The organism is Actinoplanes sp. NPDC049668, assembly GCF_044465445.1.
GTDB lineage: Bacteria > Actinomycetota > Actinomycetes > Mycobacteriales > Micromonosporaceae > Actinoplanes.
Genome location: NZ_JBITLR010000002.1, coordinates 361,148 through 474,921, shown reverse-complemented (window position 1 = coordinate 474,921; position 113,774 = coordinate 361,148). Strand labels below are relative to the sequence as shown.

Below are 113,774 nucleotides of genomic sequence, written 5' to 3'. Positions count from 1 at the left end.
TTCCCGGGCGAGCCGATCGCGCTGGCCGTGCTGCCCGACAAGCGGGTGTTGCACACCGCGCGCAAGGGCGAGGTACGCATCAACGACCCGAGGAGCGGCCGCAACATCCTCGCCGCCACGATCCCGGTGTACCAGCACGACGAGGAGGGCGTGCAGGGCGTCGCGATCGACCCGGACTTCGCGCGCAACAAGTGGGTCTACATCTACTACTCGCCGCCGCTGAACACCCCGGCGGACGACCCGGCGACGCCGTCGGTCAACGAGGGCAACGCGCCCGAGCAGGGCACCGCGGCGGACTTCGCGCCGTTCAAAGGCGTGATGCGGCTGTCCCGCTTCAAGCTCAACGGCAACACGCTGTCGCTCGGCAGCGAACAGAAGATCATCGAGGTCGGCACCGACCGGGGCATCTGCTGCCACGTCGGCGGCAAGATCGACTTCGACGCCAAGGGCAACCTGTACCTGTCGACGGGCGACGACACCAACCCGTTCGCCTCCAACGGCTACGTGCCGATCGACGAGCGGGCGAACCGCAACCCCGCCTTCGACGCGCAGCGCACCGCCGCCAACACCAACGACCTGCGCGGCAAGCTGCTGCGGATCAAGGTGAGGGGCAACGGCAGCTACACCATCCCGAAGGGCAACCTGTTCAAGCCGGGCACCGCGTACACCCGCCCGGAGATCTACGCGATGGGCCTGCGCAACCCGTTCCGCTTCGCGGTCGACGACAACACCGGCGTGGTCTACGTCGGCGACTACTCGCCGGACGCGAACGCGCCGAACCCGGCCCGCGGTCCGGCCGGGCAGGGCCGCTGGATGGCCGTCGACAAGCCCGCCAACTACGGCTGGCCCTACTGCGTCTCGCCCGACCTGCCGTACATCGACTACGACTTCGCCACCGGGGTCTCGGGCGCGCCGTTCAACTGCGCGGCGCCGGTCAACGAGTCGCCGAACAACACCGGCAAGCGCAGGCTCCCGCCGGTCGAGAAGGCCGAGGTCATCTACTCGTACGGCCTGACGCCCGCGTTCCCCGAGCTCGGCACCGGCGGCATCGGCCCGATGGGCGGTCCGGCGTACGACTTCGACGCGCGCAACTCCTCGGCCACGAAGTGGCCGCGGTACTACGACGGCAAGCCGCTGTTCTACGAGTGGACCCGCGACTACGTCAAGGGCTTCACCCTCGGCCCGGCCAACCAGGTCACCTCGATCGAGTCCGTGCTGCCCTCGGTGGTCTTCGACAACCCGATGGACCTCGAGTTCGGCCCGGACGGCTCGCTCTACGTGCTCGAGTACGGCGACGGCTTCTTCTCCGAGAACCCGGACGCCCAGCTGGCCCGCATCGACTACGTGCGCGGCAACCGGACGCCGATCCCGCGCGTCTCGGCGACGCCGACCAGTGGCGCGGCACCGCTGACCGTCACCTTCTCCAGCGCCGGCACGACCGACCCGGACGGTGACAGCCTGCGGTACGCGTGGGACTTCAACGGCGACGGCGTGGTCGACTCCCGAGCGCCGAACGCGGTGTACACGTTCACCCAGAACGGCAACTACCGCCCGACGCTGAAGGTCACGGATCCGACGGGTCGCTGGGCCTCGGCCGAGGTCATCCTTCCGGTCGGCACCCTGGCGCCGGTCGTCACCCTGGTGTCACCGAGCGAGGGTCAGCCGTTCGAGTTCGGTGACACGGTGAACTTCGAGGTCAGCGTCGTCGACGACCAGCCGGTCGACTGCTCGAGGGTCACGGTCACCTACATCCTGGGCCACGCGCAGCACGGCCACCCGCTGCAGACGGCGGCCGGCTGCACCGGCTCGATCACCACGTTCGTCGACGGCGGCCACGCCGGCGCCGACGACCTGACCGCGGTGTTCGTCGCGGAGTACACCGACTCCGGCACCCCGCCGCAGAGCGGCTCGGACCAGGTCGTCCTGACCCCGACCGCGGGCTGATCCATCCGGACGGCCGAGGTCACCACCGGTAACCCACGGCGGTGACCTCGGCCGTTTGGTGCCCGCCCGGCCGTGGATTGCGCCACGCTGGTGGTCGTGGGGAGGCACCAGGAGCAGTGGTGGGCGCAGTTCCTCGAGGCGTCGGACCACTTCGACGCCGCGTACCTGGTCGAGGGCATCGGCGACCTGCTCACCCCGCACATCGGGTACCCGCTGCTGCGCCGCGAGGTGGAGCTCGCCGTGGCCAGCGTGGTACGCCACCTGGAGCGCCCCGGCATCACCGAGCGGGCCGAGCTGGCCGAGAAGGCCACCGAGCGCCTGGCCCGGACCCTGGAGCGGATGAACGACAGCGCGACGGGCGCGGAGATCTCCACGGCCGAGGCGGCCACCGTCGCCCTGGCCCTGCGCGGCGAGTACGCCGCGGCGGCCGCGGGGGCCGAGCCGGTGGTCGGCACCGCGAAGCTGCAGAAGCTGTTCGTGACGGCGCTGCGCCTGGAGCGCTTCGACGTCCCGATGGCCCTGCGGCTGCTGGAGGGCGGCCAGCAGCCGGCGGAAGCGGTGCGCTCGGGGCACCTGCTCGGCAAGTACGGGTGGTGGCCCTCCTGGCTGCTGCGCGTCGTCACCGAGCGGGCCCTGGCGGGACACCTGGACCAGGAGACCGTCGTCGCGCTGGACCGCTGCGCCTACGCGGAGCTCACCCCGCTGCAGGCGAACCTGGCCCGCAAGCTGCTCAGCGGCAACCAGGACATCATCGACACGGCGGCGCAGCGAATGGTCAGCCTGGGCGAGGCGGACGCGGCGGCCGCACTCCGCGAGGGCGACATCAATGCCGTCGCCCTTACCGCGCGCCTCATTTCCAGCTGACGTACGTACGTAGGATGCATATCGGCCGAATGGCTTACCGCAGCGGTGGCGTGCGTGTTTTGTGACTCACAGTATTGCCGTTGTTACAGTGTCGGACATGCCGAGATGGATGGACAATCCCGCTGGGCGGCTGGGTGCATTCCTTGAGACATTGCACAGTCGAAATGGCGACAAGACAATCGGTGAAGTGCTGGGTCTGGCGGAGGATGCCGACGAGCCGTTCGCGGTGGCGCTGAGAATTCTGGAGATCGGGCGGCTGGCGCGGGCGACCCGGTCGGCGGTGCAGGCCCTGCCCGACGCGGAGGATCCGGCCTTCCTCCTGCAGCACTTCCACCAGGTGGAGACGCTCGTCAAGCGGTTGACCGACGACGTGGTGATGGGCGCGGCCGGCTATGCGCCGACGGACCTGTTCGCCGCCAAGTTCCTCGTTCCGGTGCCGCTGGACGGCGCGGCGCTGTTCGGGCTGGAGGCGGCGTCCAGGGCGCTGCACCGGTGCTGCCCCGAACCGGCGATCGGGCTCGAGCACCTTGACTCATTGATACATGACGTCCGGGAATTGATTGATTCGGTGACCGGCAGCCCGACGCTGTCGGCGGAGGCAAAGACATTTCTGGTCCGCCGTCTGCGCGACATTGAAACCGCGCTGCTCGGTTCGCGGATCACCGGAACAGTCGATCTTGAAGACGCGTTGGATTGCCTTACCGGCGCATTCGTGAGGCGCGAGGATATTAGGGATCCCGGCCTGCTGGGAAAGATCAATAACTTTTTCCAGCGGCTGGTGCTCGCGGCGCAGGGCGCGGAGAGCATCGCCGGCGCGACGTCCTCGACCGTCGGCGCGATCGAGGCCATCGCCCGGTTCCAGAGCGGCGGGTAAGGGACGGGCCCGGCCGACGGGGGGCGGCCGGGCCCGTCGTTCGGGGGCGGGTGGCTAGGCGCCGCCCGCGTTCAGGGTCACGGTCTGTGGCTGGAACCCCGCGCCGGTCACGTCGACGCCCGCCGCCTTCGCCTGCTCCAGCGCCTGCTGGATGTAGTCGTTGGTGTAGGCGAGACCCTCCGGCTGCTTGGTCAGCACCGTGTCGCCGGTCTGGTTCTTGGTGTTCATCGACAGGTCGACCGTCTGCTTCCAGTCCGCCTCGCTGACCAGGCCGACGCCGGCCGCCGACGGCCAGATCAGCTTGTTGACCTCGTTCATCTGCCAGAGCTGGTGGCTCTTGCCGAGCTTCGAGCCTTTCTTGACCACCAGGTCGCGGCACTCCTCCGCGTTGTCGCGGCAGTACGCCCAGCCCTTGACCGTGCCGAGCAGGAACTTCACGGTCTGCTGCTGGTACGCCGGGTCGTTGAGCTTGCCGGTGTTGGCCCACACCGCGTCCTGCAGCATGGACGTGCCGACCGTCTTCCAGTCGATGACCGTGAAGTCCTCCGGCGTGTACAGCTTGCCCGTCGCCGGGTTCTTGGCCTCCAGCAGCTGCGCGTACTCGTTGTAGCTCATCGCCTGCGCGAGGTCGATCTCCTTCTTGAGCAGCGCCTGCATGTCGAACTGCTGCTGCACCAGCGTGACGTCCTTGCCGGGGTTGAGCCCGGCGCCGGTCATGCCCGCGAAGAGCTCGAACTCGTTGCCGAAGCCCCAGTTGCCGACCTTGCGGCCCTTGAAGTCCGCCGGGCCGGTGATCCCGCTCTCCTTGAAGGCCACCTGGTACGTGCCGGAGCGGGCGAAGATCTGGCCGACGTCGGTGATCGCCGCGCCCTGCTCCCGCGAGGCGAGCGCCTTGGGCACCCAGGCGATCGCGTAGTCGGCCTTGCCCTGGGCCAGCACGGTCTGCGGCACGATGTCCACGCCGCCCTCGAGCAGTTGCACGTCCAGGCCCTGCTCGGTGTAGAAGCCCTTGTCCACGGCGGCGATGTAGCCGGCGAACTGGGCCTGGAAGAACCACTGCAGCTGCAGCTTGATCGGGGTCCGGGCGCCGCTCGCGCCGGGCGCCGGTGTCGACGGGGTGTCGGCGGTGCCGCACCCCGTCACGGCCAGCACCGCGGCGAGCGCGGCGGCGGACAGAAGGCGGAATCTTCTCACTGGGGATCCTCCAAGGAATTGGCGGAACAGGGTGAGGACGAAGGGGAGCGTCAGGAGATGAGCCTGGTTTTCCAGGGCATGGCGAGGCGCTCCAGCAGGAGCGTCGATAGGTAGAAGACGAGTCCGAGCAGGCAGGCGCCGACCACGAAGGCCCAGGCACGGGAGTACGCGGTGAACGCGGCGGCGGAGGTGATCCGCGAGCCGAGCCCGTTCTGCAGGCCGCCGAAGTACTCGGCGACGACCGCGGCGATGACGGCCAGCGACGACGCCTGTCGCAGGCCGGTGAAGACGAAGGGCAGCGCGCCGGGCAGCCGGACCAGCCGGGTGAACGTCCAGCCGCCCGCGGCGTAGCTGGCCATCAGCTCCCGGTGGGTCGGGTCGACCTCGCGCAGCCCGCGCAGCGTGTTGATGAAGACCGGGAAGAACGCGATGATCCCGGCGACCAGGCGGCGCGGGACGCTCGAGGTCGACTCGAACATGTTGTTGAGGATCGGGGCGAGCGCGATGATCGGCAGCGCGTTGAGCACCGCCGCGAGCGGGATGGACACCTCGGACAGCGGCCGGAAGCGGCTCGCGGCCATCGCCGCGAGGACCCCGGCGATCGTGCCCCAGGCCAGGCCGACGAGCGCGTTGAGGCCGCTGGCCAGCGCGGCGTCCCAGACGTTGCCGCGCTGGGCGACCAGCTCGTGCCAGATCGCGGACGGCGCCGGCAGGATGAACGGCGCGATCCGGCCGAGCGAGACCACCAGCTCCCAGGCGACCAGGGCGACGACGCCCACCACGATCGGCGGGGCGATCCGCAGCAGGTGCCTCACGGCGTCGCCGCCGGGATCTCACCGGGTTCGCGCAGCGCGCGGCGGACCGCGGTGATCGCCTCGAAGAAGGCCGGCGACTGCCGGGCCGCGTCGTCGCGCACGGGCAGGTCGATGGGCACGGTGGCGGCGATCCGGCCCGGCCGCGGCGACATCACCACGACCCGGCCGGACAGGAAGACCGCCTCCGGGATGGAGTGCGTGACGAAGACCGTGCTGGTGCCCGTCTTCGTGCAGATCGCCAGCAGCTCCGCCTGCAGCCGCTCGCGGGTCATCTCGTCCAGCGCGCCGAACGGCTCGTCCATCAGCAGCAGCGGCGGGTGCACGGCCAGGGCCCGGGCGATGGCGACCCGCTGCTGCATGCCGCCGGAGAGCTGCGCCGGGTAGTGCCGGGCGAAGTCGGCGAGCCCGACCAGCGCCAGCATCTCGGCGGCGCGGGCGCGGCGTTCGGCCCGGGAGGCGCCGCGCAGCTCCAGCGGTAGCTCGACGTTGCGCTGCACGGTCCGCCACTCGAAGAGCCCGGCCTGCTGGAACGCGATGCCGTACTCCTGGTCGAGGCGGGCCTTCGCGGCCGGCTTGCCGGCGACCTCGACCGTGCCGCGGGTGGCCGGGATCAGGTCGGCGATCAGCCGCAGCAGCGTGCTCTTCCCGCAGCCGGACGGGCCGATCAGCGAGACGAACTCGCCCCGCGCGATGGTCAGGTCGATGTCGGACAGGGCGGTGACCTCGTCCGGCCGGCCGGCGTTGAAGACCTTGGTCACTCCGGCCAGGGACACGGCGCTCACATCGTCACCACCGAGACGCGGTCGCGGTGCCGCATCAGCGGCAGCTCCAGGAGCGCGACCAGGCCCGCGACGACGAGGCCGAGCAGGGCCGCGCCGAACATGGCGGTGTACACCTTCGCCGGATCCGAGGTGGCCTCCCGGGAGTACTCGATGATGAGCCGGCCGATGCCGCCGCGCGTACCGGTGGAGATCTCGCCGACCACCGCGCCGACGACGGCGGCCGCGCCGGCCAGCCGCAGCGCGGGGAAGAGGTAGGGCAGCGACGCCGGCAGGCGGAGCTTGACCAGGGTCCGCCACCAGCCGGCGGCGTAGCTGCGCATCAGCTCGACCCCGGCCGCCGGCGGCGACTGCAGGCCGCGCAGCATGCCGACCGCGACGGGGAAGAACGCGAGGTACGCGGCGATGACCGCGACCGTCATCCAGTCCTGCCACGGATAGGGCCCGAACGACAGGTTCCCGCTCCAGCCGGCGATCAGCGGCGCGAGGGCGACCAGCGGCACCGTCTGCGACAGGATCACGTAGGGGAGCAGGCCACGCTCCACGATCCGGAACCGCTGCATGGCGATCGCCAGCAGCAGGCCGATCGCGGCGCCGGCGACGAAGCCGACGGCGGTGACGCCGAGCGTGAACAGGCTGCCGCTCAGCACCACCTGCCAGACCGGCCGGCCGCCCGCGAGCTCCGGGCGGCCGAGCCGGCTCAGCATGTCCCACACGTGCGGCATCGACAGGTCGTCGGCCCGGGGCAGGATCCGCACCCCGAACAGCACGGTCCCGTCCGGGTTGCCGACCGCCTTGTAGCCCTCCCAGAGGGCGGCCAGCACGACCAGACCGACCAGGGCGCTCAGCGGGCGTCTCACGACATGACCGGAATGATCTTTTCCCCGTACGCCCGCAGCGTCGCCTCCTTGTCGTCGTGCTGCAGGTACACCGCGAACTGGTCGACGCCGAGCGCCCGCAGCTCCTCGAGCCGCTTCAGGTGGTTCTCGACCGGGCCGAGGATGCAGAACCGGTCGACCACCTCGTCGGGCACGAACGTGGTGTGCGAGTTGCCGGCCCGGCCGTGCTCGGCGTAGTCGTAGCCGTCCCGGCCCTTGATGTAGTCGGTCAGCACCTGCGGCACGGCGCCGGTCGCGCCGTAGCGCGCGACGATGTCGGCGACGTGGTTGCCGACCATGCCGCCGAACCACCGGGTCTGCTCGCGCTGGTGCGCGAGGTCGTCGCCGACGTAGGCCGGCGCCGCGACGCAGAACTTGACCGCGGCCGGGTCGCGGCCCGCCCGCTCGGCGGCGTCCCGGACCGTCTTGATCATCCAGGCGGCGATGTCCGGGTCGGCCAGCTGCAGGATGTAACCGTCGCCGACCTCGCCGGCCACCGCGAGGGCCTTCGGGCCGTACGCCGCGACCCACACGTCCAGCCGGCTCTCCGGCGCCCAGGCGAACTGCAGCTCCTGGCCGCGCAGCGACACCGTCTCGCCGCTGGCCAGGCGCTTGATGACGCCGATGCTCTCGCGCATCTGAGCGAGCGTGTTCGGCTGCAGGCCGAGCACCCGCAGCGCCGAGTCACCGCGGCCGATGCCGCAGATCGTGCGGTTGCCGTACATCTCGTTGAGGGTGGCGAACTGCGACGCGATGACCGTCCAGTCCCGGGTGCCGGGGTTGGTGACCATCGGGCCGACGATCACCCGCCGGGTGTCGGCGAGGATCTTGCTGTAGATGACGAACGGCTCCTGCCACAGCACGTGCGAGTCGAACGTCCACACGTGGCTGTAGCCCAGGTCCTCGGCCTTCTTCGCCCACTCGACCACGTCCATGGCGGGCGGGTCGCACTGCAGGACCACTCCGATGTCCATTGCCTCACCGCACCTTCGGGAAGCCGAGGTCGACCTCCGAGGTGGCCGGGTCCGGCCAGCGGGAGGTGACGACCTTGCTCCGGGTGTAGAACTGGATGCCCTCCGGGCCGTACATGTGCAGGTCGCCGAAGAGCGAGGACTTCCAGCCGCCGAAGCTGTAGTACGCGACCGGCACCGGCACCGGCACGTTGACGCCGACCATGCCGCAGTTGACGTCGTACTGGAACCGCCGGGCGGCGCCGCCGTCGCGGGTGAAGATCGCCGTCCCGTTGCCGAACTCGTTGTCGTTGACCAGCTCCAGCGCCTCCTCGTAGCTGTCGGTGCGCACCACCGACAGCACCGGCCCGAAGATCTCGTCGGTGTACAGCGGCGAGTCCGTCGGCACCTTGTCGACCAGCGACGCGCCGAGGAAGAAGCCCGGCCCGTCGCTGATCGGTGCGTCCCGGCCGTCGACGACGACGTCGGCGGCGCCGGGTGCGGCCAGGTAGCCCGCCACCTTGTCGCGGTGCTCGCGGCTGATCAGCGGGCCCATCTCGGCGGACGGGTCGCTGGCCGGGCCGACCGCGATCCGGCCGATCCGGTCCCGGATCGCGGCGACGAGCGGATCGCCGACCGCGCCGACGGCCACCACGACCGAGACCGCCATGCAGCGCTCGCCGGCCGAGCCGTAGCCGGCGCTGACCGCGGCGTCCGCGGCCGAGTCGACGTCGGCGTCCGGGAGCACCACCATGTGGTTCTTCGCGCCGCCGAGCGCCTGCACCCGCTTGCCGGCCCGGGTGCCCTGCTCGTAGATGCTCTTGGCGACCGGCGTCGAGCCGACGAAGCTCAGCGCCTGCACGTCCGGGTGGGCGATCAGCGTCTCGACGGCCTCCCGGTCGCCCTGCACGACGTTGAACGCGCCGTCCGGCAGCCCGGCCTGGCGCAGCAGGTCGGCCAGCATCAGCGAGACGGACGGGTCCTTCTCGCTCGGCTTGAGCACGAACGTGTTGCCGCAGACCAGGGCGTTGCAGAACATCCACATCGGCACCATGGCCGGGAAGTTGAACGGCGTGATGCCGGCGACCACCCCGAGCGGCTGGCGGATCGAGTAGACGTCGACGCCGGACGAGGCCTGCTCGCTGTAGCCGCCCTTGAGCAGGTGCGGCGCGCCCGCGGCGAACTCGATGTTCTCCAGCCCGCGGGCCAGCTCGCCGCCCGCGTCCGCGACGGTCTTGCCGTGTTCCTGGCTGACCAGCGACGCGATCTCCTTGCGGTTCGCGTCGACCAGTTCCCGGAACCGGAACATGACCTCCGAGCGGCGGGACAGCGACGCCGCCCGCCAGGCGGGGAAGGCCTTCGCGGCCGACGCGACGGCCCGCGCGGTCTCGTCCGCGGTCGCCGCGACGACGTATGCCTGCTGCTCGCCGGTCGCCGGGTCCCACACCGGCAGCCGCCGCGTGCCGCCGCCGGGGACGGCGCCGCCGTCGAGCCAATGTCTGATCTCACGCATGTGGCCCCCTAGACCAGGTAGTCCGAAAGCCCGCGGCGCACGTACCGGCCGTGACCCTTTCGTCCCTTGTACTCGTTGCCCTGCACGACGACGGCACCCCGCGAGATGACCGTGTCGACCTTGCCGGAGATCTCCCAGCCCTCCCAGGCCGAGTAGTCCATGTTCATGTGGTGGGTGGACGCGCTGATCCGGGTCCGGCCCTTCGGGTCGTAGAGCACGATGTCGGCGTCGGAGCCGGGCGCGATGATGCCCTTCCTCGGGTACATGCCGAACATCCGCGCCGGCGTCGTCGCGATCGTCTCGACCCAGCGGGCCAGCGACAGCTTCCCGTCGACCACGCCCTGGTACAGCAGGTCGACGCGGTGCTCGACGCCGCCGATGCCGTTCGGGATCTTGGAGAAGTCGCCGAGCCCGAGCTCCTTCTGGTCCTTCATGCAGAACGGGCAGTGGTCGGTGGAGACCACGGCGAGGTCGTTGGTGCGCAGGCCCCGCCACAGGTCGGCGCGGTGGCTCTCGTGCTTGCTGCGCAGCGGCGTCGAGCAGACCCACTTGGCGCCCTCGAAGCCGGGCGCGCCGAGCTGGTCCTCCAGCGTCAGGTAGAGGTACTGCGGGCAGGTCTCGGCGAAGACGTTGCGGCCGGTGTCCCGGGCCGCCGCGACCTGTTCGAGCGCCTTGCTCGCGGACAGGTGCACGATGTACAGCGGGCAGTCGGCGGCCACGCTGGCCAGCCAGATCGCCCGGCTGGTCGCCTCGGCCTCGAGCTCCTGCGGCCGGGTCACGCCGTGGTAGTACGGGTCGGTCTCGCCGCGCTCGAGGGCCTGCTTGACCAGGACGTCGATCGCGGGACCGTTCTCCGCGTGCATCATGATCATGGCGCCGTTGTCGCGCGCCTTCTGCATCGCCCGCAGGATCTGCCCGTCGTCGCTGAGGAACACGCCCGGGTACGCCATGAACAGCTTGAAGCTGGCGATGCCCTCGTCGTTGACCAGCTGATCCATGGCCTTGAGCGACTCGTCGGTCACGCCGCCCAGGATCATGTGGAAGCCGTAGTCGATGTGGCAGTTGCCCTCGGCCTTGGCGTGCCACGCGGCCAGGCCGTCCTGCACCACCTCGCCGTAGCGCTGCACGGCGAAGTCGATGATCGTGGTGACCCCGCCGAAGGCCGCCGCCCGGGTGCCGGTGTCGAACGTGTCGCTCGCGGCCGTGCCGCCGAACGGCAGCTCCATGTGGGTGTGCGCGTCGATCGCGCCGGGGATCACGTACCGGCCGGTCGCGTCGATGGTCTCGACGCCCTCCGGCCCGCGGCCCGGTGCGAAGACCGCCGCGATGGTCTCGCCGTCGACCAGCACGTCCGCCGGGGCGGCGCCGGTCGGGCCGACGACCGTCCCTCCCTTGATCAGGTAGCTCGTCATCACGGCGCCACCAGACCGTCGTAGCTGTCGGGGCGGCGGTCGCGGTAGAACGCCCACCGGTCGCGGACCGTGGCCAGCAGGTCCAGGTCCAGGTCGCGGACGACCAGCTCCGGGTTGTGCGTGTCGGCGACCTCGCCGACGAACTTGCCCTCCGGGTCGACGAAGTACGACTGCCCGTAGAAGTCGTTGTCGCCGAGCTCCTCGATGCCGGTCCGGTTGATCGCGCCGATGAAGTACTCGTTCGCCACCGCGCTGGCCGGCTGCTCCAGCTGCCACAGGTACGACGACAGGCCGCGGCTGGTCGCCGACGGGTTGAAGACGATCTGCGCGCCGTTCAGGCCGAGCGCGCGCCAGCCCTCGGGGAAGTGCCGGTCGTAGCAGATGTAGACGCCGACCTTGCCGACCGCGGTGTCGAACACCGGGTAGCCCAGGTTGCCGGGGCGGAAGTAGAACTTCTCCCAGAAGCCCTTGACCTGGGGGATGTGGTTCTTGCGGTACTTGCCGAGGTAGCTGCCGTCCGCGTCGAGCACCGCGGCGGTGTTGTAGAGGACGCCGGGCTGCTCCTGCTCGTACATCGGCAGGACCATCACCATGCCGAGCTCGGCCGCGAGCGCCTGGAAGCGCTCGGTGGTCGGGCCGGGGATCGCCTCGGCGTACTCGTAGTAGGCCGGGTCCTGCACCTGGCAGAAGTAGGGGCCGTAGAACAGCTCCTGGAAGCAGATCACCTTCGCACCCTGGGCCGCGGCTTCCCGGGCGTACGCCTCGTGCGCCTTGATCATCGATTCCTTGTCGCCCGTCCAGTTGGTCTGGACGAGGGCGGCCCGGATGACATTGCTCATGGATATGCCTCCTCTGTTCCGGTGGCGTGGGTCACCCCACGATTGTGATCGTCCGTCCACCGTCTGTCATCGTCACCAGCTCATCGCTTGACATCATGGGTCGATGAGGTAGGACACTAATGACACAACTTCAGGCGGACAATCACTCGCCTGTTATCAAATGTTTCGGAGACGTAATTTGCTGCTTGGGCTTATCGCGGGGGCGGTCGACGACCGCAGTGCCCGGGGGATCGCCGCGGCCGTCGGGCGCCTCGTCACCGCGGGTGATCTGCCCGTCGGGGCGCGGCTGCCCACGGTGCGCGACGTCGCCCGGGAGCTCGGGGTCAGCCCGACCACCGTGAGCGAGGCCTGGCGCGGCCTGGCCCGGGCCGGGGCGATCCAGACCCGCGGCCGGTCCGGCTCCTTCGTCAGCGTCCCGGTCCTGGCCCGCCAGCGCCTCCGGTACGCGCAGCTGGGCAGCCTGCTGCCCGGGGTCGTGCGCGATCTCTCCACCGGCGTACCCGACTACGACCTGCTGCCGAGCCTCGCCGAGTCGCTGAAGCGCGTCGGCGACGCCCGGCTCACCACGAGTTACCTCGAGGGGCCGGTGTTGCCGGGGTTGGAGACGGTGCTGCGGCAGCGCTGGCCGTACCCGGTGGAGCGGTTGACCGTGGTCGACGGCGCGCTCGACGCGCTCGACCGGGTGACCGCCGCCCTGGTCCGCTTCGGCGACCACGTCCTGGTCGAGAGCCCGGCCTTCCCGCCGGTGCTCGACCTGCTCGAGGCCGTCGGCGCGACGGTGGTCGGCGTGCCGGTCGACGACCAGGGGATGTGCCCGGAGGCGCTGGGCGCGGCGCTGCGCGAGTACGACCCGGTCGCGGTCTACCTGCAGCCGCGGGCGCACAACCCGACCGGCGTCAGCCTCACCGCGCGGCGGGTCGCCGAGCTGGCGGACGCGCTCGCCGCGTACCCGCAGGTCACGATCGTCGAGGACGACCACGCCGGCGACATCGCGACCGCGCCGCCGGTCAGCCTCGGCACCCGGCTGCCGGATCGGACCGCGCACGTGGCCGGCTTCTCCAAGAGCCACGGCCCCGACCTGCGGCTGGCCGCCCTCGGCGGACCGGCCGCGCTGATCGCCGCGGTGGCCGACCGCCGCCTGCTCGGGCCGGGCTGGTCCAGCCGGCTGCTGCAGGCCGTCCTGCTCGACCTGCTCACGTCCGAGCCCGCGATCGCGCAGGTCGCCGCGGCCCGCGACGCGTACGCCCGGCGCCGCGCCACGATGCTGTCCGCGCTCGCCGCCCGTGGCGCGAAGGCCGTCGCCGCGGACGGCATCAACCTCTGGCTGACCGTCGAGGATCAGCAGATGGCGATGCTCGCGCTCGCCGCGCACGGCATCGCCGTCGCGCCCGGCGCGCCCTTCGAGGTCACCCCGCTCGGCGCCGAGCACGTCCGGGTGACCGTCGGCCTGATCCGCGACGACTTCGACTCCCTGGCCGAGATTCTCGCCTCCGCCGCCGGCGCGTCCTCGCGCGGCAGCGGCCACCGTTCCCGCCCGCACCCGCCGGGCTGGCGCTAGCTCACTTGGAGGACTCCGTGACCGATGACCTGCTCGCCCGGCACCAGGCCGTGCTGCCGTCCTGGGTGACGACCTACTACGGCGACGACGCGATCGAGCTCGTGAGCGGCTCCGGCCGGCGCGTGACCGACGCGAACGGGCGCTCCTACCTGGACTTCTTCGGCGGCGTGCTGACCAACATGCTCGGCTACGACGTCGCCGAGGTGCGCGAGGCGGTCGAGCGGCAGATCGCCACCGGCATCGTGCACAGCTCGACGCTCTACCTGATCCGCAAGCAGGTCGAGCTCGCCGAGAAGATCGCCCGGGTCTCCGGGATCGCCGACCCGCGGGTCTTCTTCACCAACTCGGGCACCGAGGCGAACGAGGCGGCGCTGCTGTTCACCACCAACCATCGCCGCTCCAACCAGATCCTGGCGATCCGCAACAGCTACCACGGCCGGTCGTTCGCGGCGATGGCGATCACCGGGCACCGCAGCTGGTCGGCGAGCGCGCTGAGCCCGGTGACCGTGTCCTGGCTCAGCTCGGGCGACCGGCTCCGCGGCCGGATGAAGGGACTGTCCGATGCCGATCACATCGAGGCGGCCGTCGAGGACCTGCGCGAGGTGCTGGCGACCACCACCTCGGGCGACGTGGCCGCGCTGATCGCCGAGCCGATCCAGGGCGTCGGTGGCTTTGTGCACGCGCCCGACGGGCTGCTCGGCGCGCTGAAGAAGGAGCTCGACAACCACGGCATCCTGCTCATCGCCGACGAGGTGCAGACCGGCTGGGGCCGCACCGGCGACCACTTCTGGGGCTACCAGGCGCACGACGTGCAGCCGGATCTGATCACCTTCGCCAAGGGCATCGGCAACGGCTTCGCCCTGGCCGGCGTGGTCGGGCGCGCGGAGCTGGTGAACGCGGTGCCGGCGACGAGTTTCTCCACCTTCGGCGGCAACCCGGTCTCGACGGCGGCGGGCATCGCGGTCCTCGACTACGTCCTGGACCACGACCTGCAGGCGAACGCCAAGCGCACGGGCCGGATCCTGCTCGACGGCCTGCGCGAGGCGGTGGCCGACACCAGGATCGTCGCGGAGGTACGCGGCCGCGGCCTGATGATCGGCGTCGAGTTCGTCCGCCCCGGCACGACAGATCCGGACCCGGCCTCGACGATGCGCGTCTTCGACGGCTGCCGCCGCGGCGGCCTGCTGGTCGGCAAGGGCGGCCTGTACGGCAACGTCCTGCGCATGGGCCCGCCGCTGACGCTGACCGACGACGAGGCCCGCGAGGGCCTGGCGATCCTCGTGGACGCGATCCGCGCGGCGGACGCCGAGGCGTTCTGAGTGGCCCCGGGGGCCGGCGCGTGCCGGCCCCGAGGCGCGCCGGTGGGTGATCTTGCAGTGACCCCGGGGAAGGTTCGGGTGTGATGTCGTCGCAGATTCCGATGTGTTACCCGTTAGCCTCTTTTCCTTCTTGATCTGGACAGCCACTATCTGCGTGTGACAGACACATCCGTGATATTGGCCCTCGTGGTCGTCACCGCGCTCGGGTTCGACTTCACGAACGGATTCCACGACACCGCCAACGCGATGGCCACCTCCATCGCCACCGGCGCGCTCAGGCCGAAGGCCGCCGTCGCCCTCTCCGGCGTCCTCAATCTCATCGGGGCGTTCCTGTCCGTCGAGGTCGCGCTGACCGTGACGAACGCCGTCGTGAAGATCCAGAGCTCGAGCGGGGCGCCCCGGCCCGAGCTGCTCGCCGACGGCGGGTCCGCGCTGCTGCTGATCGTGCTCGCCGGCCTGGTCGGCGGCATCGTCTGGAACCTGCTGACCTGGCTGCTCGGGCTGCCGTCCAGCTCCTCGCACGCCCTGTTCGGCGGCCTGGTCGGCGCCACCGTCGCCGGCCTCGGCTGGGCCGGGGTCAACTGGAACGGCGACGGCAGCAAGCTCGACGGCGTGGTCGGCAAGGTGATCCTGCCCGCCTTCATGTCGCCGGTCATCGCCGGCGTGGTCGCCGCGACCGGCACCTGGCTCATCTACCGGGTCACCGCCGGGATGGCGGAGCGGTTCACCCGGAACGGCTTCCGCTGGGGCCAGATCGGCGGCGCCTCCCTGATCTCGCTCGCGCACGGCACCAACGACGCGCAGAAGACGATGGGCGTCATCACGCTCGCGCTGATCGCGGCGGGCGACTGGACCGACACCGAGAACATCCCGTTCTGGGTGAAGGCCGCCTGCGCCGTGGCGATCGCGCTCGGCACCTATCTCGGCGGCTGGCGGATCATCCGCTCGCTCGGCAAGGGCCTGGTCGAGATCGCGCCGCGGCAGGGCCTCGCCGCCGACTCCACCTCGGCGACGGTGATCCTCGCCTCGAGCCACCTCGGCTTCGCGCTCTCCACCACGCACGTCGCGACCGGCTCGATCCTGGGCTCCGGCGTCGGGCGCCCCGGCGCGCAGGTGCGCTGGCGGGTGGCCGGCCGGATGTTCGCGGCGTGGCTGATCACGCTGCCCGCGGCCGCGGTCGTCGGCGCCCTGATGTGGTGGATCGGCAGCCTGCTCGGCGGCGGGCTGGCCGGCGCGACGGTCGTCTTCGTGATCCTGCTGGTCCTGGCGGCGGCCATGTACCTGCGGTCGCGCCGGATCCGGGTGGACCACACCAACGTCAACGACGACTGGGAGGGCGCGCCGGCCGAGCAGGCCGTGCCCGCCGCCGAGTCCGTGACCGTCCGCGCGGCGAGCTGAGAGGAGCCGGCATGCACAACCTGGGATTCGCCCTCGAGGGCGCCGGAAAGGTCCTCCTCGCGAGCGTCCTGCTCGGCGCGGGCCTGCCGCTGCTGTTCGCGCTGGGCGTCCGGGCCCTGTCCTACGGCGCGGGCGACGACGCCGAGCCGGGCCCGCGGGCCCGCCCGATCGGCACGGTGACCGGCTATCTTCTGTTCGCGATCGTGTTGCTCGGCGTCGCGCTGGGTATCGCCTACATCGTCGCCGGCGGCTTCGGCAAGACGCTGAGCTTCCAGCACTTCTACCCGGCGATCGTGGACAAGTAAGCGGCAGACCATGACCGATCTACGCGCGAATTTCATGACCCGTGCCGTCGAGTGGCTACGGGCCGGCTATCCGGCGGGCATCCCACGCGGGGACTACGTCGCGCTGCTCGGCGTGCTGCGCCGCCGGATGACCGAGGACGAGGTCCGCCGGATCGCGGTGGACCTCGCGGACCAGTCGGTGCTGGCCGGCGACGACCCGATCAGCACCGAGGACATCGAGCAGATGATCAGCACGGCGCTGCTGCAGGTGGCCACCCCGGAGGACGTGGTCCGGGTCTCGGCCCGGCTCGCCGCCGGCGGCTGGCCGCTGGTGGACCCGCCCACCGCCGAGTGATCCGCGGCCCGGGGTGTGGCGGCGGTCACATTCGGCGGGTTAGGCTCGCCGGGTGTCACCGTGGGAGATGGTGAGCTGATCATGTCCGCCCCCAAGACGGTACGGACCGGCGCCAGCGTCGGCGACTTCCTGGCCGCCGTGCCGGACCCGAAGCGCCGCGCCGACGCCCAGGCCGTCTGCGCGCTCATGGCGCAGGCCACCGGGGTGGCGCCGGAGATGTGGGGCCCGGCCATCGTCGGCTTCGGCACCTACCACTACCGGTACGCCTCCGGGCAGGAGGGCGACTGGCCGCCGGTGGGGCTCTCGCCGCGCAAGAGCGCCATGACGATCTACATCTCGGCGGGCTTCGAGCAGGAGATGCTCGACCGCCTCGGCCCGCATCGTCTCGGCAGGTCGTGCCTGTACCTCCGCCGGCTCGCGGACGTCGACTCCGACGTGCTCCGTGAGCTGGTCGCGGACGGTTTCCGCAAGCTGGACGGCAAGACCCTGGCGCCCTGAGCGCCGAAATCTCCCGGAGATTCGCCTGACCTTGATCCGTTGTGGGAGCGCTTCCGTACTAGGGGGCGAGGTCCTACGACAGGAAGGCTCAGGCGAAGAATGATTTCCTCCCGTACCACCGCCCGCCGCTGGCAGATCGCCGGCGTCGGCGCGGTCGCCGTGGCACTCGTCGGCGTCGGCCTGGGTGTCGCGTCCGCCGCCGAGTCCAGCGCCCCCACGGTGAACTGCCCCGCCGTCGCGGGTTCGCTCGGTGCCGTGCCGGCCCGCGCGACCGCGGAGATCGAGCGCAACCTGGCACTGCTCAACACCCAGATCGCCGAGGCCAACAAGCGCCTCGTCACCAGCGCGGGTGAGGGCGGCGCCAACTTCATCCAGAACGCCATTCTCGGACCTCTGAAGGACAAGCGGGTCGCCACCATCAACCGGATGGCCACCGCGATCGGGCGCAGCGCCCCGAAGCCGAACCTCGACGTCAACGGCCTGGCGACGTGCTCGCTGAACCAGAACGGCGGCGGCGTCGCCGCTCCCGAGCCGGCGAACGTGCCGGCCGCGGACCCCGCCGAGGAGGGTGCGGCGGGTGCCGCCCCGACGGTGAGCTGCCCGGCCGTCGCGGGTTCGCTCGGCGCCGTCCCGGCGCAGGCCACCGCCGAGATCGAGCGCAACCTGGCGCTGCTCAACACGCAGATCGCCGAGGCGAACAAGCGGCTGGCCTCCAGCATCGGCGAGGGCGGCGCGAACTTCATCCAGAACGCGATCCTCGGGCCGCTGAAGGACAAGCGGGTCGCGACCATCAACCGGATGGCCACGGCGATCGGGCGCAACGCGGCGAAGCCGGTGCTCGACGTCAACGGCCTGGCGACCTGCTCGCTGAACCAGAACGGCGGCGGCGTCGCCGCTCCCGAGCCGACCGCGGTACCGGCCGCCGGCAACGCCGGCAATGCGGGCGACGCCGGCAACGCGGGCGCGGCACCCACCGTGAACTGCCCCGCCGTGACCGGCCTTCCGGCCATCCCGGCGCAGGCGGCGGCCGAGGTCACCCGCAACCTGGAGCTGCTCGACACGCAGATCGCCGAGGCGAACAGGCGGCTGGTGACCAGCGCGGGCGACGGCGGCCCGAACTTCATCCAGAACGCGATCCTCGGGCCGCTGGAGGACAAGCGGTTCGCGGTGCTGAACCGCATCGAGACCGCGATCGGCCGGGCCGCGGCCAAGCCGGAGGGTTTGGAGCGGTTCGCGCCCTGCTCGCTCAACCAGTAGCAGGACCTTGAACGGCGGGGCCACCACCACGGTGGCCCCGCCGTTCTACATTGGGCGCCGATGACGATCATGCGGTGGTGTCTCGCGGCGGCCGCGCTGGTCCCGCTCGCGGTCGTCGGCGCGGAGACCTCCGCGGTCCGGCCACCCGCCACCTCGTCGGCGCCCGCGCCCGTCGGCGCCTTCCCGCCGTGCGTGGCGGCGGCCGTCGTGGCGCTGTCGCTCGAGGAGCGCGTCGGTCAGCTGCTCATGGTGGGCGTCCCGGCGAACGCGCCGCGCGGGCTGGGCGGCCTGGTGGCCCGCTACCACCTCGGCGGCGCCTTCCTGTCCGGGCGCAGCGTGCGCCCGGCCGCCGACCTTCGCGGCGACATCGCGGCGCTGCAACGCGACGCCGAACTTCCCCTGCTCGTCGCCGTCGACCAGGAGGGCGGCAGCGTGCAGGCCCTCAAGGGCCCCGACTTCCCGGTGATCCCGGCCGCGCGGCGCCTCGGCGCCGGGCCGCCGGCGGTGCTGCGCGACACCGTCCGCGACGGCGCCGGGCGGCTCGCGCGGATCGGCGTGACGGTCAACCTCGCGCCGGTCGCGGACACGGTGCCGGCCGGCCTGGGGGAGGCCAACCCGCCGATCGGGGCGTTCGGCCGGGAGTACGGCTCCGATCCGGTACGGGTCGCCGAGGACATCCGTACGGTGGTGCCGGCCTCGCAGGGCACGGGCGTGCTGACGATCCTCAAACACTTCCCCGGGCTGGGCCGGGTGCGCGCCAACACCGACACGTCCACCCGGGCGGTCGATCACACCGCGACCGCCGAGGACGAGTACCTCGAGCCGTTCGCGGCCGGGATCGACGCCGGCTCGGCCGGGGTGATGGTCTCGCTGGCGTCATACCCGCGGCTGGACCCCACCTCCATCGCGGTGTTCTCGCGGCCGATCGTCACGGGCCTGCTGCGCGGGCGCCTCGGCTACACCGGCCTGATCATGTCCGACGATCTGGGCGCGGCGGACGCCGTCGAATCGGTGCCGGAAGGCGACCGGGCCGTGCGCTTCGTGGACGCGGGCGGCGACCTGGTGCTGACGATCCGGCCGCAGAACGTCGGCGTGATGACCGCGGCCCTGCTCGCCGCCGCGCGCCGGTCCCCGGTCTTCGCCGCCCGGGTGACCGACGCGGCGGGCCACGTCCTGCACGCCAAGTACCGCGCCGGCCTGCTCAGCTGCCCGGCGCCGTCGGTGTCGGAGTCGGCGCCGGCCCGTACGGAACCATCGCGCCATAACTCGCGTTCCACGCCGCGTCGTACGCGATGACCCGGACCATCGGGCCGCCGCCGCTGTTCACCGAGACCGTCGCGGTCGGCTCGGCGACCTTGGCGAGCACCCGGACCTCGTCGATGTTGACGGTCAGCAGCACGTGGTACTCGACCACGCCGACGTTGTCGGTCGCGGGCGTCCAGCTCAGGATCCCGCGGCCGTCGGCGGTCTGCCCGGTCAGCACCGGGCTGCCCGGCCTGGTGGGCGCCACCGTGTCGTCGCCGGAGCGGGGGAAGCTCGGCGGCTGCGGGATGCTGGTCCGCCCCGAGATCGGTGAGGTGTTGCCCGCGGCGTCGCGCGCCGCGAGTGCGTAGTGGATGGACGCCGCCGTCGGGCTGATCGACAGGGTGACCGGACCGGTGCCGGTGACCGTGCGGACCGGGTACTGCTGGTAGAACTGTTCGCCCTGGTAGAGGACGTAGTCGACCACGCCGACGTTGTCGATCGTCGGCAGCCAGGAGAGCGTCACCGTGGTCGGCGTGACGTCGACGACGCGAGGCCGCCCCGGGGTGAGCGGCGCCTGGGTGTCCGGTGTGGTGGCGGCGTACGACCCGACCGAGACGTCGTCGAACGTGGCGTCGGTGTAGGTCGTGGCGAGCCCGGCCCGGCCGCGGGCGAGCCGGGTGTCGGTGGCGCGCAGCAGCGGCTCGCCGTTGACCACGCCGAGCACGGTCGTGCCCTTGACGACCAGGGTCAGGTACCGCCAGATCTGCGTGGCGGCCGGATAGGCCGCGGTGGCCAGCGTCGTCGACCGGCCGCCGAGCACCCGGCCGAGCTCGACGGTGTCGTCGGCGCGGGTCGCCAGGTAGTAGTGGCTGCCGTCGCCCTGCACCCGGGCCTGCACGCCGGCCGAGGAGCCCGCGTCGCGGTAGGCGGCGGGCCGGACCCGGACGGAGACCGCGTAGTCGGTCCAGGACGCCTCACCGGCCCGGGCGACCGCCCGGGCGCCGGTCGCCTCCTGGCGCAGGCTCTGCTCGGCGACCGACCAGCTGCCGCCGGACGTGCGCCAGCCGGCGGCGTCGCCGTCGGAGAAGTCGTCGCTGAACAGCACCGGCGCCGCCGCCGAGGCCGCGGTGGCCGGCCCGGTCAGGATCATCGCGGCCGCCAGGCCCGCGCCGGCGATCCGGCGCATCCAGGTGTGCAAGGTTGCCCCCATTCCCGGGAGCCTACGGAGACATATTTGTAGCAGTCAATGTTTCGAAGTCGTTTCGGTGAACGGTGGCAGGTAGCGGGACGCCCGGTGGGTGTGCGGGTCGAACATGTTCCGCTCCTGCGTGACGATGTCCGTGCCGTACACGTGGATCGAGATCGCGTCGGTGTCGTCCAGGGCCCGTACGGTGTGGATCACGCCGTCCGGGATCACGCTCACCGCGCCGGTGCCGTTGACGAAGCTGCGCACCCGCTCCAGGCGCTCCTCGGCGTTCATGCGGTACCAGGTCTCGCGCTCCCGGCCCCGGTAGATGCCGATCGCCGCCCAGGATCCGTGGTCGTGGATCGGGGCCTCGGCGCCCGGGCGGAAGACCGCGATGACCAGCGAGCGGCGGCCGTCCGCGGCCCGGTACAGCGGATACAGCATCCAGTCGCGGTCGGCCGGGCGCCGCAGGTACTGCTCGTCGAGCCAGTCGCCCGGCCCGGCCAGCGCCGCCGCCAGCACCTCGGGGACCTCGTCCGGGTCCGCCGTCGCGATCGTGCGTACCAGTGTCGTGGTGTCCATGCCGTGACGGTAGGAGCGGCCGGCGGCCGGCGCCTCCGTACCGGTACCGAAGTTCGCGGGTCAGAGTCCCCACTCGGCGGCCCGCCGGACCAGCTCCACCCGGGAACCGACGCCGAGCTTGCGGTAGGCGCCGGCGATGTGCGACTCGGCCGTGCGTTCGCTGATGTGCAGGCGGGCGCCGATCCGCGCCGCGCTCAGCCCCTGCACCGCGAGGGCGGCGACCTCCCGCTCCCGGCGGGTCAGCGCCTCCGGTCCCCACGCCGGCCGGTCGCGGCGGCCGTGCCGCACCCCGGTGAGGAACGCCTCGATCTCGATCAGCGCCGCGTCCGCGTCGCCGATCCACGGCCAGTGGTCGACGCCGGGCAGCACCACCAGCTCGGCCTCCGGGATGTGCGCGGCCACGTAGCGGGAGTGCTCGGCCGACAGCCACGGGTCGTCGGCGTGCTGCACCGCCAGGGTCGGCACCGAGATGCCGGCCAGGTCGCCGCGGAAGTCCGTCGCCGCGCACAGCCCGAACAGCTCCCGCGCCTGCGCCGGGCTCGCGGCCGCCCGGGCGTTGCGGACGAACCAGGCCCGGTACCGCTCGTCGCCGGCCAGGGTCGGGTTCATCGCGGCGACGCCCGCGCCCTGCGCCCAGTCGGCGTCGATGCCCGCGAGCACGTCGGCCAGGAACTCCTCGGTCCAGCCCGCCGGGTATCCGGGCGCGCGCAGCAGCCGGGCGTGCCCGGCCCAGAGCACCAGCGAGCGGACGTCCGCCGGGTGGCGCAGCGCGTACGCGGTGCAGATGGCGGCGCCGACCGCCACGCCGAACAGCACCGCCGGGCCGGAGCCGGCGGCCCGCAGCACGACCCGGACGTCCTCGACCGCGTCGTCGAGCGTCAGGCCGGCCGGCGTGGGATCCGAGAGGCCGGTGCCGCGCCGGTCGAACCAGATCAGCCGGCTGAAGCCGGCCAGGCCGCGCAGGAACCGGGCGAGGAACGGCTCGTCCCACGCCAGGTCCAGGTGCGTGACGAAGCCCGGGACGAAGAGCAGGTCCGGACCGGGACCCTCCAGCACCTGGTACGCGATGCTGAGCCCGTCGTTGCGGGCGTACCGCACCGGCGGGCGCCCGTCAGGGCGTGCGCAGGGGTACGACATCCGGGGCGCCGAGGCGCGCGGCGTCGGCCGTCTCGTCGTCCGGCTGCTCCTGCGACGCGCGTTCCGCCTCCACCCGCAGCCGGTAGTGCCGCACCTCCCGTTCCGTCTGCTCGGCGGTCCAGCCCAGCACCGGGCCCATCAGCTGCGCCGCGACCGGCGCGGCGGCGATGCCGCGGTCGAACGTCCCGATCGAGATCCGGGTGCGCCGGGTGAGCGCGTCCTCCAGGTGCCGGGCGCCCTCGTGGCTGGCCGCGTAGACCAGCTCGGCGCGCAGGTGGTCCTCCGCGCCCTCGATCGGCCGGCCGAGGCCCGGGTCGGCCCGGATCAGCTCGAGCAGCTCGTCGATCAGGGAGCCGTACCGGCCGAGCAGGTGCTCCACCCGGGCGACGTGCAGGCCGGAGGAGTCCGCCAGCAGCCGGCGGCGGTTCCACAGCGCGGTGTAACCCTCGGCGCCCAGCAGCGGCACCCGTTCCGTGCACGAGCGGGGCACCGAGCGGCCGAGGCCGTGCACCGCGGCGTCCACCGCGTCGCGGGCCATCACCCGGTACGTCGTGTACTTGCCGCCCGCCACCACGACCACCCCCGGCGTCGGGCTGGCGACGGTGTGCTCGCGGGACAGCTTCGACGTGGACTCCGACTCGCCGGAGAGCAGCGGGCGCAGCCCGGCGTAGACGCCCTGCACGTCGGTCCGGCTCAGCGGCGTCGCCAGCACCCGGTTGACCTGGTCGAGCAGGTAGTCGATGTCGGTGCTGGACGCGGCCGGGTGCGCCTTGTCCAGGGTCCAGTCGGTGTCGGTGGTGCCGATGATCCAGTGCCGGCCCCACGGGATGATGAACAGCACGCTGCTCGGGGTGCGGCTGATCAGGCCCGTCGAGGACTGGATGCGGTCCCGGGGCACGATCAGGTGGATGCCCTTCGACGCCCGCACGTGGAACTGGCCGCGCTCGCCGACCAGCGCCTGGGTGTCGTCGGTCCACACGCCCGTCGCGTTGATGATCTGCTGGGCCCGCACCTCGAACACGTGGTCGTGCTCCAGGTCGTGCACCCGTACGCCGGTGACCCGCTCGCCCTCGCGCAGGAAGCCGACCACCTCGGCGCGGGACGCGACGTGCGCGCCGTACGCGGCGGCCGTGCGGGCCAGGAACATGGTGTGCCGGGCGTCGTCGAGCTGGGCGTCGTAGTACTGCAGCGCGCCGACCAGGGCGTCGCGCCGCAGCGCCGGGCAGACCCGCAGGGCGCCGCGCCGCGACAGGTGCCGGTGCCGCGGCAGGCCGGGCGCGGCCGTGGCCATCGCGTCGTAGAGCAGTACCCCGGCTCCCGCGTAGAGCCGCTCCCAGCCGCGGTGCTGCAGGGGGTAGAGGAACGGGACGGGCCGGGCCAGGTGCGGCGCGAGCCGGGTGAGGATCAGGCCGCGTTCCCGCAGCGCCTCGCGGACCAGGGCGAAGTCCAGCATCTCCAGGTAGCGCAGGCCGCCGTGGATGAGCTTGCTGGACCGGCTGGACGTGCCCGAGGCGAAGTCGCGCGCCTCGAGCAGGCCGACGGAGAGGCCGCGGGTGGCGGCGTCGAGGGCGCAGCCCGCGCCCACCACGCCGCCACCTACGACGAGCACGTCGACCTCGCTGTCGGCCAGCGCGGAGAGTGCGGCTCCCCGGCCGGCCGGAGAGAGAGTGGTGTCAGTCAACGTCGACCCAATCGAGAGTTCGCTGCACGGCCTTCTTCCACCGGCCGTATCCCTGTTCCCGCTGCTCCGCCGTCCACGCGGGCTGCCAGCGCCGCGACTCGTTCCAGTTCTCCCGCAGCTCGTCGGTCGACTTCCAGAAGCCGACCGCCAGCCCGGCCGCGTAGGCGGCGCCGAGCGCGGTGGTCTCGGCCACGACCGGCCGGCTCACCGCGACGCCGAGCACGTCCGCCTGGATCTGCATGCACAGCTCGTTGGCGGTGATGCCGCCGTCCACCTTGAGCACGTCCAGGTTGACGCCGGAGTCCTGCGCCATCGCCTCGACGACGTCGCGGCTCTGGTAGCAGATCGACTCCAGGGCGGCCCGGGCCAGGTGTGCGCCGGTGTTGAAGCGCGACAGCCCGACGATCGCGCCGCGGGCGTCCGAGCGCCAGTACGGCGCGAACAGCCCGGAGAACGCCGGCACGAAGTAGACGCCGCCGGTGTCCGGCACCGTCGCGGCCAGGGTCTCGCTCTCCGACGCCTCGTTGATGATGTGCAGCTGGTCGCGCAGCCACTGCACCGCAGAGCCGGTGACCGCGATCGAGCCCTCGAGGGCGTAGACCGCCGGTGCGTCGCCGAACTTGTAGCAGACCGTGGTGAGCAGGCCGTTGTTCGAGCGCACCAGCTCGGTGCCGGTGTTGAGCAGCATGAAGTTGCCCGTACCGTAGGTGTTCTTGGCCTCGCCCGGCGCGAAGCACACCTGGCCGACCGTCGCCGCCTGCTGGTCGCCGAGGTCGCCGGTGAGCGGGACGTCGCCGCCGAGCGGGCCGGGCGCGTGCGCCATGCCGTAGGTGTTCGGGTCCGACGACGGCCGGATCTCCGGCAGCATCTGCCGCGGGATGCCGAAGAACGAGAGCAGCTCGTCGTCCCAGTCGAGGGTCTCCAGGTTCATCAGCATCGTGCGGCTGGCGTTGGTCACGTCGGTGATGTGGTTGCCGCCCTCGACGCCGCCGGTGAGGTGCCAGAGCAGCCAGCTGTCGGTGTTGCCGAAGATCGCGTCGCCGCGCTCGGCCGCCGCGCGGACCCCGTCGACGTTCTCCAGGATCCACTGGATCTTGCCGCCGGAGAAGTAGGTGGCCGGCGGCAGCCCGGCCTTGCGCCGGATGACGTCGCCGCGGCCGTCGCGGTCCAGCGCCGAGGCGATCCGGTCGGTGCGGGTGTCCTGCCAGACGATCGCGTTGTAGTACGGGCGCCCGGTGCGCCGGTCCCACACCACCGTGGTCTCGCGCTGGTTGGTGACGCCCAGCGCGGCCAGGTCGCTCGCCTGCAGGTTGGCCTGCTGCATCGCGGTCCGGATGACCGAGACGGTCCGTTCCCAGATCTCGATCGGGTTGTGCTCGACCCAGCCGGCCTGCGGCAGGATCTGCTGGTGCTCGAGCTGGTGGCGGCCGACCTCGTTCCCGCCGTGGTCGAAGATCATGAAGCGGGTGCTGGTCGTGCCCTGGTCTACGGCGGCGACGAAGTCAGCCACGGTTTGCCTCCACGTGCTCGTTCGGCGGGGTCGGAAGTCTGCCCGGTTCCTGCGGGCCGGCCGTCGGAAGGAACCGTCCTACCAGTACCTGGTAGAGACCGGCGCCCAGAATGCCGCCGACGATCGGGCCGATGATCGGGACCCAGAAGTACAGATAACCCGTCTGGTCCCGGAATGCGCCACCGTATCCGGTCAGGAAACTGGCGAGTCGCGGCCCGAAGTCACGCGCCGGGTTGATCGCGTAGCCGGCGTTGGTGCCCCACGCCATGCCGATCGCCACGACGATCAGGCCGATGATGAACGGCGCCAGGTTGGCGCCCGGCGGAGTCGCCGCGGCCTCGGTGACCGCGAGGATGAGGAACAGCAGGATGGCGGTGCCGATGACCTGGTCGCGCAGCGCGCCCCACTCGTTGACCGGCAGCGCGCCGTTGCCCGGCAGGGTGGAGAAGACCCCCTGGGTCTTGATGGTGAGGCCGGGGTCCGCCGCGTGCAGCGCCTCGGTGTAGTTCCAGCGCACCAGCAGCGCGGCGACGAACGCGCCGAGGAACTGGGCGCCGCAGTAGGGCGCCACCTTGCGCCACTCGAAGCCCTTGAAGACCGCGAGCGCGACGGTGACCGCGGGGTTGAGGTGCGCGCCGCTGATCCGGCCCGCGACGTAGACGCCGAACGTGACGCCCAGGCCCCAGGCCCAGGCGATGCTGTCGTGGTCGCCGAAGCCGCCGGCCACGACCTGCGCGACGACGCCGACGCCGAAGAGGATGAGGATCAGAGTCCCGGCGAACTCGGCCGCGAGCTCGCCGAGCATTCCCGGGATCTTGAGTCGTGCTGCCATGTGCCCTCCAGGGTCCGATGTGACCCGACGCTATGGACGCTGGTGGGCACCGGCAATGAACGCCGTTCGGCATTGTCGAACGCTCAGCGTGCGCACTCGGTAACTGATTGGCATAGAGTCCGAAACGTGCCCGGCACGGTGCAGTCGATCGAGCGTGCGGCCGCGATCCTGCGGATGCTCGCCGGTGGCACCGGCCGTCTCGGCCTCGGCGAGATCGCGAAATCCCTCGATCTCGCCAAGGGGACGACGCACGGCATTCTGCGCACGCTGCAGGGCGTCGGCTTCGTCGAGCAGGACCGGGTGTCCGGCCGTTATCAGCTCGGCGCGGCCCTGCTGCACCTCGGCACCAGCTATCTCGACATCAACGAACTGCGCTCCCGATCGATCAACTGGGCGGACCCGCTCGCCGCGCGCAGCGGCGAGGCCGTCCGGATCGGCACCGTCCTAGAGGGCCGGGTGCTGGTCGTGCACCACGTGTTCCGTCCCGACGACACGTTCCAGACCCTGGAGGTCGGCTCGCTCCTGCCGCTGCACGCCACCGCGCTGGGCAAGGTGCTGCTCGCGTACCGCTCCGCTTTGCCGCCCGCGGAGCTCGAACGGTTCACCCGGCGCACCGTCGTGTCGCCCCGCGAGCTCGCCGCGGCCCTCGAGCAGGTGCGGCTGGCCGGCTGGGGCGCGGAGATCGAGGAGCTGACCCTCGGCGAGGCGGCGATCGCCGCGCCGATCCGGGGGTACGGCGGCCTGGTCGTCGGCGCGATCGGCGTCTCCGGGCTCGTCGAGCGCATGTGCGACACCAGGTACCGGCCGCACCCGCGACTGGTCGGCTACGTCCGGGACGCCGCCCGCGCGGTCTCCCGGGATCTCGGGGCCGCCCGGCACTGAGAACTCAGGGAGGCATCATGACCGAGCGCTACGTGGTCGCCATCGACCAGGGCACCACCTCGACGCGGTGCATCGTGTTCGATCGCCACGGCCAGCTCGTCTCCCTGGCTCAGCAGGAGCACAAGCAGTACTTCCCCCGGCCCGGCTGGGTCGAGCACGACGCGGCGGAGATCTGGCGCAACGTCGAGCGGCTGGGGCCGTTGGCCCTGCAGCGGGCCGGTATCACCACCGAGCAGGTCGCCGCCGTCGGCATCGCCAACCAGCGGGAGACCACCGTGCTCTGGGACCGGCGCACCGGCGTGCCGGTCGGGCGGGCCATCGTCTGGCAGGACACCCGCACCGACGGCCTGGTCAACGCGCTGCTGGCCGCGCCCGGCGCCGACGAGGTGCAGGAGTGCTGCGGGCTGCCGCTGGCCACGTACTTCTCCGGCCCGCGGATGAGCTGGATGCTCGATCACACGCCCGGGCTGCGGGAGCGCGCCGAGCGCGGCGAGGTGCTCTTCGGCACGATGGAGACCTGGCTGATCTGGAACCTCACCGGCGGACTGCACGTCACCGACGTGACCAACGCCAGCCGCACCATGCTGCTGGACGTGCGCAGCCTGCGCTGGTCGGCGCGGGCCTGCGAGTTCTTCGGCATACCCCGCGCCATGCTGCCGGAGGTGCGCGCGTCGGTCGCGGTCTTCGGGACGGCGGCGGCCGCGTTCCCGGGCGTACGGATCGGCGCGGCGCTCGGCGACCAGCAGGCCGCGCTGTTCGGCCAGACCTGCTTCACGCCCGGCGAGGCCAAATGCACCTACGGCACCGGCAGCTTCCTGCTGCTCAACACCGGTACGGAGCTGGTCCGCTCGACGCACGGGCTGCTCAGCACCGTCGCGTACCAGCTCGCCGGCGAGCCCGCGCAGTACGCCCTGGAGGGCTCGATCGCGATCACCGGCTCGCTGGTCCAGTGGTTCCGCGACCAGCTCGAACTGATCGCGAGCGCGCCGGAGATCGAGACCCTGGCGCGCACGGTCGGCGACAACGGCGGCTGCTACATCGTCCCGGCCTTCTCCGGCCTGTACGCACCGTACTGGCGCAGCGAGGCCCGCGGCGTCATCGTCGGCCTGACCTCGTACATCACCAAGGGCCACCTGGCCCGGGCCGTGCTGGAGGCGACCGGCTGGCAGACCCGCGAGGTCGTCGACGCGATGAACGCCGACTCCGGGCTGACCCTCAAGACGCTCAAGGTCGACGGCGGGATGACCGCGGACAACCTGCTGATGCAGTTCATCGCCGACGTGCTGGACGTGCCGGTGGTCCGCCCGCTGGCCAGCGAGACGGTGTCGCTGGGCGCCGCGTACGCCGCAGGCCTCGCGGTCGGCTACTGGCCGGACCTGGAGGACCTGCGGCGCAACTGGCACCGGGCGGCACAGTGGATGCCGGCGATGGACCCGGCGCTGCGCGACCGCGAGTACGACAACTGGCGCCGCGCGGTCGAGCGCACCTTCGACTGGATCAAACCCGGCTGACCTCGGTCAGGTGCCCAGGAAGCCGCGGACCTGGGACAGCACCGAGGTGTCGGTGAGGTAGCCGAGGTGGGTCTCGCAGAGCACCGCGTTGTTGGTCGCTCCGCTCAGGACCGTACTGGTGTACGGGATGATGATGCCGTCGCACGCGGAGTACCAGGTGGCGTAGCGCGTCGCGCCGGGGGTCTCGTCGCCGGCGCTGAGCGTGTTGATGAACGACGAGCCGGGGTACATCTGCTGGCAGGTGATGTAGATCAGGCAGGCGCCCGCGTACGTGGTGCCGTGGTTGGCGCCGGCCAGCGACGCCAGGTGGTTGACGTACTGCGCGCCGCCGAGCTGCTTGAGGTACCAGAGGCTGACCAGGCCGCCCATCGAGTGGTTCACGATGTCGACCTTGGCGGCGCCGGTGCGGCTGCGCACCTGGCTGACGAAGGTGGCCAGCCCGCGGGCGTTGGTCACGTTGTCGCCGTACGAGTTGTACTCGTAGGCGTACAGCTCGCTGCTGCTGTAGCCGGCGGCCCGGAACACGCTCTGTGCGGTGGCCCAGTTCGAGGCGCTGCCGGTGTAGCCGTGCACGAAGACGACCGGGGTGCGGGCGGCCGCGGCCGCGGGGGCGGCGGGCGCGACCGCGAGCGCGGCCACGGCGGCGAGCAGGATTGCGAACATCCGGCGCAAGGTGGACCTCCAAGACGGGGGCATCGATGGTCTTCGCAGCCTGCGTCGGCAACAGTTTTGACACATCGGTGAAATCACCGGCCTTGCGCTGCCGGGTGATCGAGCCGGAAACTTGGCCGCATGGTAATTGCACCATTAGTGCAAGAAGCCCTCGATGAGGGTGCCTGCCGGGAGCTGCTGGCCGAGCGCCTGCCCGGCCTGCCCGAGGAGCTGGTCACCGCGCTGATCCGGCTCGCGGGCGGCGACCCCGACGTCCTCACCGAGCTCGCCGGGATGCTCACGCCCGGGCAGATCCGCGGCAGCGTGCCGCCGCCGTGCACCCTGCCGCTGACCAGCCGGCTGGGGCGCGCCTGCCGGGCCGCCGTCGCCGGGCTGCCCGGCCCGGCCCGCCACGCCCTGCTGCTGGCCGCGGCGGACCCGGACCTGACCGCCGGCGAGCTGCTGGCCGCGACCGGCGAGCAGGACCTCGTCGCCGCCGAGCAGGCCTGCCTGGTCACGGTCACCCCGACCGGGGTGCAGTTCCTGCCGGCCGTGCTGCGCGCGGTCGTGTATTACGACGCGCCGCACGCGCGGCGCCGGGCCGCGCACCTGGACCTCGCCGAGCTGCTCGGCCGGCGCGGCGAGCGGCTGCGCGCCCTGGTGCACCGCGCCGCCGCGGCGGCCGGCAGCGACGAGCGCCTGGCCCGCGAGCTGTTCGCGGCGGCCGCCGACGGGCCCGCCCGCACGGCGTCGGCCGCATACCGGTACGCCGCGGAGCTGACCACCGCCGCCGACTTCGCCGTCGAGGCCCTCGCAGCCGCCGCCCGGCAGGCCTGGCTCGCGGGGGAGCGGCAGCAGGCCCGGCTGCTGCTGCGCCGCGCCGGGCGCAGCCCGCAGGCGCCGGCGCACGCGCACGCCCGCAGCCTCGCCGGCGAGATGGACCTGCGCCAGGGCGACGCCGCCACCGCCCGGGACACCCTGCTGAGCGCGGCGGCGGAGCTGTCCTCGCGGGACCTCCCCGCCGCGCTGGAGGCCCTGCTACTGGCCGGCGAGGCGGTGCACCTGGCCGGCGGGCAGGGCGGCTACTGCGGGCTGGCCCGGCGGATCCTCGCGCGGCGCACGCCCGACGCGCCGGATCCGGTGGCGCAGGCCTGTCACCAGGTCGCCGGCCTCGCCGCCATGTACGAGGGCGACCACGACGCCGCCTTCGCGCACCTGCGCGACGTGCTGCGCACGGCGCCGGCGGTCGCGGACCCCGTCGCGCTGATCCGGGCCGCCAACGCCGCGGTGCTGCTCGGCGACGGGCCCGCCGCCCGGGTGCTGGCCGGCCGGGCGGTCGAGCTGGCCGGGGACCGCGGCGCGGTGACGCTGGTGCCGCAGGGGCTGGAGGTGGCGGCCTTCGCCGGGCTGGCGGCCGGGCACCACGACGTCGCGCTGGCCGCCGCGACCGAGGGCGCGGCGCTGGCCCGGGCCACCGGGCAGCCCGCCCTGGCGCAGAGCCACCTCGGCATCCTCGCCGTGCTGGCGGCGCTGGTCGGCGACCGGGACACCTGCGTGCTGCGGATCCGCGCCGCCGGGGTGTACGACAGCGCCAAGGGTCCCGGCCAGGCCCGCGCCTTCTGCGAGTGGGCCCTCGCGCTGCTGGACTTGGTCGAGGGGCGGCCGCGCGCCGCGCTGCACCGGCTGGACTCGATCTTCGTCGGGCCCGCCGGCCGCGGCAGCCTGGTGGTGCAGGTGGCGGCCGCCCCGCACCTGATCGAGGCGTACTGGCGCTGCGACCCGCCGCCGCACACGCCGCCGGCGGCGCGGACCGCGGTGCTCGACGGGGTCTTCGAGCCGTTCGACCGCTGGGCGGCCGGCACCGGGCAGCCCTACTGGCTGGCGCTGCGCGCCCGCTGCCGGGCCCTGCGCGCGACGGATCCGCGCGCCGCGGAGGAGTACTTCCAGGAGGCGCTGCGCGAGCACCGGCGCGGCGACGCCGACTTCGCCCGCGCGCACACCGAGCTGCTCTACGGCCGCGACCTGCGGCGCCGGCGCCGGCCGGGCGCCGCCCGCGAACACCTGCGCCGGGCCGAGGAGACGTTCCGGCTGCTGGACGCGGCGCCGTGGGCGGCGCAGGCCGACGTCGAGCTGCGCGCCGCCGGCGCGGCCGTGCCGCCCCGGCCGGTCGCCGCGGCCCGCGGACTGACCGCGCAGCAGGAGCGGATCGCCCGGCTGGTGGCCGACGGCGCCACCAACCGGGAGGTGGCCGAGCAGCTCTTCCTCAGCCCGCGCACGATCGACCACCACCTGCGCAACGTCTTCGCCCGGCTCGGCGTGCGCTCGCGCACCGAGTTGGCCCGCCTCATGGGCTGAGGCCCTACGCGTGCGCGAAGGCCGTGCCGCGGGCGAGCGCGCCGATGTCGGCCTGGTCGGTGAAGAGCCCGTCCACCCCGGCCCGCAGGAACACGACCTGCTCGTCGATGGCCCGGCCGTACGCGTTCGGGTCGGTGCCGACGCGGTAGTCGGCCGGCAGGAACTGGTTCTCCGCCCGGAACGTGTACGGCATGACCTTGAGCCCGGCCGCGTGCGCGTCGGCGACCAGCGTGCTCGGCGTGCCCAGGGTTCCGTCCGCCCGGCGGGGGATGACCAGGCCCTTCTCCGGGCCGATGCCGTCGGCGAAGCCGGACAGCCGCCGCAGCCCGGCCGGCGTCAGGTACTCGGCGTAGCTCGTCGGGTCCTCGAAGGGCCCGCCCGCCGCGCCGGCCAGGAACACCAGCGGCGCGCGCAGCCGGTGCTCCTCGCGCAGGCTCTTCAGGTTGCCCGCCTCGAAGGACTGCACGAACACCGGCGCGCTGGACCGGTCCAGGCCGGCGCCGCGCAGGGCCCGCACCAGCGGCGTCTCCAGGTCCAGGCCGAGGCGGCGGAAGTAGGTCGGGTGCTTGGTCTCCGGGTAGACGCCGATCTCCCGGTCCAGCTCCCTCGACAGCCGCTTGCGCAGGTCGAGGACCTCCCGCAGGGTCGGCACCCGGAACAGCCCGTTGTAGAGGGTGTTGCGCTGGCGCACCAGCGGGATGCGCTCGACCGCCCGCAGCGTCCTCAGCTCGGCCAGGGTGAAGTCGTGGGTGAACCAGCCGGTCACCGGCGTGCCGTCGAGCACGACGGTGCGCCGGCGCGACGCGAACTCGGGTCGCGACGCGACGTCGGTGGTGCCGCCGATCTCCGGCTCGTGCCGGGCGACCAGGACGTGGTCCTTCGTGGCGACCAGGTCGGGCTCGATGAAGTCGGCGCCGAGCCGGGCGGCCAGCTCGTACGAGGCGAGGGTGTGCTCGGGCCGGTAGCCGGAGGCGCCCCGGTGGCCCAGGACCAGCGGATGCCGCCGGCGCGTGGCGTGCGCGGGCGTGGCGCCCGCGAGCACGGCCGGTACGCCGGCGGCCAGCGCGCCGAAGCGCAGCACCTCTCGGCGGTCTGCCACGGTTCCTCCACGGGATCCGCCGGCGACCGTCGCCGGAACTCCCGCGGCCGAGTTCAGGTGATCTCTTCGACGCGGAGGCGAAGTCGCCATGGCGGCCAGGCGAACGCCGCTGATCGAATTCGAAGGCGCGTGTAGGGGGACGGCCGCCGGGGAAGGGTTGAGATAGACCGGGACCATTCATCCCTTGAGGTCGATCGAGGGTGGGCTTAGGGTGGTGGTCCGAACGCTCACCGTGAAAGGCCTTTGTGGAGTCATCATGGGATTTCTCGAGCGTCGCACCGAGCAAACGCCCCGCCCCGACGACCGTTACGCGCCCAAGCCCGGACCGTACGGCGGCTCCAACGATCCGCTCTACGACGCGATGCCGGCCCGCCGCGCACCGGCCAGACCGGACCAGAGCGGCCCGGTCCGGCGCACCGACCTGACGGTGCTGCTCGGCCGGACCGTGCTCGAGGCGCGGGTGCAGCAGGTCTGCCGGGAGTACGGCCTCATCCCGCGCTCCGGCCCCGACACCGGCTCGGGGCTGTCCCGCTCCTACCTGGCCCGCGCCGCCGGCGTCGAGCTCGCCGCCGATACCCACGGCGTGGTCACCACGGTCTTCCTGCACTTCCACGGCGACGACGGCTTCACGTCGTACTCCGGTGAGATACCCGGCGGCGCCGGCAGCGTGCCCCGCCGGGCGCACCTGTGGGCGATGCTGGGCCGCCCCGACGAGCAGGGCGAGCCCTACCGCGACCGCTTCCTGGGCGACTACGGCCCGTGGGACCGGTGGGTGCTGGCCGGCTTCGTGCTGCACGCCCAGTTCGCCGTCGACGCCGAGAACCTCGACCGGGTCACCCTGACCCTCCCCGAACGCCTGCCGCGCGCCGCGTAGCGGGTCAGAGCCGCAACCGCGGCCAGTCGAGCAGGTCCGCGCCCAGGTCGCGCACGCACGCCAGCAGGCCGAGCCGGGCGGCGCGCACCGCCGGGTCGTCCGCCATCACGAACACGTCGTCGAAGAAGGCGCGCACCGGCCCGGTGATGCGGCCCGCGACCGCCGTGAAGCCGCTCAGGTCGGCCGGGGCCGGCTGGGCGCGCACGGCCCGCACGGCCTCGTGCAGGGTGACCTCGGCCGGCTCCTTGAGCAGCGCCGGGTCGTAGGCCGCCGCCGTGCCGTCCGGGACGATGCGGCGGGCGCGCTGGATCGCCTCGGCCAGCGCCAGGAACTCACGCTCCGCGACGAGCCGGCCGAGCTGGGCCAGGAGCAGGTCCGCGAACGCCGGGCGGCCGGCGTGCGGCAGCACCGCGCGGACCCGGTCGACCGGGTGCCCCTCCTCGACCAGCACCTGCTCGAGGCGCCGGGCCAGGAAGTCGCCCGCGTCGGCCAGCACCCGTTCCGGCACGTCGACCGGCTGCGCCGCGGCCGCGGTCGCCAGCGCGGCGGTGAGGCTGATGCCGGACAGCGCCGGGTGCGCCCGGTGCACGGCGATCAGGCCGAGCACGGCCCGGCGTACGGCGAAGGGGTCGCTGCTGCCGGTCGGCAGGCCGACCGTCGCGGCCAGGCCGGCCACCAGGTCGAGCCGGTCGGCGAGCGACAGCAGCGCGCCCGGCTCGCCCGCCGGCAGCTCGTCGCCGGCGTGGCGGGGCAGTTCGGCCTCGTAGACGGCCTGCGCCACGGCCCGGCTCTCGCCGGCGTGGAGCGCGTAGTCGCGGGCCATCACCCCGGCCAGGCCGGTCATCTCGGTGACCAGCTGGGCGCCGAGGTCGAACTTGACCAGCTCGGCGGCCCGCAGCAGGGTCGGCGACGGGTCGGACACCAGGCTCGTGGCGAGCGCGGCGATCCGGTCCGCGCGGTCGGCCATCGAGCCGAGCTTGTCGGTGAAGGTGAGCCGCCGCAGCCGCTCGCGCATCGCCGCCGGCGGGGTCTGCCGGTCCGCGCGGTAGAAGAACGCCGCGTCCTCGTACCGGGCCCGCAGCACCGCCTCGTTGCCCGCCCGGACCAGCTCGACGTCGACCTGGCCGTTCGCGACCGTGACGAACAGCGGCAGCAGGGCGCCGTCCGCGTCGCGGACCGCCAGGTAGCGCTGGTGCTTGCGCATCACCGTGGTGAGCACGGCCGCCGGCAGTTCCAGGTAGCGCTCGTCGAACGTGCCGAGCAGCGGCGTCGGCTGCTCCACCAGGTAGGTGATCGTCTCGATCAGCGCGCTCTCGCCCGCGATGTCGATCCGGCCGGTGTCCCAGACCAGGTCCTGCGCGCCGGTCACGATCAGCTCGCGGCGGTCCTCGGCGTCGGCGACGACGCCGTTGATCGCCAGCGTCTCCATGAAGGTCTCCGCGGACGCCACGCTGATCCGCGGCCGGGCGGCCGTGCGCAGCACCCGGGTGTCCCGGCCGGCGCGCAGCGCCGACACGGTGAACGGCACGGTCCAGTCGCCCCAAAGTGCTACCAGCCAGCGGATCGGCCGGGTGAAGGACAGGTTCGGGTCGCTCCAGCGCATGTTCTTCGCCGAGCGCAGGCCGCCGGCGACCTTCGCGAGCACCTCGCCGAGCACGGCGGGTGCCGCGCGTCCCGCCTCGTGCCGTTCCACGACCAGATGCGGTACGCCGCCGAAGTCGGCCGTCCGCAGCGAGTCGACGGCGACGCCCTGCGAGCGCGCGAAGCCCGCGACCGCCTGCTGCGGCGCCGCGGCCTTCGGGCCCTTCACCGTACGGACATGGTCGTCCTCGCGCGCGGCGACCTCGGCGACGACGGCGATCAGGCGTCGCGGGGTGGCGTGCACGCGGATGTCGCCGTGCGCGAGCCGGGTGCCGGCGAGCCGCTCGGTCAGCTCGCGCAGCACCTGCGCGCGGGCGGCGCGGGCCTCGGCGGGCGGCATCTCCTCGGTGCCGATCTCGAACACCAGCGTCCGCGGCTCGTCGCCCAGCGGCGCCTCCTGCTCGGCGGCGGCCGGCGGGAGCGGGGTGACCACGCCGAGCGGGTGGCCGAGTTCCTCGCGGCGGGTCTGCCAGAGCCTGGCCACGTCGCCGGCGAGGCGGCGCATGCGGGCGAACTCGGCGGCGCGGTCGGCGGTGGAGACGGCGCCGCGGGAGTCGAGGACGTTGAAGGCTTGTGAGCATTTGAGGACGTAGGTGTGTGCGGGTACGGGCAGGCCGGCGTCGATGAGTCGTTGTGCCTCTGCGGCGTAGATCTCCAGCAGCCGCCGATTGGCGGGAACGTCGGCGTCGTCGAGGTAGTACCGCGACATCTCGTACTCGGACTGGCCGAAGACCTCGCCGTAGCTGACGCCCTCGGCGTACTCGATCTCCTTGAAGTGGGTGACGCCCTGCAGCGCCATGACGATGCGCTCGATGCCGTAGGTGATCTCGACCGAGGGTGGGTCGAGGTTGAGGCCGCCGGCCTGCTGGAAGTAGGTGAACTGGGTGATCTCGAGGCCGTCGAGCCAGACTTCCCAGCCCAGGCCCCAGGCGCCGAGGGCGGGGGAGGCCCAGTTGTCCTCGACGAAGCGGACGTCGTGGGCGGTGACGTCGATGCCGAGGGCGGTGAGGCTGCCGAGGTAGAGCTCTTGGGGGTTGCCGGGGTCGGGTTTGAGGATGACCTGGAGCTGGGTGTGTGTCTGCAGGCGGTTGGGGTTCTCGCCGTAGCGGGAGTCGTCCGGCCGCACCGACGGTTCGACGTAGACGACCCGCCACGGCTCCGGCCCGAGCACGCGCAGGAACGTGGCCGGGTTCAGGGTCCCGGCGCCGACCTCGGTGTTCATCGGCTGGACGACCAGGCAGCCCTGATCGGTCCAGTACGCGGTGAGCCGGCCGATCGCGTCCTGCATGGTGAGCATGGAGCCCAAGTCTAGTGAGGCAGGCCCTCGCCCGACTCCGGCGACGCGGAGGCGGTACGCACCCCGCCGCCCTGGCGCTTCGCCAGGTACATGGCCGCGTCCGCGCCCCGCATCAGGGCCGGCATGTTGTTCGCGTCCGGCGGCAGCATCGCGACGCCGATGCTCGCGCCCACCCGGATCACGCCGCCGTCGATGTCGTACGGCTCGGACAGGCGCGCGTGGATCCGCGCGGCGATCGCGGTCGCGGCGCGCCGGTCGGGGTTGCCGGCCAGCAGGACCGCGAACTCGTCGCCGCCGAGGCGGGCCACGATGTCGTGCTCGCGCACCTCGGCCTGCAGCCGGCGGCCGACCTCGTGCAGCAGGGCGTCGCCGGCGTGGTGCCCGACGGTGTCGTTGACCCGCTTGAAGCCGTCCAGGTCGAGCAGGAGCAGCCCGAGGGTGCCGGAGTTCTTGAGGGCGGTATCGACCTCCCGCTCCGCGCGCTCCAGCAGGTGCGAGCGGTTGGGCAGCCCGGTCAGCCCGTCGTGGTACGCCTGCCGGGTCAGCTCCGAGACGTGCTGCCGCTCGGACTGGCGCAGCCGGGCGCTGTCGACGATCAGGGTGCCCTCCATCGCCACCTGCTGCGCCAGGCTGCGGTCGCGGCCGGTCCAGTGCCGGGTGGTGCCGGAGTCGCCGCACATGACCACGCCGACCGGGCCGGAGGCGGACATCAGCGGAATCGCGATGAACGAGCTCAGCTGCAGCGTCTCGGCGAATCCGCCCGGCCGGACCTCGGCGCGGGTGACGTCGCCGACCAGCAGCGGGCCGTTGAGCAGCTGCATCGCCTGCCAGGCCGGCGAGTCCGCGGCGAGCTTGCCGACCAGGCTGCCGGCGATCTCGGCGGTCATCTGCTCGGTCAGGCCGACGCCGGCGGCGTAGCGGATCCGGCCGTCGGGCCCGATCAGGTGCAGGGCGGCCCGCTCGGTCCGGAACGCCTCGCCGGTGGCCTTGGCCAGCAGCCGGCCGGCGTCCTCGACGCTGGTCGCGGACGTGCCCTCCTCGAAGAGCCGGCGGATCGTGCTGTTGGCGTGCGTCACGTACTGGTGGTGCCGCTCGGCGGCGAGAACCTGCAGGGTGGAGGCGAGCTGCAGGGCGATCATGCTGGTCACGTTCGGCCGCAGCTCGGACATGGCGGTGCCGGTGAGCACGAGCACGCCCAGCGTCTGTCCGCCGATCCGCAACCGGATGGCCATCCGGTCGCCGTGCTGCACCGGCGGCGCGGCCGCCGAGACCCGGAACACGCGACCCGCGACGGTGACGTCGTCGGACGCTGCGTCGGCGTACTTGGCCTCCAGCAGCAGCCGGCCGTCGTCGGGCTCGAGGACGAAAACGGACGCGGAGCGCATACCGCAGGAACCGGAGAGCCGGCTGGCCACGATCGAGAGCATGTGTGCGACCGAGGGGATGTCCCTGGTCATCGCCTCGCAGAGGTCATGGTGCAGCCGGGCCTGGTCGTCCAGAACGATCGTTGCCAGCTCGGTCGCCGTCGCACTCATGGTCAGCACCTCATTGCCCGGAGGAGTCACGCCAGGGTGATCGGCAGCGGCACGACGCGCCTGAGGAAGTTGGTGGTGCGGGACACGGGACTCGACGGATTACCGTGCAGCATTCGGGGGCGTCCGCCCGGCGGAACGAAGGGAACGTGGCATGAGGGTGTGTGTGGTCGGAACTGGTTACGTGGGTCTCACCACCGGTGTCAGCCTGGCCTTTCTCGGCCACGACGTCACCTGTGTCGACCTGGACCAGGCGAAGGTCGACCTGCTCACGGGCGGCCGGACGCCGATTTACGAGCCGCACATGGAGGCGCTGCTGGTCGACGCGGCCGAGCGGCTGACCTTCACCACCGACTACGGCGCGGCCGTGCCCGGCGCGGACGTCGTCTTCATCGCCGTCCAGACCCCGTCGCTGCCCGACGGCAACCCGGACCTGACGTACCTGCGCTCGGCCGCGGAGAGTGTCGGACGTCACATCGACGGCGAGTTCACCGTGGTGGTCAACAAGTCGACGGTGCCGATCGGCAGCAGCAACTGGGTCGACTCGATCCTGCGCGAGTCGTTCGAGCGCACCCACGAGCGGCGCAGCGACGGCGAGTTCTCGGTCGCCTCGAACCCGGAGTTCCTGCGCCAGGGCGCGGCGATCCAGGACACCCTCTACCCGGACCGGATCGTCGTCGGCTCGGACAGCCCGCGCAGCCTCGACGTGCTCAACCGCCTCTACCGCACCATCCTCAACCAGACGTTCACGCCGCCCAGCTACCTGCCGCGGCCGGCCGGGCTCGGCGCCGTGCCGATGGTCTCCACCGACCTCGCCTCGGCCGAGCTGATCAAGTACGCCGCGAACGCGTTCCTGGCCCTGAAGATCAGCTTCGCGAACGAGATCGGCCAGCTGGCCGGCCGGGTCGGCGCCGACATCTCCCAGGTCACCCGCGGCATCGGCCTGGACACCCGGATCGGGCCGCGCTTCCTGCAGCCCGGCATCGGCTGGGGCGGCTCCTGCTTCGGCAAGGACACCGCGGCCCTGATCGCCACCAGCGCCGAGTACCACCACGACATGCCCATCGTCTCCGCCGCCCGCGAGGTCAACCGGCTGCAGCGCCGGCTGGTGGTCGACCGGCTGCTGGGGGAGCTGCGCATCCTCAAGGGGCGCCGGATCGGCCTGCTCGGGCTCGCGTTCAAGCCGGAGACCGACGACATGCGCGACGCGCCGGCGCTGGACATCGCCCGCATGCTGATCGGCCGCGGCGCCCGGGTGCGCCTGCACGACCCGGTCGCCGCCGAGCGCCTGCGGCGCGAGCAGCCGGACCTGGCGGAACACCTGGCCGACGACGTCGAGGACGTCTTCGACGACAGCGACGCGGTGGTGCTGGTCACCGAGTGGGCCCAGTACCTGGACCTGGACTGGGCGAAGCTGGCCCCGCTGATGCGCACGCCGGTGATCCTGGACGGCCGGCACTGCCTCGACCCCGCGCGCCTCGCCAAGCTCGGCTACCGCTACCTGTCGCTCACCGGCCGCTGATCCGCCCGGCCGGCCCGGCCGTCAGGGCGGCGCGCCACGCGCGGACCAGCTCCGCGTCCACCGGTGCGTCCCAGTCGCCCTGCGGGCGCACCGCGCTGCCCGTGTGGAACGCGTCGACCCCGGCGGCCAGCAGCGGGCCGAGGTGGTGGTGGCGCAGCCCGCCGCCGGCCAGGACCCGCGGCCGGGAGCCCGCCTCCGCGCCCAGCACGGGCAGCCCCTCCGCGACGCTCGCCGGGCCGCCCGCGGTGAGCACGAAGTCCAGGCCGGGCAGAGGTTCGAGGGCCCGCCGGGCGGCCGGGCGGTCCGCGGCGTGGTCCAGGGCCCGGTGGAAGGTCCACCGGCAGCCCTCGATCGCGGCCAGCACGGCCTTGACCGCCACCAGGTCGACGGCGGCCCGCGCGTCGAGGAAGCCCAGGACGAACTCGTCGGCCCCGGCGGCGCGCAGCTCGGCCGCGGCGTCGACCAGGGCGTCCGGGTCGCTCAGCCCGTACCCGTCCTCGGCGCGCAGCATGACGCGGACGCCGATGCCGACCGCCGCCCGGACCGACGCGAAGGTCGCGAGGCTCGGGGTCAGGCCCTGCCGGCCCATGTCGGCGACCAGCTCGACCCGGTCGGCGCCGCCGTCCTGCGCGGCGCGGGCATCGACGGCGTTCAGCGCGATGACTTCCAAGATCGATTCTGGCACCGCCGCATCGTCGCACACCCCGCTGGGCGCGCTGCCCGAACGCATGCGCGTCCATGGTGGAAAGTGTCGGACCATCGAGGTTCTTCGCTCGAAACCTTGACGTGATCTGAGCAGTCTTGTTGGACTGTGTTCGCTCCCGGGTGGTCTCCCGCAGGCGCTCCAGGCGATTCTCGTCCAAGCTGGAGCGCCGGTCGATGCTGCCCGCGTTCTTTCCCACCGAGAGGACTTTCGCGCATGACCGCACCTTGGATGTTCCGGCGGCGGGCCGTCGCGGTGGCCGCCGTCACGGCTCTCACCGTCGGCACGGCGGGCGCCGCCGGTGCCGCGCCGTCACCCGCACCGACCCCCGCCGCCGCGCCGGCGCTGGTCTCCGCGGCGGCGCCGGCCGCCGCGCCGGCCTGGCGCAAGGGCATCGCGCCCGTCGCGACGCCCTGGACCGACCGGGTCGGCCCCGGCAACGCGCTGCCCGAGTATCCCCGGCCCCAACTGGTCCGCGGCCGCTGGCAGAACCTCAACGGGGTGTGGGAGTTCGCCAGGGCCGCCGTCGGCGAGGCGCCGCCGGTCGGCCGGGAGCTCGGCGAGCGGGTGCTGGTGCCGTACCCGATCGAGTCCGCGCTCTCCGGCATCCAGCGCCGCGAGGACCGGATGTTCTACCGCCGCGCCTTCACCGTGCCGGCCGGCTGGCAGGTCGGCCGGGGCCAGCGGCTGCTGCTGCACTTCGGCGCGGTCGACTACGACGCGAAGGTGTGGGTCAACGGCACCCAGGTCGCCACCCACCGGGGCGGCTACGACGGCTTCGACATCGATGTCACGGACGCGCTGACCCCCGCGGGCCCGCAGGAGCTGATCGTCTGGGCCGAGGACCTCACCGACGCCACCGGCCAGCCCATCGGCAAGCAGCGCCGGACCTCCGACCGCGGCATCTTCTACCAGGGCAGCTCCGGCATCTGGCGCACGGTCTGGATGGAGCCGGTCGCGGAGTCCAGCGTCTCGTCGCTGGTGACCACCCCGGACCTGGCGGCCGCCGCCCTCAGACTCAAGGTGAACGCGGCGGGCGGCGACGGCCTCACGGTCAGCGCCGTCGCGCGCGCGAACGGCCGGGTGGCCGGCCGGGTCACCGGCGCCGCGAACGCGGACCTGCGGCTGCCGGTGCCGAACGCGAAGCTCTGGTCGCCGGACTCGCCGTTCCTGTACGACCTCGAGGTCACGCTGCTGCGCGCCGGCAAGGCCGTCGACACCGTGCGGTCGTACTTCGGCATGCGGGAGATCGGCACGAAGAAGGGCGCCGACGGCAAGCTGCGCATCGCGCTCAACGGCAAGATCCTGTTCAACATGGCCACCCTGGACCAGGGCTTCTGGCCCGACGGCCTGAACACCGCGCCGACCGACGCGGCGCTGAAGTTCGACCTGCGCCAGCACAAGGAGATGGGCTTCAACGCGGTCCGCAAGCACATCAAGGTCGAGCCCGACCGCTGGTACTACTGGGCCGACCGGCTTGGCCTGCTGGTCTGGCAGGACATGCCGGCCGCCAACACCGGGCCGATCCCCGAGCCGTGGCGCGGCCAGTTCGAGGCGGAGCTGCACGAGATGGTCCGCGAGCACCAGAGCTGGACCTCGATCGTGGCCTGGGTGCCCTTCAACGAGGGCTGGGGCGAGTGGGACCGCGCCGCGACCGGCCGCATCGCCGACGCGGTGAAGGCGCAGGACCCGACCCGGCTGGTCAACGCGCACAGCGGGGTGAACTGCTGCAACTCCCACGGCGACTCCGGCCGGGGCGATGTGATCGACTTCCACCAGTACCTCGGCCCGGCCTCGCCGGCGCCGGAGGAGAACCGGGTGTCGATCGACGGCGAGCACGGCGGCTTCGGCCTGAAGACGTCCAACCACATGTGGTTCGGCGACGGCCAGGCGTACGAGATGGAGCCGGACTCGGCGACCCTGACCCGCAAGTACGTGGAGAACCAGAAGGCCGTCATCACCTCGGCCCGCTCGTGCGGCATCAGCGCGGCCATCTACACCCAGATCACCGACGTCGAGGGCGAGCTCAACGGCTTCTGGACCTACGACCGGCAGGTGGCCAAGATGGACCTCGATCAGGTCCGCGCGGTCAACCGGGAGATCATCGCGAAGGCCGACGGCACCGCGGACAACCTGCCGCAGCCGCCGCCGGGCACGCCGGGGCTCGCCGGCGTCGCGTTCTACCCGCTGGACGGCACGGCCGAGGACGCCGCGGGCGACCACGACGCCATCGCGGTCGGCGGCCCGGCGTACGTGGCCGGCAAGTCGGGCCAGGGCCTCGACCTCAACGGCTCGACCCAGTTCCTCGACGCCGGCGCGCCGGTGCTGGACACGGCCTCGGACTACACCGCCTCCGCCTGGGTGAAGCTGGACAAGGTCGACGGCGCGTTCCAGACGGCGGTGAGTCAGGACGGCCCGTCCAACAGCGACTTCTTCCTCCAGTACTCCGGCGCCGACCAGCGCTTCGCGATGAGCTTCGCCGGCGTGCGGGCGCTGGGCCCGGCGCGGCCGGAGGTCGGCCGCTGGTACCACCTGACCGGGGTGCGCGACAGTGTGCGGGGCGAGCTGCGGCTCTACGTCGACGGCGAGCCCGCCGGCCGGGCCGGCGCCTGCATGCCGCAGGCGGCGGCGACCGGCAACACGGTGATCGGCCGCGGCCGGTACGGCGGCAACCCGGTCGACTACCTCGACGGCACGATCGACCAGGTGCACCTCTACGACCGGGCGCTGTCCGCCACCGAGATCAAGGAGCTCTACGAGTCGGGCCGGTAGCGGTCGAGGCGGGTCCCGTGCGAACGGGGCCCGCCGCGCCCTGTGTTGCGGCGGCCATCAGGCGGGTTGACGATGATGAACGTCGATCAATTCGCCGAGGTCCGGGAGGCGCCGCAATGCTGTCCGCACTCGACCGCGAGCACTCCGTCGCCCCGCCCGGCTTCAGCCGCTGGCTGATCCCCCCGGCCGCGCTCTCCGTTCACCTCTGCATCGGCCAGGTGTACGCGACCAGCGTCTACAAGAACTCGCTGATCGCGCACTTCGACGTCGGCCAGACCGCCATCGGCGTCATCTTCAGCATCGCGATCGTCATGCTCGGCCTGTCGGCGGCGCTCGGCGGCACCTGGGTCGAGGCGAACGGGCCGCGCAAGGCCATGTTCGTCTCGGCGTGCTTCTGGGCCTCGGGCTTCGTGGTCAGCGCCCTGGGCATCGCCACCGGGCAGCTGTGGCTGGTCTATCTCGGCTACGGCGTCCTCGGCGGCATCGGCCTCGGCATCGGCTACATCTCGCCGGTCTCCACGCTGATCAAATGGTTCCCGGACCGGCCCGGCCTCGCCACCGGCCTGGCCATCATGGGCTTCGGCGGCGGCGCGCTGATCGCCAGCCCGCTGTCGCGGCAACTGCTGTCCTACTACGACCCGGGCTACGACCCGAGCGTCGCCACCTCGGTGGCCTCCGGCGGCGCGCTCGTCGCGCTGTTCCTGACCCTGGGCGCCGGCTACTTCGTGATCATGATGTTCGGCGTGTTCACCGTGCGCGTGCCACCCGAGGGCTGGGCGCCCGAGGGCTTCGACCCGGCGTCGGTCGAGGCCCGGCCGCTGGTCACCACGGCGAGCGTCTCGGCGGGCGGCGCGATCCGGACCAGGTCGTTCTGGCTGCTCTGGATCGTGCTCTTCTGCAACGTGACCGCGGGCATCGGGATCCTGGAACAGGCCAGCCCGATGATCCAGGACTTCTTCCGGGACGACGCCGGGGTGTCCACGGTCGCGGTCTCCGCCGCGGCCGGCTTCGTCGGGGTGCTGTCGCTGTTCAACATGGCCGGCCGGTTCGCCTGGTCGTCCACGTCCGACGTGATCGGGCGCAAGCCCATGTACGTGATCTATCTCGGCGGCGGCATGATCCTGTACGCCCTGCTCGCGTCGGTCGGTCACTCCGCAGTCTGGCTGTTCGTCCTGCTCGCCGGCCTGATCCTGTCGTTCTACGGCGGCGGCTTCGCGACCGTGCCGGCCTATCTGCGTGACCTGTTCGGCACGTTCCAGGTCGGCGCGATACACGGCCGGCTGCTGACCGCCTGGTCGGCCGCGGGCGTGGCCGGCCCGCTGATCATCAACGGCTTCCTGGACGCGCAGGGCAAGCCGGGCACGCTGACCGCGTCCGCGTACCGGCCGGCGCTGTTCACCATGGTCGGCCTGCTCGCGGTCGGCCTGGTCGCCAACCTGCTCGTGCGCCCGGTGCCGGAGAGCTTCCACGAGACGCCCGCCGAGGAGAAGGAGACCGTGGCATGAGGACCTCGACGGTGCGGCTGGTGCTGTCCTGGGCGCTGGTCGCCGTGCTGCTCGGCTACGGCGTGATCCAGACGGTGATCACCGCGGCGAAACTCTTCCAATAGGGAGCGTGCCAGAAGTGCGGTGCGAAAAGTTTCGATGGAGTTACGTATTGATGTCATGGGAGCGCTCCCATAGGCTGACCTGACGCGGGAGGTCAGCGACACCGATCGATCCCCCCGCGCGGAAGTTCGTTCCCCTCGGTCGCGCCTTCCCCGGGTGCTGCCATGTCTTCCAGGAGCGCTTGCGCATGAGTCCACGTCCCCACACCGTGACGCGCGGCCTGACGGCCGCCGCCGCGATCACCCTCCTCACCGGCGCCGGCATCGCCGTCGCGGCGCAACAGGCCAGTGCCGCCGCGGGTTGTCGCGTCACATACTCGGTCAACCAGTGGAGCACCGGGTTCACCGGCAACGTCTCCGTGACCAACCTCGGTGACCCGATCACCAACGGTTGGCGACTGACCTGGAGCTTCGCCGGCAACCAGCGGGTCACCCAGGGCTGGAGCGCCACCATCACCCAGTCCGGCCAGGTGGTGACCGCGGTCAACCCGTCCTGGGCGGCCAGCCTGGCCACCAACGCCACGGCGAACTTCGGCTTCAACGCCGACTACTCCGGCACGAACGCGGCGCCGGCGTCGTTCTCGCTCAACGGCACGGTCTGCACCGGCACCGCGCCGACGACCCCGCCCACCACGCCGCCGACGACCCCGCCGACCACGCCGCCGACGACCCCGCCGACGACGCCGCCCACCACGCCGCCGACCTCGCAGCCGCCCGGCAACAAGGCCGACAACCCGTACGCGGGTGCCCGGGGTTATGTGAACCCGGAGTGGAAGGCCAAGGCCGACGCGGAGCCCGGCGGTAGCCGGGTATCGAGCAACCCGACCGCCGTCTGGCTGGACCGGATCGCCGCCATCGAGGGCACGACGGGCAGCAGCTCCAACGGCTCGATGGGCGTGGAGGACCACCTGGACGCCGCGCTCGCGCAGGGCGCCGGCTACATCCAGTTCGTCATCTACAACCTGCCCGGCCGCGACTGCTCGGCGCTGGCCTCCAACGGCGAGCTGGGCGTGAACGACCTGCCCCGCTACAAGGCCGAGTACATCGACCCGATCGCCGCGATCCAGAGCCGCGCGAAGTACGCCGGCCTGCGGATCATCAACATCATCGAGATCGACTCGCTGCCGAACCTGATCACCAACACCAACGTCGCGACCTGCGCCACGATGAAGTCGAACGGCGGCTACGTGCAGGGCGTCGGCTACGCGCTGAACAAGCTCGGCGCGATCGGCAACGTCTACAACTACATCGACGCCGCGCACCACGGCTGGATCGGCTGGGACACCAACTTCGGCCCGACCGCCGACATCATGCTGCAGGCCGCCCAGGCGTCCGGCAGCGTGCGCAACGTGCACGGCTTCATCACCAACACGGCGAACTACTCGGCGCTGACCGAGCCGTACTTCACCATCAACACCTCGGTGAACGGCACCTCGGTGCGACAGTCCAAGTGGGTCGACTGGAACCAGTACGTCGACGAGCTGTCGTTCGCGCAGGGGTTCCGGACCAAGCTGGTCTCGGTCGGCTTCGACTCCGGCATCGGCATGCTGATCGACACCTCGCGCAACGGCTGGGGCGGCGCCAACCGGCCCACCGCGGCCAGCACCTCCACGGCTGTCGACACCTTCGTCAACCAGTCGCGCATCGACCGGCGGATCCACGCCGGCAACTGGTGCAACCAGGACGGCGCCGGCCTCGGCGAGCGTCCCCGGTCCGCACCGGCCTCGGGCATCGACGCCTACGTCTGGGTCAAGCCCCCGGGCGAGTCGGACGGCTCCAGCACCCTCATCCCGAACAACGAGGGCAAGGGCTTCGACCGGATGTGTGACCCGACCTACACCGGCAACGAGCGCAACGGCAACAGCCCGACCGGCTCGCTGTCCGGCGCCCCGATCTCGGGAGCCTGGTTCTCGGCGCAGTTCCGCCAGCTGATGGCGAACGCGTACCCGCCCCTTTCCTGATCCACTCCCGACGCGGGCGGCCCGGTTCTCCCACGACCGGGCCGCCCGCCCTTTTCTGACTAAAGTCTGCCGATGACGACAGACAGATGGGCGAGCTGGCTGCTCGGCCGCCGGGACGGCGGCTCGGCGGACCTGGGCGAGCGGTTCGCCGCCGAGCTGACCGCGTTCCGGGACGGCGTGCTGCGCCGCGCCGCGATCGCCGAGGGCGACGTGGTCCTCGACGTCGGCACGGGCACCGGCCTGATCGGCCTCGGCGCCCTCGACCTGGTCGGCCCGTCCGGGCGGGTGGTGTTCAGCGACGTCTCGGCCGCGCTGCTCGACGAGTGCCGCCGGCTCGCCGACCCGGACCGCAGCAGCTTCGTCGAGGCGGCGGCGGACGACCTGGCCCCGATCGCTGACGCGTCGGTCGACGTCGTGACGACCCGGTCGGTGCTGATCTACGTGGCCCGCAAGCGCGAGGCCTTCGCCGAGCTGTTCCGGGTGCTCCGCCCCGGCGGCCGGTTGTCCATCTTCGAGCCGATCAACAGCTTTCCCGTACGGGTGGGAGCCGACGGACTCTTCGGCCTGGACCTGACCCCCGTGGCCGACCTCGTCGCCCGGGTGCGTGCGCAGTTCACCACGGGTGTGCCGGACGGCCGCCCGATGACCGACTTCGACGAGCGCGACCTGCTCCGCTGGGCCGGGGAGGCGGGCTTCACCGGGGTGTCGCTCGACTACCGGGCGGAGGTCGGCGTGCCGGGGCCGCCCGTCACGGACTGGGCGGCGCTCCAGCGCACGGCACCGAACCCGCTGGCGCCGACGTACGGCGAGGCGATCTCGGCGGCGCTGACCCCCGCCGAGCGCGCGCGGCTGGACGCACACGTGGAGCGGCTGGTCGGCACGCCGACCCGGCACACGATGGCGACGGCTTACCTCAGCGCGACCCGCATCTGAACCACATCCGTCCCGCAACCGCCCGCACCCCGGTCGGGCATGATCACCTGGTCATGATGGTGGTGCCCGCCCACGATGAAGGAGCCTCATGACGGTCCGGCAGGGTCTGGCCTTCGCCGGGCGATACGAGGCGGCGCTCTGGATCGCCCGCCGGCCGTACCCGGTCGAGCCCGGCACCGCCGCCTTCGGCGTCGGCAGCCAGACCAGCATCGACGTCGTGCTGAGCCGGCCGCTGACCGTCGCGCACAAGAAGACCGGCGGTCGGCCGGTGACGCAGATCCGGTTCCACGCCGACGACCCCGAGGCCCTCGTCGCCGCGGCCCAGCAGCGCCTCACACCCTCCCTGGCCTAGCGCCACCGATCACCGCCACGTTCGGTAGGCTGCCGCCACACTGAGCAATCGGGGGTGGGTCATCGAGCAGGTCGAGGTCCGGCGTGCCGAGCCGTCCGCGGCCGGCAGGCGGCTCACCGTCGCCGCGGGCAGCGTGGTCGGCAACCGCTATCCGGCCAACTTCGACGTGCTGCACATCGATCCGGTCTGGCCCCTGGTGGTCGTGGCGGACGGGATGGGCGACGGTCCCGGCAGCGCGATCGCCGGGCGTACGGCGGTCGACGTCTTCGCGGCCGCGGCGACGGCCGCGCCGACGCCCCGGGCCCTGCGGGCCGCCGTCGCCGAGGTGCAGCTCCGGGTCCGGGCGGCCGGCGCCGCGCTGGGTGAGCTCACCGGCTGCACGCTGACCGCGTTCGTCGGCGCCGTCGACGATCCGGACGCCTGGATCGTGCAGCTCGGCGACTCGCGCGCCTACCGCCTGCGCGACGGCCTGCTCGAACTGCTCACCACCGACCACACGGTCGCCTGGCTCGGCGCCGTGTACGGCTGGTGGCCGGCCGACTCGCCCGAGGCGCACGCGGCGCGCTACCGGCTGACCCGCTACGCCGGGCATCCGGACTCGCCCGAGCCGGACGTGCTCAGCGTGGCGCTGCGCACCGGCGACGTGTTCCTGCTCTGCACCGACGGCCTCGCGGAGCAGGTCGGCTACGAACGGCTCACCGAGGTGCTGCAGGGCACCCCCGACCCGGGCGCGGCGGCGACGACGCTGCTCGAGGACTCCCTGCGGGCCGGCGGCGACGACAATGCGACGGCCGCGGTTATCCGGGTCGGACGGGAGTGATCGATGGGTGAGATCCGCCTGCGGCCGGTGCGCGACGACGATCTCGACGCGCTCTACGACCAGATGCGCGATCCCGAGGCCGTCATGATGGCCGCCTTCACCGCCGAGGATCCCGACGACCGGGCGGCGTTCGACGCGCACTTCGTGCGGCTGCGCACCGCGCCGGACATCCTGCTGCGGGCGATCACGGTCGACGGCGAGCTCGCCGGGACGGTCGCGAGCTTCGTCGTCGGCGGCGACACCGAGATCACGTACTGGCTGGACCGGGCCTGGTGGGGCCGCGGCGTCGCCACCCGCGCCGTCGAGCTGCTGCTCGACCTCGTGCCGGTGCGGCCGATCATCGCGCGCGCGGCGAGCGACAACGCCGGTTCCCTCGCCGTGCTCCGCAAGACCGGTTTCCGGCCGGAGGGCATCGAGGTCGCCTACTCGACGGCCCGCGGCAAGGAGATCGAGGAGACGGTGCTGCGCCTCGACGGGCCGTGAGCTCGCCCGGGTGACCGGGAGATGCCGGTGACCCACCGAATCGGCGGGTCACCGGCATCCGGCCCCTCGGGAAAGTCAGCCCTTCTTGAAGAAGCGGTACACGGCCCGGTACGGCACCGACGTGGTCGCGCCCGCGGCGCACGCGGTCGCCGGGGCGACACCGCCGACCGTCGACAGCCGCTGGATGTAGGTGACGTCGCCGAAGACGCCGGGTCCCCGGGTCCGGGCGCCCGTGACCAGCAGCTGCGGGATGCTGTTGGGGGTGTCCGACGGCGCCGCCTTCGGCGCGGTGCCCTCGATCAGCGAGCCGTCCTCGTCGGACTCCCAGCTCGGGCCGCGGAAGTGAAGCGCCGAGACCGGCCGCACCGGGCTCAGCGTGATGCCGGTCAGCGTGGCGGCGGGTTCGATCAGGGTCCACTTGGCGTCGGTGCAGCCGTAGACCTGGACGCCCTTGGCCCGGAAGACGGAGGTCAAGGTGTTGCCGGCGGGCGGGACGAGCTCGGGCGGGACGCTGCTCGGGCCGCCGAGGAAGCGGTCGGCGGTGACGGGTGCGGGCAGGTCATCGGCGAACGAGACGCCGGAGGAGGTGCCGACGAGCGCCAGTACGGCCACGCCGACGCCGGCCGAGATACGGACAGATCTGATCACCAGAGATCCTTCGCGGTAGGGCTGGCGTTACGCCCGACCAACCCTAGGGCTACTGTCCGCGACGGAGTCTTAACTGCGTCCTAAGTCTTCCACAGGTTTTTGTGGAGGAAGATCGATAGCGGTCGACGGGCCGCCCCGCGCGACGGGGCGGCCCACCGGTCAGCCGGCCGGGTAGAAGCCGGTCGGCGCCGGGCCCGGCTTCTGGTCGCGGCCGCGCATCCGCAGGCGCAGCAGCAGGCCGACGCCGACGAAGACCAGGACGCCGCCGACGATCAGGCCCGGGCCGAGCAGGCTCGGCGTGGCGGCGTTGCCGGCCGTCGGCACGGACGCCAGGTCGTCGTCGGACTCGGCCGGCCGCGGCGCCGGCTCGTCGCCGGCCGGCTCCTCGGCCTCCTCGGTCTCGCTCGGCGACGGCTCCGGCGACGCCGTCGGCTCCGCCTCGCCCTGCTCGCCCTCGATCCGGCTCCGGGCCGTCGTCTCCTGCAGCAGCGTCTGCCGGGCGTTGAAGGCCTGTGCCTGGAAGATGACCTCGCCGGCGTCGGCGTCGTCGTCGAACGCGATCTCGTACCGCGCCGTCACCGTGCGGCCGCGGCAGAGCTGGCCCGGATCGAGCCGCACGTCGGTGATCCGGGTGCTGTCGGCGCCGCCGTTCTGCACCTGCACCGGGAAGTCGCGGCCGTCCTCGACCCGGGCGACCCGGATCTCGTCCAGCTCCGGGCCGTCGACCTGCAGGATCAGCGACCAGCGGACCTTCTGGCAGCGGCGCACCTCGGACGAGGCGACCACGGTGACCGTACGTGCCTGTTTCCCGGCGGTGAAGGTGGCGGGCACCTCGGTGATGGCCACCGCGAAGCCGGGCTCGACCGCGACGGCGCGGCCCGGTAGGGCCGGGGTCGCGACGACCACGGCCAGAACGGCGGACAGCAGAGCAGTGCGATGCCGCACAGCAATCATCTCCTTACGCAGAGGCGTCAAAAACGCACGCACGTAAGGTAGTTCGGCGCCGCCGCCCGAAAGGTTCACCCGGGCCCGGGGGATCACCCGGGATAACACTTATTTTTGTCTTAGCAGCTGGTTACCGACAGGTATCTTCCCTGGCCAGTGCCTTTATCATCGGTTGCGGCCGCGCGCCGCTCCAAGATTCGCCGGAAAGTTCTTCCGGATTGTTCATCCGAACCCGGGCCGCGCACGTAGATGGGGGAGGGCAGGAGACCGGCGACAACGCACCGTAAGGAAAGGTAGATGGCCGGTAGATCAGCCCGACAGTAACGAGCGCGGGGCATCCCCCACGGATGCCGGCGTCCCGACCGCCCAGGACGGACGCCACACCGCTGCGGAGAACGAGGAGTTATGGCCCGGACGAAGACGAACCAGCGTGTGGATGTCCCCATCGATGCCACCGGCGGCCGGACACCGCCATCGAAGATCGCCTACGCGGTGCTCGGCGTCTCCATCATCGCGGCAATCTGGGCCGCTGCGATGCTGACGTCCGCGGGCAAGACGGGCTACGTCTACTTCTTCTCGTACTGCCTGTACTACATGGGCGTGGTCTGCCTCGTGTCGCTCTCGATCACGATCATGCTGGGACTGGTCGCCACCGACCGGCTGGTCCTCTCGATCCGGCAGCGGGTGCTGCTGCAGTCCGCGCACCGCACCACCGGCATCATCGCGGTCAGCGCCCTCTTCGTGCACGTCTGGACGAAGGTCGCCATGAACCTCGTCGGCGTGGTGGACGTGTTCATCCCGTTCCTGCTGCCGTACAACGGGTTCTTCATCGGTCTGGGCAGCGTCTCCGCGTACGTGATGGTGCTGGTCATGTGGACCGGTCTGGCCCGGGCGCGGTTCATCGGCAAGGGCAAGCCGTGGATGTGGCGCGGCATCCACGCCATCTCGTACCTGATGTGGCCGCTCGCCCTCCTGCACGGCCTCAACGCCGGCCGCCCGGCCGCCACCTGGGTCATCGTCAGCTACGTCGTCTGCGTGCTGGGCGTGCTCGTCGGCCTCGCCGTGCGGCTCTCGGTCAGCCTCAACCGGCGCAAGGACTTCGCGTCGCAGGCCGGCACCGGCGCCGGCAAGATCCAGCCGGTCGGCAAGCTCGTGCCGACCACCGCCCCGAGCAAGGGCCGGGGCAAGAGCCGCCGCGACGACGCGGTCGCCCCCGCGGCGGTCGAGCCCTGGACGCCGGCCGCCCCGGTGCCCAGCGAGCCGGTCGCGGCTCCGGCCGGCCCCCCGCCGCAGTCCGAGCGCCGTCCGCGCCGCGGCGTCGACGACGACGAGCGGGCCCGGCGCCGCCGCGACTACGTCGACGCGCCGACCCAGCGGTGGGAGTTCGAGGAGGACGACATGCCGGCGCAGCGCTCGCGCCGCTACGCCGAGGACGAGGCGCCGGCGCCCCGCCAGCGGCGGGCGCCCGAGCCCGAGCGCTTCGACGAGCCCACCCGGGCGATCTCGCGGCGCGCCGCCGGGGACGTCCCGCGCGCGTACGCCGAGGACGACGACGTGCCCGCGCCGCGCGGACGCCGCCGGGCCGAGGACGACTACGCCGAGGAGCGTCCGCCGGCCCGGTCCCGGCGCTACGCCGGCACCGAGTTCGAGCAGGAGCCGGCGCCGGAGCCGCGCGGCCGGCGCTACGCCGACGAGGACGAGGTGCCCGCGCCGCGCGGCCGCCGTTTCGCCGACGCCGAGGACGCCCCGGCCCCGCGGCAGCGCCGCTACCCGGACGACGAGCGGTACGAGGAGGCGCCGCGGCGCCGCTCGGATCGCTACGTGGACGACGAGCCGCCGAGGCCGTCCCGCGCGTCGCGTTACGCCGACGATGCGGAGACTGCGCCCCGGGCCCGGCGCGACCGGGGCGCTCAAATCGACAGCGCCGACCCGGAGTACGACGAGGCGCCGGCCCTGGTAGACATGGCGTCCCGGCGGGCACGCAGGGCGACACAGCAGGAACCCGCCCGTACGGCGAGCCGGGGGGCTCGCCGAGGCGGCAAGGGCGGGGACGAATCGGCTGACGATCAATACTTCCGTCAGCTGCGAGGGGAAGCACAGTGAGTGAGCGCAGCAGGGCACCGCACGGCACCGGCGGGGCGTCGTCGTGAGTGAGGGCAGGGTTCCGCCCGTCACGAGCGTGGGCACGCCACGGATCACCGCCGGGTTCGACGAGTACGGCCGGCTCGACCTGGTCGCGCACCAGGAGGTGCACGGCGGCTTCGCGGCGCTCTCCAGCGGTGAGCTGATCGGCCTCGCCGACCGCATCGAGCTGCGCGGGCGCGGCGGCGCCGGCTTCCCGTTCGCCCGCAAGGTCCGCGCCGTGCTCGACTCCTGCCAGCGCCAGGACCTGCCGCCGGTGATCGTGGTCAACGCCACCGAGGGCGAGCCGCCGTCCTGGAAGGACAAGGCGGTCCTGACCCGCGGCCCGCACCTGATCCTCGACGGCGCGGCCCTCGCGGCCGCCGCGCTCGACGCCGAGGAGATCGTGATCGGCGTCGCCGACGACGGCATCGGCCAGGAGTCCCTCGCCGCGGCGCTGGCCGAGCGGCGGATGCCGGTGCCGACCCGGATCGTCACCGTCCCGCACCGGTTCATCTCCGGCGAGGGCGGCGCGCTGGTCCGCGGCATCAACGGCGAGGCGCACATCCCGCCCGGCCGCAAGGTCCGCTCCAGCGACAACGGGGTCGGCGGGCTGCCGACCCTGCTCTCCAACGCCGAGACCTACTCGCAGCTGGCGATCGCGGCCCGGCTCGGCCCGTGGGAGTACAACGCGGTCGGCATCCCCGAGGAGCCCGGCACGGTCATGCTGACCGTCGGCGGCTCGTCCACCGCGCCCGCCGTCGTCGAGGCGCCGACCGGCACCCCGCTGATGGACGTGCTCACCATGTGCGGCGCCGACATCGGGCCCGGCCTGCTGGTCGGCGGCTACCACGGCAAGTGGATCACCGCCGAGGCGGCCAAGACGGTGACCATCTCGCGCAAGGGCTTCGCCAAGGTCGGCGGCACGCTCGGCGCCGGGATGCTCATCCCGATCGGCTCGGCGACCTGCCCGCTCGGCGAGGTCGCCCAGGTCGTGCAGTACCTGGCCGGCGAGTCGGCGGGCCAGTGCGGCCCGTGCCGCCTCGGCCTGCCCGACCTGGCCCGCGCGGTCACCCTGGTCGCGCTCGGCGGCAGCGCGCTGGAGAACGTGCGCCAGGCCGCCGGCGTGGTCAAGGGCCGCGGCGCCTGCAGCCACCCGGACGGCACCGCGCGGTTCGCCCTCTCCGCGCTCGAGGTCTTCGCCCGCGACGTGGAGCTGCACGCCAACGGCGAGGGGTGCGGCAAGCAGGTGCGCGGCATCCTTCCGCTGCCGTACCACACCGATCAGGGCGCGCGGAAGCTCGCGGTCGACTGGTCGCGCTGCGACGGACACGGCCTCTGCTCGGCGGTCGCCCCGGAGATCATCCGGCTCGACGCGAACGGCTTCCCGGCGTTCCCGCAGACGCCGCTGCCGCCGTGGCTCGAGAACGGCGCCCGCAAGGCGGTCAACGTGTGCCCGGCACTGGCCCTGCGGCTGACGGAGGCGGTAAAGAAGTGACCGTACCCAGGATCAGGTCCCTGATCGCGGCGGCGCTGGCCGCCGGCGCGCTCGCGGGGTGCGGCTCGGCCGCTGCCCCGCCGGCCGAGCCGGCGCTGCCGGCCGCCGCGGAGGCAGCGGAGCCGCCGGCGGCCGACGCCGGTGCCACCGAGCCGCCGGAGGCGCCGGCCGTGGTGCCCGCGTCGCTGAAGTTCAAGGGCAAGACCCTGGACGGCAAGAGCTTCGACGCCGCGACGATGGCCGGCAAGCCGACCATCCTGTGGTTCTGGGCGCCGTGGTGCGCGACCTGCGCGAGCGAGGCCCAGTCGATCGCCGACCTGCAGGACGAGTACGCCGGGCGGCTCAACATCCTGGGCATCGCCGGCATGGGCGGCAACAAGGACATGCACGAGTTCGTCTCCGACCTCGAGGTCGGCGAGGTGCCGCACCTCGACGACGGGCCGGGCAAGCTCTGGAAGAAGTTCGGCATCACCGAGCAGAGCACCTACGTGATCCTGGACCGGGCCGGCAAGGTCGTGGTCCGCAGCTACCTCGACGACCTGCAGCTCACCACCAAGGTCAAGTCGCTGGTGGCGTGAGCGGTGCGGGCCACGCTGCTGCTCGCGCTGACCGCGGGGATGCTCGGCGCCGTCAACCCGTGCGGGTTCGCGCTGCTGCCCGCGTACCTGTCGGTGCTGGTCGCCGGTGACCAGAGCGACGGTTCCCGGCCGGGCCTCGCGGCCGTCGGCCGCGCGCTGCGCTGCACCGCCGCGCTGACCGTCGGGTACGTCGCGGTGTTCGGCGCGTTCGGGCTGGTCCTGGCGCCGCTGACCGGGGTCCTGCTGCCGCGGCTGCCGTGGCTGACCGTGGTCTTCGGGCTGGGCCTGCTCGGGCTCGGCGGCTGGCTGCTCGCCGGCCGCTCGCTGCCGAACCCGGCGCGGGCGCTGCGGGCGCCGCGGCTCACCGGCTCGGCCGCCTCGATGGTCCTCTTCGGCATGGCGTACGCGCTCGCGTCGCTCGGCTGCGCGATCGGGCCGTTCCTGGCGATCGTCGTCTCCAGCCTGCGGGCCGGCTCGATCGGCGAGGGCGTCGCGCTGTTCGTCAGCTACGCCGCCGGGATGGGGCTGGTGATCGGCGTGACCGCGCTCGCCGTCGCGCTGGTCCGGGTCTCCGCGGTGTCCCGGCTGCGCCGGGCGTCCGCCGCCGTGCCCCGCATCGGCGGCGCGGTCCTGGTCGTCGCCGGCGCGTACGTCGCCTATTACGGCTGGTACGAGCTGCGGCTCGCCGGGGACCTGCGGCAGTCCGGGCGGGATCCGGTGGTCAACTTCGCCTCGGGCATCCAGCACCAGCTCAGCGGCGCGGTCGGCCGGGTCGGCGCGGGCTGGTTCGCGCTGTTGCTGGCGGGCCTGGTGCTGGCGGCGCTCCTGCTCTCGCGGCGCCGCCGCGCGACGGTCGGCGGCTGAGGGGTGGACACCGACTCCCGGGTGAGGCCGCTGCGCCGGGGCGATCCCGGGCGGCTGGGCGAGTACCGGGTGATCGGCTGGCTCGGCTCCGGCGGCATGGGCGTGGTCTACCTGGCCACCGACCGCGACGACGAGCTCGTGGCGATCAAGCTCGTGCACGCCAACCTGGTCGGCGACCCCCAGTTCCGGGGGCGGTTCCGCAGCGAGGTCGAGCGGGCCCGGCAGGTGCCGTCGTTCTGCACGGCCGAGGTGCTCGACGCGGACCTCGACCACAACCCGCCGTACCTGGTGGTCGAGTACGTCGACGGGCCGAGCCTCGCCGAGGTGGTCGAGGAGAGCGGCCCGCTGCGCTCGGCGGCGCTGCACTCGCTCGCGGTCGGCGTGGCCACCGCGCTCACCGGCATCCACGGCGCGGGCGTCATCCACCGCGACCTCAAGCCCGGCAACGTGCTGCTCGCGCCCGGCAGCCCCAAGGTCATCGACTTCGGCATCGCGCGGGCGTTCGAGGCGACCAGCCAGCACACCCGCACGGACCAGATGGTCGGCACGGTCGCGTACATGGCGCCCGAGCGGTTCTCCGCCGAGCCCGGCACGCCGCTGACCGCGGCCGCCGACGTGTTCGCGTGGGGCTGCGTCGTCGCGTACGCCGGTACCGGCCGGACGCCCTTCCACGGCGACTCGCCGCCGGCGACCGCCGCCCGGATCCTGACCCAGCCGCCGCACCTGGGCGGGCTGGCCGAGCCGCTGCGTGGCCTCGTCGAGCTCGCGCTCGCCAAGCATCCCGAGGACCGGCCGACGGCCCGCGAGCTACTCGACCTGCTGCTCGGCGAGCGGCCGGCCGAGCGCCGGTGGGCGCCGGCGCGCCCGGTTCCCGCGGTGTCCGCGGTACCGGCCGCCGCCCCGCCGCCCCGGGCCCGCGGCCGCCGGTCCCTGGCGGTCCTCGCCGTCCTGCTCGTCCTCGCCGGGCTGGCCACGGTCGCGCTGGTGCTCGGGGCGTATGCGCGGGCCGGCGATCCGCAGGTGGTCGACGGCGCGCGGGGCGCCGGCGCCGAGGCGACCGAGGCGCCGCGCGACCCGCCCACGACGGAACCCGCCGACCCACCCGAACCCACCCGGGGCGCCGGCCCGGTGCCGGCGAAGCCGGACGGTGGCGAGCCGATCATCCAGGACTCCCTGAGCCGGCCCGGCCTGTGGCAGGACAGCGAGGTACCCGGCCAGGACGCCGACTGCACCGTCGACGGCGCGCTGCGCGTCGCCCGGGCGGACGCCGGCGCACACCAGTGCGCCGGCCCGGAGGAGGAGATCGCCGACGACTTCGGGGTCGAGGTGACCGCCGCGCTGCAGTCCGCGGGCGCCTGCGCGGCGATCTGGTTCCACTGGGATCCGCAGGCCGGCGGTCAGGTGCTGCGGATCTGCCAGGACGAGATCTCGGTCGCCGCGGACCTGCCGGACGACAGCCGGGTGTACGGGCGGATCGCGCTCGACCGCCGGATCGAGCCGCGCCGCCCGGTCCGGATCCACCTGGTGGTCCGCGACGGCGAGGCGCAGGTGTTCCGCGGCGCGCAGTTCGCGGGCGCGGTACCGCTGCCGGCCGGCGGGCCGGACGCGGGCCAGGTACTGCTCGGGCTCAGCGCCGAGGGCGCCGGTGCCGCGCCGCCGCACGTGGTGTCCTTCTCGGACGTGGACATCCGCTCGCTCTGAGCCGCCGCACCGCCCGATGTGGACGATCATCGATCGGTGCCGGAAAGCCCGATTAAGCATTGGCTTAGGTTGCCGTTGACAGCGTGATCAGGTAGCGGCCCATACTGCGGCATGCAGGTTCCGGCACCCTTCGAATACGCGCGGGCCACCACCGTGGACGAGGCCATCGGGCTCATGGAGCGCTACGGCGACACCGCCCGGCTGGTCGCCGGCGGACACAGTCTGCTGCCCATGATGAAGCTGCGGCTGGCCAACTTCGAATACCTCATCGACATCAACGATCTGCACGGCGAGCTCGGCCACATCGTCGTCGAGGCGGACCAGGTCCGGATCGGCGCGCTGACCCGCCACCGCGAGCTGCTCGAGTCCGACGCCCTCGCAGCGGCGCTGCCGATCTTCCGGGACGCCGAGCGGGTGATCGCCGACCCGGTCGTGCGCAACCGCGGCACCCTCGGCGGCTCGCTCTGCCAGGCCGACCCCTCCGAGGACCTCTCCGCGGTCTGCACCACGCTCGGGGCGAGCTGCGTGATCCGGGGGCCGGGCGGGACCCGGACGGTGACCATGGAGGACTTCCACCGCGGCCCGTACGAGACGGCGGTCGCCGACGGGGAGATCCTCGTCGAGGTCCGGATACCGCTGCGGCCGCGCGGCTCCAGCGCGTACGCGAAGGTGGAGCGCCGGGCCGGCGACTGGGCCGTGGTCTCCGCGGGCGCGGCGGTGTGGCTCGACGAGACCGGCCTGGTCAGCGACGCCCGGGTCGGCCTCGCCGCGGTCGGGCCGAACACCACCGGCCTGCCGGCGATCTCCGCCGCCCTGCGCGGCAACTCGCCGTCCGAGCAGCTGTACGCCGAAGCCGGCGAGATCGCCGCCCGCAGCTGCGAACCGACCACCGACCAGCGCGGCAGCGCCGACTACAAGCGACACCTCGCCAAAGAGCTCACCGTCCGCACCCTGCGCCGCGCCGTGGCGCGCATCGCCGAGAGAGGCTGAGCATGCAGGTCTCGATGACCGTCAACGACGTCGAAGTCACCGAGGAGATCGAGGGACGGCTGCTGCTCGTGCACTTCCTGCGCGACGTCCTCGGCCTCACCGGTACGCACTGGGGCTGCGACACCAGCAACTGCGGCACCTGCGTGGTGTGGCTCGACGGCGAGCCCGTCAAGTCGTGCACCGTGCTCGCCGCGATGGCCGGCGGCCACGAGGTCCGCACCGTCGAGGGCCTGGCGAGGAACGGCACGCTCGACCCGGTGCAGGAGGGCTTCATCCGGTGCCACGGGCTGCAGTGCGGCTTCTGCACGCCGGGGATGCTGATGACCGCCCGCGCGCTGCTCGACCGCAACCCGGACCCGACCGAGGCCGAGATCCGCGAGGCCATCTCCGGCCAGATCTGCCGCTGCACCGGCTACGCGACGATCGTCCGCTCGGTGCGCTGGGCCTCGGTCCACGAGGCGGGCGAACGGGAGGTCACGTCATGACGACCGTTCAGGGTTCCGGGCGGCTCACGTCCTTCGAGGACAACGACCAGAAGCCCGTCGGCTACGGGCGGATGCTGCGCAAGGAGGACCCGCGCCTGGTGCGTGGCCGGGGCCGCTTCACCGACGACATCCAGCTGCCCGGCATGCTGCACCTGGCGATCCTGCGCTCGCCGTTCGCGCACGCGCGCATCGTCGGCATCGACACCAGCGCCGCCGCCGCGCTGCCCCGGGTCCGCGCCGTGGTCACCGGCGCCGACCTGGCCGCGCAGGGCCTGGCCTGGATGCCGACGCTCTCCGGCGACGTGCAGGCGGTGCTCGCCACCGACAAGGTCCGCTTCCAGGGCCAGGAGGTCGCCTTCGTCGTCGCCGAGGACCGCTACACGGCCCGGGACGCGCTCGAGCTGATCGACGTCGAGTACGACGTGCTCGAGCCGGTCATCGACGCGCGGCGCGCGCTCGCACCGGACGCGCCGGTGATCCGCGACGACCTCGACGGCAAGACCAACAACCACTGCTTCGACTGGGAGACCGGCGACAAGGACGCCACCGAGGCGGTCTTCGCGGCGGCGGACGTGGTCGTGCGGCAGGACATCGTCTATCCGCGGGTGCACCCGGCGCCGATGGAGACCTGCGGCGCGGTCGCCGACTTCGACGCGGTCGAGGGCCGGCTCAAGCTCTGGTCGACCACCCAGGCCCCGCACGCGCACCGCACCCTGTACGCGATCGTCGCCGGCCTGCCCGAGCACAAGATCCAGGTGATCTCGCCGGACCTCGGCGGCGGCTTCGGCAACAAGGTGCCGATCTACCCCGGCTACGTCTGCGCCATCGTCGCCTCGATCGTCACCGGCAAGCCGGTGAAGTGGATGGAGGACCGCTCGGAGAACCTGATCAGCACGGGCTTCGCCCGGGACTACATCATGCGCGGCGAGATCGCGGCGACCCGCGACGGCCGGATCCTCGGCATCCGCACGGACGTGCTCGCCGATCACGGCGCCTTCAACGGTACGGCCGCCCCGGTCAAGTATCCGGCCGGCTTCTTCGGCGTCTTCACCGGCAGCTACGACATCGAGGCCGCCTACTGCTCGATGACGGCGGTGTACACCAACAAGGCCCCCGGCGGGGTCGCGTACGCGTGCTCGTTCCGGATCACCGAGGCCGTGTACCTGGTCGAGCGGATCGTCGACTGCCTCGCCGCCGAGCTGGGCATGGACCCGGCCGAGCTGCGCCTGAAGAACTTCATCAGACCCGAGCAGTTCCCGTACACGACCAAGACCGGCTGGGTGTACGACTCCGGCGACTACGAGCCGACCATGCGCCTGGCGATGGACCTGGCCGGGTACGCCGACCTGCGCAAGGAGCAGGCCGAGAAGCGCGGCCGCGGCGAGCTGATGGGCATCGGCATCGCGTTCTTCACCGAGGCCGTCGGCGCCGGGCCGCGCAAGGACATGGACATCCTCGGCCTGGGCATGGCCGACGGCTGCGAGCTGCGGGTGCACCCGACCGGCAAGGCCGTGGTCCGGCTCAGCGTGCAGTCGCAGGGCCAGGGGCACGAGACGACGTTCGCGCAGATCGTCGCCGAGGAGATCGGCATCCCGCCCGCCGACATCGACGTGCTGCACGGCGACACCGACAACACGCCGTTCGGGCTCGGCACCTACGGCAGCCGGTCCACCCCGGTGTCCGGCGCGGCCGCCGCGCTCGTCGCCCGCAAGGTCCGCGACAAGGCCCGGCTGATCGCCTCGGCGATGCTCGAGGTCTCGGTCGCCGACCTGGAGTGGGAGAAGGGCAGGTTCCAGGTCAAGGGCGACCCCGGCAAGTCGGTGACGATCCAGGACATCGCGATGCGCGCGCACGGCGCCGGCGACCTGCCGGACGGGGTCGAGGGCGGCCTGGAGGCCCAGATCTGCTACAACCCGTCGAACCTGACCTATCCGCACGGCGCGTACATCTGCGTGGTCGACGTCGACCCGGGCACCGGCGAGGTGAAGGTGCGCCGGTTCATCGCCGTCGACGACTGCGGCACCCGGATCAACCCGATGATCATCGAGGGTCAGGTGCACGGCGGCCTCACCGACGGCGTCGGCATGGCGCTGATGGAGATGATCTCCTTCGACGAGGACGGCAACTGCCTCGGCGCGTCGCTGATGGACTACCTGATACCCACCGCGCTCGAGGTGCCCGACTGGGAGACCGGCTTCACCGTCACCCCGTCGCCGCACCACCCGATCGGCGCCAAGGGCGTCGGCGAGTCCGCCACCGTCGGCTCGCCGCCGGCCATCGTCAACGCCGTCGTCGACGCGCTCGCGCCGTTCGGCATCCGCCACGCCGACATGCCGCTCACCCCGTCCCGGGTCTGGGACGCGATGCGCGGCGCGCCGCAGCCCCCGATCTGATCGGGGCGGACGACATGACCGACATCGCCGAGCGCGCCCGGGCGCTGACCCAGCAGCGGCGCCCGTTCGTGCACGCCACCGTCGTCCGCGCGCAGCAGCCGACCTCGGCCCGCGCGGGCGACGCCGCCGTCGTCCTCGACGACGGCTCCATCGAGGGCTTCGTCGGCGGCCACTGCGCGGAGAACTCGGTGCGCTCCGCCGCGCTGGACACCCTGCGGGACGGCAACACCCTGCTGCTGCGGGTGCTGCCGGACGGCGGGTCGGAGTTTCCCGAGACGCCGGGTGCGCTGGTCGTGGTCAACCCGTGCCACTCCGGCGGCGCGATCGAGATCTTCCTGCGGCCGGTGCTGCCCCGGCCGGTGCTGCGGCTGGTCGGCGCGACCCCGATCGGCGAGGCGCTGGCCACCCTCGCGGACTTCCTCGACTTCGAGGTGGCGCGCGACGGCGACTGGGCGGGCGCGACCGCGGCCGTGGTGGCCGGGCTGGGCCGGGGCGAGGAGGACGCGATCCGCGCGGCCCTGGACGCCGGCGTCGGCTTCATCGCGCTGGTGGCGAGCCGCACGCGCGGCGCGGCGGTGCTCGACGCGCTCGGCCTGACCGCCGGCGAGCGCGGCCGCGTGCACACGCCGGCGGGCCTCGACATCGGCGCGCGTACCCCGCAGGAGATCGCCCTGTCCATCATGGCCGAGGTGGTCCGGGCGGTCCGGGTCGACGGCCTGGCGCCGTCGGCGCCCGCGGCCGCGCCGCCGGCGACGGCGATCGACCCGATCTGCGGGATGACCGTCCTGATCGGCCCGGACGCCGTCTCGGCGGGCGGCGACTACTTCTGCGGTACGGGGTGCCGCGACGCCTTCCTGGCGCGGGCCTGAGCCGTGTACGTGTCGGGCGTGGTCCTCGCCGCGGGCAACTCGGTGCGGCTCGGGCTGGGCGAGGCCAAGCAGCTGCTGCCGTACCGCGGCCGGACCCTGCTGGACGCGGCGCTGGACACGGCCCGGGCCTGCCCGTTCGACCAGCGGCTGGTCACGCTCGGCGGCTCGGCCGGCGCGGTGCGGGCGCGGGTCGACCTGAGCGGGTTCGGCACCGTCGACGTGCCGGCCGATGGCACCGGCTGCGGCGCCTCGGTGAGCACCGCGGTCGGCGCGCTCGATCCGCGGGCGGACGGCCTCGTGCTGCTGCTCGGCGACCAGCCGGGCGTGCGGGCGTCCTCGGTGGCCGCCCTGCTCGCCGCCGCCGGCGACGGTCCGCTCGGCAGCTGCCGGTACGACGACGGCCTCGGCCACCCGTTCTGGTTCGGCCGCGAGGTGTTCACCGCGCTGGCGGGCCTGAAGGGCGACAAGGCGGTGTGGAAGCTGCTGCACTCGGGGGAGTACCCGGCGGTCGAGGTCGCGGTGCCGGGGCCGGTGCCGATCGACGTCGACACCCGCGAGGACTACGAGCGGCTGCTGGCCGGAGACCGCCTTGTGGGCTGATCGCCCCGGCGCGTCGCCGGAGGAGGTGCGGCGCCGCCTCGACGCGGTCGACTACCTGGTCGACGACGGGCTGGCCATGGCGTTGTTCCTGGCGCTGCGGCTCGGGCGGCCGCTGCTGCTCGAGGGCGAGCCGGGCGTCGGCAAGACCGCCGCGGCCAAGGCGCTCGCCGCGGCGCTCGACACGACGCTGATCCGGCTGCAGTGCTACGAGGGCCTCGGCGTGCCCGAGGCGCTCTACGAGTGGAACCACCAGCGGCAGCTGCTGGCCATCCGGCTCGCCGAGGCGCGGGCGGAGAAGCTCGGCGAGGCCGACCTGTTCACCGCGGAGTTCCTGCTCGAGCGGCCGATCCTGCGCGCCGTGCGGCATCCGGGCCCGGTGCCGCCGGTGCTGCTGATCGACGAGATCGACCGGGCCGACGACGAGTTCGAGGCGCTGCTGTTCGAGTTCCTCGGCGAGGCCGCGATCACCGTGCCCGAGCTGGGCACCTTCACCGCGGCCCGGCCGCCGGTCGTGGTGCTGACCTCCAACCGCAGCCGCGAGCTGCACGACGCCCTGCGCCGCCGCTGCCTCTACCACTGGATCGACTACCCGTCGGCCGGGCGGGCCGCGGAGATCCTGCGCCGCACGGTGCCCGGCGCGGACGCCGCGCTGATCACCGCGGCGGCGGCGTTCATCGCGCACGTCCGCGGGCTGGAGCTGGACAAGGCGCCCGGCATGGCCGAGACCATCGACTGGGTCGCCGCGCTGTCGGCGCTCGGCGTCACCGAGCTCGTACCGGACCACGTGATCCGCACCCTCGGTGCCATCGCGAAGACCCCCGACGACCGTGATCTGATCACGGCCGCCCTTCCGGCGGCGGCACAGGAGAGGCAACCATGAAGATCACCAACGAGTTCGTGGTGAACACCCCGATCGACCGGGCCTGGGCGGTGCTGACCGACCTCGAGGGCATCGCGCCGTGCCTGCCCGGCGCCCGGCTCACCGGCGTCGAGGGCGACACCTACACCGGGCGGGTGAAGGTCAAGGTCGGCCCGGTGGTGTCGGACTTCGCGGGCACGGCCCGGTTCCTGGAGAAGGACGAGCAGGCCCGCCGCGCGGTGATCGACGCCAAGGGCCGCGACGCCCGCTCGGCCGGCAACGCCGCGGCGGTGGTGACGGCGCAGCTGCGGCCGGACGGCGACCGGACGCTGGTCAGCGTGGACACCGACCTGAAGATCTCGGGAAAGCTGGCCCAGTTCGGGAGCGGCATGATCAAGGAGGTCTCGGGGAAGCTGCTGGGCCAGTTCGTCGCGAATCTCGAGGCGAAGCTCGCCGCCGGGGAGTCCGGCCCGGCCACCGGCCCGGCCACCGGCCCGGCCACCGGCCCGGCCACCGGCCCGGCCACCGGCCCGGCGCCGGACGGCGCGGTCACGCCGCCGCTGGCCGTGCCGCCCGGCGCTCCCGTCGCTCCCGGCGCGGCGGCGCCGGTCGGCGAGGCGCCCGTCGCGGCGGCGCCGGACGGCGCTCCGGCCTCCGGCGGGGATCCGGTGCTCCCGCCGAAGTCCTCGGGTTTCGGCCCGCGGCAGGAGGACGAGGCCCTCGACCTGCTCGGGCTGGCCGGCGGGTCCGTCTACAAGCGGCTGATTCCGATCGGCGTCGGGGTCGCGGCGGTCGCCGCCGTGATCGTCTGGGTCGTTGTCCGGCGCTGACGTCTTCCTGCGCGGCGTCGACCGGGCCGCGTTCGCGGTCGGCCTCGCCGGGCGGCTGCGGCGCGCCGGCGTGCCCTGCGGCCTGACCGACGTGGACGACTTCGTCCGGGCGCTCGGCGCCTGCCCGCCGCACTCGCGCGACCGGCTCTACTGGACCGCGCGGGTCAGCCTGGTCCGGCGCCAGGCCGACCTGGCCGCGTTCGAGCGGGTGTTCGCCGGCGTCTTCGACGACGCCCCGGCCGTCGCCGAGCGCCGGGGGCCCGCGCCGCGCGGCGAGTCGTTCGTGTCGCTGCCGGCCGACCACGGCGCGCCCGACTCCGGCGGGCTGCCGTGGGCGACGCTGCCGCCGGTGGTCGCGGACGCCGACGGGCCCGCCGGCGAGCGCGGCACGCCCGACCGGCGGCCGAGCGCGCTCGCCGGGCTCGCCGACCGCCCGTTTGAGGAGCTGGACGCCGCGCAGGTGGCGCTGCTCGGCGAGCGGCTGCGCGCCGCCGCCTGGCCGACCCGGCGGACACGGCGGCAGCGCACCGGCGCGGCGGGGCGGCGGATCGCGCTGCGGCCGACGCTGACCCGAGCCCGGCGCACCGGTTGGGAGCCGGTCGCCCTGGTGCGGTCCCGCCCGGTGCGGCGCCCGCGCCGGGTGGTGCTGCTCTGCGACGTCAGCCAGTCCATGCAGGCGCAGGCCGCCGCCTACCTGCACCTGATGCGCGCCTTCGCGGCGGTGGCGGACGCGGAGGTCTTCGCGTTCGCGACGACGCTGACCCGGCTCACGGCGGTGCTGCGGCACACCTCGGCGCCGGCCGCCGTCGCCCGGGCCGGCGACCTCGTCACCGACCGGTTCGGCGGCACCCGGATCGCCACGAACCTGCGCGCGCTGCTCGCCTCGCACCACGGCAACGCCGTGCGGGGCGCGGTCGTGGTGATCGGCTCGGACGGCTGGGACAGCGATCCACCGGCGGAGCTCGCGGCGGTGCTGGCGCGCCTGCGGCGCCGGGCGTACCGGATCATCTGGATGAATCCGCGCGCCGGCGCGCCGGGGTTCGCGCCGCGGGTCGGCTCGATGGCGGCCGCGCTGCCGTTCTGCGACCGGTTGCTGCCCGCCGGCACGTTCCGCGACCTGGACCGGGTCGCGGAACAGATTGCCGACGGCGCGACGGCGCCGGTCAGCTCCAGAGGGTCACATGGATCGACGGCCGGAAGTGGCCGACGGTGACGCCCGCGCCGCGCATCATCGCCTGGATCGCCCGGGGCGTCGCCGCGAACCGGCTGAGCTCGGCCGCGGCCGACGGGCCGCCCGGCCCGGTGAGCATCAGCGAGTGCCAGACCGCGTCGAACGCCACCTGCGGCCCGGTCAGCTGCACCAGGTGTCCGCGCGTCACGTCCTGCGCCACCGTGAACGACAGGCCGGCCGCCACGCCCTTGCCGCGCTTCGCCTCCTCCAGCGCCGCCGCATGGCTCTGGAAGATCCGCTGGCGGTCCTCCGGCACGCCCAGCCGGCGCAGCAGCGCCGGCACCGCGCCCGCGCCCGTCGCCGACGGGCCCATCAGCCAGATCTGCTCCCGCAGGCGCTGCGGTACCGCCGGCAGCCCGGCCAGCGGGTGCGACGGTCCGACGACCAGCACCATCCGGTGGTTCATCACCGGCCGGCAGGTCAGCGCCGGGTCGACCACCGCCGGCTGCGGGCCGATCGCGATGTCGACGGTGCGGGTCAGCAGCAGCGTGTCGAACTGCTCGGGGTCGCGCACGCTCAGCTCGACGTCGAGATCCGCCGCCCGCTTGGCGAACAGCTCGATCAGGCCGGGCGCCGCGTGCTCGGCGAACAGGCTCGACGACGCCACCCGCAGCAGCCGGCGCCCGCGGCCGGCCGCGCTGACCTCGAGGACCGTGCGGTCCTGCAGCCCGAGCAGCTCCGCCGCGCGGCTGGCCAGGCGCAGCCCGCCCGGGGTGAAGGCCAGGCCCGCCGCGGTCCGGGAGAACAGCTGATCGCCCAGCTCCCGGCGGAGCTGGCCGATGTGCAGCGAGACCGCCGACTCGGAGACCTCAAGCTGGGCGGCGGCCTGCTTGACGGACCCGAGCCGCACGACGGCCGAGTAGGCCCGCAGCTGCGTCGGCGTCATGCGCACGCTCTCATGACGGTAAATCTAACCCTCTGGGCCCCGGCCGGGCGCCCCCGGCGCAGCGGCGTCCGGGCACGGAACAGTGTCGGTTAGGCGGCATTGGGCGGACGGGTCTTCGCAGGTAATGACATCGCCCGATAGGGTGAGCTTTCTGTCGGGGGCGAGCGGACGGCATCCAAGCCGCCGGGGGCGTAGGAGTAGCGGCATGTCGGACGAGCGGACCAGCCCGCTGCGCCCACTCGACCCTCGTAAGCTCGGTTCTTACGAGCTGATCGGCCGGCTCGGTGAGGGCGGCATGGGCACGGTCTACCTGGCCCGCAGCGCCGCCGGCGTGCTGGTCGCCGTCAAGATGGTCCGCGCCGACCTGGCGCCCGACGACGAGTTCCGCCGCCGGTTCCGCAGCGAGGTCAACCGGGTCCGCGAGGTGCCGCCGTTCTGCACCGCCGAGGTGCTCGACGCCGACCCCGACCACGAGCAGCCCTACCTGGTCGTCGAGTACGTGGCCGGGCCGAGCCTCGCCGAGGTCGTCGAGGGGCGCGGCCCGCTCACCGCCTCCAACCTGCACAGCGTCGCGATCGGGGTGGCCACCGCGCTGACCGCGATCCACGGCGCCGGAATCATCCACCGCGACCTGAAGCCGCGCAACGTGCTGCTCGCGCCGGGCAGCCCGAAGGTCATCGACTTCGGCATCGCCCGGGCGATGGAGGCGACCAGCGCGCACACCCGCACCGACCAGATGGTCGGGACGGTGGCGTACATGGCGCCCGAGCGGTTCGGCTCGGACACCCCGCTCACCCCCGCCGCAGACGTCTTCGCCTGGGGCGGCGTCGTCGCGTACGCGGGCACCGGGCGCACCCCGTTCAGCGCGGACTCGCCGCCCGCCACCGCGGCGCGCATCCTCACCCAGCCGCCGGACCTGTCCGGCCTGTCCGGCCCGCTGCGCGACCTCATCGCGCACGCGCTGGAGAAGGACCCGGCCAACCGGCCCAGCGCCCGCGAGCTGCTCGATCTGCTGATCACCGGGCCGCAGCGGCCGGCCGCCGCCGGCGCCGCCCTGGACCACCAGCCCGGGCTGCGGATCGCCGCCGAGGAGGCGCAGGCGGTCACCGGCTACCACCCGGCCCGCCAGCTGACCGCGGCCGCGGCGGCGTCGAACCTGGTCGGCTACGACGAGAACTCGATCGTCACCCAGCCCGTGCCGACCTCGCCGGCCGGGCCGACCACCCCGTTCAGCCACGACCCCGCGCCGCGCCGCCCGTGGGTGCTGCCGGCCGCCGTCGGCCTGCTGGTGCTCGCGCTCCTGGCCGTCGCCGGGCTGACCGCGACGTACTGGCCGCGCGACGGCGGCACGCCCGAAGCCGCGGTGACCAGCAGCCCGGCGGCCGAGCCGGACCGGCCCGTGGTGAGCGCGCTGCTCGAGGACGCGCTGCTGGAACAGCGGCTGTGGCACCCGTCGTCGGACGCCGGCGAGGGTGCGAGCTGCTCGTTCGACGCCGGCCTCGTCGTGCGCCGCGAGACCCGCGGCGTCTTCCGCTGCCGCGGCCCGGAGGACGCCGAGCCGAGCGACCTGCAGGCCGAGGTCGGGCTCCGCCTGCTGACGCCGGACAGCTGCGGCTCGATCTGGTTGCGCTTCAGCGGCTACCGCGGCTATCAGGTCCGGGTGTGCGAGCACAACGTCTACGTCGGCACGCACAAGTCGGCCGAGATGAAGGTCTACAAGACGTTCCCGCTGGACGACAACGCGATCGGGGTCGGCGCCACGCCGACCCGGATCACGGTCAGCATCGTCGGCGAGACGCTCGAGGTGCTGCGCGACGGCGAGCTGGTGGGCAGCGTGCCGGTGCAGGACCCGGACATCACCGGCGGCCGGGTGGTGCTCGGCATCTACACCGAGCGCGACGCGCCGCTCGCGGGGCCGTACTCGGTCGCCTTCAACGACATCAAGATCTGGCCGATCAGCCGCTGAGGCCGGGCCCGCGCGGGCCCGGCCGCAAGTCGCTCAGTCCTTCGTCAGTCCCGCGCGCCGCAACGCGTCGGCCATCGCGCCGCCGTTGAAGTCGCCGCCCGCCGAGCCCTGCCCGCGGCCGCCGCCGGAACGCTGACCGCCGCCCTGGCCGCCGCCGGAGCGCTGGCCGCCGCTCTGGCCGCCGCCCTGCCGTGGCTGCCGCTGGCCGCCGCCCTGCCGTGGCTGCCGCTGGCCGCCGCCCTGGCGCGGCTGACCGCCCCCGCCCTGGCGTGGCTGGCCGCCGCCCTGGCGCGGCTCGCGGGGGCCGCGCTGCTCCGGCTTGTCCTCGAGCTTCATCGTCAGCGAGATCCGCTTGCGGGCCTCGTCGACGTCGACGACCCGCACCTTGACTACGTCGCCGGACTTCACCACCTCGCGGGGATCCTTGACGAACGTGTTCGACAGCGCCGACACGTGCACCAGGCCGTCCTGGTGCACGCCGACGTCGACGAACGCGCCGAACGCCGCCACGTTGGTGACCACGCCCTCGAGGATCATGCCCGGCCGCAGGTCGGCGATCTTCTCGACGCCCTCGGCGAACGTGGCCGTGGTGAACGCCGGCCGCGGGTCGCGTCCCGGCTTCTCCAGCTCGCGCAGGATGTCGGTGACGGTCGGCAGGCCGACGGTGCCGGTGACGAACTTCTCCGGGCGCAGGCCGCGCAGCAGCGCGCTGTTGCCGATCACCGTCTTGAGGTCGCCGCCGGCCTCGGCCAGGATCGTGCGGACCACCGGGTAGGACTCCGGGTGCACGCTGGAGGCGTCGAGGGGGTCGTCGCCGCCGGGGATGCGCAGGAAGCCGGCGCACTGCTCGAACGCCTTGGGGCCGAGCCGGGCGACCTTCTTGATCGCCGAGCGGTTCCGGAACGGGCCGTTGGCGTCGCGGTGCAGGACGATGTTCTCCGCCAGGCCCGCGCCGATGCCGGAGACCCGGGTCAGCAGGGGAGCGGACGCGGTGTTGACGTCGACGCCGACCGCGTTGACGCAGTCCTCGACCACCGCGTCGAGCGACTTGGAGAGCTTCATCTCGGACAGGTCGTGCTGGTACTGCCCGACGCCGATGGAGCGCGGGTCGATCTTCACCAGCTCGGCGAGCGGGTCCTGCAGGCGGCGGGCGATGGAGACCGCGCCGCGCAGCGAGACGTCCATGCCGGGCAGCTCCTGCGACGCGTACGCCGAGGCCGAGTAGACCGACGCGCCCGCCTCGGAGACCATCACCTTGGTCAGCCCGAGGCCGGGGTGCAGCTTGATCAGGTCGGCCGCCAGCCGGTCGGTCTCCCGCGACGCGGTGCCGTTGCCGATCGCGACCAGGTCGACGTTGTGCTGCTGGGCGAGGGTGGCCAGGGTGTGCAGCGACTGGTCCCACTTGTTCTGCGGCACGTGCGGGTAGATCGTCGAGGTCGCCACGCACTTGCCGGTCCCGTCGACCACCGCGACCTTCACGCCGGTGCGGAAGCCGGGGTCGAGCCCCATCGTCGCCCGGGTGCCGGCCGGCGCGGCGAGCAGCAGGTCGCGCAGGTTGGCGGCGAAGACGCGCACCGCCTCGTCCTCGGCCGCCTGCCAGAGCCGGACCCGCAGGTCGGCGCCGAGGTGGATGAGGATCCGGGTGCGCCACGCCCAGCGGACCGTGTCGAGCAGCCACCGGTCGCCGGCGCGGCCGTGGTCGGTGATGGCGAACCGGCCGGCCACCGACGCCTCGAAGGACGACGGCGCGCCGTCCTCGGCGCCCTCCTCCGGCTCCATGGTCAGGTCGAGGACGTCCTCCTTCTCGCCGCGGAACATGGCGAGGATGCGGTGCGAGGGCAGCTTGGTGAACGGCTCGGCGAAGTCGAAGTAGTCGGCGAACTTGGCGCCGTCGGCCTGCTTGCCGTCGCGCACCTTGGCGATCAGCCGGCCCTTGGTCCACATGCGCTCGCGCAGCTCACCGATGAGGTCGGGCTCCTCGGCGAAGCGCTCGACGAGGATCGCCCGGGCGCCGTCGAGCGCGGCGGCCGCGTCCGCGACGCCCTTGTCGGCGTCCACGTAGGCCGCCGCCTCCACCTTGGGGTCCCGGGTCGCGTCGCCGAGCAGCAGGTCGGCGAGGGGCTCCAGGCCGGCCTCGCGGGCGATCTGCGCCCGGGTCCGGCGCTTGGGCTTGAACGGCAGGTAGATGTCCTCGAGTCGGGCCTTGGACTCGGCGCCGAGGATCTGCGCCTCGAGGGCGTCGTCGAGCTTGCCCTGCGAGCGGATCGACTCGAGCACGGCGGCGCGGCGGTCCTCGAGCTCACGCAGGTAGCCGAGCCGCTCCTCGAGCGTGCGCAGCTGCTGGTCGTCGAGGGTGCCGGTGACCTCCTTGCGGTACCGGGCGATGAACGGCACCGTGGCGCCGCCGTCCAGCAGGTCGACCGCGGCCGTCACCTGGCCCTCGCGGACCCCGAGCTCCTGGGCAATGCGCTGATGGATGGCGGTAGTCACGCCGACGATTGTGAACCAGACGTCCGACACTTGTCGCGCCGCCCCACGAAACAGCGGTTGACGATCACCCCGGCCGGGCGCGGGTAGGGTCACCGTCATGCACGCTGCCATGTGGTACGGCACCCGGGACATCCGCTGGGAGCAGCGCCCCGATCCGGCGATCCAGCTGCCGACGGACGCGGTCGTACGGGTCGTCGCGGCCTGCGTCTGCGGCTCGGACCTGTGGACCTACCGGGGTGCCCGGCCGCCCGCCGATCCGCACCCGATCGGCCACGAGTTCGTCGGCGTCGTCGAGGAGACCGGCGCCGGCGTCACCACGCTGAAGGCCGGCGATTTCGTCATCTCGCCGTTCTCGATCAGCGACGGCACCTGCGCGCACTGCCGGCGGGGCGTCACCACGTCCTGCGATCAGCTGCAGTGGTACGGCGGCCGGGACCGCGACGGCCGCGTCCTGGACGGCGGGCAGGGCCGGTACCTGCGGGTGCCGCTCGCCGACGGCACCCTGCTCGCGACGCCGGGCCTGCCGGACACCGGGACGGTTCCCGCCCTGCTCGCCCTCTCCGACGTGCTGGTCACCGGTCACCACGCCGCCGTGTCCGGTGGCGCCGGCCCCGGCCGCACGGTGGCGGTCGTCGGCGACGGCGCGGTCGGCCTGTGCGCGGTGCTCGCCTCCGTCCGGCTCGGCGCGGAGCGGGTGATCGCCTTCTCCTCGCACGCCGACCGGCAGCAGGTCGCCACCCGCTTCGGCGCGACCGACATCATCGCGGCGCGCGGCGACGAGGGCGCCGCGGCCCTGCACGACCTGCTCGCCGGCGAGGGCGCGGACGCGGTGCTCGAGTGCGTCGGCAACAAGGAGTCGATGGCGCAGTCGGTGGCGTCGGTGCGCCCGGGCGGCCGCATCGGCTACGTCGGCGTGCCGCTCGGCGGCGCCGAGCTGCCGATCCAGAAGATGTTCGACGACAACATCGCGGTCGCCGGCGGCGTCGCGCCGGTCCGGCCCTACCTGCCGGAGCTGCTGGCGGACGTGCTCGGCGGCACGCTGGACGCGAGCGCCGTCTTCGACCTGCACCTGCCGATGGAGGAGGTCGCGCAGGCGTACGCCGCGATGGACGAGCGCCGGTCGATCAAGACGCTGCTGTGGCCCTGAGGTCGCGCTGAACCGCCCACAGCGCGGCCTCGGTGCGGGAGACCGCCCCGGTCTTGCGCAGCAGGTTGGAGACGTGCACGGTGACCGTGCGCACCGAGATGCCCAGCGCCCGGGCGATCTGCTTGTTGGACATGCCCTCGGCCAGGCAGCCGATCACCTCCCGCTCGCGGGCGGTCAGGTCGGGCTGCTCCTGCAGGTAGGTCGGCAGCGTGGCGTCGGCGAGCGCCTCCGGGCCGCCGGCCATCGCGAGCAGCTCGGTCAGCCGGTACGGGTTGCCGCCGGTGCGGCGCCACACCGCCTCGGCGACGTCGGCCGGCGGGCGGCTCTCCTCGTACACGTGTTCGAGAATCTGGGCCACCTGCCCGGCGGTCAGCGCACCCAGGTGCTGGCGCACGGCGCCGGGCGCCCCCGACAGGCGGGCCAGGACCCGGGCCGTGAGCAGCGGGGAGACCGCCGCGTCCGGCGGCCGGCTGGTCACCAGCAGCAGGGCCGGCAGCTCCGCGCCGGCCAGCTCGCCGATCAGGTTCAGGCTGGCCGGGTCGAGCGCGTGGAGATCCTCCACCACGAGTACGGCCGGACGGCCGTCGACCAGCGTCCGCACCGTGGCGACGGCGAGCCGCAGCAGCGCGTCGGGCGTGTAACGCTCCCGGGGGACATCGGGGTCCTGCGCCAGCCAGGCCAGCGCGTCCGGGGGCACCGGCAGGTCGGGGCGGGGGCCGAGCCCGGCCAGCACCGCCGCCAGCCAGTCGTAGGGCGCCGGCGAGTGCAGCCGCGCGGAGCCGGAGAGCACCACCTGCGGGGTCGTGACCTGCAGGGCCGCCGCGACCAGGGTGCTCTTGCCGGTGCCGGGCGGGCCGGTGACCACGGCGGGAACGCACCTGCGGCGCGCGTCGACGCGCTCCCAGGCGCGCGTGAGCTCATCCAGCGCGCCCGCTCGTCCCACCATCGGTACCGGCATCACCTCTCAACACTACGTACTACGTACTACAGACACCGCCTCAGCCCTTTGGCAGTCTTGTGACATGAGTGTCGTGCTTCGTGCGGTCGCCGCCTCCGACCAGGGCCTGGTCAGGTCGAACAACGAGGACGCCGTCTTCGTCGGCGACCGGCTGCTGGTGGTCGCCGACGGCATGGGCGGGCTGCCGGCCGGGGAACTGGCCAGCGACATCCTGGTCCGCACCCTGGCCGAGGTCGACACCCTGCCGGACACCGGCGAGCCGCTGCAGGACCTGATCGCGGCGCTGGACACGGCGAACGAGCGGATCGAGGCGGCCGTCGCGGACGACGACACCCGCGACGGCATGGGCACCACGGTCACCACGCTGCTGCTCTCGGGCGAGCGGCTGGCGGCGCTCAACGTCGGGGACTCGCGCTGCTACCTGAGCCGCGACGGCGAGCTGACGCAGCTCACCCGCGACGACACGTACGTGCAGGCGCTGGTGGATCAGGGCGTGCTGACGCCGTCGGACGCCCGGCGGCACCCGCAGCGGGCGCTGGTGACCCAGGCGGTGCAGGGCGGGCCGTTCCGCCCGGCCGGCCGGATGGTGCCGGTGCGCGTCGGCGACCGGTTCCTGCTGTGCAGCGACGGGCTGAGCGACTACGTCGAGGACGAGGTGATCGCGACCACGCTGCGCTCGTACCCGGACCGGCAGGTGTGCGCGGCCGAGCTGATCGCCCGCACGCTGGAGGCCGGCGCGCCGGACAACGTCTCGGTGATCGTCGCGGACGTCGAGGCGGACTAGTCGAGCGCGGTGTCCGCGGTGGCGCCTGCGACCCCGTAGCCCATACCCGGGCGCGACACTCAGGATTCGTCGCGGGCGTTCCTTCGCGCGATGAAGACGGAGCCGACGACCACACCCAGGCCCGTACCCAGGGACAGACCTAGCCCGACACCGAGAGCGAGGTTGTCGAAAACACCCCCGGCGACGACGCCGAGGAGAAGGCCGAAGACAGAGCCGAATGCGATCCAGAAACCGAGACCTTCGGCCCCCAGGGGCGTGTTCCTGCTGATCATCGCAGCTCCCAGGACTCGGGCGGATAGACCGACAATCTGGCGGCCCACCACGGCGGCCGCGCAACCGACTTCCGCCACAACATATCCCCTGACATCAAAGTCCCGGCTCACGTCTCGATTCACCAGTCCGGGCGCCGCGACGCTGACTGCCGTCGTCACCCGGGCCGACGAGCCGGTCCGGGACTGGGCCGGCAAACGGGTCGGTTTCAGCGTGCGGGACGGCGGCCGTGACCAGCGGGGCCGCGGCCGCTGACCGGGTGGGCTTCAGCTGGGCATTCAGCGCGGACCAGAACGATGCCGGCGAGTGGGCCCGGGCCCGGGTCGGCACCTGCGTCGCGCCGGCCGGCGGCTGACCGTCCGCCGTGCCGGCACGGCGGTAGGTGTGCGCGGAGCGGCGGGTACCACGGTGCTCGCCGCTCCGCGCACCCGGCCCGCACGGTGGCCGGCCGCGGGGGCCGCCGGTGGCGCTAGGCTCGCGGCTGTGCTGATCGCGACCGAACGGCTGGTGCTGCGCCGCTTCCGCGCCGGCGACGCGGAGACCCTGGCGGCCTACCGGTCGGCGCCGGAGGTGGCGGTCTACCAGTCGTGGCGGGCGCCGTATCCGCTGGAACGGGCCCGCTATGCGATCGAGACGATGGCCGCGGCGGATCCGGAGCAGCCCGGCTGGTTCCAGTACGCGATCGAGCTCAAGGACGGTCGCGAGCACGTCGGCGACGTCGGGGTGAACCTGAACGACAACCTCATGCAGGCCGAGATCGGTTACACCCTCGCACCGCGGCGGCAGGGGCACGGCTACGCCACCGAGGCGGTCCGGGCCGTGCTCGACCACCTCTTCCGGGTGCGCGGCCTGCACAAGGTCTCGGCGGAGTGCGACGCCCGCAACGTGGCGTCGGCGCGGGTGCTGGAGCGCCTGGGCTTCACCCGCGAGGGCCTGCGGCGCGGCCACACCTGGATCAAGGACGAGTGGACGGACGACCTGATCTACGGCCTGCTGAGGACGGACTACCTCGCGTCCTGAGAGCCCGCCGGGTCAGGGCCGGGGCGCGCCGATGTTGACCATCCACTCGATGCCGAAGCGGTCCTGGCAGGAGCCGAACTCGTCGCCCCACATCTGCTTCTCGAGCGGCACGCTGACCGTGCCGCCCTCGGCGAGCTTGGCCCACCATTCGCGCAGCGTGTCGGCGTCGTCCCCGCTGAGGCTGACGGCGATGTTGTTGCCGGCCGTGTGCTCCATGCCGGGCGGCGAGTCGGCGGCCATCAGCGTGAGCCCGCCCTCGACCTCCAGCAGGCCGTGCATGACCTTGTCGGCCAGCGATGGGTCGGGGGCGCCGAACTCACCGAAGGTGTTGATGGTGAGCGTCCCGCCGAAGACGGAGTGGTAGAACTCCATCGCGGCCCGGGCGTCGCCGCCGAGGAACGAGATGTACGGGTTCAGTCGAATAGCCACTCTCGCACGATAGACCCCCTACCCCTCGTAACGGAGCCAGACGGCGCCCAGCGGCGGTACCCGCAGCGAGGCCGACGCGTCGAGCCCGTGCCACGGCAGCGCCTCCGCGTGCACCTCGCCGAGGTTGCCGACGCCGGAGCCGCCGTACAGGGTGCTGTCGGTGTTGACCACCTCGCGCCACACGCCGGCGGTCGGCAGGCCGATGCGGTAGCCGTCGTGCGGGATCGCGGCGAAGTTCACCACGCAGGCCAGCGCCGCGCCGTCGGGCGCGAAGCGCAGGAACGAGAACGTGTTGTGCTGCGAGTCCTCGCTGGTGATCCAGCGGAAGCCGCCCGGCGTGGTGTCCTGCGACCAGATCGCCGGGGTGCGCCGGTACTCCCGGTTCAGGTCCTGCACCAGCCGGTGGATGCCGCCGCCGCGGGCGGCGTCGTCCAGCAGGCCCCAGTCCAGCCCGCGCTCCTCGCTCCACTCCTGCTCGTCGCCGAGCTCGGCGCCCATGAAGAGGAGCTGCTTGCCGGTGAACGCCCACATGAAGCCCAGCAGCGCGCGGGTGTTGGCCAGCTTCTGCCACAGGTCGCCGGGCATCTTGCCGGTGAGCGAGCCCTTGCCGTGCACCACCTCGTCGTGGCTGATCGGCAGGATGTAGTTCTCGCTCCAGGCGTACACGGTGGCGAAGGTCATCTGGTGGTGGTGCCACTGCCGGTGGATGGGCTCCTTACCCATGTAGGTCAGGGTGTCGTTCATCCAGCCCATGTTCCACTTGAAGCCGAAGCCGAGGCCGCCGAGGTGGGTCGGCCGGGTGACGCCCGGCCACGCCGTCGACTCCTCGGCGATGGTCACCACGCCCGGGTAGTTGCGGTAGACCGTCGCGTTCATCTCCTGCAGGAAGCTGATCGCGTCGAGGTTCTCCCGGCCGCCGTACTGGTTCGGCGTCCACTCGCCGTCCTTGCGGGAGTAGTCCAGGTAGAGCATCGACGCGACCGCGTCGACGCGCAGCCCGTCCGCGTGGAACTCCTCGCACCAGTACAGCGCGTTGGCCACCAGGAAGTTGCGGACCTCGCGGCGGCCGAAGTCGAAGACGTAGGTGCCCCAGTCGGGGTGTTCGCCGCGGCGCCAGTCGCCGTGCTCGTAGAGCGGGGTGCCGTCGAAGCGGGCCAGGGCCCACTCGTCCTTGGGGAAGTGCGCGGGCACCCAGTCCAGGATGACGCCGATGCCGGCCTGGTGCAGCTTGTCGACCAGGTGGCGGAACTCGTCGGGCGAGCCGAACCGCGACGTCGGCGCGAAGTAGCCGGTGACCTGGTAGCCCCACGAGCCGCCGAACGGGTGCTCCATCACCGGCATCAGCTCGACGTGGGTGAAGCCCGTCTCGACCACGTAGTCGACCAGCTGCTCGGCGAGCTCGGTGTAGCTCAGGCCCGGCCGCCACGAGCCGAGGTGCACCTCGTACGCGCTCATCGGCTCCTGGTGCCACTGCTTGGTCGCGCGCTCGGACATCCAGGCGGAGTCCTGCCACTCGTAGGTGGACTCGTAGACCACCGACGCCGTGCGCGGCGGCACCTCGGTGTGCTGTGCCAGCGGGTCGGCCTTCTCGCGCCAGACGCCGTCCCGGCCGAGGATCTTGAACTTGTACTTGGCACCGGTTGCCGCGCCCGGAACGTAGATCTCCCAGACGCCGCTGCTGCCGAGCGAGCGCATCGGCCAGCCGTCGTACGGGCCCCAGCCGGCGACGTCGCCGATGAGCTGCACGCCGCGGGCGCCGGGCGCCCAGACGGCGAAGCCGACGCCGTCGCCCTTGGGCTGCGCGCCCAGCACCTTCCACAGCTTCTCGTGCCGGCCCTCGCCGATCAGGTGCAGGTCCAGCTCGCCGAGGGTCGGCAGGTGCCGGTACGGGTCGTCGCAGACCGTGCCGTCGACGTCGAGCTCGTAGTCGAGCACCGTGCCGGGCAGCTCGACCGCGAAGATGCCGTCGGGGTGCACCTGAGTCATCGCCGTGCGCTCGCCGCCGACGACGACGGACACGTCCTTGGCGCCCTTGCGCATGGTGCGGATGACGGTGTGCCCGCCGGAGGGGTGCGCGCCCAGCAGCCCGTGCGGGTCGTGGGTGTCGCCGGACATCACCGCGTTCATCGCGCGCTGGTCGCCGGCCAGGCCGGGTGGGGTGCTCTGCCCGATCATCGGTACTCCTTCTCCGGGGGTCATCAGCGTACGAGCCGGGAGATCGACCGCAGCGGGATCCGCAGCCATCCGGGCCGGTGCCGCGATTCGTACGCGGCCTCGTAGACCGCCTTGTCCAGCTCGTACGCGGCGAGCAGCGAACCGTGCTCGCGCGGATCGTGCCCGGCCGCCGCCGCGTACCCGTCGCAGAAGGAGTCCCGGTTGCGGTCCACCCACTCGCGGGCCCGTACGCCGAGGTGTTCGTCGCCGTCGGAGTCCACCAGCAGCTGGTATGCCGCGTACTCGTAGCTGCGCAGCACGCCGGCGATGTCGCGCAGCGGCGAGTCGGGCAGCCGCCGCTCGTCGAGCGGCTGGCCGGGCTCGCCCTCGAAGTCGATGAGCAGCCACGCCTCCGGGACCCGCAGCACCTGGCCCAGGTGCAGGTCGCCGTGCACCCGCTGCACCGAGACCAGCTCGCCGGTGAGCTTGCGGAACCGCTCCTCGATCGCCGGCGCGTAGTCGCGCAGCTCGGGCACGGCGGCGGTCGCGGTGGCGAGCCGCGCGACGACGGCGTCCACCGGGAACGGCGACGGGCCCGAGCCGAGCTCGGCCGCGAGGGTCCGGTGCACCGAGGCGACCGCCTCGCCGAGGCGGTAGGACTCGCCGGCGAAGTCGCCGCCGACCTCGTCGGCGCCCATCTCGGCGTCGGCGAACAGGTCCCGGGCGCTGGCGGTGGCCATCGCCCAGCCCTCGGCGGAGTTCACCGCGTACGCGGTGACCATGCCGAGCGGGCACGGCCGGCCGTCGACGTTGATCTCGAAAGAGCCGAGCAGCCGGGCGACGTGCGGGTTGCCGGCCCGGCCGAGCACCCGGTTGAGCTCGATGTCGGGGTTGACGCCGACGTCGACCCGGCGGAAGACCTTGAGGATGGCCTCCTGCTCGAAGATCACGCTGGTGTTGCTCTGCTCCGCGTCGAAGACCCGCGCCTCGCACTCCAGCGGGAACGACGCGCCGGGCTCGGACTGGCAGACGATGTCGCCGACGGTGGCGTCGGAGGAGATCAGCGACAGCAGGAACGCCGCGGCGGCCGGGTCGTACAGGCCGTCGTAGCCGGTGCGCTCGCCGTCGGTGCCGATCGTCGCCACGGTGCTGAACTCGGAGATCGGCCCGGAGTCCCAGGCCACCAGGACCTGGTAGCGCTCGGTGCTGCCGTCGGTGTAGTCGACGTCCAGCAGGACCAGGTCCAGGTCGTCCTTGAGCGGGGTGGACGAGGCCTGCCGGACCTCCCGCAGGGTCCGGCTGCGGCCCGCGTACCAGCGTTGCTGGGACAGCCATTCGGCATAGGGCAGCGTCATTGCTTCTCCTCCGACCCGCACAGCTGGAACCAGTAGAACCCGTGCCCCGGCAGGGTCAGCAGGTACGGCAGGTTGCCGATGCGCGGGAAGTTCACGTGCCCGGTCAGCTCGACCGGCGTGTACGCGTTCCAGTGCTGCAGGTTCAGCTCGATGGGCTGGGGGAAGCGCGAGAGGTTGTTGACGCAGAGCACCACGTCGTCGCCGTCCTCGCGCAGGAACGCGAGCACCGACGGGTTGGAGCCGCCCAGCTCGCGGAAGTTGCCGGTGGCGAACGCGTCGTGGCGGCGCCGCACCGCCAGCATCGTGCGGGTCCAGTTGAGCAGCGACGTCGAGCTGTCCCGCTGGGCCTCCACGTTGACCGACTGGTATCCGTAGATCGGGTCCTGGTTGGCGGGCAGGTAGAGCCGCCCGGGGTTGGCGGTGGAGAATCCCGCGTTGCGGTCCGGCGTCCACTGCATCGGGGTGCGCACGCCGTCGCGGTCGCCGAGCCAGATGTTGTCGCCCATGCCGATCTCGTCGCCGTAGTACAGCACCGGCGAGCCGGGCAGCGACAGCAGCAGGGCGGTGAACAGCTCGATCTGGTTGCGGTCGTTCTCCAGCAGCGGCGCCAGCCGCCGGCGGATGCCGACGTTGGCCTTCATCCGCGGATCCTTGGCGTACTCGGAGTACATGTAGTCGCGCTCTTCGTCGGTGACCATCTCGAGCGTCAGCTCGTCGTGGTTGCGCAGGAAGATGCCCCACTGCGCCATGTCCGGGATCGGCGGGGTCTGCGCCAGGATCTCGGAGATGGGGAAGCGCGACTCGCGCCGTACCGCCATGAAGATGCGCGGCATCAGCGGGAAGTGGAACGCCATGTGGCACTCGTCGCCGCCGGTGTCGGGGTCGCCGAAGTACTCGACCACGTCGGCGGGCCACTGGTTCGCCTCGGCGAGCAGCACCCGGCCGGGGAACTCGTCGTCGATCACCTTGCGGCAGTGCTTGAGGAACGCGTGCGTCTCGGGCAGGTTCTCGCAGTTGGTGCCCTCGCGCTCGAACAGGTACGGCACCGCGTCCAGGCGGAAGCCGTCGATGCCCAGGTCGAGCCAGAAGCGCAGGACGTCGATCATCGCCTCCTGCACGGCCGGGTTGTCGTAGTTGAGGTCCGGCTGGTGCGAGAAGAAGCGGTGCCAGTAGAACTGCCGGCGCACCGGGTCGAACGTCCAGTTCGACTCCTCGGTGTCCACGAAGATGACCCGGGCGTCGGAGTACGGCTCGCTGGTGTCGCTCCACACGTAGTAGTCGCCGTACGGGCCGTCGGGGTCGCGGCGCGACTCCTGGAACCAGGCGTGCGAGTCGGAGGTGTGGTTCATGACCAGGTCGGTGATGACCCGGATGCCGCGCTTGTGCGCCGCGTCGAGCAGGGCGACGAAGTCGTCGACCGTGCCGAACTCGGGCAGCACCCGGTAGAAGTCGCGGATGTCGTATCCGCCGTCGCGCAGCGGCGAGTCGTAGAACGGCGGCAGCCAGAGGCAGTCGACGCCGAGCCACTGCAGATAGTCCAGCCGCTCGATCAGCCCGCGCAGGTCGCCGGAGCCGTCCGAACTCGAGTCGTAGAAGGCCCGGACCAGCACCTCGTAGAAGACCGCGCGTTTGAACCAGGTCCGGTCCGCCGGCAGCGTCCGGGCATGACCGAAGTCGTCGGCGGTGGGGTGTTCGACCACCCCGTCCTCGACGTGGCTGCCTTCCGTGGGATTGTGCTCGACGCTCGCGCCGAGTCTGGTCGTCAGATCCATCAGACGTTCACCTACCCCACCCCGCAGGAACTGAATCGCTGTGCCGCTAATGGCGTGGGTGCACCACGAACACGTGCGCCGGCTCGACGTTCGGGTCGATCCGGACGGCGTTGTGCTGACCCCACTCGTACGTCGCCCCGGTCAGTTGGTCGGTGACGGTGAACCGTTCGTGCCAGTCCATGCCCAGGGCCGGCATGTCGAGGGCCGTGTTGCCCCATTGCACGTTTGCCGAGTCGAACGAGCAGATCACCAAAACGGTGTTGCCTGTCTCCGGATCGCGTTTCGACCAGCACAGCAGCGACGGATTGTCGATGCCGTGGAACTCGGTGTTCCGCAGCCAGTGCAGGGCCGGGTTGTCGCGCCGGATGGCGTTCAGCTTGGTGATGTACGGCGCCAGTGTCCGCCCGGAGCGTTCGGCGCCGGCCCAGTCCCGCGGCTTCAGCTCGAACTTCTCGTTGTCGATGTATTCTTCCGCGCCCGGCCGGTTGACGTGCTCGAAGAGCTCCAGCCCCGAGTACATGCCCCAGGACGGCGAGAGCATGCTCGCCAGCACCGTACGGATCTTGAACATCGGCGGGCCGCCGTGCTGCAGCGACTCGTGCAGGATGTCGGGGGTGTTGGGCCAGAAGTTGGGGCGCATCCAGTCGATCGAGGCCTTGAGCTGGTCCACGTACTCGCGCATCTCCCAGGCCGTGGTGCGCCAGGTGAAGTACGTGTACGACTGGGTGAAGCCGATCCGGCCGAGCCCGTTCATCATGGCCGGCCGGGTGAACGCCTCGGCCAGGAACAGCACGTCCGGGTCGGCCGTCTTGACCTTGGAGATCAGCCACTGCCAGAACGTCAGCGTCTTGGTGTGCGGGTTGTCCACCCGGAAGATCTTGACGCCGTTCTCGACCCAGTGCAGGACGATCCGCAGGACCTCCTCGCGCAGGCCGCGGGGATCGTTGTCGAAGTTGATCGGGTAGATGTCCTGGTACTTCTTCGGCGGGTTCTCCGCGTACGCGATGGTGCCGTCGGCCCGGGTGGTGAACCACTCCGGATGCGTCTTGACCCACGGGTGGTCCGGCGCCGCCTGCAGCGCCAGGTCCATCGCGACCTCCATGCCGTTGTCCCGGGCGACCGCGATGAAGTCGCGGAAGTCCGCCAGGTCGCCGAGCAGCGGGTTGATCGCGTCGTGGCCGCCCTCGTCGGAGCCGATCGCCCAGGGCGAGCCGACGTCGATGCCCTCGCGGGCGACCAGGGTGTTGTTGCGGCCCTTGCGGTTGATCTTGCCGATCGGGTGGATCGGCGGCAGGTAGAGCACGTCGAAGCCCATCGCCGCGACGGCCGGGATGCGCCGCGCCGCGGTCGCGAACGTGCCGTGCCGGATCGGGGTGGCGTCGGGGCCGATCTCGGCGCCCTCGGAGCGCGGGAAGAACTCGTACCACGAGGAGTACAGCGCGCGCTGCCGGTCGGTCCAGATCGCGTACGACCGGGTCGTGGTGACCAGGTGGCGCACGGGGTTGTGCCAGAGCAGCTTCTCCAGCTCCAGCGCGGGGGAGACCCGGGAGAACAGCGAGCGGCTCTCGTCGCGCAGCGCCGCGGCGGCGGCGCGGACCCGCTCCTCGTCGGCGGCCGGCACGATCTTGGCGGCGAGGTCCAGCACGTCGGCGCCCTCGGCCAGGTCGTTGGCCAGGTCCTCGAGGCCCTGCCCGGCGCCGATCTTCTTGGTGACCGCGTTGCGCCAGGTCAGGTAGGGGTCGTCGAACGCCTCGATGGTGAACGTCCACCGGCCGACCCGGTCCGGCTTGATCACCCCGTGCCACCGGTCCAGGCCGGGCTCGCCGGGCACGAGCCGGGTGAACGGCTCGGGCGCGCCGTGCGGGCCCTTCCATACCACGTTCACGCCGAGGGCGTGGTGGCCTTCCCGATAGGACACCGCGGAAATGGGCACGAGCTCGCCGACCACCGCCTTGGCGGGATAGCGGCCACAGGACACCGATGGCGTCACATCTTCGATGGGAAAGCGACCGGTCATGATCTCCACCGTAATCAGAAAGCGCAGGGGCGGGCTTGGCGACGGGCGAATTCCGGGCAGCCGTCAGCCATCGGTCTCCGGATTGGAGCAACCGCGAACGGCGACGCATCCGGTGGTTTCAACCTACCGGAGAGCGCTCGGGACGGCCCCTCGTGGCGCGCCCTCGCGAGCGCCACGAAGGTGGTCAATTCCGCGTGAACGCGGTTGCGCGTCGGTTGCCGTGCGTTGCCATCGGGGCGAGGCTCCTCATCCGGCCCGCTCCGGAGCCGAGAAGTACGGCTGACGCACCCCGTGCCGGGGTGGCACCGAGACTTCTGGAGGGCTCCATGGCCGGTCCGTCCGCCGCGCTGTCGCCGGTCATCGCGGCGAGCACGCACTGGCTGGTCCGGGCGTACCCGTCCAGCGGCGCCGACCGCTCCGCCGACACGCTCGCCGAGCTGCAGGCGCGCCAGGCCGTGACGGTCGCCGCCTGGCTGCGCTACCCGACGCCGGTCGACGCCGAGCTGGTCGCCATCGCCGGCCCGGGCGGCTCCGCCGTGCTCGACTGGCGCGCCGGCAGCGAGCCCGACGACGACCTGGCCGACGGCGAGGGCTGGCGCACCTGGGTCGACGAGGTCGTGGTCAGCTGGGCCGCCTGCCTGCTCGCCGACCCGCAGCTGGCCGCCCGCGCCGTCGACTCGGTCGCCGCGGCGGTCCCGGCCATGGACAGCCGGCCGCGCCCACGACGCGTGGGTGACTTGCCGAGCGAGTTCCGCCGGCTGACCGCCCCCGACGCCCGCGACCTCGAGGCCGCGGCCCTGCTGCGCCACCCGGATCTGCTCGAGGCCGTCTCCGACCTGCACCGCGAGGACCTGGTCTACCTGCTCTGCGCCTAGCGCGCCGGAAATAATCGGCGTGCCGCGCAGCATTTCCGTGCGCCGCCCCGTTCTGCTGATAACTGTGCGGACGACGGGGGACGAGGGATGCGCGATGCGCAAGGGTTCGACGAGTTCTACCGGGACACGTCGCTACGGATGGTGCGCTACGGCTACGCCCTGACCGGTGACCTCGCCGAGGCGCAGGACATCGTGCAGGAGGCGTACACCCGAGCCTGGCGGCACTGGCGCACGGTCGCCGTGCACCCGGCGCCGGAGGGCTGGCTGCGGCTGGCGATCTCCCGGCTGGCCACCGACCGGTGGCGGCGGCTCAGCGGCCGGCGCGCCGCGCTGATCAGGTCGGGACCGCCCGAACCCGCCCCGCCGCCGAGCGAGGACACGGTCCTGCTGACCGCCGCCCTGCGCCGCCTGCCCGCACACCTGCGCCAGGCCGTCGCCCTGCACTACCTGTTCGACATGTCCGTCGCCCAGATCGCGGCCGAGACCGGCTCGCCCGTCGGCACCGTGACGTCCTGGCTGCACCGCGGCCGTACCGACCTGGCCGCCATCCTCTCGGCGGGACGACCCGTGGAGGTGCACGATGCCGAATGATCTCGAGAACGCGTTCGCCGCGCTGTCCGACGACGCCCGCCACGCCCGGCTCGCACCCGCCGCCGCCGTGCGCCGCGCCGCCGACCGCCGCGCCGTCACCCGTGCGCTCGGCGCCGTGGCCGCGGCCGCGGTCCTGGTGGCGGGCGTGACCGTCGGCGCGCGCCTGGTCCTGGCCGACGACGCCCACCCGCCGCTGCCGCCGGCGCAGAGCACCACGCCGACGGCCGCACCCTCGGCATCCTCCACACCGTCCACATCGGCCACGCCCTCGTCGACGGAGGCCGGCACGCCGTCGATCCCCGCGTCGATCCCGGCCCGGGCGTTCCTCGGCCGCTCCGACGCCAACGTGGCCTCGCTGCGGCGGCTCGACCCGCCGGAAGGCCCGCCGGAGTTCTGCGCGGCGGCCCGCTACCCGTCCGACGCGCGGGCCGGGGTGCGGGGGACGGTCTCGATCCTCTACCGGGCGAACGGCGACGACGCGGAGCACACCCCGTCCGGCGAGGTCCACGACACGGTCACGGTCTACTCCGGCGACGGCGCCGAGGACTTCATGGACGAGTTCCGGGCGGCGGTGCGCGCCTGCCCGCGTGGCGAGCGGGAGCACCTGACGTTCACCTACCGGTCACTGGGTTCGCTCGGCGTGGGCGACGAGTCGGTGCTCGTGCAGGGGTCGACGCCGGCCCGCGGCGACGACGGCGAGCTGTCCGGCGACGGGTCGACGTACCGGGTCTACGTCGCCGCGGTCCGGATCGGCGACTCCGTCGCGCTGGTGGAGAACCGCGGCTACGAGTCGATCTCGGCCGAGCGTACGGTCGCCGAGGGCTTCGCGCGCCGGGCCGCCGAGCGGCTGGCGGCCTGGCGGGACTGAGACGGCCGCCGGGTGAGTCAGGCGAGGCGGGCGGGGAAGCCGCCGGTCGCGATCGGGCCCCAGCGCTCGATGGTCACCCGGATCAGGGACTTGCCCTGCGCGCGCATCGCCGCGCGGTACTCGTCCCAGTCCGGGTGCTCGCCCGAGATCACCCGGAAGTACTCGACCAGCGGCTCGACCGACTCGGGCAGGTCGATGACCTCGGCGACGCCGTCGACCTGCACCCACGGCCCGCCGAAGGAGTCGGAGAGCACGCAGACGCTGACCCGCGGGTCGCGGCGGATGTTCGCCGCCTTGGCCCGCTCCGGGTAGGTCGAGATGACGATGCGGCCCTGCGCGTCCACGCCGCAGGTGTTCGGCGACGCCTGCGGGCGGCCGTCCCCGCGGGTGGTCATCAGGATCGCCTGGTGCCGGGTGCGGAGGAACTCGAGCAGCTCCTCGCGCCCGACCTTCGTGGTGGTCGCGACGGTGCGGGCCACGGCACTCAGCCCCGCAGCGCGGCGTCGACCGCTATCGCGCCGGGCAGGCCGTGCGCCTGCTCGGCCGTGACGGCCGCGCCGATGATGCCGGCGTTGTTGAGCAGGCGCGCGGGGACGATCGGGGTGCGGATCTCGATCAGCGGCAGCCACCGGTCCGACTTCTTGCTCACCCCGCCGCCGACGATGAACAGCCGCGGCGACAGCAGCATCTCCACGTGCCGCAGGTAGTCCTGCACCCGGCCGGCCCACTTATCCCAGCTCAGGTCCTCCTGCTCGCGGGCGCGGTCGGAGGCGCGCAGCTCGGCGTCGGCGCCGTCCAGCTCGAGGTGGCCGAGCTCGGTGTTGGGTATCAGGATCCCGTCGAGGAACAGGGCGCTGCCGATGCCGGTGCCGAAGGTCAGCATCATCGTCAGGCCGTGCTGCTCATGCCCCGCGCCGAAGGCGACCTCGGCGACGCCCGCGGCGTCGGCGTCGTTGAGCACGGAGACGGGCTTGCCGAGCCGCTCGCTGAACAGCTGCGCGGCGGGCGCGTCGATCCACGACTTGTCCACGTTCGCGGCGGTCCGGGTGACCCCGTCGACGACCACGCCCGGGAACGTCACGCCGACCCGGTCGAAGCCGTCGAACTGGGCGGCCACCTCGGCGACGGCCGCCACGACCGCGCCCACGTCGGACGGCTGCGGTGTCGGTACCCGGTGCCGCTCGGCGAGCAGCTCTCCGCGCACGGTGTCGACCGGCGCACCCTTCACGCCGGAACCGCCGATGTCGATGCCCAGGATGGCCATGCCATTACTCCGTCTCCGGTGCGTTTCCGATGCGTGTACCCACACACACCCGGAACCGAATCGTGCCACCCCCGCCGATCCGACCGTGGCACGGCCTCGGTAAGAGGTACAAGCGCCCGCTGCAACTTCTAACAGGTGACGATCTTCCCCGGCCGCATGGTAACGGAATGTCACTCATACTTTCGGCTAGTCAAGCCTCCTCCGCTCGGCTAGCGTGGGGTGAAGTGAACGGTCGCCGCGTGCGGGCACGGCTCTCTGCCCGCCTGATGGAGGACCCCTCAGATGATCGTCACCGCTGCTGTATCGACCACGGTGAGTGAAGTCTCCGCCCAGGAGAGCGCCGCCGAACTACTCGACCTGATGGCCGCGACCCCGGTGGCGGACCGCCGGCGCGCCGCACTGCGGTGCCGGGCGATCGAGGCCTGGCTGCCGCTCGCCCGCCACCTCGCACACCGCTACTCCGGCCGCGGCGAACCCACCGACGACCTGGTCCAGACCGCCACCGTCGGCCTCATCAAAGCCGTCGACAAGTTCGACCCCGACCGCGGCGTCGACTTCGCCGGCTACGCCATCCCCACCATCATCGGCGAGATCAAGCGCCACTTCCGCGACCGCACCTGGTCCGTACGCGTACCCCGCCGCCTGCAGGAACTGCGCCTGGCCATCACCGAGGCCAACAGCACCCTCACCCACACCCTCGGCCGCTCACCCACCGTCGCCGACATCGCCGTCCACCTCGGCGTCACCGAGGAAGACGTCCTGGAAGGCCTCGAAGGCGCCCGCGCCTACAACGCCACCAGCCTGTCCACCCCGATCAGCGCCGACGGCACCACCGAACTCGGCGACACCCTCGGCGACACCGACCACGAGTTCGAGGTCGCCGAAACCCGCGTCGCCCTCGGACCGGCCCTGGCCACCCTCGACGAGCGCGAGCAGAAGATCCTCACCCTGCGCTTCTACGGCAACCTGACCCAGTCCCAGATCGCCGACCAGATCGGCATCTCCCAGATGCACGTCAGCCGCCTGCTCACCAGGGCGCTGACCAAGCTGCGCACCCAGCTCGACCCGGTGTTCTAGGCACCCGGTGTTCTAGGCGCCGCGGCGGGCGGCGGGTTTCTTCGGCCTGGCGGGCGCCGCAACGGCCGGCTGCGGCCGGTCGCCGGCCGCCAGCCGTACCCAGATCACGAAGACCGCGGCGACCACCGCCGCGATGCCGGCGATGCCCGCGGCGAACGCGAACCGGCCGGAGACGAAGTCGGGCATCGCGCTCTCGGCCAGGACCACGGCGCCGACGCCGAGCAGCCCGGCCAGGGCGCTGAGCGCGCCGACGCCGCCGAAGATCAGCATGGCCATCCGGTTCGGCCGGACGGTGACACCGGTGCTCGTGGACCGGTACGCCCGGACCAGTGCCGACGCGCCCGCACCCCAGGCCAGCACGACCAGCAGGGCGGCGACGGTGTCGCTCGGCCGGTGCCACTCGGCCCAGACGGTGGCGACCGCGATGATCGTCACGTAGGCCGCGCCGATCAGCGCCACGGTGCCGCGGATCGCGAACGGCAGGACCAGGATCAGCGCGAACGCCACCGACGCGGCCGCGGTGGTGTGCCCGCTGGGGAACGAGTTCGGCGCCGGGAAGTCGTCCAGGTTCGGCCTGGGCAGGCGGAGCTTGAAGAGCCGGGTGCTGGCGTTGGCGCCGAGCACCAGCACGCCCGCGGCGACCGCCAGGTCGACCCGGCGCCGGACGAAGCCGATCGCCGCGGCGGCCACGCAGACCAGCACGAGGCTGGCGAGCGTGGTGCCGTTCAGCGCCCGGTTCAGCACCTCGACCACGCGCGGGTGGTCGACGTCGGCGCCGCGCATCATCAGCGTGTCGACGGACTGCCCGAGAGGGGTCCGCACGCAGGCGAGGTAGACCGCGACGACGCCCGCGGCGGCCAGCAGCGCGACGAACGCGTGCCCCACCGCGTGCCAGAAGCCCCGGCCACCCCCGCGGTCCACGGGTTCCGGTGTCTTCGCGGCTCGGCGTGCCAGGGCCGTCATGGGTGGTGTCCTCCTGAAGCTCACGGGTGCGCGGTTCCGCTTTGCCCAGTCGGCACGCTTCTCAAGCCTCTCAAGCGCTCGTGCGGCGGGGAATCATAGTCCCCTTTCGTGGCGTCCGGCCCCACCGGCCCCACATCCGCCCGCGGCAACCCCGGTGCACCTGCCGTCCTCCCGCCCCGCAACGGCGCGACGAGACCTTGATGAGGACGCCGCGCAAAGGTGCCGGCCGAGATGGGGGATCGGGATGTCGAACACCAGCCGCCGAATGCTCTCCGCGCTGTTGCTTCCTGCCGGGCTGTTCGCCGGGCTGGTCGTGGCTCCCGGTGCCGCAAACGCCGCCGGGGTGTCGGCAACCGTCCGGGCCGCCGACACGCTCAAGGTGCGCTCCGCGCCGTCGCAGTCCGCGAAGATCGTGGGAACGGTCCGCAGGAACCAGAAGGTGACGATCTCCTGCGTCATCACCGGGCAGCGGGTCAAGGGCACGATGCGCACCACGACCGCCTGGGACCGGATCGGCACCGACCGCTACATCTCGCACGCCTACGTGAAGGCGTCGGGCAAGATCCCGCGCTGCGCGTCGAAGCCGGCCGCGCCCGCCGCCGCCAGGTACGTGGTCGGCACGGTCAAGAGCGCCACCGGCGCCGTCACGCTGCGGGCCGCCGCGTCGGCCAAGGCCGCCACCGCCGGCACGCTCGCCAGCGGCGCGAAGGTCGACCTGGTCTGCTCGGTCACCGGCGACCTGGTCAAGGGCACTGTCCGGTCCACCACGCAGTGGGACCGCACCCGGGCCGGCGGCTACATCCCGAACGCCTACATCTACTCCGGCAAGCTGGCCGCCTGCCCGGCACCGGCACCGGCACCGGCGCCCGCGCCGCCCGCGGTGAAGCTGACGCCGGAGCAGTTCATCAAGGCCTCGGCGCCCGGCGCGCAGGCCGGCTGGCGCGAGTACGGCGTCCCGGCGTCGGTCACCCTCGCCCAGGCCATCCTCGAGTCCGGCTGGGGCCGCAGCTCGCTGTCGGCGACCAGCAACAACTACTTCGGCATCAAGTGCCAGGACGGCCGGTACGGCAAGCTCGCCAACGGCTGCCGCACCGTGCGCACGCAGGAGTGCACCAAGGCCGGCAAGTGCTTCGAGACGTCGGCGGCCTTCCGTACCTACGCCAGCCCGGCGCACTCGTTCCGGGACCACGGCAGCTTCCTGCAGGTCAACAGCCGCTACGACGGCGCCTTCGCCTACACCAAGGACGCGAACAAGTTCATCATGAAGGTGTGGAAGGCCGGCTACGCGACCGACCCGAACTACTACACCAAGGTCACCGGCCTGATGAAGAAGTACGACCTCTACCAGTACGACACCTGGAAGTGAGCCGGCGCCGCCCGGCAACGCGGCGGTAATCACGAGGCGGAACGCGGCGGAACTGCCTATTGTTGACGCGCCATGTCTGTGACACCCCTGAGCCAGGACCCCGCCGAGCTCCGCCGCCGCATGTCCGACCTGCTGCCCCGCGACGAGCGCCGCCTGCAGCGCCGGCTCGAGGGCAGCCGCCGGATCCGCGAGGAGCTCGCGCGCGCCGCCGTGCTCGCCGAGATCGCCGCGGAGGTGGCGCAGGCCGAGCAGCGCCGCGACGCGCGGCTGGCGGCGGTTCCGGCGATCACCTACCCGGACGAGTTGCCGGTAAGCCAGCGCCGCGACGACATCATGGCGGCGATCCGGGACCACCAGGTCGTCGTGATCGCCGGCGAGACCGGCTCGGGCAAGACCACCCAGCTGCCGAAGATCTGCCTGGAGCTGGGCCGCGGCCTGCGCGGCCAGATCGGGCACACCCAGCCGCGCCGGATCGCGGCCCGCACGGTCGCCGAGCGGATCGCCGAGGAGCTCGGCACCCCGCTGGGCTCGACGGTCGGCTACAAGGTCCGCTTCACCGACCAGGTCACCGACGAGACCATGGTCAAGGTGATGACCGACGGCATCCTGCTCGCCGAGATCCAGACCGACCGGATGCTGCGCCGCTACGACACCCTGATCATCGACGAGGCGCACGAGCGCAGCCTCAACATCGACTTCATCCTCGGCTACCTCGCCCAGCTGCTGCCCAAGCGCCCCGACCTGAAGCTGATCATCACCTCGGCGACGATCGAGACGGGGCGCTTCGCCGAGCATTTCGCGGGCCCGCCCCCTCGCCCGGGTTCTCCGCGCCGTCCGGAGGACCAGGCGTCGGTAGCGGCACAGCCGGCGCCGGTCATCGAGGTGTCCGGGCGGACCTACCCGGTCGAGGTGCGCTACCGCCCGCTGGCCCGGTTCACCGGCGAGGAGGAGGAGGGCCGCGAGGAGCCGATCGACCAGGTGGACGGCATAGCCGCCGCCGTCGACGAGCTCGGCGCCGAGAGCAGCGGCGACATTCTGGTCTTTCTCAGCGGCGAGCGGGAGATCCGCGACACCGCGGACGCCCTCAACCGCCGCGACCTGCGCAACACCGAGATCGTCCCGCTCTACGGCCGGCTCTCCGCGGCCGAGCAGCACCGGGTCTTCCAGGCGCACACCGGCCGCCGGGTGGTGCTGGCCACCAACGTCGCCGAGACGTCCCTGACCGTGCCCGGCATCCGCTACGTGATCGACCCCGGCACCGCGCGGATCTCGCGCTACAGCAGCCGGCTCAAGGTGCAGCGGCTGCCGATCGAGGCGGTCTCGCAGGCCAGCGCCAACCAGCGCAAGGGCCGCTGCGGGCGCACGTCGGACGGCATCTGCATCCGGCTGTACTCGGAGGAGGACTTCGAGGCGCGGCCGGCGTTCACCGAGCCGGAGATCCTGCGGACCAACCTGGCCAGCGTCATCCTGCAGATGACCAGCCTGGGGCTCGGCGACCTGGCCGCGTTCCCGTTCATCGACCCGCCGGACAAGCGCAACGTCACCGACGGCGTGAAGCTGCTGGAGGAGCTCGGCGCCCTCGACCAGCGCAAGCTCACCCCGCTGGGCCGCCAGCTGGCCCAGCTCCCGGTCGACCCGCGGCTGGCCCGCATGGTCATCGAGGCGGACAAGCAGGACTGCCTCGCGGAGGTCATGGTCATCACCGCGGCGCTGTCCATCCAGGACCCCCGGGAGCGGCCGGCCGACCGGCAGCAGCAGGCCGACGAGAAGCACGCCCGGTTCGCCGACAAGGAATCCGACTTCTTCAGCTACCTCAACCTGTGGCGCTACCTGCGGGAGAAGCAGCGCGAGCTGTCCGGCAACCAGTTCCGCCGGCTGTGCCGCGCCGAGTTCCTCAACTACCTGCGGGTCCGCGAGTGGCAGGACATCTACTCGCAGCTTCGGCAGGTCGCCCGTACGCTCGGGCTCACCCTGGTCGAGCGGGACGAGATCGCCGCGGGCCAGGCCGTGCACACGGCCCTGCTCGCCGGGCTGCTCTCGCACATCGGCCTGAAGGACACCGACAAGCGCGAGTATCTCGGCGCCCGCGGCGCCAAGTTCGCGGTCTTCCCCGGCTCGACCCTGTTCAAGAAGCAGCCGCGCTGGGTGATGTCGGCCGAGCTGGTCGAGACGTCGCGGCTCTGGGGCCGGGTGAACGCGCGGATCGAGCCCGAGTGGGCCGAGAAGCTCGCGCCGCACCTGGTCAAGCGCAGCTACAGCGAACCGCACTGGGAGAAGAAGCAGGGCGCCGTGATGGCGTACGAGAAGGTGACCCTCTACGGGCTGCCGATCGTGCCCCGGCGCAAGGTCGGCTACGGGCGGATCGACCCGGCGATGTGCCGCGAGCTGTTCATCCGGCACGCGCTCGTCGAGGGTGACTGGGAGACCCATCACCCGTTCTTCGCCGAGAACGCCAAGCTGCTGGCCCGCATCGAGGAGATCGAGAACCGGGCCCGCCGCCGGGACATCGCGGTCGACGACGAGACCGTGTACGCCCTGTACGACGCCCGCATCCCGGCCGACGTCGTCTCCGCCCGGCACTTCGACGCGTGGTGGAAGCGGGCCCGCCACGCCGACCCGGGCCTGCTCACCTTCACCCGCGAGCTGCTGGTCAACGCCGGCCGCGACGCCGTCGACCCGGGCGCGTACCCGGACGCCTGGCTCGCCGGCGGCGTCCGGCTGCCGCTGAGCTACCAGTTCGAGCCCGGCGCGGCCGCCGACGGCGTGACCGTCAAGGTGCCGCTGGCGCTGCTCAACAAGCTCGACGCCGAGGACTTCGGCTGGTCGGTGCCGGGCCTGCGCAAGGAGGTCGTGGTCGCGCTGATCCGCGCGCTGCCCAAGCATCTGCGTACCAGCTTCGTGCCGGTGCCGGACTGGGCCGAGGCCGTGCTGAGCCGGGTGCCCGCCCGGCGGGGCTCGCTGCCCGACGCGGTCGGCGGCGAGCTGCGCCGGCTCACCGGCACGGTCGTGCCGCGTGACGCCTGGCGCCCGGACCAGGTGCCGGACCACCTCAAGATGAACTTCCGGGTGGTGAACGAGGAGGGCGGCGTGGTCGGGCAGGGCCGCGACCTCGACGTGCTGCGCGCGAGCCTCGCGCCCAAGGTGCGGGCGACCATCTCGGCGGCCGCCGGCGACATCGAGCGCCTCGGCATCACGACGAACGACTTCGGCACGCTGGCCCGCTCGGTCGCCCAGGTGCGCGGCGGGTACGAGGTGACCGTCTACCCGGCGCTGGTCGACGAGGGCGACAGCGTCGCGGTCCGGGTCCTGGAGACCGAGGCCGGGCAGCACGAGGCGATGCGGGCCGGCACCCGCCGGCTGCTGCTGCTCACGCTCCCGCCCGCGGCCCGGTTCCTGCAGGGGCGGCTCGACAACCGCGCCAAGCTGGAGCTGTCGCGGGGCAACCCGTACCGGTCGATCGCCGACCTGCTCGACGACTGCGCCGGCGCGGCCGTCGACAAGCTGGTCGCCGACGCGGGCGGACCGGCCTGGGACCGGGAGTCCTTCGCGAAGCTGCGCGAGGAGGTCCGCGCCGACCTGGTCGACGCGGTCGCCAACGTGGTCACCCAGGTGCGTGCCGTGCTCGCAGGAGCCTACGAGGTGGACCAGCGGCTCGCCGGCACCCGCGAGGTGTCGCTGCTGCCGGCGCTGGCCGACATCCGGCAGCAGCTCAAGGGCCTGGTCCATCCGGGCTTCGTCACCGAGACCGGCTGGCGCCAGCTGCACCACCTGCCGCGCTATCTGCGCGGCATGACGCACCGCCTCGACCGGCTCGGCACCACGCTGGCCCGGGACCGGCAGCTGACCGCCCAGGTGCACGAGATCGAGCAGGAGTACCGCGAGCTCCGCGCCGAGTCGGCGCCTGGCGGCCCGGCCGACGAGGGGCTGCGCGAGATCCGCTGGATGATCGAGGAACTGCGGATCAACCTCTTCGCGCAGGCGCTCGGCACGGCGTACCCGGTCTCGGACAAGCGGATCTACAAGGCCATGGATCAGCTGCCCGCGTAGCACCCCGGGGAGGTGTCGGGTGCCGTTCGGTTACCCGGCTGTCAACCGGTGGCGCGAGGCCCTAGCGTCCTTCCCATGACGAACGAATTCCTCGCCTTCGCCCCGGTTTCCGCCGCTACCGTCGCCGACCCGGACCGTGCGCTGCTGGACGAGATGATGGCGCGGGTCGGCGTCGACGGCCTCGCGGCCGCGCTCGGCGACGCGAGCCTGCTGGCCCAGGTCGACCAGCACGCCGCCGCGGTGCGCGACGCGCTCGCGCAGGCCGGCCGCGAGGTCGACGCGGGTGGCCTGGCCGCGTACGCCAAGTCGATCTCCGCCGCCGCGGCGCGGATGGGCCGCCCGGTGCCGCAGCCGGGCCAGGCGTATCTGTCGGGCTCGGCCTGGCTGGCCGCGGAGTGGCACCTCATGCGCCTGGTCGCCGTCTGCATGATCGCGGAGTCCGCCGGCCTGCTCTGAAGATCACCCGAAATGCGTATGAGGGTTGATTTGTAATATAAAGCGCCTTCAGTACCATTCGTAACATGCGTCTCATTGCTCTTACAGTGGCCTCCGCGTTGGCCGTCACGGCCACGCCCGCCCTCGCCGCCATCGCGGCCCCCGTCGCCGAGCCCGCGCCGGTCACGGTCGCCCGGTACACGTTCGATGCCGGTAACGCCACCGCCAGCCGCATCGTGGACACCTCGGGACGGGGTTCCGCCCTGACGATCCGCACCGCAGACCAGGGAAAGATCACCTTCACCGGCACCACCGACAAGATCGCCCAGTTCCCGGCCGCCTGCGCCGCGACGGCGACGGTCTGTCCTCGCGCCATGCTCGAGGGCACCGACGACGCCGACCTCGACCCGGGTGCCCGCCGGTTCCGCTGGGGCGCCTCGGTCCGGGTGGCCCGGACCCAGGTGACCGGCTCCACCAACATCATCCAGAAGGGCGTCACCGACACGGCGAGCCAGTGGAAGCTGCAGATCGGCGGCAACCACGGCAAGGCCAGCTGCGTCGTCGTCGGGCAGGGGTCGAGCCAGGTCTACCTGGTGCGCTCCACCGTGCCGGTGGCGGACAGCGCCTGGCATGACGTCATGTGCCAGCGGTCCGGAGCGGCCCTGTCGATCTACGTCGACGGCACCGAGCGGGGCCGCACCGCGATCCCGGCGACCCTGTCGATCGCCAACAACATGCCGCTGCGCATCGGCGGCCCGAACTTCAACATCAAGAGCGACATGTACCACGGCGCGCTCGACGACGTGTACGTCCGCCTGGGCTGACAAACGTCAGGGCCGGAACCCGAACGGGTTCCGGCCCTGACCGATCGATCGCGGCCGCGCTGCGACCTCGGTCGCGGCTCAGCTGCGGCGGAAGGCGTATGAGCGCCCGGAGCCGCCGGTGGCCCGCCCGGCGCGGTCCCGCTCGGACCGCTGCCGGGCCGCCTGCCGGATGTCGTCCGCGCCGTGGTGCGCCAGGGTGGCGGCGGCGGGATGCTGGTCGTGGGCGTCGCCGCCGAGATTCGGCACCGACCCCGCCATGTCCTGGCGGGCCATCTCGTCCGAATCGACGTGTACGGCAAAATCACGCATGAAAAGACCTCCGTGTTGACACGAGGCAGGTAAGAGAACGAGTCGATGAAGTCCGCGCGCGGATCACGGCGCGCCCAGATACGCAGGTAGCGGCGTCAGGAGTCCATACGGGCCACCATAACTCCGCCCCCGGCACCGGGCGACCCGATTAGCGAGCCCGCTCAGGCGGGCGCCTGCGTGTCGACGATGATCGGTGCGTGATCCGACGGGCCCTTGCCCTTGCGGGCCTCCCGGTCCACCACGGCGTCACGCACCGTGGCGGCCACGTCCGGGGTGGCGTAGACCAGGTCGATCCGCATGCCCTTGTTCTGGTGGAACATCCCGGCGCGGTAGTCCCAGTAGGTGTACGGGCGGTCGCCCTTGAGCGGCCGGGGCACCACGTCGGTGAGGCCGAGCGCGCGCAGGGCGGCCAGCGCGTCGCGCTCCGGCGGGGTGACGTGGGTGGCGCCGATGAAGACCTCGGGGTCCCAGACGTCGTCGTCGGTCGGCGCGACGTTGAAGTCGCCGGCCACCACGGCCGGGCCCGGCCGCGCCGCGAGGGCGTCGCGCAGCGCGGCGAACCAGGCCAGCTTGTACGCGTAGTGCGGGTCCTCCGGCGTGCGCCCGTTCGGGACGTACACCGAGGTGAACCGGATGCCGCCGCAGGTGGCGCTGATCGCGCGCGCCTCGGGGTCGGGAAAGCCGGGCTCGCCGTCGAAGCCGTGCCGCACGTCGTCGAGCCCGATCCTGGAGAGCAGCGCGACGCCGTTCCAGCGGCCCTGCCCGTATGCGGCCGTCTGATAGCCGAGGTCGGCGACCTCGGTCGCGGGGAAGCCGTCCGCCGCGACCTTGGTCTCCTGTAGGCATAGCACATCAGGCCCGGCCTGGTCGAGCCATTCCAGCAACCGGGGTAGCCGGGCCTTGACCGAGTTCACGTTCCAGGTGGCGAAGCGCATCGCCCCAGCCTGCCACCTGTCGGCCGGCGAGCGCAGCGTCAGCGCTCGGGGGAGTGGTGCTCGGCGCGCATCGGCGCCGCGTCGCCGCGGGTCGCGGCGAGCAGCGCGCCCGCCAGGCCGAGGGCCAGCAGGAGCAGAACGGCGACGAGCCAGACCACGGAACCCTCGGTTCCGGTGAGCGTTGTGATCATTTGTCGCCTCCTCTGGTGTCCATTGTCATCGGCCGGACGGTGCGAAACGCAAGGATCCGGGCCGAGCGAATAATGCCGGACTTGTCGCCGTGACGCCAGAGGTGGGCGAGACGTTTGTCACCAGGAGTGATCTGATCAGGGGTTGCCGGCGCCCAGCCGGGCGTCCCCCGGCGCGAGCCGGCGCGCGCTCCAGTGGCTCACGAAGTCCTCGGGCGGCACGCCCGGGCCCCAGAGCCAGCCCTGGCCCTGGGTGACCCCGACGGCGGCGAGCGCGTCGCGCTGCACCCGGGTCTCGACGCCCTCCGCCACGATGCTCAGGCCGAGCGCCCGGCCCATGGCGACGACGGCGCGGACGATCTCCTCGTCCTCGCCGTTCTCGCCGAGGCCGGAGACGAACGAGCGGTCGATCTTCACCCCGGTCACCGGGAACTGGCGCAGGTAGCCCAGCGCCGAGAAGCCGGTGCCGAAGTCGTCGACGAGCAGCCGCATGCCGAGCTCGCGCAGCTCGAAGAGCACCTTCGCGGTCACGCCGTCGGCCATCACCGACTCGGTCATCTCCAGGGCGACGGCCGCCGCCGGCACCCCGTAGCGCATCAGCTCGGCGGAGACCGTCAGCGGCATGGTCTCGTCGCGCAGCTGGCTGGGCGACACGTTGACCGACAGGTAGAAGTCGGGGCCGACGGTGCCGTCGGCGCGCCACTGCGCGAGCTGGCGCAGGGCCTCGTTACGTACCCAGGTGCCCAGCTGTTCGATCAGCCCGGCGTCCTCGGCGATCGGGATGAACGTGGTCGGCGGGATCGGGCCGCGCTCCGGGTGGTTCCAGCGGGTCAGTGCCTCGGCGCCGACCGGCCGGCCGCTCTCCAGCCGCACGATCGGCTGGTAGACGACGTTGAGCTGCCCCTCGGCCAGGGCGGTGCGCAGCGCGGCCTCCAGCTCGATGCGCTCGCGCACCCGGTCGTGCATCGAGCTGTCGAAGACCGTCGCGTTGCCCGGGCCCTCGGCCTTGGAGCGGTACATCGCGGTGTCGGCGTCGCGCAGCAGCGCCTCGGCGGTCGACGTGGGCGAGCTGTTGCTGCCGGGCGCGTGCGCGATGCCGATGGAGGCGCTGACGACGACCTCGGTGTCGCGCACCGGCAGCGGGCGGGCGAAGCACCGGTGCACGTCGTCGACCAGCCGCAGCGCGCCCTGCTCGCCGCCGACGTACGCGATCAGGAACTCGTCGCCGCCGACCCGGGCCAGCATGGTGTTCGCCGGCAGGACGGCCTGCAGCCGGGTGCCGACCTCGATGACCAGCTGGTCGCCGGTGTCGTGCCCCCAGGAGTCGTTGACCCACTTGAAGCCGTCGAGGTCCAGGAAGCAGACCCAGACCCGGCGGGGATCCTCCGGCGGCAGCGCGGCGATCAGCCGGGCGATCTCGGTGGAGATCATCCGCCGGTTCGGCAGGCCGGTCAGCGGGTCGTGCATCGCCTGGTGCTCGGAGTGCAGCTGCGCCGCCACCTGCGCCTTCACCGCGGTGACCGCCCGCAGCAGCAGGAGCGCGACGATGGCGATGCCGCAGGCGCCGATGAGCACCCGGTACTCCGCGGAGTGGCCGCCGACGGTCACCAGCAGCACGAACGGCGTGAGCACCGCGGGCACGAGCAGCAGCATCCGGCCCCAGGACCAGGCCTGCACCGGATATCGCGCGGCCCGGCCCAGCTCGACCACCGACGGGTGCAGCGCGGCCACCCCGAGCGCCGTGTACGAGAGCAGGAACGGCACGTCCAGCAGCGGCGAGGCGTAGGTGCGCCCGGAGACGCCGATGATCGCGTACGCGACGTCGCCGACCACCAGCAGCGACATGGCGGAGAGCAGCATCTTCAGGCTCACCGGCCAGCTGCGCGCCGTGAAGGTCAGGTTGACGCAGAGCGCGAGCAGCACCACGTCGAACATGGGGTAGATGCCGGCCAGCACCGAGACGACCACCGACCGGCCGGGTACCGCGGCCGCCGGCGCGGCCAGCAGCAGCGCGCTGGCCAGCCCCGCGGCCAGGCAGACGATGAGGCAGTCGAGCACGGCGTGGCGCTCGATGCGGCCGCGCGCCCGCAGCAGCAGCGCGAAGAAGATGCCCAGCAGGATGTATCCGGGGATGGTGAAGGCGTCGGCGACCAGCGGGTGGTCCACGACCAGCGGCCGGAGCACCACGCCGATCAGGAAGGACAGCGCCGAGGCGCCCAGGAACGGCCAGGCGGCCCGCGGCTGTGCCCCGAAACGGCCGGGCGCGGCGAAGCAGGACCAGATGGTGCCGACGCCGATGATCACGAAGCACACGTCCGGGGCGATGCCGAGCGTGTACAGCAGCGTGGCGAGCACGCCGATGCCACCGAAGACCTGCCACCACCGCCGACCGGGCGTCGACGGAGCTGTGGATCGCACCGTCATCGCCCCCTGGCATATGTCAGCTGATCAGCGCCCCCGCCGTTGGCACCGTACCCGCCGCCGGGGTGTCACCGGCAGGGTTTCCGTGCACAAACACGGTTGGACATGCACATCGGCGCAGTAACTGCAAGCCCACTCCGCCGAGCAACGTGCCGCCGCCGGCGCCGCGTGGCCCCACGATCATCATGCGGCCCCGGCGGGCCGCGCGTACCAGGTTTCCGGCGGGCTCTCCGATCATGAGCCGGGTCCCGGCCGTCCGCAGCTCCGGAACGGCGGCGACGGCGTCCGCCAGCAGTCGCCGGCCGGCGGCCTCGCCGCCGGCCGTCTCCACGACGTGGATGACCTCGACGGGGACCCCGCGCCGCCGGCCCTCGGCCGCGGCCGTCCGCAGCGCGAGCAGGGCGCTCGCCGAGCCGTCGGTCGCCGTCAGCACCGGGCCGGCCGGCGGGCGGATGCCCCGGGCCACCAGGACGGGGCACCGGGATCGGGACACGGTCTGTACCAGCACCGAGTCGGTGGGCAGGCGCGGGGTGCCCGCGCAGTCGTCGCCGCCGATCACCAGCAGCGCGGCGGTCCGGCTCTGGCGCAGCAACTCCCGCACCGGTGGCCCGTCCAGGATCAGACCCTCCACGTGCACCCCCGGCACCGCCCGCGAGGCGGTCGCGACCGCCTCGGCGACCAACTCGCCGGACTCGCGACGTGCACCCGGCCAATCGGGTGCATCATCGAATGAGCGGGTCCTCTGCCCGGTGAAGACGTGCACGACCCGCAGCGGTAGTCCACGGACCACCGCCTCCCGGGCGCCCAACCGCGCGGCGGCCAGTCCGGCGGGGGTTCCGTTCACGCCCACGACGACAGGAGTCAGGCCCGGATTCCGCATCGGTTCGCCACCTCCGCACCGCGACGACGAGGTTCCACAGACCATTATCTATGGTGTGGGGGGATGGCGGTCGTGATCAATCCCTCAGCGGTCGACCGTCGGATGACCCGCCCCGCTTGAGGGTTTACGGTGAACGGCAGGTAAGTCGGGACATCTGCCGGTGAGGTGAGGGAAATACAAATGACGGATGTCAAGCTCGACCACCCCGGTGGCCAGTTGTCCATGCCGGTGCGCCCGGCGGTCGAGGGTCCGGGTGGCGTCGACATCAGCGCACTGCTGAAGGACACCGGGTACGTCACCCTGGATCAGGGCTTCGTCAACACGGCCTCGTGCTCGTCGGCGATCACCTACATCGACGGCGACGCCGGCATTCTGCGCTATCGGGGCTTCCCGATCGAGCAGCTCGCGGGCCGGGCCTCGTTCCTCGAGGTCTCCTACCTGCTGATCCACGACGCGCTGCCCACGCCGGCCCAGCTGGCGGAGTTCGGCGACAAGATCCGGGTGCACACGCTGCTGCAGGAGGAGATGCGCGCCTTCTTCTCCGGCTTCCCGCGCGACGCGCACCCGATGGCCGTGCTCTCCTCGGCGGTCACCGCGCTGTCGACGTTCTACCAGGACGCGCTCGACCCGACGGACCCCGAGCAGGTCGAGATCTCCGGGATTCGCCTGATGGCGAAGCTTCCGACCATCGCGGCGTACGCGTACAAGAAGTCGATCGGCCACCCGCTGCCGTACCCCGACAACTCGCTGGACTACGTCGAGAACTTCCTGCGCATGACGTTCGGGCTGCCCACCGTGAACTACGAGGTGGACCCGACGCTGGCCAAGGTCCTCGACATGCTCTTCGTGCTGCACGCCGACCACGAGCAGAACTGCTCCACGTCGACCGTGCGCCTGGTCGGCTCGGCCCAGGCCAACCTCTTCGCCTCGGTCTCCGCGGGCATCAACGCCCTCTCCGGCCCGCTGCACGGCGGCGCCAACTCGGCGGTGCTGGAGATGCTCGAGGGCATCCGCGCCGACGGCGGGGACGTGAACTCCTTCGTGCGCCGCGTCAAGGCGAAGGAGAAGGGCGTCAAGCTGATGGGCTTCGGCCACCGGGTCTACAAGAACTACGACCCGCGCGCCGCCATCGTGAAGAAGGCCGTGCAGGACGTCATCTCCACGATGGACAAGCCGGACCCGCTGCTGGAGCTCGCGCTGCAGCTCGAGGAGATCGCGCTCGCGGACGACTACTTCGTCTCCCGCAAGCTGTACCCGAACGTCGACTTCTACACCGGCCTGATCTACAAGGCCATGGGCTTCCCGACGAAGATGTTCACGGTGCTCTTCGCGCTCGGCCGGCTGCCCGGCTGGATCGCGCAGTGGGGCGAGATGATGGCCGACCCGACCACCAAGATCGGCCGTCCGCGCCAGCTCTACACGGGTGAGGCGGCGCGCGAGTTCGTCCCGATCACCGAGCGCTGACAGTTACCTTCCGCGCGGCCGTCCTCCCTCAAGGAGGGCGGCCGCGCGGCGTTTTCGGGCAGCGTGTATGCCTTGACGGTTATATAACCGTGGTGGCATAGTCGGGCGATGCCCGTGACCGTGGACGCCATCTCGGTGCTCGCCGAGCCGACCCGCCGCCGCATCCTCGACCAGCTCCGGCTCGCTGACAGCAGCGTCGGTCAGCTCGTCGAGCGGCTCGCGATGAGCCAGCCCGCGGTCTCCAAGCACCTCAAGGTGCTGCGCGACGCCGGCTTCGTCTCCAGCCGCACCGCCGCGCAGCAGCGCATCTACACGCTCGAGCCGGCACAGTTCCGGGCGCTGGACGCCTGGCTGGCGCCGTACCGGCGGCTGTGGACCCGGCACCTGGACGCGCTCGAGCGCCACCTGGAGGAATCGTGAGCACACCGATCGACAGCGGCCCACCCGGCGATGCGCGTGTCGTCGCCGACGGCGACCTGTGGACCCTGATCTTCGTGCGCGACCTGCGGCACCCGCCGGCCGAGGTGTGGGCCGCCCTGACCGACCCCGCGCGCCTCGACCAGTGGGCGCCGTTCTCCGCCGCCCGCGACCTCTCGGCGACCGGCGACACCACCCTGACCATGGTGGACGGCCCCGACCGCACCCCACTTCCGGCGACCGTGCTGCGCGCCGAGCCGCCGGCGCTGCTCGAGTACACCTGGGGCGACGACCTGCTGCGCTGGGAGCTCGCCGGCACCGCCGAGGGCACCCGGCTCACCCTGCGGCACCGCTTCGCCCCGCGCGACGAGGCCCCGATGTACGCGGCCGGCTGGCACCTGTGCGCCGCCGTCCTCGCCCGCCTGCTCGCCGGCGACCCGGTCGGCGTCATCCGGGGCCGCGACGCCGCCGCGCACGGCTGGGAGGACCTGCGCGCCGCCTACGCGGAGCAGTTAAGGCGTGTTTAGCCCGGCAACCTTTGCCCGCCCGCCGGTGTCAGGACAGGGTGAAGGACGGGGAGAGGCTGACTATGCGGGACGGGTTCGACGACTTCGTGCGGGGCCGCAGCACGGGGCTGCTGCGGGTCGCGTACCTGCTCACCGGGGACCGGCACACCGCCGAGGACCTGGTGCAGGAGGTGCTCGAGCAGATGTACGTCAGGTGGCGCCGCATACAGGGCGCGCCGGAGGCGTACGCCCGCCGGGCGCTGGTCAACCGCGCCACCAACCGGTGGCGTTCGCGGGGCCGGCGCCCCGAGGCGCCGCTCGGCCGGCACGACGTCGCCGAGCCGGACCACAGCGAGCACGTGGTGATCCGCGACGCCGTGGTCGAGGCGCTGCGCGCCCTGCCGCCGCGGCAACGGGCGGCGGTGGTCCTGCGCTACCTCGACGACCTGCCGATCGCGGACGTCGCCCGGGCGCTCGACTGCTCCGAGGGCAGCGTGAAGAGCAACGCCTCGCGGGGCCTGGAGCGCCTGCGCGCCGCGCTCGCACCCGTCGCCGCCACCACAACCACCGAACGGGGACCGCGATGACCGACACCGACATCCGTACCGCGCTGACCCGCGCCACCGGCGACCTGAGCACGCCGCCCGACCTGCTCGACCGGGTGCGCGCGGGCGGCCGCCGCCGGGTCGTGCGCCGCCGCGCGCTGCTCGGCGCGGGACTCGCCACGGTCGCGGCCGGATCCGCCGCCGGGGTCCTGCTGCGCGGCGGCGGCGACGACGGCGACACCCAGGTCGCCTCGCCGCTGCTGGACGGCGATACCCGCGGCGACCTGCGCGGCGACGCGGCCTTCCTGGCGCAGGCCCGCGCGGTCTGGGCCGGCCACCTCGGTGGCATCCGGGTGCGGGGCGAGCCGCACGTGATCTGGGCCGGCCGCGCACCGCACGCCGGCCGGGCGGCCGTGATCGCCCAGCGCGTGCCGCAGCGCGTCGCCTCCCCGGCCGGCCAGATCAGCTACGGCCTGATCGGCTTCCTCGAGCAGACCACCGCGGGCCTGCGCGCCATCTCGCTCGAGGAGATGCTCACCGGCGCCGTGAACGCCCCGGCCGTGCTGCTGGCACCGCGGCACGACGTGCTGATGGTCCTCGACGACGGCCGCGGCGTCCGGTACTCGCCCCGCTTCGGCTACGACCCCGACGGCACCATCACCCGCACCTTCACCCCGCTGGACTTCCGGGCACACGACGGCGTGGCGTTCGCGGCGACGGCCACCCAGCGCGGGTCGATCCAGATCGCCCTGCGCGCCGACCGGGCCGACACCCGCGGCGACCGGACGGTCGGCCTCGCCAACCAGTCGGCCCTGATGTCCGGGCAGACACCGCCGAACGCCGGCTCCCGGCTGACGCGCCCCCTGCCCGGCCGGGAGCGGGCCTGGCCGCGGGACGCGGCCGCGGAGCAGGAGGCCGCCCGGTGGGACCTGGCCGGCCAGGACGAGTTCAACGACCGGTACGGCTACCGGCTCCAGCCACCCCCCGCCACCTGGTTCATCCGGGGCGCGACCGTCGACCGCCGCCGGTTCGTGGTGCAGACCCTGACCGCCACCGACGGCCGCAGCCGGGTCTACCTGTCGCTGGGCACGCCCGCCCCGCTGCTCAAGGGCTTCGCCGACCCGGGCGCGCCGCTGCCCGTGCGGGTCCGGCTGCCCGGCGACCGGGGGGTCGTCGTCGCGTCCGAGGGCGCCCGCCTGCGATACCGGACGCGGGCCGCGGGATGGCTGCCCGTCACCGGGGACGCGGCGCTGCTGCCGGCCACCGCCACCCAGGTCGAGGTGCACCGCCCGGGGACCGCGGAGCCGGTGGTCGCGCACCTGGCATGACCCGGCCCCGGAACGGGCATGACAGTCGGCGACCGAGGAGGGTGCATGGACGTCGTCATCGGCATCGACACCGGGACCACCGCGACCAAGGCCGTCGCCGCCGGGCCGGCCGGGCAGGTGCGTGCGATGGCGAGCGTGCACTACCCCCTCGCCGTGCCCGGACCGGGCCAGGCCGAGCTCGACCCGTTCCAGCTGCGCGACGCGGCGATCGAGGCCCTGGTCACCGTCGCCCGGCAGGTGCACGGGCGGGACGACCGGGTCGTCGCCGTCGGCCTCAGCGCGTTCCTGCACGGCCTCGTGCCGATGGACGGCGCCGGCGCGCCGCTCGGCCCGTTGATCACCTGGGCCGACAACCGGGCCGCCGCGCAGAGCGAGCGGATCGTCGGCACCGGCCGGGCGCGGTCGCTGCAGGCCCGCACCGGCACGCCGGTGCACCCGATGTCCCCGCTGACCAAGCTCGCCTGGTGGCGCGAGACCGACCCCGCGAAGGTTCGCGGCACGCCGCGCTGGGGCGGCGTCAAGGAGATCGTCCTGAGTGGCCTCACCGACGCGGGCTTCCTGCTCGACCTCTCGGTCGCCTCCGGCACCGGCATGTACGACATCCACCGGCGCCGCTGGGACCACGAGGCGCTGGAGCTGGCCGGCGTGCGAGCGCACCAGCTCGCCGAGGTCGTGCCGACCACGCGGCGGCTGCGGCTGAAGGCCGAGGTCGCGGCCGCGGCGGGGCTGCCCGCGGACACCCCGCTGATCATCGGGGCCGCCGACGGGCCGCTGGCCAACCTCGGCGTCGGCGCCACCCCGCCCGGGGTCGCGGCCGTCTCGCTCGGCACCAGCGGCGCGCTGCGTACCATCGTGGACCGGCCGACCGCGGACCGGTCGGGCCGGCTGTTCTGCTACGCGCTCACCGACGAACACTGGGTCGTCGGCGGCGCGATCAACAACGCCGGCTCGGTGGTGCGCTGGGCCGGGCAGACCTTCGCCGGCGGCTTCGACCGCCCGGCCGCCGAGGGCGAGGACGCCGACGTACGCGACGCCGCGCTGCTGGTCGAGGCCGCCTCGGTCGGCCCCGGCAGCGACGGCCTGCTCTGCCTGCCCTACCTGCTGGGCGAGCGGGCGCCGTGGTGGCGCGGCGGCATGCGCGGCGCGTACCTCGGGCTGCGCCGCGAGCACGGCCGGCCGCACCTGGTACGGGCCGCGCTCGAGGGGGTCTGCCAGCAGCTGGCGCTGGTCCGCGACTCGTTCGCGGACGAGGGCATCGCGATGACCGAGGTGCGGGCCACCGGCGGCGCGGTCGCGTCCGAGCTGTGGGTGTCCGTGCTGGCCGCGGCCCTGGACCTGCCGGTGTCCGTTGCGGACACCCCGGAGGGGACCGCGCTCGGCGCCTGCCTGCTCGCGCGGCACGCCCTGGGCGAGCTGCCGGACCTGAGCGCCGCCGCCGCGATGGTCGCCATCGGCGAACCGACCCGCCCGGATCCGCACGCCGCCGAGCTCTACCGCCGGCTGCGGCCGCTGGTGGAGCGCTCGGCGCTGGCGGTGACCGACGTACTCACCGAGCTGGACAGGCTGGCGCCGCAGCCGCTGCCGGACACCCCGAAGGCCCTGCCCGAGGGCCGCTGAGCCGGCGGCCTTGGATACCCTGTCGACGTGGTGGGACAGCAGGGCATCGAGTGGTAGACGTTCCCCGTGTCGTCATCGCGGCACCCGCCTCCGGGCACGGCAAGACCACCGTCGCGACGGGCCTGCTGGCCGCGTTCGCCGCCCGGGGGATGCGGGTCGCCCCGTTCAAGGTCGGCCCGGACTACATCGACCCCGGCTACCACGGCATCGCGGCGGGCCGCGCGGGCCGCAACCTCGACCCGGTCATGGTCGGCGAGGACCTGATCGGGCCGCTGTTCGCGCACGGCAGCGCGGGCACCGACCTCGCGGTGGTCGAGGGCGTGATGGGCCTCTACGACGGCCGAACGGGCGGGGGCGACACCGGCTCGACCGCGCACGTCGCGGCCCTGCTCGACGCGCCGGTCCTGCTGGTCGTCGACGCGTCCGCGCAGGGCCGGTCGGTGGCCGCGCTGGTGCACGGCTTCCGGAGTTTCGGCACCGTCCGCCTGTCCGGGGTCATCCTCAACCGGGTCGGCTCGGACCGGCACGAGGCGCTGCTGCGCGAGGCCTGCGAGGAGGTCGGCACGCCCGTGCTGGGCGCGCTGCGCCGGGCCGACGCGGTCGCGGCGCCGGCCCGCCACCTCGGCCTGATCCCGGTCGCCGAGCGCCGCGACCAGGCCGTGGCCTCGGTGGCCGCGCTCGCGTCGCTGGTGGCGTCGTCGGTGGACCTCGACGCGGTGCTCGCCCTCGCACGCTCGGCGCCGCCCCTGGCGGCGACACCCTGGTCACCGGCCGCGGAGAGCCCGGCACCCGGCCGCCCGGTGGTCGCGCTCGCCGGCGGACCGGCCTTCACCTTCGCGTACGCCGAGACGGCCGAACTTCTGGCCGGCGCCGGAGCCGAGGTCGTCACGGTGGACCCGCTCCGCGACGAGGCCCTGCCGGAGAACACCGCCGCCCTGGTCGTCGGCGGCGGCTTCCCGGAGGTGTACGCCGCGGAGCTGTCGGCCAACGAGCCGCTGCGCCTGGCGGTGGCGTCGCTGGCGGCGGCGGGCATGCCGATCGTCGCCGAGTGCGCGGGCCTGCTGTGGCTCTGCCGGACGCTGGACGGCGCGCCGATGTGCGGGGTGCTGGACGCGGAGGCGGCGATGACCCCGACGCTGACGCTGGGCTACCGCGACGCGGTGGCGCTCTCGGACAGCCCGCTGCTCCCGGCGGGTTCGCGGATCACCGGCCACGAGTTCCACCGCACGACGGTCCACCCCCGGTCGGGCCTGCTCCTGGAACCGGCCGGGGGAGCGGCCTGGGCCTGGCGCGCCGCGGACCCGGAGGGCTTCGCCACGCCGGCGCTGCACGCCTCCTACCTGCACCTGCACTGGGCCGGCAACCCGGCGATGGCCCACCGCCTGGTCGCCAGGGCGGCCGCCCGACCGACCACCACGCCGCGGGGCGCCCGGTAAACCCTCAGGCCGCCGGGTCCCCGGCGATGCGCGCGTGCAGGTGCATGTCGTGCCACCCGTCCGCGTGCAGGACCTTGCTGCGCATGGTCGCCTCGTACGGATAGCCGGCCCGCTCGGCGACCCGGCACGACGCGGAGTTGCGCGTCGAATGGTGCACCTCGAGGCGGTGCAGGCCGAGGACCTCGAAGGCCCAGCCGGTGAGGACGGTCAGGGCCGCCGGGGCGATCCCTCGGCCCCGGGCCTTCGGCAGCACCCAGTACGAGATCTCGGCGACCCCCTCGCCGAGCTTGACGGCGCGCAGGCTGATCTGGCCGAGCACCTCGTCGCCGGCGATCGCCCAGCCCGCACCGGTCTCCCGCCGCCACCGCTGCGGCCATTCGCCGATCCACGCGCCGGCCTCGTCGAGGGTCAACGACCGTGAGTGCCACTGCCGGATGCCCGGCTCGTCGTAGGCCGCCGCGACGACGGCGGCGTCCGTCGCCCGCCACGGCCGTAGCGTGAGGCCCGCGCCCGTCAGCACGGGGTGATCGAGCCGGGCCAGGTCACCGGCGGCGACGACAGGGGAGACCAGTAGAGGCATGGCGATCATTAAACCGGCTGTCCGCGCCGCGTCAGGCGACCGGCCATTCGTGTACCGGGACGTTCTCGTGCATGGGCGGAAGGTACTGGCGCAGCATGCCGTGCAGCGCCGCCTGCCGGTCCAGGCCCGAGCGCTCCAGCGAGTGCAGCGTCTCCACCTGCCAGGTGGCGCCGTTGCGGCCGGTCAGGCAGCGCTGCTCGATGATGCCCAGCAGCCGGTCCCGCTCGCCGGGTGAGACGCCCCACCGGTCGAGGCCCTCGTACGCCAGCGGCAGCAGCCGGCGCAGGACCAGCTCGGACACGGGCACGTAGCCCAGGCCCGGCCAGAACACCGACGCCGCGATGCCGTGCCGGGCGCCGGAGTGGAAGTTCTCCTCGGCGGCGCTGAACGACATCTGGGTCCAGAGCGGACGCTCCGCCTCGGCGAGCATCCGGACCAGGCCGTAGTAGAAGGCGCCGTTCGCGACCGTGTCGACGACGGTCGGGCCGGCCGGCAGCACCCGGTTCTCGACCCGCAGGTGCGGCCGGCCCTTGACGACGGCGTAGATCGGCCGGTTCCAGCGGTAGACGGTGCCGTTGTGCAGGCGCAGCTCGCTGAGCTGCGGCGTGTCGCCGCTCTCCAGGATCTGTTCGGGGTCGTCGGAGTCGCAGATCGGCAGCAGCGCCGGGAAGTAGCGGACGTTCTCCTCGAACAGGTCGAAGACCGAGGTGATCCAGCGCTCGCCGAACCACACCCGGGGGCGGACACCCTGCGCGCGGATCTCCTCCGAGCGGGTGTCGGTGGCCTGCTCGAACAGGGGAATCCGGGTCTCGCGCCACAGCTCTCGCCCGAAGAGCAACGGCGAGTTGGCACCCAGCGCGACCTGTACGCCGGCCACGATCTGCGCCGCGTTCCAGTACGCCGCGAACTGCTCGGGGCTGACCTGCAGGTGGAACTGGGTGCTGGTGCAGGCCGCCTCGGGCGCGATCGTGTCGGTGGTGACCGCGAGGCGGTCGATGCCGTCGATGCGGATGTCGAGGTCCTCGCCGCGGGCCGCGAAGATCTGCTCGTTGAGCAGCGCGTAGCGGGGGTTCGCCGACAGCGCGTCCGCGGTCAGGTGCTCGCGGCGCAGGGTCGGCAGGATGCCGATCATCACCATGTGCGCGCCGACGCCGCGCGCGTGCTCCTCGGCGTTGTTGAGGCTGGCCCGCAGCTCGCGTTCCAGGTCGGCGTTCTCGTCGCCGGCCAGCCGGCGCGGCGCGACGTTGATCTCGATGTTGAACTGGCCCAGCTCGGTCTGGAAGTCGGGGTCGGCGATCGCCCGGAGCACCTCGGCGTTGCGCATCGCCGGGTCGGCGTCGTCGTCCACCAGGTTGAGCTCGATCTCCATCCCGGTCAGCGGGCGTTCGAACTCGAAGCGTGCCTCGCGCAGCATCCCGGCGAACACGTCGAGGCTTCGCCTGATCTTCTGCCGGTACCTGGATCGATCCTCGCGGGTGAATGTCCTCTGGTCGACCTCTTCGCCCACCGCGCACCGCCCCTCTGCCTGCATCTATGATCGCGTGGTCCGAACGCCGGCGCACCACTCCGCGCGTCGATTGCCCCGGAGGTTCTTGCGTGCGTCGCGTACCTGCCCTTTTCGCCGTCATCGCAATCGCGGAGGCCTGCAGCTGGGCCGCGCTGCTGATCGGCATGTTCTTCAAGTACGGGCCGGTGGGCAACGAGATCGGCGTGCAGCTCGCCGGCCCGGTGCACGGCGCGCTGTTCACCGCCTACCTGGCGGTCACCGTCGTGCTGGCGCGGGTCGCCCGCTGGCGGTGGTGGGTGACGCTGCTCGCGCTGGCCTGCTCGGTGCCGCCGTTCGCCACGCTCGTCTTCGAACGCTGGGCGCGGTCGCGCGGCCTGCTCACGGTCGCCGAGGCGGAGCCGGTGCCGCAGGTCTGAACGGGCCGGGAGTCAGCTGATCCAGGCGGCCGCCATCGCGGTGATGACCGTGAGGCCGAGTCCGGCCTGGATCAGCAGCCCCGGGCCGAGATGCGACCACATCGTCGGTATCCGCGGGGTCAGGGGCTGCAGCGTGGTCAGGTTGAGGATCTGGTGCAGCTTCACCGGCAGGTCCGGGTCCTTCTGCGGCCGGGTGCGCACCTGCACGAGGTCGCCGCGGTGCAGCGCCGACTGCGGCAGCTGCCCGTGCAGCTCCACTTCGTAGATCTGGCCCAGGTCGTCGCGCAGCCGTACCGGCGTGACCAGGTATTCCGGGCCCTTCTTCAGGTCCTTGAACCGGCGCCGGGTGCCGGCGCCGCCGCTGCGCAGCACGGCGAGCAGCAGCGCGCCGATGGCCTGGGCGACGGACGCCGTCACGAGTACGGCGACCAGCAGCGGTTGATCGATCTTGACCTCGCGGGTGTACGAGGCGCGGTAGCCGAGGAACCGGCCCGTGATCACGGGACCGGCGTGCCGGAGGATTCGCTCGCGGTAGAGCTCGGTGTCGTCCATGGGGACATCTCCTGGGGTGGGGAGACTTGCATGCCTCGATCGTACGGAGAGCGATGCATCGAACACATAGCGTGATCATTTAGCCCCTGAACGTGGCGATGTCGGCGCCAGCTCGGCTCGGTTTAGCAGCGGTCGCGTCGGCCATTCGCCCGGTACGCCCTTTATCGCGGAAATCCGACCCATGGGACGGCCGCGCGGTCCGCCGTCCGTCTACCGATTGGGCGAAACGCTCACGGGGCGGTGTGCGACACGGTGAACTTGTGCTGAACGCCTGTCGCGGGCGATCTACGGGGGTGGGACGGCATGGAACTGAGCGGCACCAAATACATCAATCCGGACAGCGTTCTGGCGCGGACGGCCTGGGAGATGGTGCAGGCCCACGCCGGAGGCCAGGGACCGCACGACGGCATCGACATCTGTCCCGAGTGCGACGAGCCGCTTCCCTGCCGGGCCGGGCGTGCCGCCGCGGAGGTCCTCGAGGCGGCGGGCCTGGCGGAGACGTCGGGCCTGATCCAGGCGGCGCGCCAGGGCCGGGGCTCCCCACTCGGCTATGGGCCGCCCGCATACTCGCTCCCCGAGAGCCTGCCCGCCGGGCCGCCGCCCGGGCCGAGCTACCCGGCGAGCTCACTGCCCGTGACCCCGCCGCCCTTCGAGACACCCCGCGAAACCCTGAGCTCGCTCGCGGCCGAGTCGGTGGCCGAACCCCGGCCCCGCCCACCGCGGTACGCGCCCGAGCCGCCCGAGCCCGCGGCCGAGTCCCGTCCACCGCGGTACGCGCCCGAGCCGCCACAGGCCGAGTCCCGCCCGCCGCGGTACGCGCCCGAGCCGCCACAGGCCGAGTCCCGCCCGCCGCGGTACGCGCCCGAGCCGGCGCGGCACGAGGACCAGCTCGGGCTCCGGCCGCCGCCGTACTCGGAACCGCGGCAACCGGCCGGTCAGCCGTCCGTCTGGCCGCTCGACCCCGGCGGCCCGCCGTCGGGTCTGACCCCGCCCGGCCCCGAGTCCTTCGGCCCGGTTCCCGGAGCCACACCGCAGCCCGGTTCGCAGCCCACACCGCAGCCCGGGCCGCAGCCCGGGCAGCAGGCGTACGGACCGCCCCCGCCGGCGCGGCCATCGAGTGCTCCGCTTCCGTCCGTACCGGCGGCATCGCCCTTGCCGGAGCGTCCCGGGCCGCCCGGGCCGGCCGGGCCGGCCGATGCCCGGACGGGCCCGCCCGCCGGGCCCCGGCCGGAGCCGCTCGGTCCCGGCCAGCCGCGCCCGGTCGCCGACGTGGATCCGCTGCTGCTCGGCCCGCCGCTGTTCGCGCAGCAGAACCGCCCCCTCGACGCGCCGCGGTTCACGCCGTCGGCCCGTCCGCCGGAGTACCGGCCGGCCGGCGCCGAGCCCGCCGGCCGCAACGGCACCCCGGTCACCCAGCCGCCCGCCCCGGAAGACAGCGCGCCCCGGCCGCCGGACATCGACGTCACCCCGCCGGTGGCGGCCGCCGAGCCGGCCCCGCAGCCCGCCCCGCAGCCCGCCCCGCCGCCTGCGCCGGCGGCCGAGCCGGCCCAGGCCGCCGCCCGGCCCGCGGGCGAGGGCAGGACCGTCGAGGATCAGTTCACCCGGCGGCCGCAGCCGGCCGCCCGGCCCGGCCCGGCGGACGAACCCGGACCCGCCCAGCCGCCGCAGGCCGCGGGCGGCGCCCCGGACCGCGCGTTCGCCGCGGCCCCGGCCGACCGGCCCCGCCCGTCCTCGCGCCCGCCGCTCGAGCCACCGCAGATGGGCCAGCTCAACCGCCCGGCCGACCCGGCGCAGCCGCCGTCGGTGACCGATACACCCGAGCCCGGCGACCAGGAGCGGCCCGCGCCGGCCCAGTCCGCCTATCCCGCGCCACCGGCTCAGGCCGCTCAGCCGGTCCAGCCCGGCTATCCCGCTCAGCCGGCCGGCCCCGCTCAGCCGGAACGGCAGCCCTACCCGGGCGGGATCGCTTCCGGCGAGACGAGCCAGTTCGCGCAGCCCGGCGGGTACGGCCGGCCCGGGCAGGCGGATCCGCAGCATCCCGGGCACGGCCCGGGCGTCGCCCACGTGCCGGGCGCCACCCATCACCACCCGCCGTCGGGCCTGCCCGGCCGGCCCGACCCGGCCGCGGACCCGGCCCGGCGGCCCGCCCGCCCGCCGCTCGAGCCGCCGCAGCTGGGCCAGCTCAACCGGGGCCTGCAGCCGCCGCCGGAGGACCCCGGCGCGGCACCCTCGGGTCTGCCGTCCCGTCCCGCGCCGCAGGCCGAGAGCCCGCGGCCCGACGCGACCGACGCGACCGGCGAGGAGGGACCCAGCGGGCTGCCGGGCCGCTGATCAGGCCGGTACGCCGCACGCGTCGGGGCCGGCCGTCAGGTGGGTCCACACCACCTTGCCGTCGGGCACCGGCAGGACGCCCCACGCGTCGGTCAGCTCGCGGACCAGCCGCAGCCCGCGCCCGCCGACGTCGGTGGTGTCGGGGTTCCGGGGCCGGGGCAGCTCCCGGCTGCCGTCGCGCACCGTCACGCAGAGCCGGCCGTCGCGCAGTCCGACGGTGAACTCCATCGCCGTGTGCGCGTGCCGGACCACGTTGGCGACGAGCTCGGTGGCG

Annotated in this window: 100 protein-coding genes (2 of these 100 running past the window's edge); 58 read left to right on the top strand and 42 right to left on the bottom strand. The window is 72.9% G+C overall.

What is annotated here, in order from left to right; genetic code table 11:
* The 3 genes from ACIBSW_RS09210 to ACIBSW_RS09200 all read left to right on the top strand — a co-directional run.
* A protein-coding gene (locus ACIBSW_RS09210; RefSeq protein ID WP_354725655.1) for a PQQ-dependent sugar dehydrogenase crosses the window boundary here: on the top strand, positions 1–1,944 show its 3' portion. 135 nt of this gene lie to the left of the window's left edge; 1,944 of the gene's 2,079 nt are visible here — the last part of the coding sequence; its start codon lies off the left edge, out of view; the stop codon is at positions 1,942–1,944.
* 96 nt (positions 1,945–2,040) lie between these two features.
* Positions 2,041–2,808 carry a hypothetical protein gene (locus ACIBSW_RS09205; protein WP_354725653.1) on the top strand — a complete coding sequence of 256 codons (768 nt, stop codon included), beginning with the start codon at positions 2,041–2,043 and terminating at the stop codon, positions 2,806–2,808.
* Between the two features lie 97 nt (positions 2,809–2,905).
* Positions 2,906–3,682 (top strand): hypothetical protein, encoded by a 777-nt coding sequence (locus tag ACIBSW_RS09200; RefSeq protein ID WP_354725652.1) that lies wholly within the window; start codon positions 2,906–2,908, stop codon positions 3,680–3,682.
* 54 nt (positions 3,683–3,736) lie between these two features.
* Here the strand turns inward: ACIBSW_RS09200 and ACIBSW_RS09195 are convergent, their stop codons facing one another.
* The 8 genes from ACIBSW_RS09195 to ACIBSW_RS09160 are packed head-to-tail and all read right to left on the bottom strand — an operon-like array spanning position 3,737 to position 12,062.
* The gene (locus ACIBSW_RS09195) at positions 3,737–4,876 is read right to left on the bottom strand and encodes an ABC transporter substrate-binding protein (protein ID WP_354725650.1); all 1,140 of its coding nucleotides are present in this window, start codon (positions 4,874–4,876) and stop codon (positions 3,737–3,739) included.
* 50 nt (positions 4,877–4,926) lie between these two features.
* The gene (locus ACIBSW_RS09190; protein ID WP_354725648.1) at positions 4,927–5,691 is read right to left on the bottom strand and encodes an ABC transporter permease; all 765 of its coding nucleotides are present in this window, start codon (positions 5,689–5,691) and stop codon (positions 4,927–4,929) included.
* The gene (locus ACIBSW_RS09185) at positions 5,688–6,473 is read right to left on the bottom strand and encodes an ABC transporter ATP-binding protein (RefSeq protein WP_354725646.1); all 786 of its coding nucleotides are present in this window, start codon (positions 6,471–6,473) and stop codon (positions 5,688–5,690) included. Before ACIBSW_RS09185 ends, ACIBSW_RS09190 begins: the two co-directional genes overlap by 4 nt.
* Entirely contained in the window at positions 6,470–7,330 is an 861-nt protein-coding gene (locus ACIBSW_RS09180) for an ABC transporter permease subunit (RefSeq protein ID WP_354725644.1), read from the bottom strand. The genes ACIBSW_RS09185 and ACIBSW_RS09180 overlap by 4 nt, the downstream gene beginning before the upstream one ends.
* Positions 7,327–8,322, bottom strand: coding sequence for a TIGR03842 family LLM class F420-dependent oxidoreductase (locus tag ACIBSW_RS09175; RefSeq protein WP_354725642.1), 996 nt, complete (start codon positions 8,320–8,322; stop codon positions 7,327–7,329). The genes ACIBSW_RS09180 and ACIBSW_RS09175 overlap by 4 nt, the downstream gene beginning before the upstream one ends.
* A 4-nt stretch (positions 8,323–8,326) precedes the next feature.
* Entirely contained in the window at positions 8,327–9,811 is a 1,485-nt protein-coding gene (locus ACIBSW_RS09170) for a CoA-acylating methylmalonate-semialdehyde dehydrogenase (protein WP_354725640.1), read from the bottom strand.
* 8 nt (positions 9,812–9,819) lie between these two features.
* Positions 9,820–11,223 (bottom strand): dihydropyrimidinase, encoded by a 1,404-nt coding sequence (hydA, locus tag ACIBSW_RS09165; RefSeq protein WP_354725638.1) that lies wholly within the window; start codon positions 11,221–11,223, stop codon positions 9,820–9,822.
* Positions 11,223–12,062, bottom strand: coding sequence for a nitrilase-related carbon-nitrogen hydrolase (locus ACIBSW_RS09160; protein WP_354725636.1), 840 nt, complete (start codon positions 12,060–12,062; stop codon positions 11,223–11,225). The genes hydA and ACIBSW_RS09160 overlap by 1 nt, the downstream gene beginning before the upstream one ends.
* A gap of 178 nt (positions 12,063–12,240) precedes the next feature.
* Here ACIBSW_RS09160 and ACIBSW_RS09155 point away from each other — a divergent pair, with 178 nt between their 5' ends.
* From ACIBSW_RS09155 to ACIBSW_RS09120, 8 genes are all read left to right on the top strand, one after another.
* The gene (locus tag ACIBSW_RS09155) at positions 12,241–13,620 is read left to right on the top strand and encodes a PLP-dependent aminotransferase family protein (RefSeq protein WP_354725634.1); all 1,380 of its coding nucleotides are present in this window, start codon (positions 12,241–12,243) and stop codon (positions 13,618–13,620) included.
* 17 nt (positions 13,621–13,637) lie between these two features.
* On the top strand, positions 13,638–14,939 hold the full coding sequence (locus ACIBSW_RS09150) for an aspartate aminotransferase family protein (protein WP_354725632.1): 1,302 nt from the start codon (positions 13,638–13,640) through the stop codon (positions 14,937–14,939).
* Between the two features lie 156 nt (positions 14,940–15,095).
* A complete protein-coding gene (locus tag ACIBSW_RS09145; protein ID WP_354725630.1) occupies positions 15,096–16,337 on the top strand; it encodes an inorganic phosphate transporter in 1,242 nt (413 codons plus the stop codon).
* 11 nt (positions 16,338–16,348) lie between these two features.
* Positions 16,349–16,642, top strand: a complete 294-nt coding sequence (locus tag ACIBSW_RS09140; RefSeq protein WP_354725628.1) for a hypothetical protein — start codon at positions 16,349–16,351, stop codon at positions 16,640–16,642.
* Between the two features lie 34 nt (positions 16,643–16,676).
* Positions 16,677–16,976 carry a DUF3349 domain-containing protein gene (locus ACIBSW_RS09135; protein ID WP_404799285.1) on the top strand — a complete coding sequence of 100 codons (300 nt, stop codon included), beginning with the start codon at positions 16,677–16,679 and terminating at the stop codon, positions 16,974–16,976.
* Between the two features lie 81 nt (positions 16,977–17,057).
* Positions 17,058–17,474, top strand: coding sequence for a DUF1801 domain-containing protein (locus ACIBSW_RS09130; protein ID WP_354725624.1), 417 nt, complete (start codon positions 17,058–17,060; stop codon positions 17,472–17,474).
* Positions 17,475–17,573: 99 nt separating this feature from the next.
* Positions 17,574–18,731: a hypothetical protein gene (locus ACIBSW_RS09125; RefSeq protein WP_354725622.1), complete on the top strand. Its 1,158-nt coding sequence runs from the start codon at positions 17,574–17,576 to the stop codon at positions 18,729–18,731.
* 60 nt (positions 18,732–18,791) lie between these two features.
* Positions 18,792–20,027, top strand: a complete 1,236-nt coding sequence (locus ACIBSW_RS09120) for a glycoside hydrolase family 3 N-terminal domain-containing protein (protein ID WP_354725620.1) — start codon at positions 18,792–18,794, stop codon at positions 20,025–20,027.
* On the opposite strand, the gene ACIBSW_RS09115 is transcribed toward ACIBSW_RS09120, so the two are convergent.
* From ACIBSW_RS09115 to ACIBSW_RS09090, 6 genes are read right to left on the bottom strand one after another with little or no spacing between them, the layout of a single operon-like run.
* On the bottom strand, positions 19,933–21,186 hold the full coding sequence (locus ACIBSW_RS09115; RefSeq protein ID WP_354725618.1) for a hypothetical protein: 1,254 nt from the start codon (positions 21,184–21,186) through the stop codon (positions 19,933–19,935). The genes ACIBSW_RS09120 and ACIBSW_RS09115 overlap by 95 nt on opposite strands.
* Before the next feature lie 33 nt (positions 21,187–21,219).
* Entirely contained in the window at positions 21,220–21,744 is a 525-nt protein-coding gene (locus tag ACIBSW_RS09110) for a cysteine dioxygenase family protein (protein ID WP_354725616.1), read from the bottom strand.
* Positions 21,745–21,804: 60 nt separating this feature from the next.
* Entirely contained in the window at positions 21,805–22,842 is a 1,038-nt protein-coding gene (locus ACIBSW_RS09105; RefSeq protein WP_354725614.1) for an alpha/beta fold hydrolase, read from the bottom strand.
* 13 nt (positions 22,843–22,855) lie between these two features.
* Positions 22,856–24,562 carry a glycerol-3-phosphate dehydrogenase/oxidase gene (locus ACIBSW_RS09100; protein ID WP_354725612.1) on the bottom strand — a complete coding sequence of 569 codons (1,707 nt, stop codon included), beginning with the start codon at positions 24,560–24,562 and terminating at the stop codon, positions 22,856–22,858.
* Positions 24,555–26,072, bottom strand: coding sequence for a glycerol kinase GlpK (glpK, locus tag ACIBSW_RS09095; RefSeq protein WP_354725610.1), 1,518 nt, complete (start codon positions 26,070–26,072; stop codon positions 24,555–24,557). Before glpK (ACIBSW_RS09095) ends, ACIBSW_RS09100 begins: the two co-directional genes overlap by 8 nt.
* Complete coding sequence (locus ACIBSW_RS09090; RefSeq protein ID WP_354725608.1) at positions 26,065–26,904, bottom strand: MIP/aquaporin family protein; 840 nt, start codon at positions 26,902–26,904, stop codon at positions 26,065–26,067. Before ACIBSW_RS09090 ends, glpK (ACIBSW_RS09095) begins: the two co-directional genes overlap by 8 nt.
* 126 nt (positions 26,905–27,030) lie before the next feature.
* Here ACIBSW_RS09090 and ACIBSW_RS09085 point away from each other — a divergent pair, with 126 nt between their 5' ends.
* A complete protein-coding gene (locus ACIBSW_RS09085) occupies positions 27,031–27,786 on the top strand; it encodes an IclR family transcriptional regulator (RefSeq protein WP_184993110.1) in 756 nt (251 codons plus the stop codon).
* A gap of 17 nt (positions 27,787–27,803) precedes the next feature.
* On the top strand, positions 27,804–29,297 hold the full coding sequence (gene glpK / locus ACIBSW_RS09080) for a glycerol kinase GlpK (RefSeq protein ID WP_354725606.1): 1,494 nt from the start codon (positions 27,804–27,806) through the stop codon (positions 29,295–29,297).
* Positions 29,298–29,303: 6 nt separating this feature from the next.
* Here glpK (ACIBSW_RS09080) and ACIBSW_RS09075 read toward each other — a convergent pair whose 3' ends face one another.
* Positions 29,304–29,960, bottom strand: a complete 657-nt coding sequence (locus ACIBSW_RS09075; protein ID WP_354725604.1) for an alpha/beta fold hydrolase — start codon at positions 29,958–29,960, stop codon at positions 29,304–29,306.
* A gap of 147 nt (positions 29,961–30,107) precedes the next feature.
* On the opposite strand from ACIBSW_RS09075, the gene ACIBSW_RS09070 reads away from it, so the two are divergent.
* Positions 30,108–32,303 carry a LuxR C-terminal-related transcriptional regulator gene (locus ACIBSW_RS09070; protein ID WP_354725602.1) on the top strand — a complete coding sequence of 732 codons (2,196 nt, stop codon included), beginning with the start codon at positions 30,108–30,110 and terminating at the stop codon, positions 32,301–32,303.
* 4 nt (positions 32,304–32,307) lie between these two features.
* On the opposite strand, the gene ACIBSW_RS09065 is transcribed toward ACIBSW_RS09070, so the two are convergent.
* Positions 32,308–33,402, bottom strand: a complete 1,095-nt coding sequence (locus ACIBSW_RS09065) for a glycerophosphodiester phosphodiesterase (protein WP_354725600.1) — start codon at positions 33,400–33,402, stop codon at positions 32,308–32,310.
* Positions 33,403–33,658: 256 nt separating this feature from the next.
* Between ACIBSW_RS09065 and ACIBSW_RS09060 the strand changes: the two genes are divergently transcribed.
* A complete protein-coding gene (locus tag ACIBSW_RS09060; protein WP_354725598.1) occupies positions 33,659–34,276 on the top strand; it encodes a hypothetical protein in 618 nt (205 codons plus the stop codon).
* Positions 34,277–34,280: 4 nt separating this feature from the next.
* Here ACIBSW_RS09060 and ACIBSW_RS09055 read toward each other — a convergent pair whose 3' ends face one another.
* Positions 34,281–37,214: a glycine--tRNA ligase gene (locus tag ACIBSW_RS09055; protein ID WP_404799284.1), complete on the bottom strand. Its 2,934-nt coding sequence runs from the start codon at positions 37,212–37,214 to the stop codon at positions 34,281–34,283.
* A gap of 11 nt (positions 37,215–37,225) precedes the next feature.
* Positions 37,226–38,749, bottom strand: coding sequence for a sensor domain-containing diguanylate cyclase (locus ACIBSW_RS09050; protein ID WP_354730728.1), 1,524 nt, complete (start codon positions 38,747–38,749; stop codon positions 37,226–37,228).
* A 151-nt stretch (positions 38,750–38,900) separates the two neighbouring features.
* Between ACIBSW_RS09050 and ACIBSW_RS09045 the strand changes: the two genes are divergently transcribed.
* Positions 38,901–40,268 carry a UDP-glucose/GDP-mannose dehydrogenase family protein gene (locus ACIBSW_RS09045; RefSeq protein WP_354730730.1) on the top strand — a complete coding sequence of 456 codons (1,368 nt, stop codon included), beginning with the start codon at positions 38,901–38,903 and terminating at the stop codon, positions 40,266–40,268.
* On the opposite strand, the gene ACIBSW_RS09040 is transcribed toward ACIBSW_RS09045, so the two are convergent.
* A complete protein-coding gene (locus tag ACIBSW_RS09040; RefSeq protein WP_354730731.1) occupies positions 40,255–40,953 on the bottom strand; it encodes a copper homeostasis protein CutC in 699 nt (232 codons plus the stop codon). The two genes, ACIBSW_RS09045 and ACIBSW_RS09040, sit on opposite strands and share 14 nt — an antisense overlap.
* 234 nt (positions 40,954–41,187) lie before the next feature.
* Between ACIBSW_RS09040 and ACIBSW_RS09035 the strand changes: the two genes are divergently transcribed.
* The 7 genes from ACIBSW_RS09035 (at position 41,188) to ACIBSW_RS09005 (ending at position 49,898) form a co-directional block, all read left to right on the top strand.
* Positions 41,188–43,743, top strand: coding sequence for a LamG-like jellyroll fold domain-containing protein (locus tag ACIBSW_RS09035; protein WP_404799283.1), 2,556 nt, complete (start codon positions 41,188–41,190; stop codon positions 43,741–43,743).
* 116 nt (positions 43,744–43,859) lie between these two features.
* The gene (locus ACIBSW_RS09030; RefSeq protein ID WP_354729702.1) at positions 43,860–45,248 is read left to right on the top strand and encodes an OFA family MFS transporter; all 1,389 of its coding nucleotides are present in this window, start codon (positions 43,860–43,862) and stop codon (positions 45,246–45,248) included.
* A gap of 289 nt (positions 45,249–45,537) precedes the next feature.
* Positions 45,538–47,310, top strand: a complete 1,773-nt coding sequence (locus ACIBSW_RS09025; protein WP_354729704.1) for a glycoside hydrolase family 6 protein — start codon at positions 45,538–45,540, stop codon at positions 47,308–47,310.
* 72 nt (positions 47,311–47,382) lie between these two features.
* Positions 47,383–48,243: a methyltransferase domain-containing protein gene (locus ACIBSW_RS09020; protein WP_354729706.1), complete on the top strand. Its 861-nt coding sequence runs from the start codon at positions 47,383–47,385 to the stop codon at positions 48,241–48,243.
* A gap of 88 nt (positions 48,244–48,331) precedes the next feature.
* A complete protein-coding gene (locus ACIBSW_RS09015; protein WP_354729708.1) occupies positions 48,332–48,595 on the top strand; it encodes a hypothetical protein in 264 nt (87 codons plus the stop codon).
* Positions 48,596–48,728: 133 nt separating this feature from the next.
* Positions 48,729–49,415, top strand: a complete 687-nt coding sequence (locus tag ACIBSW_RS09010; RefSeq protein WP_354729710.1) for a protein phosphatase 2C domain-containing protein — start codon at positions 48,729–48,731, stop codon at positions 49,413–49,415.
* Between the two features lie 3 nt (positions 49,416–49,418).
* The gene (locus ACIBSW_RS09005; protein WP_354729712.1) at positions 49,419–49,898 is read left to right on the top strand and encodes a GNAT family N-acetyltransferase; all 480 of its coding nucleotides are present in this window, start codon (positions 49,419–49,421) and stop codon (positions 49,896–49,898) included.
* Positions 49,899–49,973: 75 nt separating this feature from the next.
* Here ACIBSW_RS09005 and ACIBSW_RS09000 read toward each other — a convergent pair whose 3' ends face one another.
* Positions 49,974–50,546 carry a DUF3455 domain-containing protein gene (locus ACIBSW_RS09000; protein WP_354729714.1) on the bottom strand — a complete coding sequence of 191 codons (573 nt, stop codon included), beginning with the start codon at positions 50,544–50,546 and terminating at the stop codon, positions 49,974–49,976.
* Between the two features lie 159 nt (positions 50,547–50,705).
* Positions 50,706–51,491 (bottom strand): hypothetical protein, encoded by a 786-nt coding sequence (locus tag ACIBSW_RS08995; RefSeq protein ID WP_354729716.1) that lies wholly within the window; start codon positions 51,489–51,491, stop codon positions 50,706–50,708.
* A 432-nt stretch (positions 51,492–51,923) separates the two neighbouring features.
* Here ACIBSW_RS08995 and ACIBSW_RS08990 point away from each other — a divergent pair, with 432 nt between their 5' ends.
* The 13 genes from ACIBSW_RS08990 (at position 51,924) to ACIBSW_RS08930 (ending at position 66,492) form a co-directional block, all read left to right on the top strand.
* A complete protein-coding gene (locus tag ACIBSW_RS08990; RefSeq protein ID WP_354729718.1) occupies positions 51,924–53,594 on the top strand; it encodes a translation initiation factor III in 1,671 nt (556 codons plus the stop codon).
* A 43-nt stretch (positions 53,595–53,637) separates the two neighbouring features.
* Entirely contained in the window at positions 53,638–55,110 is a 1,473-nt protein-coding gene (locus tag ACIBSW_RS08985; RefSeq protein WP_354729720.1) for an NADH-ubiquinone oxidoreductase-F iron-sulfur binding region domain-containing protein, read from the top strand.
* Positions 55,107–55,688, top strand: a complete 582-nt coding sequence (locus ACIBSW_RS08980) for a TlpA family protein disulfide reductase (protein WP_404799282.1) — start codon at positions 55,107–55,109, stop codon at positions 55,686–55,688. Before ACIBSW_RS08985 ends, ACIBSW_RS08980 begins: the two co-directional genes overlap by 4 nt.
* A 3-nt stretch (positions 55,689–55,691) precedes the next feature.
* Positions 55,692–56,552: a cytochrome c biogenesis CcdA family protein gene (locus tag ACIBSW_RS08975; RefSeq protein ID WP_354728783.1), complete on the top strand. Its 861-nt coding sequence runs from the start codon at positions 55,692–55,694 to the stop codon at positions 56,550–56,552.
* A gap of 3 nt (positions 56,553–56,555) precedes the next feature.
* The gene (locus ACIBSW_RS08970) at positions 56,556–58,253 is read left to right on the top strand and encodes a serine/threonine-protein kinase (protein ID WP_354728784.1); all 1,698 of its coding nucleotides are present in this window, start codon (positions 56,556–56,558) and stop codon (positions 58,251–58,253) included.
* Between the two features lie 111 nt (positions 58,254–58,364).
* Entirely contained in the window at positions 58,365–59,243 is an 879-nt protein-coding gene (locus tag ACIBSW_RS08965; RefSeq protein WP_354728786.1) for a xanthine dehydrogenase family protein subunit M, read from the top strand.
* 2 nt (positions 59,244–59,245) lie between these two features.
* Complete coding sequence (locus tag ACIBSW_RS08960; RefSeq protein ID WP_354728788.1) at positions 59,246–59,728, top strand: (2Fe-2S)-binding protein; 483 nt, start codon at positions 59,246–59,248, stop codon at positions 59,726–59,728.
* On the top strand, positions 59,725–62,121 hold the full coding sequence (locus ACIBSW_RS08955; RefSeq protein ID WP_354728790.1) for an aerobic carbon-monoxide dehydrogenase large subunit: 2,397 nt from the start codon (positions 59,725–59,727) through the stop codon (positions 62,119–62,121). The genes ACIBSW_RS08960 and ACIBSW_RS08955 overlap by 4 nt, the downstream gene beginning before the upstream one ends.
* 14 nt (positions 62,122–62,135) lie before the next feature.
* Positions 62,136–62,990, top strand: a complete 855-nt coding sequence (locus ACIBSW_RS08950; protein WP_354728792.1) for an XdhC family protein — start codon at positions 62,136–62,138, stop codon at positions 62,988–62,990.
* A 9-nt stretch (positions 62,991–62,999) separates the two neighbouring features.
* Complete coding sequence (locus tag ACIBSW_RS08945) at positions 63,000–63,590, top strand: nucleotidyltransferase family protein (protein ID WP_354728794.1); 591 nt, start codon at positions 63,000–63,002, stop codon at positions 63,588–63,590.
* Positions 63,580–64,470, top strand: coding sequence for a MoxR family ATPase (locus ACIBSW_RS08940; protein WP_354728796.1), 891 nt, complete (start codon positions 63,580–63,582; stop codon positions 64,468–64,470). Before ACIBSW_RS08945 ends, ACIBSW_RS08940 begins: the two co-directional genes overlap by 11 nt.
* Positions 64,467–65,279 carry an SRPBCC domain-containing protein gene (locus ACIBSW_RS08935; RefSeq protein WP_354728798.1) on the top strand — a complete coding sequence of 271 codons (813 nt, stop codon included), beginning with the start codon at positions 64,467–64,469 and terminating at the stop codon, positions 65,277–65,279. The genes ACIBSW_RS08940 and ACIBSW_RS08935 overlap by 4 nt, the downstream gene beginning before the upstream one ends.
* The gene (locus ACIBSW_RS08930; protein ID WP_354728800.1) at positions 65,266–66,492 is read left to right on the top strand and encodes a VWA domain-containing protein; all 1,227 of its coding nucleotides are present in this window, start codon (positions 65,266–65,268) and stop codon (positions 66,490–66,492) included. Before ACIBSW_RS08935 ends, ACIBSW_RS08930 begins: the two co-directional genes overlap by 14 nt.
* On the opposite strand, the gene ACIBSW_RS08925 is transcribed toward ACIBSW_RS08930, so the two are convergent.
* Positions 66,443–67,396: a LysR family transcriptional regulator gene (locus tag ACIBSW_RS08925; protein ID WP_354728802.1), complete on the bottom strand. Its 954-nt coding sequence runs from the start codon at positions 67,394–67,396 to the stop codon at positions 66,443–66,445. The two genes, ACIBSW_RS08930 and ACIBSW_RS08925, sit on opposite strands and share 50 nt — an antisense overlap.
* A gap of 205 nt (positions 67,397–67,601) precedes the next feature.
* On the opposite strand from ACIBSW_RS08925, the gene ACIBSW_RS08920 reads away from it, so the two are divergent.
* Entirely contained in the window at positions 67,602–69,362 is a 1,761-nt protein-coding gene (locus ACIBSW_RS08920) for a serine/threonine-protein kinase (protein WP_354728804.1), read from the top strand.
* A 33-nt stretch (positions 69,363–69,395) separates the two neighbouring features.
* Here ACIBSW_RS08920 and ACIBSW_RS08915 read toward each other — a convergent pair whose 3' ends face one another.
* Positions 69,396–71,852, bottom strand: coding sequence for a Tex family protein (locus tag ACIBSW_RS08915; protein WP_354728806.1), 2,457 nt, complete (start codon positions 71,850–71,852; stop codon positions 69,396–69,398).
* Positions 71,853–71,949: 97 nt separating this feature from the next.
* Here ACIBSW_RS08915 and ACIBSW_RS08910 point away from each other — a divergent pair, with 97 nt between their 5' ends.
* Positions 71,950–72,999 carry a zinc-binding dehydrogenase gene (locus tag ACIBSW_RS08910; RefSeq protein ID WP_354728808.1) on the top strand — a complete coding sequence of 350 codons (1,050 nt, stop codon included), beginning with the start codon at positions 71,950–71,952 and terminating at the stop codon, positions 72,997–72,999.
* Here the strand turns inward: ACIBSW_RS08910 and ACIBSW_RS08905 are convergent.
* On the bottom strand, positions 72,977–73,945 hold the full coding sequence (locus ACIBSW_RS08905) for a LuxR C-terminal-related transcriptional regulator (RefSeq protein WP_354728810.1): 969 nt from the start codon (positions 73,943–73,945) through the stop codon (positions 72,977–72,979). The two genes, ACIBSW_RS08910 and ACIBSW_RS08905, sit on opposite strands and share 23 nt — an antisense overlap.
* 76 nt (positions 73,946–74,021) lie before the next feature.
* Between ACIBSW_RS08905 and ACIBSW_RS08900 the strand changes: the two genes are divergently transcribed.
* On the top strand, positions 74,022–74,741 hold the full coding sequence (locus tag ACIBSW_RS08900; RefSeq protein ID WP_354728813.1) for a protein phosphatase 2C domain-containing protein: 720 nt from the start codon (positions 74,022–74,024) through the stop codon (positions 74,739–74,741).
* Positions 74,742–74,800: 59 nt separating this feature from the next.
* On the opposite strand, the gene ACIBSW_RS08895 is transcribed toward ACIBSW_RS08900, so the two are convergent.
* On the bottom strand, positions 74,801–75,013 hold the full coding sequence (locus tag ACIBSW_RS08895) for a hypothetical protein (RefSeq protein WP_404799281.1): 213 nt from the start codon (positions 75,011–75,013) through the stop codon (positions 74,801–74,803).
* Positions 75,014–75,240: 227 nt separating this feature from the next.
* Between ACIBSW_RS08895 and ACIBSW_RS08890 the strand changes: the two genes are divergently transcribed.
* On the top strand, positions 75,241–75,366 hold the full coding sequence (locus ACIBSW_RS08890; RefSeq protein WP_354728817.1) for a hypothetical protein: 126 nt from the start codon (positions 75,241–75,243) through the stop codon (positions 75,364–75,366).
* Positions 75,367–75,494: 128 nt separating this feature from the next.
* Positions 75,495–76,031, top strand: coding sequence for a GNAT family protein (locus tag ACIBSW_RS08885; RefSeq protein ID WP_354729885.1), 537 nt, complete (start codon positions 75,495–75,497; stop codon positions 76,029–76,031).
* A gap of 12 nt (positions 76,032–76,043) precedes the next feature.
* Here the strand turns inward: ACIBSW_RS08885 and ACIBSW_RS08880 are convergent, their stop codons facing one another.
* The 5 genes from ACIBSW_RS08880 to ACIBSW_RS08860 all read right to left on the bottom strand — a co-directional run bounded on the left by ACIBSW_RS08880 (position 76,044) and on the right by ACIBSW_RS08860 (position 83,758).
* On the bottom strand, positions 76,044–76,460 hold the full coding sequence (locus ACIBSW_RS08880) for a VOC family protein (protein ID WP_354729887.1): 417 nt from the start codon (positions 76,458–76,460) through the stop codon (positions 76,044–76,046).
* 18 nt (positions 76,461–76,478) lie between these two features.
* Positions 76,479–78,587, bottom strand: a complete 2,109-nt coding sequence (gene glgB / locus ACIBSW_RS08875) for a 1,4-alpha-glucan branching protein GlgB (RefSeq protein ID WP_354729905.1) — start codon at positions 78,585–78,587, stop codon at positions 76,479–76,481.
* 71 nt (positions 78,588–78,658) lie between these two features.
* A complete protein-coding gene (locus tag ACIBSW_RS08870) occupies positions 78,659–79,969 on the bottom strand; it encodes a maltokinase N-terminal cap-like domain-containing protein (protein WP_354729888.1) in 1,311 nt (436 codons plus the stop codon).
* Positions 79,966–81,741, bottom strand: coding sequence for a maltose alpha-D-glucosyltransferase (treS, locus tag ACIBSW_RS08865; protein WP_354729889.1), 1,776 nt, complete (start codon positions 81,739–81,741; stop codon positions 79,966–79,968). Before treS ends, ACIBSW_RS08870 begins: the two co-directional genes overlap by 4 nt.
* Positions 81,742–81,787: 46 nt before the next feature.
* Positions 81,788–83,758 carry an alpha-1,4-glucan--maltose-1-phosphate maltosyltransferase gene (locus ACIBSW_RS08860; RefSeq protein WP_354729891.1) on the bottom strand — a complete coding sequence of 657 codons (1,971 nt, stop codon included), beginning with the start codon at positions 83,756–83,758 and terminating at the stop codon, positions 81,788–81,790.
* Between the two features lie 326 nt (positions 83,759–84,084).
* Between ACIBSW_RS08860 and ACIBSW_RS08855 the strand changes: the two genes are divergently transcribed.
* The 3 genes from ACIBSW_RS08855 (at position 84,085) to ACIBSW_RS08845 (ending at position 86,092) form a co-directional block, all read left to right on the top strand.
* Entirely contained in the window at positions 84,085–84,633 is a 549-nt protein-coding gene (locus ACIBSW_RS08855; protein WP_354729893.1) for a hypothetical protein, read from the top strand.
* Positions 84,634–84,720: 87 nt separating this feature from the next.
* Positions 84,721–85,224 carry a sigma-70 family RNA polymerase sigma factor gene (locus ACIBSW_RS08850; RefSeq protein ID WP_354729895.1) on the top strand — a complete coding sequence of 168 codons (504 nt, stop codon included), beginning with the start codon at positions 84,721–84,723 and terminating at the stop codon, positions 85,222–85,224.
* Positions 85,214–86,092: a hypothetical protein gene (locus tag ACIBSW_RS08845; protein ID WP_354729897.1), complete on the top strand. Its 879-nt coding sequence runs from the start codon at positions 85,214–85,216 to the stop codon at positions 86,090–86,092. The genes ACIBSW_RS08850 and ACIBSW_RS08845 overlap by 11 nt, the downstream gene beginning before the upstream one ends.
* Positions 86,093–86,109: 17 nt before the next feature.
* Here ACIBSW_RS08845 and ACIBSW_RS08840 read toward each other — a convergent pair whose 3' ends face one another.
* Both ACIBSW_RS08840 and ppgK read right to left on the bottom strand, forming a co-directional pair.
* Positions 86,110–86,571: a PPOX class F420-dependent oxidoreductase gene (locus tag ACIBSW_RS08840; protein ID WP_354729899.1), complete on the bottom strand. Its 462-nt coding sequence runs from the start codon at positions 86,569–86,571 to the stop codon at positions 86,110–86,112.
* A gap of 5 nt (positions 86,572–86,576) precedes the next feature.
* Positions 86,577–87,356 carry a polyphosphate--glucose phosphotransferase gene (ppgK, locus tag ACIBSW_RS08835; protein WP_354729901.1) on the bottom strand — a complete coding sequence of 260 codons (780 nt, stop codon included), beginning with the start codon at positions 87,354–87,356 and terminating at the stop codon, positions 86,577–86,579.
* A gap of 282 nt (positions 87,357–87,638) precedes the next feature.
* On the opposite strand from ppgK, the gene ACIBSW_RS08830 reads away from it, so the two are divergent.
* On the top strand, positions 87,639–88,433 hold the full coding sequence (locus ACIBSW_RS08830) for an RNA polymerase sigma factor SigF (RefSeq protein WP_404799280.1): 795 nt from the start codon (positions 87,639–87,641) through the stop codon (positions 88,431–88,433).
* A gap of 12 nt (positions 88,434–88,445) precedes the next feature.
* Here ACIBSW_RS08830 and ACIBSW_RS08825 read toward each other — a convergent pair whose 3' ends face one another.
* A complete protein-coding gene (locus ACIBSW_RS08825; RefSeq protein WP_354730067.1) occupies positions 88,446–89,396 on the bottom strand; it encodes a phosphatase PAP2 family protein in 951 nt (316 codons plus the stop codon).
* A 244-nt stretch (positions 89,397–89,640) separates the two neighbouring features.
* Between ACIBSW_RS08825 and gsmA the strand changes: the two genes are divergently transcribed.
* The 4 genes from gsmA to ACIBSW_RS08805 all read left to right on the top strand — a co-directional run bounded on the left by gsmA (position 89,641) and on the right by ACIBSW_RS08805 (position 96,068).
* Positions 89,641–90,762 (top strand): sporangiospore maturation cell wall hydrolase GsmA, encoded by a 1,122-nt coding sequence (gene gsmA, locus ACIBSW_RS08820; protein ID WP_354730065.1) that lies wholly within the window; start codon positions 89,641–89,643, stop codon positions 90,760–90,762.
* Between the two features lie 72 nt (positions 90,763–90,834).
* Positions 90,835–94,809, top strand: coding sequence for an ATP-dependent RNA helicase HrpA (gene hrpA, locus ACIBSW_RS08815; protein WP_354730063.1), 3,975 nt, complete (start codon positions 90,835–90,837; stop codon positions 94,807–94,809).
* A 75-nt stretch (positions 94,810–94,884) separates the two neighbouring features.
* Positions 94,885–95,265, top strand: coding sequence for a DUF6401 family natural product biosynthesis protein (locus tag ACIBSW_RS08810; RefSeq protein ID WP_354730061.1), 381 nt, complete (start codon positions 94,885–94,887; stop codon positions 95,263–95,265).
* 65 nt (positions 95,266–95,330) lie between these two features.
* The gene (locus ACIBSW_RS08805) at positions 95,331–96,068 is read left to right on the top strand and encodes a LamG-like jellyroll fold domain-containing protein (RefSeq protein ID WP_354730059.1); all 738 of its coding nucleotides are present in this window, start codon (positions 95,331–95,333) and stop codon (positions 96,066–96,068) included.
* 78 nt (positions 96,069–96,146) lie between these two features.
* Here the strand turns inward: ACIBSW_RS08805 and ACIBSW_RS08800 are convergent, their stop codons facing one another.
* From ACIBSW_RS08800 to ACIBSW_RS08780, 5 genes are all read right to left on the bottom strand, one after another.
* Positions 96,147–96,377, bottom strand: a complete 231-nt coding sequence (locus ACIBSW_RS08800; RefSeq protein ID WP_354730057.1) for a hypothetical protein — start codon at positions 96,375–96,377, stop codon at positions 96,147–96,149.
* A 161-nt stretch (positions 96,378–96,538) separates the two neighbouring features.
* Positions 96,539–97,312 (bottom strand): exodeoxyribonuclease III, encoded by a 774-nt coding sequence (locus tag ACIBSW_RS08795; protein WP_354730055.1) that lies wholly within the window; start codon positions 97,310–97,312, stop codon positions 96,539–96,541.
* Between the two features lie 38 nt (positions 97,313–97,350).
* The gene (locus tag ACIBSW_RS08790) at positions 97,351–97,503 is read right to left on the bottom strand and encodes a hypothetical protein (RefSeq protein ID WP_354730053.1); all 153 of its coding nucleotides are present in this window, start codon (positions 97,501–97,503) and stop codon (positions 97,351–97,353) included.
* A gap of 135 nt (positions 97,504–97,638) precedes the next feature.
* On the bottom strand, positions 97,639–99,924 hold the full coding sequence (locus ACIBSW_RS08785; RefSeq protein ID WP_354730051.1) for an EAL domain-containing protein: 2,286 nt from the start codon (positions 99,922–99,924) through the stop codon (positions 97,639–97,641).
* Between the two features lie 16 nt (positions 99,925–99,940).
* Entirely contained in the window at positions 99,941–100,801 is an 861-nt protein-coding gene (locus tag ACIBSW_RS08780; protein ID WP_404799279.1) for a universal stress protein, read from the bottom strand.
* A 180-nt stretch (positions 100,802–100,981) separates the two neighbouring features.
* Between ACIBSW_RS08780 and ACIBSW_RS08775 the strand changes: the two genes are divergently transcribed.
* The 7 genes from ACIBSW_RS08775 (at position 100,982) to ACIBSW_RS08745 (ending at position 108,114) form a co-directional block, all read left to right on the top strand.
* Positions 100,982–102,265 carry a citrate synthase gene (locus tag ACIBSW_RS08775; protein ID WP_354725196.1) on the top strand — a complete coding sequence of 428 codons (1,284 nt, stop codon included), beginning with the start codon at positions 100,982–100,984 and terminating at the stop codon, positions 102,263–102,265.
* A gap of 108 nt (positions 102,266–102,373) precedes the next feature.
* Positions 102,374–102,685, top strand: a complete 312-nt coding sequence (locus tag ACIBSW_RS08770; RefSeq protein WP_354725198.1) for a metalloregulator ArsR/SmtB family transcription factor — start codon at positions 102,374–102,376, stop codon at positions 102,683–102,685.
* The gene (locus ACIBSW_RS08765) at positions 102,682–103,209 is read left to right on the top strand and encodes an SRPBCC family protein (protein WP_354725200.1); all 528 of its coding nucleotides are present in this window, start codon (positions 102,682–102,684) and stop codon (positions 103,207–103,209) included. The genes ACIBSW_RS08770 and ACIBSW_RS08765 overlap by 4 nt, the downstream gene beginning before the upstream one ends.
* A 62-nt stretch (positions 103,210–103,271) precedes the next feature.
* Entirely contained in the window at positions 103,272–103,775 is a 504-nt protein-coding gene (locus tag ACIBSW_RS08760; RefSeq protein ID WP_354725202.1) for a SigE family RNA polymerase sigma factor, read from the top strand.
* A complete protein-coding gene (locus ACIBSW_RS08755) occupies positions 103,772–105,061 on the top strand; it encodes a hypothetical protein (protein ID WP_354725204.1) in 1,290 nt (429 codons plus the stop codon). The genes ACIBSW_RS08760 and ACIBSW_RS08755 overlap by 4 nt, the downstream gene beginning before the upstream one ends.
* 45 nt (positions 105,062–105,106) lie before the next feature.
* Positions 105,107–106,678, top strand: a complete 1,572-nt coding sequence (locus tag ACIBSW_RS08750; protein ID WP_354725206.1) for a gluconokinase — start codon at positions 105,107–105,109, stop codon at positions 106,676–106,678.
* Positions 106,679–106,728: 50 nt separating this feature from the next.
* Positions 106,729–108,114 carry a cobyrinate a,c-diamide synthase gene (locus tag ACIBSW_RS08745; RefSeq protein ID WP_354725208.1) on the top strand — a complete coding sequence of 462 codons (1,386 nt, stop codon included), beginning with the start codon at positions 106,729–106,731 and terminating at the stop codon, positions 108,112–108,114.
* Positions 108,115–108,118: 4 nt separating this feature from the next.
* Here the strand turns inward: ACIBSW_RS08745 and ACIBSW_RS08740 are convergent, their stop codons facing one another.
* Entirely contained in the window at positions 108,119–108,694 is a 576-nt protein-coding gene (locus tag ACIBSW_RS08740) for a GNAT family N-acetyltransferase (protein WP_354725210.1), read from the bottom strand.
* Positions 108,695–108,725: 31 nt separating this feature from the next.
* Positions 108,726–110,201 (bottom strand): glutamate--cysteine ligase, encoded by a 1,476-nt coding sequence (locus ACIBSW_RS08735; RefSeq protein ID WP_354725212.1) that lies wholly within the window; start codon positions 110,199–110,201, stop codon positions 108,726–108,728.
* Between the two features lie 89 nt (positions 110,202–110,290).
* Between ACIBSW_RS08735 and ACIBSW_RS08730 the strand changes: the two genes are divergently transcribed.
* The gene (locus tag ACIBSW_RS08730) at positions 110,291–110,617 is read left to right on the top strand and encodes a DUF3817 domain-containing protein (protein WP_354725214.1); all 327 of its coding nucleotides are present in this window, start codon (positions 110,291–110,293) and stop codon (positions 110,615–110,617) included.
* 12 nt (positions 110,618–110,629) lie between these two features.
* Here ACIBSW_RS08730 and ACIBSW_RS08725 read toward each other — a convergent pair whose 3' ends face one another.
* Positions 110,630–111,169 (bottom strand): hypothetical protein, encoded by a 540-nt coding sequence (locus tag ACIBSW_RS08725; RefSeq protein ID WP_354725216.1) that lies wholly within the window; start codon positions 111,167–111,169, stop codon positions 110,630–110,632.
* Positions 111,170–111,472: 303 nt separating this feature from the next.
* On the opposite strand from ACIBSW_RS08725, the gene ACIBSW_RS08720 reads away from it, so the two are divergent.
* Positions 111,473–113,500 (top strand): hypothetical protein, encoded by a 2,028-nt coding sequence (locus tag ACIBSW_RS08720; protein WP_354725218.1) that lies wholly within the window; start codon positions 111,473–111,475, stop codon positions 113,498–113,500.
* Here ACIBSW_RS08720 and ACIBSW_RS08715 read toward each other — a convergent pair whose 3' ends face one another.
* Positions 113,501–113,774 carry the 3' portion of an ATP-binding protein gene (locus ACIBSW_RS08715; RefSeq protein WP_354725220.1) on the bottom strand. Its footprint extends 479 nt past the window's final position, so only the last 274 of its 753 coding nucleotides appear in the window; its start codon lies beyond the right edge, outside the window — the gene reads right to left on this strand; its stop codon occupies positions 113,501–113,503.

What these genes read in the sequence shown, in the direction of transcription:
- ACIBSW_RS09200 (WP_354725652.1), top strand. Translation starts at nt 2,906, where the DNA reads ATGCCGAGATGGATGGACAATCCCGCTGGGCGGCTGGGTGCATTCCTT.
- ACIBSW_RS09175 (WP_354725642.1), bottom strand. Translation starts at nt 8,322, where the DNA reads ATGGACATCGGAGTGGTCCTGCAGTGCGACCCGCCCGCCATGGACGTG.
- ACIBSW_RS09170 (WP_354725640.1), bottom strand. Translation starts at nt 9,811, where the DNA reads ATGCGTGAGATCAGACATTGGCTCGACGGCGGCGCCGTCCCCGGCGGC.
- hydA (WP_354725638.1), bottom strand. Translation starts at nt 11,223, where the DNA reads ATGACGAGCTACCTGATCAAGGGAGGGACGGTCGTCGGCCCGACCGGC.
- ACIBSW_RS09160 (WP_354725636.1), bottom strand. Translation starts at nt 12,062, where the DNA reads ATGAGCAATGTCATCCGGGCCGCCCTCGTCCAGACCAACTGGACGGGC.
- ACIBSW_RS09140 (WP_354725628.1), top strand. Translation starts at nt 16,349, where the DNA reads ATGCACAACCTGGGATTCGCCCTCGAGGGCGCCGGAAAGGTCCTCCTC.
- ACIBSW_RS09135 (WP_404799285.1), top strand. Translation starts at nt 16,677, where the DNA reads ATGACCCGTGCCGTCGAGTGGCTACGGGCCGGCTATCCGGCGGGCATC.
- ACIBSW_RS09130 (WP_354725624.1), top strand. Translation starts at nt 17,058, where the DNA reads ATGTCCGCCCCCAAGACGGTACGGACCGGCGCCAGCGTCGGCGACTTC.
- ACIBSW_RS09125 (WP_354725622.1), top strand. Translation starts at nt 17,574, where the DNA reads ATGATTTCCTCCCGTACCACCGCCCGCCGCTGGCAGATCGCCGGCGTC.
- ACIBSW_RS09120 (WP_354725620.1), top strand. Translation starts at nt 18,792, where the DNA reads ATGACGATCATGCGGTGGTGTCTCGCGGCGGCCGCGCTGGTCCCGCTC.
- ACIBSW_RS09115 (WP_354725618.1), bottom strand. Translation starts at nt 21,186, where the DNA reads ATGGGGGCAACCTTGCACACCTGGATGCGCCGGATCGCCGGCGCGGGC.
- ACIBSW_RS09110 (WP_354725616.1), bottom strand. Translation starts at nt 21,744, where the DNA reads ATGGACACCACGACACTGGTACGCACGATCGCGACGGCGGACCCGGAC.
- ACIBSW_RS09090 (WP_354725608.1), bottom strand. Translation starts at nt 26,904, where the DNA reads ATGGCAGCACGACTCAAGATCCCGGGAATGCTCGGCGAGCTCGCGGCC.
- glpK (WP_354725606.1), top strand. Translation starts at nt 27,804, where the DNA reads ATGACCGAGCGCTACGTGGTCGCCATCGACCAGGGCACCACCTCGACG.
- ACIBSW_RS09075 (WP_354725604.1), bottom strand. Translation starts at nt 29,960, where the DNA reads ATGTTCGCAATCCTGCTCGCCGCCGTGGCCGCGCTCGCGGTCGCGCCC.
- ACIBSW_RS09060 (WP_354725598.1), top strand. Translation starts at nt 33,659, where the DNA reads ATGGGATTTCTCGAGCGTCGCACCGAGCAAACGCCCCGCCCCGACGAC.
- ACIBSW_RS09055 (WP_404799284.1), bottom strand. Translation starts at nt 37,214, where the DNA reads ATGCTCACCATGCAGGACGCGATCGGCCGGCTCACCGCGTACTGGACC.
- ACIBSW_RS09050 (WP_354730728.1), bottom strand. Translation starts at nt 38,749, where the DNA reads ATGAGTGCGACGGCGACCGAGCTGGCAACGATCGTTCTGGACGACCAG.
- ACIBSW_RS09045 (WP_354730730.1), top strand. Translation starts at nt 38,901, where the DNA reads ATGAGGGTGTGTGTGGTCGGAACTGGTTACGTGGGTCTCACCACCGGT.
- ACIBSW_RS09035 (WP_404799283.1), top strand. Translation starts at nt 41,188, where the DNA reads ATGACCGCACCTTGGATGTTCCGGCGGCGGGCCGTCGCGGTGGCCGCC.
- ACIBSW_RS09030 (WP_354729702.1), top strand. Translation starts at nt 43,860, where the DNA reads ATGCTGTCCGCACTCGACCGCGAGCACTCCGTCGCCCCGCCCGGCTTC.
- ACIBSW_RS09025 (WP_354729704.1), top strand. Translation starts at nt 45,538, where the DNA reads ATGAGTCCACGTCCCCACACCGTGACGCGCGGCCTGACGGCCGCCGCC.
- ACIBSW_RS09020 (WP_354729706.1), top strand. Translation starts at nt 47,383, where the DNA reads ATGACGACAGACAGATGGGCGAGCTGGCTGCTCGGCCGCCGGGACGGC.
- ACIBSW_RS09015 (WP_354729708.1), top strand. Translation starts at nt 48,332, where the DNA reads ATGACGGTCCGGCAGGGTCTGGCCTTCGCCGGGCGATACGAGGCGGCG.
- ACIBSW_RS09005 (WP_354729712.1), top strand. Translation starts at nt 49,419, where the DNA reads ATGGGTGAGATCCGCCTGCGGCCGGTGCGCGACGACGATCTCGACGCG.
- ACIBSW_RS08965 (WP_354728786.1), top strand. Translation starts at nt 58,365, where the DNA reads ATGCAGGTTCCGGCACCCTTCGAATACGCGCGGGCCACCACCGTGGAC.
- ACIBSW_RS08960 (WP_354728788.1), top strand. Translation starts at nt 59,246, where the DNA reads ATGCAGGTCTCGATGACCGTCAACGACGTCGAAGTCACCGAGGAGATC.
- ACIBSW_RS08955 (WP_354728790.1), top strand. Translation starts at nt 59,725, where the DNA reads ATGACGACCGTTCAGGGTTCCGGGCGGCTCACGTCCTTCGAGGACAAC.
- ACIBSW_RS08950 (WP_354728792.1), top strand. Translation starts at nt 62,136, where the DNA reads ATGACCGACATCGCCGAGCGCGCCCGGGCGCTGACCCAGCAGCGGCGC.
- ACIBSW_RS08935 (WP_354728798.1), top strand. Translation starts at nt 64,467, where the DNA reads ATGAAGATCACCAACGAGTTCGTGGTGAACACCCCGATCGACCGGGCC.
- ACIBSW_RS08925 (WP_354728802.1), bottom strand. Translation starts at nt 67,396, where the DNA reads ATGACGCCGACGCAGCTGCGGGCCTACTCGGCCGTCGTGCGGCTCGGG.
- ACIBSW_RS08920 (WP_354728804.1), top strand. Translation starts at nt 67,602, where the DNA reads ATGTCGGACGAGCGGACCAGCCCGCTGCGCCCACTCGACCCTCGTAAG.
- ACIBSW_RS08910 (WP_354728808.1), top strand. Translation starts at nt 71,950, where the DNA reads ATGCACGCTGCCATGTGGTACGGCACCCGGGACATCCGCTGGGAGCAG.
- ACIBSW_RS08905 (WP_354728810.1), bottom strand. Translation starts at nt 73,945, where the DNA reads ATGGTGGGACGAGCGGGCGCGCTGGATGAGCTCACGCGCGCCTGGGAG.
- ACIBSW_RS08900 (WP_354728813.1), top strand. Translation starts at nt 74,022, where the DNA reads ATGAGTGTCGTGCTTCGTGCGGTCGCCGCCTCCGACCAGGGCCTGGTC.
- ACIBSW_RS08895 (WP_404799281.1), bottom strand. Translation starts at nt 75,013, where the DNA reads ATGATCAGCAGGAACACGCCCCTGGGGGCCGAAGGTCTCGGTTTCTGG.
- glgB (WP_354729905.1), bottom strand. Translation starts at nt 78,587, where the DNA reads ATGAACGCGGTGATGTCCGGCGACACCCACGACCCGCACGGGCTGCTG.
- ACIBSW_RS08870 (WP_354729888.1), bottom strand. Translation starts at nt 79,969, where the DNA reads ATGACGCTGCCCTATGCCGAATGGCTGTCCCAGCAACGCTGGTACGCG.
- treS (WP_354729889.1), bottom strand. Translation starts at nt 81,741, where the DNA reads ATGGATCTGACGACCAGACTCGGCGCGAGCGTCGAGCACAATCCCACG.
- ACIBSW_RS08860 (WP_354729891.1), bottom strand. Translation starts at nt 83,758, where the DNA reads ATGACCGGTCGCTTTCCCATCGAAGATGTGACGCCATCGGTGTCCTGT.
- ACIBSW_RS08855 (WP_354729893.1), top strand. Translation starts at nt 84,085, where the DNA reads ATGGCCGGTCCGTCCGCCGCGCTGTCGCCGGTCATCGCGGCGAGCACG.
- ACIBSW_RS08850 (WP_354729895.1), top strand. Translation starts at nt 84,721, where the DNA reads ATGCGCGATGCGCAAGGGTTCGACGAGTTCTACCGGGACACGTCGCTA.
- ACIBSW_RS08845 (WP_354729897.1), top strand. Translation starts at nt 85,214, where the DNA reads ATGCCGAATGATCTCGAGAACGCGTTCGCCGCGCTGTCCGACGACGCC.
- ppgK (WP_354729901.1), bottom strand. Translation starts at nt 87,356, where the DNA reads ATGGCCATCCTGGGCATCGACATCGGCGGTTCCGGCGTGAAGGGTGCG.
- ACIBSW_RS08830 (WP_404799280.1), top strand. Translation starts at nt 87,639, where the DNA reads ATGATCGTCACCGCTGCTGTATCGACCACGGTGAGTGAAGTCTCCGCC.
- ACIBSW_RS08825 (WP_354730067.1), bottom strand. Translation starts at nt 89,396, where the DNA reads ATGACGGCCCTGGCACGCCGAGCCGCGAAGACACCGGAACCCGTGGAC.
- gsmA (WP_354730065.1), top strand. Translation starts at nt 89,641, where the DNA reads ATGTCGAACACCAGCCGCCGAATGCTCTCCGCGCTGTTGCTTCCTGCC.
- hrpA (WP_354730063.1), top strand. Translation starts at nt 90,835, where the DNA reads ATGTCTGTGACACCCCTGAGCCAGGACCCCGCCGAGCTCCGCCGCCGC.
- ACIBSW_RS08810 (WP_354730061.1), top strand. Translation starts at nt 94,885, where the DNA reads ATGACGAACGAATTCCTCGCCTTCGCCCCGGTTTCCGCCGCTACCGTC.
- ACIBSW_RS08805 (WP_354730059.1), top strand. Translation starts at nt 95,331, where the DNA reads ATGCGTCTCATTGCTCTTACAGTGGCCTCCGCGTTGGCCGTCACGGCC.
- ACIBSW_RS08800 (WP_354730057.1), bottom strand. Translation starts at nt 96,377, where the DNA reads ATGCGTGATTTTGCCGTACACGTCGATTCGGACGAGATGGCCCGCCAG.
- ACIBSW_RS08795 (WP_354730055.1), bottom strand. Translation starts at nt 97,312, where the DNA reads ATGCGCTTCGCCACCTGGAACGTGAACTCGGTCAAGGCCCGGCTACCC.
- ACIBSW_RS08790 (WP_354730053.1), bottom strand. Translation starts at nt 97,503, where the DNA reads ATGATCACAACGCTCACCGGAACCGAGGGTTCCGTGGTCTGGCTCGTC.
- ACIBSW_RS08785 (WP_354730051.1), bottom strand. Translation starts at nt 99,924, where the DNA reads ATGACGGTGCGATCCACAGCTCCGTCGACGCCCGGTCGGCGGTGGTGG.
- ACIBSW_RS08780 (WP_404799279.1), bottom strand. Translation starts at nt 100,801, where the DNA reads ATGCGGAATCCGGGCCTGACTCCTGTCGTCGTGGGCGTGAACGGAACC.
- ACIBSW_RS08775 (WP_354725196.1), top strand. Translation starts at nt 100,982, where the DNA reads ATGACGGATGTCAAGCTCGACCACCCCGGTGGCCAGTTGTCCATGCCG.
- ACIBSW_RS08770 (WP_354725198.1), top strand. Translation starts at nt 102,374, where the DNA reads ATGCCCGTGACCGTGGACGCCATCTCGGTGCTCGCCGAGCCGACCCGC.
- ACIBSW_RS08760 (WP_354725202.1), top strand. Translation starts at nt 103,272, where the DNA reads ATGCGGGACGGGTTCGACGACTTCGTGCGGGGCCGCAGCACGGGGCTG.
- ACIBSW_RS08755 (WP_354725204.1), top strand. Translation starts at nt 103,772, where the DNA reads ATGACCGACACCGACATCCGTACCGCGCTGACCCGCGCCACCGGCGAC.
- ACIBSW_RS08750 (WP_354725206.1), top strand. Translation starts at nt 105,107, where the DNA reads ATGGACGTCGTCATCGGCATCGACACCGGGACCACCGCGACCAAGGCC.
- ACIBSW_RS08740 (WP_354725210.1), bottom strand. Translation starts at nt 108,694, where the DNA reads ATGCCTCTACTGGTCTCCCCTGTCGTCGCCGCCGGTGACCTGGCCCGG.
- ACIBSW_RS08725 (WP_354725216.1), bottom strand. Translation starts at nt 111,169, where the DNA reads ATGGACGACACCGAGCTCTACCGCGAGCGAATCCTCCGGCACGCCGGT.
- ACIBSW_RS08720 (WP_354725218.1), top strand. Translation starts at nt 111,473, where the DNA reads ATGGAACTGAGCGGCACCAAATACATCAATCCGGACAGCGTTCTGGCG.